This is a genomic window from Butyrivibrio sp. AD3002 (assembly GCF_000420905.1).
GTDB lineage: Bacteria > Bacillota > Clostridia > Lachnospirales > Lachnospiraceae > Butyrivibrio.
Window position 1 is genome coordinate 1 of sequence record NZ_ATVV01000008.1, and the last position, 115343, is coordinate 115343.

Annotated in this window: 107 protein-coding genes (1 of these 107 running past the window's edge); 55 read left to right on the plus strand and 52 right to left on the minus strand. The window is 41.7% G+C overall.

Annotated elements, in window-relative coordinates; translation table 11 throughout:
• Positions 1-244: 244 nt before the first annotated feature.
• The 5 genes from G596_RS21340 to G596_RS24710 are packed head-to-tail and all read right to left on the minus strand — an operon-like array spanning position 245 to position 2309.
• The gene (locus tag G596_RS21340) at positions 245-706 is read right to left on the minus strand and encodes an NAD(P)H-dependent oxidoreductase (RefSeq protein ID WP_022761150.1); all 462 of its coding nucleotides are present in this window, start codon (positions 704-706) and stop codon (positions 245-247) included.
• Positions 707-748: 42 nt separating this feature from the next.
• Entirely contained in the window at positions 749-1348 is a 600-nt protein-coding gene (locus G596_RS0107130; protein WP_022761151.1) for a DUF1349 domain-containing protein, read from the minus strand.
• Between the two features lie 2 nt (positions 1349-1350).
• Positions 1351-1683 (minus strand): SDR family oxidoreductase, encoded by a 333-nt coding sequence (locus G596_RS0107135; protein ID WP_081646672.1) that lies wholly within the window; start codon positions 1681-1683, stop codon positions 1351-1353.
• Positions 1652-2113: an HD domain-containing protein gene (locus tag G596_RS0107140; protein ID WP_022761153.1), complete on the minus strand. Its 462-nt coding sequence runs from the start codon at positions 2111-2113 to the stop codon at positions 1652-1654. The genes G596_RS0107135 and G596_RS0107140 overlap by 32 nt, the downstream gene beginning before the upstream one ends.
• Before the next feature lie 46 nt (positions 2114-2159).
• Positions 2160-2309: a hypothetical protein gene (locus G596_RS24710; RefSeq protein ID WP_022761154.1), complete on the minus strand. Its 150-nt coding sequence runs from the start codon at positions 2307-2309 to the stop codon at positions 2160-2162.
• A 440-nt stretch (positions 2310-2749) separates the two neighbouring features.
• Here G596_RS24710 and G596_RS21345 point away from each other — a divergent pair, with 440 nt between their 5' ends.
• Entirely contained in the window at positions 2750-3097 is a 348-nt protein-coding gene (locus G596_RS21345) for a hypothetical protein (protein ID WP_022761155.1), read from the plus strand.
• Between the two features lie 125 nt (positions 3098-3222).
• Here G596_RS21345 and G596_RS21350 read toward each other — a convergent pair whose 3' ends face one another.
• The 15 genes from G596_RS21350 to G596_RS0107230 form a co-directional block, all read right to left on the minus strand.
• Positions 3223-3735 carry a metallophosphoesterase family protein gene (locus tag G596_RS21350; RefSeq protein WP_022761156.1) on the minus strand — a complete coding sequence of 171 codons (513 nt, stop codon included), beginning with the start codon at positions 3733-3735 and terminating at the stop codon, positions 3223-3225.
• A gap of 256 nt (positions 3736-3991) precedes the next feature.
• On the minus strand, positions 3992-5119 hold the full coding sequence (locus G596_RS0107165) for a tyrosine-type recombinase/integrase (RefSeq protein ID WP_022761157.1): 1128 nt from the start codon (positions 5117-5119) through the stop codon (positions 3992-3994).
• A 324-nt stretch (positions 5120-5443) separates the two neighbouring features.
• A complete protein-coding gene (locus tag G596_RS21355) occupies positions 5444-5629 on the minus strand; it encodes a hypothetical protein (protein ID WP_022761158.1) in 186 nt (61 codons plus the stop codon).
• A gap of 248 nt (positions 5630-5877) precedes the next feature.
• Positions 5878-6189: a type II toxin-antitoxin system PemK/MazF family toxin gene (locus G596_RS0107175; protein WP_022761159.1), complete on the minus strand. Its 312-nt coding sequence runs from the start codon at positions 6187-6189 to the stop codon at positions 5878-5880.
• Complete coding sequence (locus G596_RS0107180) at positions 6186-6428, minus strand: AbrB/MazE/SpoVT family DNA-binding domain-containing protein (protein ID WP_022761160.1); 243 nt, start codon at positions 6426-6428, stop codon at positions 6186-6188. The genes G596_RS0107175 and G596_RS0107180 overlap by 4 nt, the downstream gene beginning before the upstream one ends.
• Positions 6429-6541: 113 nt before the next feature.
• Entirely contained in the window at positions 6542-7000 is a 459-nt protein-coding gene (locus G596_RS0107185; RefSeq protein WP_022761161.1) for a GNAT family N-acetyltransferase, read from the minus strand.
• Complete coding sequence (locus G596_RS0107190) at positions 6997-7683, minus strand: hypothetical protein (protein WP_022761162.1); 687 nt, start codon at positions 7681-7683, stop codon at positions 6997-6999. The genes G596_RS0107185 and G596_RS0107190 overlap by 4 nt, the downstream gene beginning before the upstream one ends.
• 49 nt (positions 7684-7732) lie before the next feature.
• Positions 7733-8695, minus strand: a complete 963-nt coding sequence (locus G596_RS0107195) for an alpha/beta fold hydrolase (RefSeq protein ID WP_022761163.1) — start codon at positions 8693-8695, stop codon at positions 7733-7735.
• Positions 8682-9413: a glycerophosphodiester phosphodiesterase gene (locus tag G596_RS0107200; RefSeq protein ID WP_022761164.1), complete on the minus strand. Its 732-nt coding sequence runs from the start codon at positions 9411-9413 to the stop codon at positions 8682-8684. Before G596_RS0107200 ends, G596_RS0107195 begins: the two co-directional genes overlap by 14 nt.
• A gap of 16 nt (positions 9414-9429) precedes the next feature.
• A complete protein-coding gene (locus tag G596_RS21360) occupies positions 9430-10908 on the minus strand; it encodes an MFS transporter (protein ID WP_022761165.1) in 1479 nt (492 codons plus the stop codon).
• Positions 10909-11105: 197 nt separating this feature from the next.
• Positions 11106-11852 carry an HAD family hydrolase gene (locus G596_RS21365; protein ID WP_022761166.1) on the minus strand — a complete coding sequence of 249 codons (747 nt, stop codon included), beginning with the start codon at positions 11850-11852 and terminating at the stop codon, positions 11106-11108.
• Positions 11852-12001, minus strand: coding sequence for a hypothetical protein (locus tag G596_RS24715; RefSeq protein ID WP_022761167.1), 150 nt, complete (start codon positions 11999-12001; stop codon positions 11852-11854). Before G596_RS24715 ends, G596_RS21365 begins: the two co-directional genes overlap by 1 nt.
• Before the next feature lie 13 nt (positions 12002-12014).
• A complete protein-coding gene (locus G596_RS0107220) occupies positions 12015-12779 on the minus strand; it encodes a YwaF family protein (RefSeq protein WP_022761168.1) in 765 nt (254 codons plus the stop codon).
• A gap of 22 nt (positions 12780-12801) precedes the next feature.
• Entirely contained in the window at positions 12802-13158 is a 357-nt protein-coding gene (locus G596_RS0107225) for a hypothetical protein (protein ID WP_196805203.1), read from the minus strand.
• Positions 13159-13227: 69 nt separating this feature from the next.
• On the minus strand, positions 13228-13596 hold the full coding sequence (locus G596_RS0107230) for a hypothetical protein (protein WP_022761170.1): 369 nt from the start codon (positions 13594-13596) through the stop codon (positions 13228-13230).
• Between the two features lie 268 nt (positions 13597-13864).
• Here G596_RS0107230 and G596_RS0107235 point away from each other — a divergent pair, with 268 nt between their 5' ends.
• A complete protein-coding gene (locus tag G596_RS0107235) occupies positions 13865-14785 on the plus strand; it encodes a hypothetical protein (protein WP_022761171.1) in 921 nt (306 codons plus the stop codon).
• Positions 14786-14857: 72 nt separating this feature from the next.
• On the opposite strand, the gene G596_RS0107240 is transcribed toward G596_RS0107235, so the two are convergent.
• From G596_RS0107240 to G596_RS0107260, 5 genes are all read right to left on the minus strand, one after another.
• Positions 14858-15364: a shikimate kinase gene (locus G596_RS0107240; RefSeq protein WP_022761172.1), complete on the minus strand. Its 507-nt coding sequence runs from the start codon at positions 15362-15364 to the stop codon at positions 14858-14860.
• 24 nt (positions 15365-15388) lie between these two features.
• Positions 15389-15913, minus strand: a complete 525-nt coding sequence (locus G596_RS0107245) for a sprT domain-containing protein (protein WP_022761173.1) — start codon at positions 15911-15913, stop codon at positions 15389-15391.
• Positions 15914-15931: 18 nt separating this feature from the next.
• On the minus strand, positions 15932-16513 hold the full coding sequence (locus G596_RS0107250; RefSeq protein ID WP_022761174.1) for a xanthine phosphoribosyltransferase: 582 nt from the start codon (positions 16511-16513) through the stop codon (positions 15932-15934).
• Between the two features lie 150 nt (positions 16514-16663).
• On the minus strand, positions 16664-17557 hold the full coding sequence (locus G596_RS0107255) for a LysR family transcriptional regulator (protein ID WP_022761175.1): 894 nt from the start codon (positions 17555-17557) through the stop codon (positions 16664-16666).
• Between the two features lie 305 nt (positions 17558-17862).
• Entirely contained in the window at positions 17863-19422 is a 1560-nt protein-coding gene (locus G596_RS0107260; RefSeq protein ID WP_022761176.1) for an ABC-F family ATP-binding cassette domain-containing protein, read from the minus strand.
• 192 nt (positions 19423-19614) lie between these two features.
• On the opposite strand from G596_RS0107260, the gene G596_RS0107265 reads away from it, so the two are divergent.
• The 4 genes from G596_RS0107265 to G596_RS0107280 all read left to right on the plus strand — a co-directional run bounded on the left by G596_RS0107265 (position 19615) and on the right by G596_RS0107280 (position 22526).
• Positions 19615-20436, plus strand: a complete 822-nt coding sequence (locus G596_RS0107265) for a transporter substrate-binding domain-containing protein (RefSeq protein WP_026671234.1) — start codon at positions 19615-19617, stop codon at positions 20434-20436.
• A 79-nt stretch (positions 20437-20515) separates the two neighbouring features.
• A complete protein-coding gene (locus tag G596_RS0107270; RefSeq protein ID WP_026498122.1) occupies positions 20516-21187 on the plus strand; it encodes an amino acid ABC transporter permease in 672 nt (223 codons plus the stop codon).
• Entirely contained in the window at positions 21177-21920 is a 744-nt protein-coding gene (locus G596_RS0107275; RefSeq protein WP_022761177.1) for an amino acid ABC transporter ATP-binding protein, read from the plus strand. The genes G596_RS0107270 and G596_RS0107275 overlap by 11 nt, the downstream gene beginning before the upstream one ends.
• A gap of 15 nt (positions 21921-21935) precedes the next feature.
• A complete protein-coding gene (locus G596_RS0107280) occupies positions 21936-22526 on the plus strand; it encodes a cytidylate kinase-like family protein (protein WP_022761178.1) in 591 nt (196 codons plus the stop codon).
• Between the two features lie 82 nt (positions 22527-22608).
• Here G596_RS0107280 and G596_RS0107285 read toward each other — a convergent pair whose 3' ends face one another.
• Positions 22609-23793, minus strand: a complete 1185-nt coding sequence (locus G596_RS0107285; RefSeq protein WP_022761179.1) for a hypothetical protein — start codon at positions 23791-23793, stop codon at positions 22609-22611.
• 328 nt (positions 23794-24121) lie between these two features.
• Between G596_RS0107285 and G596_RS0107290 the strand changes: the two genes are divergently transcribed.
• Positions 24122-24883 carry a hypothetical protein gene (locus G596_RS0107290; RefSeq protein ID WP_155831949.1) on the plus strand — a complete coding sequence of 254 codons (762 nt, stop codon included), beginning with the start codon at positions 24122-24124 and terminating at the stop codon, positions 24881-24883.
• 38 nt (positions 24884-24921) lie between these two features.
• On the opposite strand, the gene G596_RS0107295 is transcribed toward G596_RS0107290, so the two are convergent.
• From G596_RS0107295 to G596_RS0107305, 3 genes are all read right to left on the minus strand, one after another.
• Positions 24922-25653 carry a spermidine synthase gene (locus G596_RS0107295; RefSeq protein ID WP_022761181.1) on the minus strand — a complete coding sequence of 244 codons (732 nt, stop codon included), beginning with the start codon at positions 25651-25653 and terminating at the stop codon, positions 24922-24924.
• A gap of 6 nt (positions 25654-25659) precedes the next feature.
• Positions 25660-26589, minus strand: coding sequence for an AEC family transporter (locus G596_RS0107300; RefSeq protein ID WP_022761182.1), 930 nt, complete (start codon positions 26587-26589; stop codon positions 25660-25662).
• Positions 26590-26706: 117 nt separating this feature from the next.
• The gene (locus G596_RS0107305; RefSeq protein WP_022761183.1) at positions 26707-27096 is read right to left on the minus strand and encodes a DUF4342 domain-containing protein; all 390 of its coding nucleotides are present in this window, start codon (positions 27094-27096) and stop codon (positions 26707-26709) included.
• A gap of 207 nt (positions 27097-27303) precedes the next feature.
• Here G596_RS0107305 and G596_RS0107310 point away from each other — a divergent pair, with 207 nt between their 5' ends.
• On the plus strand, positions 27304-27717 hold the full coding sequence (locus G596_RS0107310) for an ATP-binding protein (protein ID WP_022761184.1): 414 nt from the start codon (positions 27304-27306) through the stop codon (positions 27715-27717).
• Here G596_RS0107310 and G596_RS0107315 read toward each other — a convergent pair.
• Together G596_RS0107315 and G596_RS0107320 are read right to left on the minus strand one after the other, a co-directional pair.
• Entirely contained in the window at positions 27703-28878 is a 1176-nt protein-coding gene (locus G596_RS0107315) for a phosphotransferase (protein WP_022761185.1), read from the minus strand. The genes G596_RS0107310 and G596_RS0107315 overlap by 15 nt on opposite strands.
• A 58-nt stretch (positions 28879-28936) precedes the next feature.
• The gene (locus G596_RS0107320) at positions 28937-30562 is read right to left on the minus strand and encodes a hypothetical protein (protein ID WP_022761186.1); all 1626 of its coding nucleotides are present in this window, start codon (positions 30560-30562) and stop codon (positions 28937-28939) included.
• A gap of 139 nt (positions 30563-30701) precedes the next feature.
• Here G596_RS0107320 and G596_RS0107325 point away from each other — a divergent pair, with 139 nt between their 5' ends.
• On the plus strand, positions 30702-32018 hold the full coding sequence (locus G596_RS0107325) for a diguanylate cyclase domain-containing protein (RefSeq protein ID WP_022761187.1): 1317 nt from the start codon (positions 30702-30704) through the stop codon (positions 32016-32018).
• A gap of 24 nt (positions 32019-32042) precedes the next feature.
• Here G596_RS0107325 and G596_RS25190 read toward each other — a convergent pair whose 3' ends face one another.
• Positions 32043-32291: a hypothetical protein gene (locus tag G596_RS25190; RefSeq protein ID WP_196805204.1), complete on the minus strand. Its 249-nt coding sequence runs from the start codon at positions 32289-32291 to the stop codon at positions 32043-32045.
• A gap of 154 nt (positions 32292-32445) precedes the next feature.
• On the opposite strand from G596_RS25190, the gene G596_RS21370 reads away from it, so the two are divergent.
• Positions 32446-33036 (plus strand): hypothetical protein, encoded by a 591-nt coding sequence (locus G596_RS21370; protein ID WP_022761189.1) that lies wholly within the window; start codon positions 32446-32448, stop codon positions 33034-33036.
• Positions 33037-33074: 38 nt separating this feature from the next.
• Positions 33075-34826, plus strand: coding sequence for a carbon starvation CstA family protein (locus tag G596_RS0107340; RefSeq protein ID WP_022761190.1), 1752 nt, complete (start codon positions 33075-33077; stop codon positions 34824-34826).
• Positions 34827-34990: 164 nt separating this feature from the next.
• Here G596_RS0107340 and G596_RS0107345 read toward each other — a convergent pair whose 3' ends face one another.
• On the minus strand, positions 34991-36133 hold the full coding sequence (locus tag G596_RS0107345) for a hypothetical protein (RefSeq protein ID WP_022761191.1): 1143 nt from the start codon (positions 36131-36133) through the stop codon (positions 34991-34993).
• A 240-nt stretch (positions 36134-36373) separates the two neighbouring features.
• Complete coding sequence (locus G596_RS0107355; RefSeq protein WP_022761193.1) at positions 36374-37318, minus strand: type I phosphomannose isomerase catalytic subunit; 945 nt, start codon at positions 37316-37318, stop codon at positions 36374-36376.
• Between the two features lie 145 nt (positions 37319-37463).
• Between G596_RS0107355 and G596_RS0107360 the strand changes: the two genes are divergently transcribed.
• Entirely contained in the window at positions 37464-38270 is an 807-nt protein-coding gene (locus G596_RS0107360; RefSeq protein ID WP_022761194.1) for a lysophospholipase, read from the plus strand.
• Between the two features lie 30 nt (positions 38271-38300).
• On the opposite strand, the gene G596_RS0107365 is transcribed toward G596_RS0107360, so the two are convergent.
• Together G596_RS0107365 and G596_RS0107370 are read right to left on the minus strand one after the other, a co-directional pair.
• A complete protein-coding gene (locus tag G596_RS0107365; protein WP_022761195.1) occupies positions 38301-38954 on the minus strand; it encodes a phosphatase PAP2 family protein in 654 nt (217 codons plus the stop codon).
• 18 nt (positions 38955-38972) lie between these two features.
• Complete coding sequence (locus tag G596_RS0107370; protein ID WP_022761196.1) at positions 38973-40283, minus strand: FIST signal transduction protein; 1311 nt, start codon at positions 40281-40283, stop codon at positions 38973-38975.
• A gap of 237 nt (positions 40284-40520) precedes the next feature.
• Here G596_RS0107370 and G596_RS0107375 point away from each other — a divergent pair, with 237 nt between their 5' ends.
• Both G596_RS0107375 and G596_RS0107380 read left to right on the plus strand, forming a co-directional pair.
• Positions 40521-42923, plus strand: coding sequence for a ribonucleoside triphosphate reductase (locus tag G596_RS0107375; protein WP_022761197.1), 2403 nt, complete (start codon positions 40521-40523; stop codon positions 42921-42923).
• A 148-nt stretch (positions 42924-43071) separates the two neighbouring features.
• Positions 43072-43584, plus strand: a complete 513-nt coding sequence (locus G596_RS0107380; RefSeq protein ID WP_022761198.1) for a helix-turn-helix domain-containing protein — start codon at positions 43072-43074, stop codon at positions 43582-43584.
• A 72-nt stretch (positions 43585-43656) separates the two neighbouring features.
• On the opposite strand, the gene G596_RS0107385 is transcribed toward G596_RS0107380, so the two are convergent.
• Positions 43657-45336 (minus strand): M3 family oligoendopeptidase, encoded by a 1680-nt coding sequence (locus tag G596_RS0107385; protein WP_022761199.1) that lies wholly within the window; start codon positions 45334-45336, stop codon positions 43657-43659.
• A 281-nt stretch (positions 45337-45617) separates the two neighbouring features.
• On the opposite strand from G596_RS0107385, the gene G596_RS0107390 reads away from it, so the two are divergent.
• Entirely contained in the window at positions 45618-46913 is a 1296-nt protein-coding gene (locus G596_RS0107390) for an ABC transporter substrate-binding protein (RefSeq protein ID WP_022761200.1), read from the plus strand.
• Between the two features lie 13 nt (positions 46914-46926).
• Positions 46927-48714, plus strand: a complete 1788-nt coding sequence (locus G596_RS0107395; RefSeq protein WP_022761201.1) for a methyl-accepting chemotaxis protein — start codon at positions 46927-46929, stop codon at positions 48712-48714.
• A gap of 92 nt (positions 48715-48806) precedes the next feature.
• On the opposite strand, the gene G596_RS0107400 is transcribed toward G596_RS0107395, so the two are convergent.
• From G596_RS0107400 to G596_RS0107410, 3 genes are all read right to left on the minus strand, one after another.
• Complete coding sequence (locus tag G596_RS0107400) at positions 48807-49673, minus strand: methylenetetrahydrofolate reductase (RefSeq protein WP_242829172.1); 867 nt, start codon at positions 49671-49673, stop codon at positions 48807-48809.
• A gap of 326 nt (positions 49674-49999) precedes the next feature.
• Positions 50000-50362, minus strand: coding sequence for a response regulator (locus G596_RS0107405; RefSeq protein WP_022761203.1), 363 nt, complete (start codon positions 50360-50362; stop codon positions 50000-50002).
• A gap of 281 nt (positions 50363-50643) precedes the next feature.
• Positions 50644-51054 carry a hydrogenase maturation nickel metallochaperone HypA/HybF gene (locus tag G596_RS0107410; RefSeq protein ID WP_242829173.1) on the minus strand — a complete coding sequence of 137 codons (411 nt, stop codon included), beginning with the start codon at positions 51052-51054 and terminating at the stop codon, positions 50644-50646.
• A gap of 1507 nt (positions 51055-52561) precedes the next feature.
• Here G596_RS0107410 and G596_RS0107420 point away from each other — a divergent pair.
• The 3 genes from G596_RS0107420 to G596_RS0107430 all read left to right on the plus strand — a co-directional run bounded on the left by G596_RS0107420 (position 52562) and on the right by G596_RS0107430 (position 56257).
• Positions 52562-53350, plus strand: a complete 789-nt coding sequence (locus G596_RS0107420) for a ParA family protein (RefSeq protein WP_022761206.1) — start codon at positions 52562-52564, stop codon at positions 53348-53350.
• Positions 53347-54084, plus strand: a complete 738-nt coding sequence (locus tag G596_RS0107425; RefSeq protein ID WP_022761207.1) for a hypothetical protein — start codon at positions 53347-53349, stop codon at positions 54082-54084. Before G596_RS0107420 ends, G596_RS0107425 begins: the two co-directional genes overlap by 4 nt.
• Positions 54085-55027: 943 nt before the next feature.
• Positions 55028-56257, plus strand: coding sequence for a replication initiation protein (locus G596_RS0107430; protein WP_022761208.1), 1230 nt, complete (start codon positions 55028-55030; stop codon positions 56255-56257).
• A 68-nt stretch (positions 56258-56325) separates the two neighbouring features.
• On the opposite strand, the gene G596_RS21375 is transcribed toward G596_RS0107430, so the two are convergent.
• Positions 56326-56571: a PTS sugar transporter gene (locus G596_RS21375; RefSeq protein WP_022761209.1), complete on the minus strand. Its 246-nt coding sequence runs from the start codon at positions 56569-56571 to the stop codon at positions 56326-56328.
• Positions 56572-56872: 301 nt separating this feature from the next.
• Between G596_RS21375 and G596_RS0107440 the strand changes: the two genes are divergently transcribed.
• The 3 genes from G596_RS0107440 to G596_RS0107450 all read left to right on the plus strand — a co-directional run bounded on the left by G596_RS0107440 (position 56873) and on the right by G596_RS0107450 (position 59273).
• Positions 56873-57526 carry a GDSL-type esterase/lipase family protein gene (locus tag G596_RS0107440; RefSeq protein ID WP_175475245.1) on the plus strand — a complete coding sequence of 218 codons (654 nt, stop codon included), beginning with the start codon at positions 56873-56875 and terminating at the stop codon, positions 57524-57526.
• Between the two features lie 249 nt (positions 57527-57775).
• Entirely contained in the window at positions 57776-58294 is a 519-nt protein-coding gene (locus G596_RS0107445; protein WP_170832652.1) for a GNAT family N-acetyltransferase, read from the plus strand.
• 4 nt (positions 58295-58298) lie between these two features.
• Positions 58299-59273 carry a tRNA dihydrouridine synthase gene (locus G596_RS0107450; protein WP_022761212.1) on the plus strand — a complete coding sequence of 325 codons (975 nt, stop codon included), beginning with the start codon at positions 58299-58301 and terminating at the stop codon, positions 59271-59273.
• Between the two features lie 40 nt (positions 59274-59313).
• Here the strand turns inward: G596_RS0107450 and G596_RS24725 are convergent, their stop codons facing one another.
• Positions 59314-59463: a hypothetical protein gene (locus G596_RS24725; RefSeq protein ID WP_022761213.1), complete on the minus strand. Its 150-nt coding sequence runs from the start codon at positions 59461-59463 to the stop codon at positions 59314-59316.
• A 183-nt stretch (positions 59464-59646) separates the two neighbouring features.
• Between G596_RS24725 and G596_RS0107460 the strand changes: the two genes are divergently transcribed.
• From G596_RS0107460 to G596_RS0107475, 4 genes are all read left to right on the plus strand, one after another.
• Positions 59647-59925 carry an HU family DNA-binding protein gene (locus G596_RS0107460; protein ID WP_022761214.1) on the plus strand — a complete coding sequence of 93 codons (279 nt, stop codon included), beginning with the start codon at positions 59647-59649 and terminating at the stop codon, positions 59923-59925.
• Between the two features lie 71 nt (positions 59926-59996).
• Positions 59997-60509, plus strand: a complete 513-nt coding sequence (locus G596_RS0107465; protein WP_022761215.1) for a hypothetical protein — start codon at positions 59997-59999, stop codon at positions 60507-60509.
• A 3-nt stretch (positions 60510-60512) separates the two neighbouring features.
• Positions 60513-61949, plus strand: coding sequence for an MATE family efflux transporter (locus G596_RS0107470; protein WP_022761216.1), 1437 nt, complete (start codon positions 60513-60515; stop codon positions 61947-61949).
• A gap of 20 nt (positions 61950-61969) precedes the next feature.
• The gene (locus G596_RS0107475; protein WP_022761217.1) at positions 61970-62629 is read left to right on the plus strand and encodes a bifunctional (p)ppGpp synthetase/guanosine-3',5'-bis(diphosphate) 3'-pyrophosphohydrolase; all 660 of its coding nucleotides are present in this window, start codon (positions 61970-61972) and stop codon (positions 62627-62629) included.
• Positions 62630-62707: 78 nt separating this feature from the next.
• Here G596_RS0107475 and G596_RS0107480 read toward each other — a convergent pair whose 3' ends face one another.
• A complete protein-coding gene (locus G596_RS0107480; protein WP_022761218.1) occupies positions 62708-65140 on the minus strand; it encodes a GH36-type glycosyl hydrolase domain-containing protein in 2433 nt (810 codons plus the stop codon).
• A 319-nt stretch (positions 65141-65459) separates the two neighbouring features.
• Here G596_RS0107480 and G596_RS0107485 point away from each other — a divergent pair, with 319 nt between their 5' ends.
• The 4 genes from G596_RS0107485 (at position 65460) to G596_RS0107500 (ending at position 70068) form a co-directional block, all read left to right on the plus strand.
• A complete protein-coding gene (locus tag G596_RS0107485; RefSeq protein ID WP_022761219.1) occupies positions 65460-66488 on the plus strand; it encodes a LacI family DNA-binding transcriptional regulator in 1029 nt (342 codons plus the stop codon).
• Positions 66489-66568: 80 nt separating this feature from the next.
• On the plus strand, positions 66569-68047 hold the full coding sequence (locus G596_RS0107490) for an ABC transporter substrate-binding protein (protein WP_022761220.1): 1479 nt from the start codon (positions 66569-66571) through the stop codon (positions 68045-68047).
• Between the two features lie 160 nt (positions 68048-68207).
• Complete coding sequence (locus tag G596_RS0107495; RefSeq protein WP_022761221.1) at positions 68208-69125, plus strand: carbohydrate ABC transporter permease; 918 nt, start codon at positions 68208-68210, stop codon at positions 69123-69125.
• A gap of 88 nt (positions 69126-69213) precedes the next feature.
• Positions 69214-70068, plus strand: a complete 855-nt coding sequence (locus G596_RS0107500; RefSeq protein WP_026498149.1) for a carbohydrate ABC transporter permease — start codon at positions 69214-69216, stop codon at positions 70066-70068.
• 125 nt (positions 70069-70193) lie between these two features.
• On the opposite strand, the gene G596_RS25850 is transcribed toward G596_RS0107500, so the two are convergent.
• Complete coding sequence (locus tag G596_RS25850) at positions 70194-72962, minus strand: carboxylesterase family protein (protein WP_022761223.1); 2769 nt, start codon at positions 72960-72962, stop codon at positions 70194-70196.
• Positions 72963-73210: 248 nt separating this feature from the next.
• Here G596_RS25850 and G596_RS21380 point away from each other — a divergent pair, with 248 nt between their 5' ends.
• Positions 73211-74683 carry a glycoside hydrolase family 43 protein gene (locus G596_RS21380; protein WP_022761224.1) on the plus strand — a complete coding sequence of 491 codons (1473 nt, stop codon included), beginning with the start codon at positions 73211-73213 and terminating at the stop codon, positions 74681-74683.
• Positions 74680-76251 (plus strand): glycoside hydrolase family 43 protein, encoded by a 1572-nt coding sequence (locus G596_RS0107515; protein ID WP_022761225.1) that lies wholly within the window; start codon positions 74680-74682, stop codon positions 76249-76251. The genes G596_RS21380 and G596_RS0107515 overlap by 4 nt, the downstream gene beginning before the upstream one ends.
• Before the next feature lie 82 nt (positions 76252-76333).
• Here G596_RS0107515 and G596_RS21385 read toward each other — a convergent pair whose 3' ends face one another.
• The gene (locus G596_RS21385) at positions 76334-77320 is read right to left on the minus strand and encodes a helix-turn-helix transcriptional regulator (protein ID WP_081646678.1); all 987 of its coding nucleotides are present in this window, start codon (positions 77318-77320) and stop codon (positions 76334-76336) included.
• A gap of 504 nt (positions 77321-77824) precedes the next feature.
• Between G596_RS21385 and G596_RS0107525 the strand changes: the two genes are divergently transcribed.
• From G596_RS0107525 to G596_RS0107625, 21 genes are all read left to right on the plus strand, one after another.
• Positions 77825-79342 (plus strand): endo-1,4-beta-xylanase, encoded by a 1518-nt coding sequence (locus G596_RS0107525; protein ID WP_022761226.1) that lies wholly within the window; start codon positions 77825-77827, stop codon positions 79340-79342.
• An 18-nt stretch (positions 79343-79360) separates the two neighbouring features.
• Positions 79361-82306: an extracellular solute-binding protein gene (locus tag G596_RS0107530; protein WP_022761227.1), complete on the plus strand. Its 2946-nt coding sequence runs from the start codon at positions 79361-79363 to the stop codon at positions 82304-82306.
• 97 nt (positions 82307-82403) lie between these two features.
• Positions 82404-83291 carry a carbohydrate ABC transporter permease gene (locus tag G596_RS0107535; protein WP_242829174.1) on the plus strand — a complete coding sequence of 296 codons (888 nt, stop codon included), beginning with the start codon at positions 82404-82406 and terminating at the stop codon, positions 83289-83291.
• Position 83292: 1 nt separating this feature from the next.
• A complete protein-coding gene (locus tag G596_RS0107540; RefSeq protein WP_022761229.1) occupies positions 83293-84210 on the plus strand; it encodes a carbohydrate ABC transporter permease in 918 nt (305 codons plus the stop codon).
• A 40-nt stretch (positions 84211-84250) separates the two neighbouring features.
• A complete protein-coding gene (locus G596_RS0107545) occupies positions 84251-85774 on the plus strand; it encodes a hypothetical protein (protein ID WP_022761230.1) in 1524 nt (507 codons plus the stop codon).
• Positions 85774-86424: a YIP1 family protein gene (locus G596_RS0107550; protein WP_022761231.1), complete on the plus strand. Its 651-nt coding sequence runs from the start codon at positions 85774-85776 to the stop codon at positions 86422-86424. Before G596_RS0107545 ends, G596_RS0107550 begins: the two co-directional genes overlap by 1 nt.
• Before the next feature lie 21 nt (positions 86425-86445).
• Complete coding sequence (locus tag G596_RS0107555; protein ID WP_155829198.1) at positions 86446-89028, plus strand: DUF5696 domain-containing protein; 2583 nt, start codon at positions 86446-86448, stop codon at positions 89026-89028.
• Positions 89025-89957: a carbohydrate ABC transporter permease gene (locus tag G596_RS0107560; protein ID WP_022761233.1), complete on the plus strand. Its 933-nt coding sequence runs from the start codon at positions 89025-89027 to the stop codon at positions 89955-89957. The genes G596_RS0107555 and G596_RS0107560 overlap by 4 nt, the downstream gene beginning before the upstream one ends.
• Positions 89950-90996 (plus strand): carbohydrate ABC transporter permease, encoded by a 1047-nt coding sequence (locus tag G596_RS0107565; protein WP_022761234.1) that lies wholly within the window; start codon positions 89950-89952, stop codon positions 90994-90996. The genes G596_RS0107560 and G596_RS0107565 overlap by 8 nt, the downstream gene beginning before the upstream one ends.
• 162 nt (positions 90997-91158) lie before the next feature.
• A complete protein-coding gene (locus G596_RS0107570; RefSeq protein ID WP_022761235.1) occupies positions 91159-92691 on the plus strand; it encodes an ABC transporter substrate-binding protein in 1533 nt (510 codons plus the stop codon).
• 81 nt (positions 92692-92772) lie between these two features.
• Positions 92773-93726, plus strand: a complete 954-nt coding sequence (locus G596_RS0107575; protein ID WP_022761236.1) for a hypothetical protein — start codon at positions 92773-92775, stop codon at positions 93724-93726.
• A gap of 16 nt (positions 93727-93742) precedes the next feature.
• Positions 93743-95455 carry an SGNH/GDSL hydrolase family protein gene (locus tag G596_RS0107580; protein WP_022761237.1) on the plus strand — a complete coding sequence of 571 codons (1713 nt, stop codon included), beginning with the start codon at positions 93743-93745 and terminating at the stop codon, positions 95453-95455.
• 33 nt (positions 95456-95488) lie between these two features.
• Complete coding sequence (locus G596_RS0107585) at positions 95489-97657, plus strand: glycoside hydrolase family 3 C-terminal domain-containing protein (protein ID WP_022761238.1); 2169 nt, start codon at positions 95489-95491, stop codon at positions 97655-97657.
• A gap of 152 nt (positions 97658-97809) precedes the next feature.
• On the plus strand, positions 97810-99078 hold the full coding sequence (locus G596_RS0107590; RefSeq protein ID WP_022761239.1) for a glycoside hydrolase family 5 protein: 1269 nt from the start codon (positions 97810-97812) through the stop codon (positions 99076-99078).
• Between the two features lie 101 nt (positions 99079-99179).
• Positions 99180-99863, plus strand: a complete 684-nt coding sequence (locus G596_RS0107595) for a L,D-transpeptidase (protein WP_022761240.1) — start codon at positions 99180-99182, stop codon at positions 99861-99863.
• Between the two features lie 161 nt (positions 99864-100024).
• Positions 100025-100699: an amino acid ABC transporter permease gene (locus tag G596_RS0107600; RefSeq protein WP_022761241.1), complete on the plus strand. Its 675-nt coding sequence runs from the start codon at positions 100025-100027 to the stop codon at positions 100697-100699.
• A 12-nt stretch (positions 100700-100711) separates the two neighbouring features.
• A complete protein-coding gene (locus G596_RS0107605; protein WP_022761242.1) occupies positions 100712-101449 on the plus strand; it encodes an amino acid ABC transporter ATP-binding protein in 738 nt (245 codons plus the stop codon).
• A 45-nt stretch (positions 101450-101494) separates the two neighbouring features.
• Complete coding sequence (locus tag G596_RS0107610) at positions 101495-102310, plus strand: transporter substrate-binding domain-containing protein (protein ID WP_022761243.1); 816 nt, start codon at positions 101495-101497, stop codon at positions 102308-102310.
• A gap of 28 nt (positions 102311-102338) precedes the next feature.
• Positions 102339-102584 carry a TIGR03905 family TSCPD domain-containing protein gene (locus G596_RS0107615; RefSeq protein ID WP_022761244.1) on the plus strand — a complete coding sequence of 82 codons (246 nt, stop codon included), beginning with the start codon at positions 102339-102341 and terminating at the stop codon, positions 102582-102584.
• 1 nt (position 102585) lies between these two features.
• Positions 102586-103689 (plus strand): putative glycoside hydrolase, encoded by a 1104-nt coding sequence (locus G596_RS21390; RefSeq protein ID WP_049944854.1) that lies wholly within the window; start codon positions 102586-102588, stop codon positions 103687-103689.
• On the plus strand, positions 103686-104333 hold the full coding sequence (locus G596_RS0107625) for a 4'-phosphopantetheinyl transferase family protein (protein ID WP_026671238.1): 648 nt from the start codon (positions 103686-103688) through the stop codon (positions 104331-104333). Before G596_RS21390 ends, G596_RS0107625 begins: the two co-directional genes overlap by 4 nt.
• Here the strand turns inward: G596_RS0107625 and G596_RS21395 are convergent.
• Together G596_RS21395 and G596_RS0107635 are read right to left on the minus strand one after the other, a co-directional pair.
• Positions 104305-106920 (minus strand): glycoside hydrolase family 2 TIM barrel-domain containing protein, encoded by a 2616-nt coding sequence (locus G596_RS21395; protein ID WP_022761246.1) that lies wholly within the window; start codon positions 106918-106920, stop codon positions 104305-104307. The two genes, G596_RS0107625 and G596_RS21395, sit on opposite strands and share 29 nt — an antisense overlap.
• Before the next feature lie 31 nt (positions 106921-106951).
• The gene (locus G596_RS0107635) at positions 106952-108271 is read right to left on the minus strand and encodes an MFS transporter (RefSeq protein ID WP_022761247.1); all 1320 of its coding nucleotides are present in this window, start codon (positions 108269-108271) and stop codon (positions 106952-106954) included.
• A gap of 173 nt (positions 108272-108444) precedes the next feature.
• Here G596_RS0107635 and G596_RS0107640 point away from each other — a divergent pair, with 173 nt between their 5' ends.
• Complete coding sequence (locus G596_RS0107640; RefSeq protein WP_022761248.1) at positions 108445-109830, plus strand: condensation domain-containing protein; 1386 nt, start codon at positions 108445-108447, stop codon at positions 109828-109830.
• A 7-nt stretch (positions 109831-109837) separates the two neighbouring features.
• Here G596_RS0107640 and G596_RS0107645 read toward each other — a convergent pair whose 3' ends face one another.
• The 5 genes from G596_RS0107645 to G596_RS0107665 all read right to left on the minus strand — a co-directional run bounded on the left by G596_RS0107645 (position 109838) and on the right by G596_RS0107665 (position 114635).
• Positions 109838-110410: a TetR/AcrR family transcriptional regulator gene (locus G596_RS0107645; RefSeq protein ID WP_022761249.1), complete on the minus strand. Its 573-nt coding sequence runs from the start codon at positions 110408-110410 to the stop codon at positions 109838-109840.
• A 38-nt stretch (positions 110411-110448) separates the two neighbouring features.
• A complete protein-coding gene (locus G596_RS23645) occupies positions 110449-111321 on the minus strand; it encodes an Ltp family lipoprotein (RefSeq protein ID WP_022761250.1) in 873 nt (290 codons plus the stop codon).
• Between the two features lie 48 nt (positions 111322-111369).
• A complete protein-coding gene (locus G596_RS0107655; RefSeq protein ID WP_022761251.1) occupies positions 111370-112863 on the minus strand; it encodes an ArnT family glycosyltransferase in 1494 nt (497 codons plus the stop codon).
• A gap of 191 nt (positions 112864-113054) precedes the next feature.
• Positions 113055-113219, minus strand: coding sequence for a hypothetical protein (locus G596_RS24730; protein WP_022761252.1), 165 nt, complete (start codon positions 113217-113219; stop codon positions 113055-113057).
• Positions 113220-113360: 141 nt separating this feature from the next.
• Positions 113361-114635: a GGDEF domain-containing protein gene (locus G596_RS0107665; protein ID WP_049944855.1), complete on the minus strand. Its 1275-nt coding sequence runs from the start codon at positions 114633-114635 to the stop codon at positions 113361-113363.
• Between the two features lie 335 nt (positions 114636-114970).
• Here G596_RS0107665 and G596_RS0107670 point away from each other — a divergent pair, with 335 nt between their 5' ends.
• Positions 114971-115343, plus strand: partial view of a B12-binding domain-containing radical SAM protein gene (locus G596_RS0107670; protein WP_044928198.1) — the 5' portion only. Its footprint extends 1085 nt past the window's final position; 373 of the gene's 1458 nt are visible here — the first part of the coding sequence; its start codon is at positions 114971-114973; its stop codon lies beyond the right edge, outside the window.

Below are 115343 nucleotides of genomic sequence, written 5' to 3' on the forward strand. Positions count from 1 at the left end.
AGGAGTTATTTTTGCGCCACAACCGGATCCGTTTCACTTGAGACAGTGAAAAAATATATAGAAAGCCAGCGCACGGATGACCACAAAAGAAAATATGAAAAGACAGGACGATACAGCAAAGCGAAACGCTGAGGACCAGCGATTCATCCCCCACCGACTATGTCGGAAGGAGTTTTCTCGCCGATACATCATAATCTGTACATGTACAAAATTGGCTTAGATTCTCCATTTTATTCCTTTCCACTTACACTATAAGCGATTTTCCCATCTCATAGGCCTTTTTGCATTCCTGCGGAAATACTGTCTCATGCCGTTCTTTCTTATATTCAGGATCAAAGAAGGACCATTCCCAGTCAGTTTTACTGTAATCATTTAGCTGTAATGTATCTCCACTTACAAGTACAGTAGTAGGACCAACGAATTTATCGAGGGTATCCTTGTAACTGTTTAGTAGTTCTGTATAAGCCGTATCAGGTGCATTACTGGTCATTATAAGGAGAACTGGTATCACGTTCTTATTACAGCACGGTGTTTCAGCATTATAAGTAAGGCTCTGAAAAACAAGTCTCTCATATAGAGCTCTGAAAGATGCTGTTAAGTTCGACAGATAATTAGGTGAACCCAATATAAGTCCATCTGCTTCCCTTATGTCATCAAACACCTTTGTAAGTCCATCCCTACAAATGCAATGCCCTTGGTCCAGCATTTACAACTACAATCCTCTTTGCCATCCTCCTACCTCCTTAAGTTAATCCGGCTGCTGTCCGTCATGTGCCTTCCAGACACATTCTGTTATCTGCATATCACTAAATACAGCCGTAAATGATGAATCTTCCGGTGAACATGCATATATACCAAACTGTATCTCACCACCACCCTTTTCCATATGGCAGATTCTCATCTGCTTCCACGTTTCTCCATTATCAGAGCATTCTATACAATAATCATCTTCCCTTCTGCTGAAGCGGTACCACATGGATTTAATATCCGCGGGGATTTCTGTAGTAGCCCAGTCTGAATACCCATTATTTGTTACAACGCTCCCAAGGTGCTGGAATCTATCATTTTCATATTCTACAGATCCCTTGATCCAGTTATCGCTGTCCAGATACATAACTATTCCGCACTGATCGAATCTATGATGGCTATCCTCAAAGCTAGTCTTTACTACAAAGCTAAAGAACTTATCACTAGTCTTCATCTGATATACAGGGGCATTATCATTCCGGAAATGATAATAAGTTCTCTGCCACAAATCTGTATGAGGAAGTGTGGTAACAGAAATCGTGCCATCCTTTATCTCAAAACTCTTTGGCTCTCTTGTCCATCTAAATTCATTCAGATCCATCGTTATTCTCCCTTACTGTAATTCCAACCATGTTCTCCGTGATATATCATAAGTTTTGTCATTCCACCATCAATGCAGATATTCTCTCCATTAGTGAAACCTGCTTTATCTGAACACAGAAACATCACCATCTCTACTATATCTTCCGGCTTTCCAACTCGCCCAACAGGCTGCTGAATAGCATCAGGTCCTGTTATGTCAGAGCCAGTTATATCGATCCATCCAGGAGATATACTGTTAACTCGAGCTTTTCCTGCAAGACTTCCATCCCTTGTATATACATCTATGTATTCCATGAAATGGTCACAGCCCCAATTCTTTGCAGAGAGCGTCATATCTCTTCTGCTCTTTTTCTTTTACAGGCTTCGATGAATCTTTAAAACAATGGTCGATAACATCTGCATCCTTTAGAAGCTCATCCATCGGAGAATCTGTCACAAGTTTATCATCGTGATGATATATTGCAGAACAAATGATATCAGTTTCTTCTTTTGAAGTGATGCTAAGTTCTTCAAGGACCTTTCTTGCCAGATCTGCTCCGAGATGGGCGTGATCATCGTAAGACCCACTCTTATATGCATGAAGATCGTGAAGCATTCCTGACATAGCACCTAATTCCTCATTAAGTCCGCGCTTCTTTGCGAGAATTGTTGCTGCAAGTGATACGCCGTAAAGATGAGCCGTTGCGCTAGTCCTTTTGTCTGAGTCAGTAATGTTAGCAAGTTCCTTGTCAATATATGTCCTCAAATCTTTTAATCTACTCATGTGTACCTCCGGGTTCGATGACTCTTTTACTAATAACTTGGTATTGTTAAATTTCATCTTCTGTTTCACAGGAGCGGTCTATGATAAAATCCCTTGCATCAAGCTCCTCTTCTTCTCCAAAAAGATTGAGTTGCTTTGCTCCCTGTATCATTTTGTTATACTCATTCTGCTCTTTTTCCGATAGTTCTCTTGCCAAAGATAAATTTCCTGCCGGTTAAGTGTTGCAAAGTGCTCTTTTATTATATTCCCTTATTGATTAATAGGCGAGACCAGACAATGCTGAGTTCTGGAACGTCTCGGCATCACCTGGCCTCTGTTGTTTTCTTATGTGTGGGTAAAGGTGTTCCTTTCCCTGTATCAATATTTTAAGATGTCCTAAGCTCGGATTTATATCAGCAAAAGTACCAAAAACAGTCGTTACTGAAAGATATATTCAAACTGAGTTTCAAATTGAAGTAGTTGAATGAACAACTTATCCTGAGAGCGTATTTAATCATACTTCACTTAGCGATCCAAGGGAAATTACACGGATCACAAAAATTTAAGAATGTGTTCTATTGCAAGATGAGCAATTCAGGGTTATTATTAATGAACATAAGTTCGGGAACATACATTCGCTATTATGAGGAATTGCTTATGGAAAAGAATTATACGATTTATGCTGTGGATTTTGATAATACGCTCTGCTACTCAGCTTGGCCGGAACTCGGAGATCCCAACATCCTACTAATTGAGTATTTGTTGAAAGAAAAGGCTGCTGGAAACAAGCTGATTCTCTGGACATGCAGAGCTGGAAAACCTCTTTCAGATGCCATTAAGTGGTGCAGGGATTACGGACTTACTTTTGACGCGATAAATGACAATTTGCCGGAAGTTGTAGAGTTTTACGGCAACAATAGCCGGAAGATTACCTGTGATATTTATATTGATGACAGAAACGCATACATAGATCCGGACGGCAAGCTTCAGGGAGTTGCGATATAAGTCTCCTTCATGCGTGCAGCCCAAAATAGAATTAGGAGTTTTTTATGAGCAGGATTATTGATGAAGTTGATGTTATCTATAAGGTACCGTCACTGTGGCAGGATCCCGGTGGCGGTGCTTTGGGGTTATAGATCCTCTCCTATTTCTTTGATTTCTGGGATAATCTCGTAGTCATCCGTAACTGTTATAACTGCATATGTAGCCTTGTCACCTGTGACCTGGGGATAGCAGATACTTCCGGGGTTTACTAGAGTAATGCCGGCTTCCTTATCCTTTACTATCTCTGCATAGTGGCTGTGACCAAAAAGGACAAGATCAGCGCATCTTGACTTGGCTGCTTCCTTTAAGGTCTTAAGGCTTTCCTCATATTTTACGTTGTAGGCATTTCCGTGCGTTGCCCATACGCTTAAGAAACCTGCCTTGAATTCTTCATCAGTGGGAAGGCTGTTTCCAAAGTCGCAGTTACCCCGGACTATCTTTACCTCATAGGGTGGATTTTCTCCCGTTATGGAAGAAATGGAGTCCTGGATATCTCCGCAGTGGACGAGGATATCAAAGGGTGATTCTTTTTCGATAGCCTTTTTAGCATATCCCGGATAGCCATGTGAATCTGATATTACAAGGATTTTTACGTTCATAGTGATATTTCCTGTTCATTATGATTTGCTCTTATCTTATTTCAGCCCCTCTAAAAAGTTCTTTACGGTATCAGCCGCATCTCTTCCTTTTTGTTCCCAGTCAGTCGACTCTGCATACTCTCCAAGTATTATATGTAATCAGAGTCACTTAGATTGATGCGCACAATTACGTGTATAATTACATGTAATTGTGTTAAATAAGGACTTTCTGCCATGTTTTACTCTTATGTCCCTCTAGGGTATTCATCATTAATTCCTATGATTTGCCCTCTAGTTGCAACTTATATTCCTGCAAGGTATTCCTGGAACTCTCAACTTCTTTTTCTACGGCCTTGGCATACACAGTGGTAGTGGTGACTGACGCGTGATTAAGCCTTTTTTGCACAAGTAACAGATTGTAATTACTTGCTTCATATAGTGACATTGCAAAGCTTGATCTGAGTTTGTGAGGAGATATGAGATGGGCTTTATTGGGAAGAGCAGCCTTCACATATTTCTTCACAAGCGTCTCAACAGCCCTGACACTGAGTCTTTCGCCCTTTGTGGTAGTAAATGCAGGTAGTTCGACCTCTGAGGTATAAGGGAATCTGGCTTTCTGTGATTCAAAATAGTCCCATAAATATCCTGCACATTCGTCAGAATAGTAGGCATCCTGCTGATCGCCGCCTTTTCTGATGACGGTAACTTTCCCTTTATTCAGATCAAAATCGACTATATTGGTGTTAAGCATCTCGGATACACGAAGCCCGGTATCCAAAAGCAGCATAAACATTGCAGCATCACGTTCTGCATATATGCTGTGATATTTTCGCGTATTATCGCCAAGCCCTGTGCCATTGATTACGGTATCAATCAGTTTATTCTGTTCTTCAAAATCCAGATATATGAGTTTTTTCTTGGGAATATCAATTTTTCTGGACGCAAGGACCGGATTCATTGTGACCTTACCATTGCTCAAAAGGTATGAATAAAAAGCGGATATAGTGGCCTTTTTTCTCTTTAAAGTGGCTTCACTGGTTTCATCATTCTTTTTCTTCGGTCCTGTAAGGGATTTTTTCTTAGGCCGCATACTTTTTTCATATGCATCATCCGTTCTTTTAAATCTTTTATCCTTAGTATTTCGCAGCGTTGCGATGAAATTATCGATATCCTCGGGAAGAAGTTTTCCAAGATCATCCGTAGTAATATCGATCATTTTCTTATCACAGAATTCCGGGTGAAAATTGATCAGATATTCAAAAAACACGAAAATATCGCGGCTATATTCAAACATGGTTGCAGCTTTTCCGCGTCCGCTATATCTGTTTATAAAACTGACCACATAATCCGGCATATCTTCAAGCAGTTTTGAGGTTCTATCGGTATAATTTATTCCTTCAGACATGTTATTAATCCCCATAAAATAACTGTTTTTTCATCAAAAATGTCCTAATTTCATTTTATCATAAACCTATGTATGCGTAAAACTGTTCTTTTACGCATAGCTAACATATCCTTTTCTACCCAAGCTATTAATCGTAGAAGCTATCTAAACTTTTAGCTGATAGTTCACGAATATTTCTCGTTTTTCATAATATAATCCAATTCATACCATGAAATGCTATAATATACCTGTCATATGAGTTTTTAATAAGGACAACTACTCTATGATGAAAAGCATTTCCGCTATCCGAGCATTAAAAAAATCCACGCCGCAATATAACGGTTGTTATCGTAGCTGCTCTAGTATTTCCGCCTGTTCCTCTGCCGGCAGCTCAGAAAGGTATATGCAGTACCCATTTGGATATCCCCCGACAAACTTCATATGCTCCATACTTATCTGTTTCGGATCAGTAATCCATAACACCTGCTCTCCCCAGAAATTCTTTCCATATCCTGCTTGTATATATTGCATTTCTGTAAAAAATCAAGTATTTCCATCGTGGTCTCCTCCGCAAGTAATCATAGAAATCATTGTATCACAGAGTCAAGGCAGGACGGAATGCAAAGAACATGCAATATTTGTGCAATATAAAAATAGTGACCACCTCTCACAGTGATCACCATTTTCCATTTTATCTTTCAAATATTACTCCAAGAACAACCCCGGGCATAAGAACCCCAACCATGTACTGCCATCTTTTCAGCGGAACATGACTACTATTAATCGTACTCAAAAATACCCTGCACCGCATCCGATACATTCATAATGTCCTCATATGCAAGAAAATCAACTCTATTACACCCTCTTGCCCTAGGATCTATTGCTTTAAACTGCTCACAAATTACAGTTCCAGACTCACCCTTTTTCCCGCACACCGGAATATGTAAAGGCCCGGCGTGAATATTAGAAAGCATAGGGCATACATGAAATATACCTGTTGCCTTTATAAAAGCATTTTTGCTAACTATAACAAACAGCTGTCTTTTGAAACCTGTAATCTTTATAATATCCCCTTGATTAAACTCGCTCATAAAATCTCTCTCCCTACCGGTTCGCCCCAATCAAAATCGCAAACCGTTATTTCCCCATTAAACTCTGCAAGTCTTTCTTCAAAAGTTTTATGAACAAACTGTTTTCTAAGAACAATACTGTCATTTTCTATTTCTATATCCAACACATCAGAAACCTTTAACTGCAATTTTTCCAAAATATCCTTAGGAATTCGTATTCCCTGGCTATTGCCCCAAGCCCTTATTGCAACCTGCTCCATGTGATCACCTCCTTTTATTGTATATACATTATACCGTATATACTCCATGTGTACAATCACCTGATATAGCCCCATAACTCATAATAATAATGAGATATGAGGGCTAGTTCATGCTAATTTATTTTGATTGTCATGGGATATTTCAATTTCATCTCTTCCATTCCGCATTCGATAAGGCCTGTATCTTCGAAACCTACGGACTTATATAAGTCTTTAGCCACTGTATTCCCCGGTACAACTCCGGTGTATATATCCGGCGGATTGAATTTTTCTTTTATATATTCAAGGCCCAATACAAGCGCCTGTCGCCCATACCCCTTATTCTGGTATCTATAATCGATAAGGAATTTCCACAAGGTATAATACTGCTTCACCTCGTAATAGCCCATCATGATAAAACCAACTAAGATATCGTCTTCATAGACAGCAAACGGATATGCATTTTCGGAATACACATATGCCTGGGCAAGCGATTCCGCAACAGTAGAAACAAAACTCTGCTGGTCTTCTCTTACAGAAAGTTCTATCAATTCTTCGATATTATCCCGTGTAACGGATTCTAAATGGATCATAACCTCAAACCGCCTTTATTGTATTCCTTTACTTCGCTTCCACCCCACTCAACAACGGTAAACCCGTTTCTGGAAGGAGTGATTATTTCTTCAGGCTGAGCAATTTCCACAGGGTTGTCACAACCTGTATATGTCATATATACACGGATCAGAGTGTCCGGAGAAGGATTTATCGAAAGCTTTGCATTCTCCAGATACTGTGAGTTATCAAAAGAAATCAGATTATAGCTGTTCTGGCTAAGCCTTGGAAGCCAGAAAGTGATGAAATCGTCTTTTTCCTTGTCGGTCAGTCCCAGCGCGGTTAGTTTATCTTCGAGGAAGGGGACGAGATCTTCCTTAGCCACACAGTCTCCGCTGGTAATGGTATAATTTCCGTTATGAGTTCCTTCCCAGAAAAGGTAGCCATATTCCTTATCACTGATACTTATGGTACCATCCTTATCCGCAATAAAATTCCATGTGTTATCTGATGAAAAGTCGGGATAAACCGTGGAAAATACTCCGTCATAGTCTATAGACGCAGATATTGCAGAATTGTCTTCCGTAGGATAGAAGTACATAACAGGTTTAAGATCTCCATCTTCATCGCTTGTTACTTCTCCTGAATTATTGCAAGCTGATAGCAACATCGACATAGAGAAAATAAGAGCTGTTAGAATAACGTGTGTTTTTGTTTTGCGCATAAATCCGACTCCTTTCCGTTAATATCCTGAATTTTAAATGGTTTCAATATCAATCCCTATCTATAATCTCCAGTACCTGCCTGAAATATTCATTACGCGTTTCTTCCTCTGCATTGAAAATCTCATGCCTCGAATCCTCAAAAGCAATAATCTTCGCACCGGGAACCTTCCCTGCAAATTCCGTATAACCATCGGAATCAATCAGATGGTCCTGACCTGCAGTAAATACAGTTATCGGCAGCGAGAGTCTTGAAGCATTTTTGAAAATCCTGTCATACACCTTATAGCTTGCCAGCCCCCAGCCAATGGATGCGCCATAGGTCTGATAATGCTCGTCTTTTAATCGCATCTCAAACATATAGTCATAGCGGGCTTTGGACTTAGTACTGCTTGTCTCAAACACAGACACCCCATCAAAGTGCTTCTGCCCCGGCGCCATAGCTTTGCGCTTACCAAATAGAAATGCATAGATACTAAGCAGACTGCGCACCAATTTCGAAGGAACCGACTTCATCTTAAGCATAGGAGAACTTAGAATAGCCTTGTCAAAATAACCCGGATATTTCTCGAGGAAAAGAGTACCCACAGCGCCTCCCATGGAATGCGCAATAAGAATTCGCTCCTTTTCAGGAGTAGCAGGCATAACCACCTTATCCATAAAAATATGAAAATCTTCGACATATGTATCGTAATCATCGATATAGACGACATCCGGCTCCTTCATCTTGCCCTCAGAGTAGCCGTGTCCTCGCTGCTCCGGGAAAAAGAACCCAAATCCGGCCTGGTACAGATACCAGACATACTCATGATATTTTCCGAAGAATTCACAAAAGCCATGAGCAAAGACAACTACCTTAGTCGCATTTTCAGGTATGGCAAAATAGTAATTAAGCGTAGCCCCGTCAAAAGACTGAAATTTTCCCTGTTTTACATGGGTCTTTCGAAACTCACTGTTTTCAGTTTTCATTATCCGGATGAAATCATCTTCACCCAGGAAATTAACCTTGTTCATAGATTTTCCTTGCCTTATCGGGATAGTTGGTAATTACGGCATTTACGCCCATATCACGGCATTTAATCATGTCCGCCTCTTTGTTGACTGTCCATACATTAACGTCAATCTCAAACATGTTGCAGTCATCCATAAAATCAGGATATTGCAGATTATAGAAAGCCGGATGGAGCGCATCTACTCCATTTTCTGCGGCGTATCCGGGCATGTTAAGATGGCCGTCCGCATATAGGAAACCAACCTTTGATTCAGGGCTTATATCCTTAATTTTCATCACTGAGTAATGGTTGAAAGAAGAATAGATAACTCTGTCCGAAAAGCCCTTTTTCTTCACAAGTTCGACGATTTTATCCTCCAGATCGGGATAGAATATCTCCCCGGTCTTGAGTTCGATGTTTATGGTAAGTCCTGTCGGTGCCAGTAAATCAAACACTTCTTCCATAGTGGGAATATGTACACCTTCATATGCCTGATTGCCATTACAAAAATCAAACTTAAGCAGTTCTTCATAGGTGTAATCCTTGATAAAACCTGCACCATTACTGGTTCTGTCTATGGTTTCATCGTGACAGACCACAATGACATCATCTTTTGTAAGCTGAATATCAAGCTCAACTCCGTCAGCTTTCATGTCCGCAGCCATTTTGAATGCGGGAAGTGTGTTTTCAGGCGCATAGCCACTGGCTCCGCGGTGAGCCCATATCAAAGGATATCTCATAGTTTTACCTTCTTTCTCATTTTTTATTTGAATTCTTTATATCCCACAGATTATCGTAAGCAAAACCCGTGACTTTCTCGCAGATACGCTTCTCTTCTTCTGTCGGAGCTGATGAATCTTCACCTTTTCTGCGGGCGATGTCCTTCTGAATTACTGCAAATTCTTTGCCGGTTATAGGGAAAATTACCGCCACAACAAACAGAAGTGTTATCAGAATTGCAGGACATATAATGAAAATCAGGGATATACCCTGCTGAGTTTCCAGAGACTGACGTCCGCCGCTGTTGGCGATCACTTCATCGTAACCTACCGCAGATAAAAGAATTCCGATTACTGCTGCAGATACGCCTGCGGAGATTTTTCTTATAAAGGTAGCCATACCCGAGACGATACCGGGTCTTCTGATTGAAGTGATAAGCTCGTCAACTTCAGCCATATCAGCCATTATCGCAAATATACTGGTGAGAGTCGCAGCGTTACCGATTCCGATAAGAGCTGTCAGAATCAGTATCAGAACAATACTTGCTCCTTCATAGGAAAAGGCCAAAAGTCCCAATGTTCCAAGGAGTCTTATGGGTGCTCCAATGAGTATTGTTGTTCTCTTAGATGTTTTACTCATCACAGGGCCCCAAATTAGCATGCCGACAAGCTGCGAGATCAGAAGAACCGCCATCAGATAGGTAAAGTAACCATTTCCATATCCGTTTAGAACATCATCCACATAATAAACAGCCATACCGGAAACAAAGTCCATTCCGCACTGTCCAAAGAGATAGAGACCAAGGAAAAGCCTGAAGGATCTGCTCTTTAAGACACTTACAGATTGCGGGAAGCTCTCGGCAAGAGTTGTGTTAATGGGCTCTTTTTTCTTTTCCCAGGTTCCAAAGAAAGTAACAAGTGATGTGCACAGGAAAAGAACGCTGAAAATAAATGCGCATTTCATATATAGTGATTTATTCAGCGTATCTGTAATTATGAATGTAGGTATGAGTCCGCACACCATGGATCCCAGGGTTGACCAGATCATGCGGCAGTTGGAGAATTTTGCGCGCATTGCATAGTCATCCATCATGTCAGGAAGCAGCCCGTAATATGGAACAAAAAGGATGGTAAAGCCCGTTGAAAACAGGCAATACATAAACAGATAAAAGATATAAAGAATAACAGGTGATGTGGTCGGAATGCTCACCCATAGCAGAAGAAACGTAATCGCCGAAGCAAAAGCACCAATAAGAATATAAAATCTTTTAGGCCCGAATTTTGAGGTGGTTCTGTCAGTGATATTCCCCATCATGGGGTCTGTGATGGCATCCCACACTTTTCCCACAAGCGGAATCGTACCTGCAAGGGCTGCAGGCATACCAAGAGCCTTGGTCATAAATACCGCAAAAAACGTGTTGATGATGACAAAAGCTCCCCCGTTATAAAACTCCGCCATGCCAAACATCATTCTGTGAAGAAAATTATAATTTGGTTTTCTCCCATAATACTCCATATGCTTCCCCCTAAACCTTTCTCTTTTTCATATTGTATGTAGAACATTCCTATAGGTGATGTTCTACTAATATATTTTATATCAAAAAAGGCGGGCTGCATATTTGGAATTGATGCTTAGCAGTTACCTCTTACTAATTTGTATTATCCCGGAGCAATATGATTTTTGCTCTAATTTAACCTGCGGAAATTCTTTCCTTATCTCCTCAATAAACTCAAAATATTTCCGTCATCAACAATATTGACTCTATCAGTATCCGCATGGCATATCTTTAGGTCTCGCTGTATTTCCTTCTGTGTATGAGCATAGGTATTCAGGTATATTGCATCAATACCGGCGCCAGTTGCAACGCTTACATCCGCAAGAACTTCATTGCCGATCATTACCGATTCATCTTTCTTTAAGCCGTGTTTTTCAAGAAGTTCTAGAAGAAACCTTTCATCGGGCTTCTTTACACCCATATCGGATGAAATGAAGATGTCGTCAAAAAAGTTAGTCAGATTTGTATCCTCAAGCTCCTTCTCCGTAAAAAGTCTTTGAGCATTGGAAAGAAGGAATACCTTTCCACCGGATTTTTTTATGGCTGTTAAAGTCTCAGCCACACCTTCATACTGCACAAGCCTGTCTCTGGATCTCTCCCTAAACGTATTACAAAGAAGGCGCATGTCGGCATCAGAGCATGGCTTGCCAATAAGCCTTTCCCATACCCATTCGATCTTAATTTCAGGGAACTTGCTTCCGTTTGCTTTAGCGAGCTTTTTTTCTTCATCTCTGCAAATTCTCAGGTAATCTTTTCTGAGTTTTTTTGCATCGTACTCACATGAGAAGTTCATTGCAAGATAATCCGCCATGAATTCCCACAGCTCCGGCTGCTCTTCGTCGGTATGTATGTCTATTAACGTTCCGTACAAATCAAAAATGTAATTCTTATACTTCATATCCATTACTGTCCTTTTGAACAATCTTTTCCGATTTTCTTATCACATACAGTAAAAGCGCTAATGATACAGCCATCATTACAGCTTCCGTGGCAGGTTTTTTCCTTGCTAAAGGTGTATATTCGTTTATCTTCTTTTTCTTCTTTGTTTTCCATATAAAAATATCCTTCAGTTTTTGCGGGCTGTAAGCTTATCAATGGTGCCCGTAACGACATACACAATAAAAAGAACTGCAAGTGTAAGCATTCCATAGCCCACAAGGTAATACTTCATTCCGAATTTATCTGCTATAAAAGCAAGCGGAGTCCCCCTAATGGGCCAGTTTACAAAAAAGTAATTACATCCGAATGCCCTATCAAAAAGGAGAATTGGCGGAACCACAATCAAAAGAAAAATTATCTCGTAATGGATATGCCATAGAGTCGGTTTTATTTTTCCCTCCAGCTTCAGAAGTAACGGATACAGTACAAGAAGCCCGTGCCATAAGTAGCTGTAGAGATTCATGAAATTCCAGACAGGGTACAGATCCGCCCAATCAGGGAAAATAAGTGCACAAACAGAAGCAGGCATAATGAGGATATATGCTATCTCCCCAAATATGCCCTTTATCTTCACTGATGGAACATATTCCCTTATCAGAAAGACAAATATTCCTATGCTGCATATATGGAGTGGAAGGTATCCTATTCCAAAATGCCCTACCCTTACAAGGTAGAGGTCTTTGAAAATCTCCAATAACAGCATTATCGGCGGTATTGCCTTACAGATTCTTACTTTTTTATCTTCACTGAAACGCCTAATAAGAATGGCTGCCAAAACCACAAGAGCAAGGACAACAACGATGCTTATCATATGCTCTGTGCTAAACAAACCATAACCTATACCTTCAGGAAGGTCATCCTGCTGTTTCCAAAAATATTCCATCATTTTCATCACGCCATGCTTCCGGCCTGTTTCACACCTTAATGACTATAAATGCTATTATACTGGCTATGAGCAACCCTGCTGCAAGAACAAAAAATACATAGGTTGAATATTTGAATGTCTCCGCGCTGGTTTCAGTAATCATCCCGGTTTCGGGACTGTAATACATACTTGATATATCTTCATCAGGGCTGAAATCAGACTTCTCTCTCTCCTCATATTCCTGACCGTCATAAGTATAATGAACTGTATACTCATATTGGGTACGAGATGATTTCATTGATCTTCTAGTGGTTTCCCTTACATCAGTTATATATGCCGGTACTTCTACGAATGTCTCTCCGAGCTTTGAGGCAATAGAGCATCCTATGCCCAAAATACACATCATTAAAGACGCAAAAAGTAAAACGCCTGATATTATCAGTCGTACCAATTTTCTATTATTCATATTCACGCCTTAAAACTCATACTTGTTTGCTTTTTTATGATGCTTTTCAAAAGCACTCTTGATGATAAGACCTGTTCCGACAACTATGGGAACAAACACAAGCAGTATGTCTGTAAGTGATGAATATGCAAAATAAAGGTCTGTACCAAGAATAAGCGATACAACCAAAAAGCACAGGGACAGCACCAGGCATCCCCATGTAAACTTATTTTTATTAACAATAACAGCTATCGCTGAAATAATGAGAAGTACCAGAACTATTGCAGATGTGCTTACCCTGCCGATCCTGTAGAAGCCAAATGATGATACGCGTACCATTTTGAACAGCATGAATAAGCCAATAATGACCAGTATCCATCCAACATTTCTTTTTGTCATACGTTTTTCCTCCAAAAAATAACAATTCCCCCGAGCTTCAATTATATGATAAAAAACGTTTTAATTGAAGCTATTAATAATCAGATTAAATTGTCCGATATACTATATGGCTAAGGATAGCGTTTTAATGCAAATGGATTGCATTATGACGCTATTTTTGTACTTTTTAGAAAGGAGAAAAAACAAGTGACGTAATAATGGTTTGCCACTCGGCCCTTTGGGGAGTGGCGTGCACCCGAATGACAGAGGTTGCACAGAAAGGGTATATATGGAAGATCTCAACAATATCGGTGGTTACAGAAGCGTCTATATGGCTTTCGGCGCCTTTAAGATTGGAACAGGTGCTTCCCAGGTGAAAAGCACTGTAAACAGTGACTCGGAAGTTCCAAGCTTTCTTACCGCAATGAACCTTGCCACTGAAAAAGCAACTGAAACGGGGGATGTAACAAATACAGGAGATGATGCCAAAGTAATAAAGGCAAGCGAGTCAAGCCCTTACGGTCAAGGCGCATTCCTGTCATATACGAGAATAATAACTGCCAAGATGCCTTCTGACATAACAGGTGCTACGGAAAAAAGCACCGGTTCGTCAGCATTTGACGTTAGTAGCGGCCAGCAGGAGCTGAAGATAACAATAAATGTGTCGGGTGGTTCCAGAATCTATACTGCATCCGGAATAGATAAGGATGGTAATTCATTCTCAAAAGAGATAGATCCCTACAGCGTTGATCCCACAAATACAGATTACGCAGGTTTTGCCACACTCTGCGCCTATATCAGAGATACGGAAGGACTTGCAGACAATGCCATGAAAGCAGTAAAGAATGCAATGCCGGAGGACATTACCGAGAATGGTAATTACCTTTACAAGGTCGGATTTGCTGCAGAAACAGATGGAAATCTTTCCGGTGCAAAGAAGCTGTTTGAGCAAATGGAGACGTTCTTTGAAAAGCTGATGAATATCGGCAGGGAAGATACTACTTCCGAAAAAACCGGCGTAACTTCTGTTTCAACAAAGAGCTATAACAATATTGTAGATGAGCTTAACTCCATGATTCAGCAAATGATCCAGCAGATGCTGAATGAAATTATGGGAAACCGTGACGATGAAAAAGATGTGGCTGACTCGAAAGAAGATGCACCTACTGCTGAGGATGCACTTGATTTAGAAAATGCTAAAACCATATAAACTAAAAGATTCCCCTCATCCGGCACTTCGTGCCACCTTCCCCCCCAAGGGGAAGGCTTTGACGGGGAAGTTTTACTTTCCACCTAGTGCATGTAGAGTAAGTTCCACCACTTCTTCAAGGTTGTGATCCTTTTCCTCAATCGTGATGTCCGCATACTTTTCATAAAGCGCGCTTCTCTCGTTATAGAGGGATAATAGAGTCTGCCCTTCTCTCATGACTACTCCGCGCTGTTTCGCATCCTGCAGGCGGTTTGTCAACTCTTCCATATCCACCTTGAGATATACTACCTTCCCTATATTCTTGTAGTGTTCCATTGCCTCCTTGCCGTAAACTACGCTTCCACCGGTAGCAATGACACTTTTTTCTTCCTCTATCTCGGAATTTGTCCTGTTTTCAATCTCAATGAATTTCTCAATTCCCTGCTCTTCGATGATTTCGGACAGCCTTTTTCCTTCCCGCTTCTGGATTACCAGATCGGCGTCCACAAAGTTGTATCCGAGAATCTTCGCAAGAACAACTCCCATCGTGCTCTTACCCGAAGCCGGCATACCAATCAATATAATATTGTCTTTCTTCATTTCCTGTTTATCCAATCTCTAAAATTACAATTTAATTTCAGCTACAGTCTGCCTGGACCATGCAACTGCGCCGCACCTTGTACAACCATAACGCCTGTAATTTCTTGTGAATTTCGAATCGCGTTTTCTGTATATTTTGGCGCCGCAGCCTCTGCAGGTAAAAACATATTTTATCGCCAGCGGAGTGCTCTTGTAATCCTCTACTCCCTTCTCACTGCCCCTGGTTATGCGTTTTATATTATAGCCGTAGATTCTATTCATAATATCCGCATTTCTCTTCCAGCACCCTGTATGATTCATACTATCCTTGCAGGTATGCAGTATTTCGTGGATCATGGTCTCCAGCACAGCTTTTTCGGAAATTCGGTCATCCGTCAGAAGCGCTGATGATATCTGTATTGCGTACGTACCATCAATATTCTTTTTACACTGTCCCCATCTTGTTTTTGCTCTTTTGTTAATCTCCCAGGATACAATATTGCCTATTTGTATCCCCGCGCTTTTTACATCGCTGAGGCTCTTTTCCTTTAATGCTTCAAAATCCTTCATGTACTTCTGTTATCTCCGTTAGTCAGCCTCTCTGAAAATAATCTCGCCATTGTCCTTCATCTCATCGATAATAGCAAGAGAAGTGACGTCGTATCCCATCTGCCTTAAGTCCGCGCCTCCCTGCTGGAAGCCCTTTTCTATGCAAATTCCTATGCCTTCCACCTTTGCTCCTGCCTGGTCACAGATTTCTACCAGTCCTTTCATGGCATTACCGATAGCTATGAAATCATCAATTAAGAGAACATGGTCATCCGAATTTAAATATTCTCTCGAAACTGTTGCATCATATTCTTTTCCATATGTGAAGGAACTCACCCTTGATACATATACATCATCACCAATATTAAGACTCTTGGATTTCTTGGCAAAAACAACCGGAACTCCAAAGTACTTCGCTACTGCGCAGGCTATCGGTATCCCTGATGCTTCGATGGTAAGAATTCTGGTGATCTTCCTGTCCTTATACTTCTCATAAAAAGCTTCTCCTATCACTTCCAGAAGCCCTACATCAATCTGATGGTTCAAAAAGCTGTCCACTTTAAGAATGTTTCCGGGATATACCTTGCCACACTCAAGAATCTTTTCCTCAAGAATCTTCATGATTGTTCCTCCTCATAAAAAATTACTATATCCGTTCCTGCTTTTAAACACCAAAGCTGTATATTTATTATATAATAATTTGCTTTGGTAGATTTCTAAATTATTAGTGAAATAAAAAAGCTGCCCGAAGACAGCTTTTTGTATATATACTCATTTTTTGTCTTCGTCATATATCCCGTTAACCATGTTCCAGAATTCCTCTGCGACCTTGGAAAGATTGCGCTTTGAACTTTTGACCAGTACATAGCCTGCGGTGACATCCGGCTTGGCGATGCGCTTAATCACTACGCCTTTACTGATATATTTGGCGGCAGATGCGGGATAAATTGCGATTCCAAGTCCGCCCGCAGTCAGTTCGTAGGCGTTCAGCATGTGTGCTATACGGCAAATTATCTTCGGTTCACAGTTTAAGGGGGCAAACCAGTTCTCTATTTCTTTTCTCCTGGATCTTCTGGAGGGAATAATAAGCTCATAGGGTGCAAGCTTGGCGATTTCTATGGAATCGCCTTTTTCTGTGGCAAGCGGGTGATTTTCCGGTATCATTGCAACCCAGGGCTCCGTGTAAACAAGCCGCCCGTCCAGACCCTCTTCATCGTAGGGTAGCGTTATAACTCCTATCTCGTTTAGTCCTGCATGAACTCTCTTCACAACATCGTCGGAATTTCCGTTCCACACCTCGTATTCAACAAGCGGATATTTCTTCTTAAAATCGCAGATCCAGCTTGCGAACAGTTCAGGTGCATGTCCTTCAACCGTAGCAAGGTACAGCCTGCCTGTAAGGCCTTCTCTCATCTCTCTGATATCCTCAAGAGACTGATCGGAGAGCTGCTTAATTCTCCTTGCGTACTGCATAAAACGCTCTCCCGACTCCGTAAGCTCAAGTCCTCTTGCCTTCCGTACAAACAGCTGCGTATCAAGCTCCTCCTCCAGATCCCTTATCTGCCGGCTGAGCGGAGGCTGCGCGATGCATAGCTTCTCTGCAGCCTTTGTAAAACTGCCTTCTTCTGCTATTGTGAGGAAATATCTGATATGTCGAAGTTCCATATTGCTCTCCTTTCACATATACTTCTAAGGTATAGCTAATCCTCTTATATATGTATTATACAACAGCTATGCAAGGTGTTATGCTGTAATCAGATAAAGGAAATACGAAATATCGCCGACGGAAAACGGCATGAAATGAAACATATAGTACATATCTTGTTTAAGAAAGGGGGACAGGGTTATGAGACATCTTTTGAAAATGATTGAGGAAGCACTTGAAGAATACTATAAGACTTTTGCATAAAGTTTAAAATCCGCGGCATCGCCGCGGATTTTTTATTTTATACGATATTGGTATCAGCATGTCAGATCTTAGTCGTCCACTTTGTACAATCTATTACTTCCGTAGCAAGATCCTCGTAAAATTCAGGCTCATGACAGACCATAAGCACGGTTCCCTTGTACTCTTTAAGCGCTCTGTGAAGCTCTTCCTTAGCATCTACATCAAGGTGGTTCGTGGGCTCGTCGAGTACAAGAATATTGGATTCCCTGTTCATAAGCTTACACAGGCGAACCTTTGCCTGCTCACCACCGGAGAGTACTTTACATTTGCTCTCTATATGTTTGGTGGTAAGACCGCATTTCGCCAGTGCCGACCTCACTTCATACTGAGAAAATGACGGGAATTCATTCCATATCTCTTCGAGACAGGTAGTCTCGATATCAGGCGACATTTCCTGTTCAAAGTACCCGATTTCAACGTTCTCACCCCTGGTAACCTTGCCTGAAATAGCGGGTGTTATTCCCAGAATGCTCTTTAACAGTGTGGTTTTACCGATTCCGTTCGCACCGGTAAGTACCAGAAATGAATTTCTCTCAATTGCCAGATTGAGCGGTTTTGAAAGCGGCTCATCATAGCCTATTATGAGATCCTTGAGCTCAAACAGGTATTTCCCCGGTGTCCTAGCTGTCTTGAAATAGAACTCCGGCTTGGGCTTTTCCTGAATCTTCTCAATAAGCTCCATATTATCGAGCTTTTTCTGTCTCGCCATCGCCATGTTTCTGGTTGCAACTCTTGCCTTATTCCTGGCGACAAAGTCCTTTAAATCCGCAATCTCCTGCTGCTGTCTGTTATATGCAGCTTCTCTCTGTGCCTTCTTTACCTCATAGACTTCCATAAACTTATCGTAATCACCCACATATCTGTCGAGACTGTGAGTCTGTCCGTCCATGTGATAAATGATATTCACAACATTGTTTATAAATGGAATATCATGCGATATTAAAATAAAGGCGTTTTCATATTCCTGGAGATATCTGGTCAGCCATACGATATGCTCCGCGTCCAGATAGTTTGTGGGCTCGTCCAGAAGAAGAATATCCGGCTTCTCCAATAATAGCTTTGCGAGAAGAATCTTGGTTCTCTGGCCTCCGGAGAGCTCCGTTACATCGCGCTCAAGGCCGAGTTCCAGGAATCCCAGAGCTCTTGATACCTCTTCGATCTTGGAATCTATCAGATAAAAATCGTGATTTGTCAGAAGGTCCTGGATTGTTCCCAGCTCTTCCATATACTCCTCAAGCTGCTTTTCATCAGCCTCACCCATCGCATCACATATTTCATTCATGCGTTTTTCCATATCAAAAAGAGGCTCGTAGGCTGAAGCGAGGACATCTCTTATCGTCATACCCTCTCTGAGGACTGCATGCTGATCAAGATAACCGACCTTAACGTTCTTAGCCCATTCGATATTGCCGGAATCAGGCATTAATTTACCGGTGATTATGTTCATAAAGGTGGATTTGCCCTCACCGTTTGCACCAACAAGTCCTATATGCTCCCCTTTGAGGAGTCTGAATGACACATCATCAAAAATGGCTCTGTCTCCAAAACCATGTGTCAGATGTTCAACATCTAAAATACTCATTTAGCTGCTCCTTTCTATCAATACAGTATATTGCATGGCGGCAGTCATTTGAAGAGCGAATTAAAACCTTGCATTACAACCGAAAATCCGCTATATTATCAATATCAAAGACAAGGGCGTCTGCTATTTCGATTAGCCGATGCCCCATTTTTTTAGATAAATTCCAATCGTACACGGAAGGAGTGAGAGGTTATGAAAAAGAAATTGTTAGGTATTGTAATGGCATGTATGATGGCTACTGTAGCCGGCTGTGGCGGCGCTTCAGGCGAGTCAGCACAGCCTGCATCAAGCACTGATGAGGCAGCTGCAGAGGCTCCCGCAGGCGATGCTTCGGGCAAAGTTTGGAAAATCGCTACGGATACATCCTTCAAGCCATTTGAGTACACCGATGACAGCGGAAATTTTGTCGGAATTGATATGGATATTCTCGCAGCTATCGCTGAGGATCAGGGCTTTAAATATGAGATGCAGGTTCTTGGTTGGGACGCTTCAATCGCTGCTTGCCAGGCAGGTCAGGCAGACGGTATGATCGCCGGTGCATCCATCACAGATGAGAGAAAAGAGTCCGGCTGGATCTTCTCAGACGGTTACTACGATGCAAACCAGAGCATGGCTGTAGAAGCATCTTCAGACATCACAGGCTTTGACGGCCTTAGCGGCAAATCTGTTGCTGTTAAGACAGGTACTATGAGCGCATCTTATGCTGAAAGTCTTGCTGATCAATACGGCTTCACTGTTACATATTTCGAGGATTCACCGACCATGTATCAGGCAGTTGTAGGCGGACAGGTTGCTGCAACTTTTGATGACACACCGATCATGGCTGCCAACATCAAGGATTCCGGACTCTCCATGAAAATCGTGGACGGAACAGGTAATGATCCCGCTCAGTACGGCTTTGCTATCTTCAACGCAGACAATCAGGAGCTTGTAGACCTGTTCAACAAAGGACTTGCAAACATCAAGGCAAACGGAAAATACGACGAGATCGTTGCTAAATATCTTGGTGAATAAAACTAATTATTATTGCCTGCAAAAAGCCTCATTACGGGGCTTTTGCAGGCTATTGTGTATTTTTATGAGGAACAAATAAATGGTTAAGATTATTACAGTATATGGCGGTATGCTGCTGGTGGCTCTCGGAAGAACACTTCTTCTTGCCCTTCTGGGCCTGTTTTTTGCATGCATTATCGGTATGATCTTCGGAATAATGGGTGTTATTAAAAACAGAGCCTGCAACATCATTTCCCAGATTTTCGTAGACGTCATAAGAGGCGTTCCTATGATTGTTCTGGCGTTTTTTGTTTATTTCGGAGTTCCGTACTTTTTCAATACAATCATCGGAGGCTTTTCAATAAGCCTGACTGCACTTCAGGCAGGAACAATCTGTCTTGCACTGAACTGCGGCGCATATATGGCTGAAATTGTCCGCGCGGGCATTCAGTCAGTTGATATCGGTCAGATGGAAGCTGCTAGATCACTCGGTCTCACCTACGGAATGGCTATGAGAAAAGTCGTTCTTCCTCAGGCTATTCGGACCATGATCCCCACTTTCATCAATCAGTTTATAATCACTCTTAAGGATACCTCGATTTTGTCGGTAATCGGCTTCCCGGAGCTCGTCAACACGGCTAAAAACGTGCAGGCGAACACCTTCATGTCCTTCCAGACATGGGCTATCGTCGGAATCATGTACCTTATCGTTATAACTATCCTTTCACGAAGCGCAAAGGTGGTTGAAAGGAGGCTCAGCGTTGGCAGATAAAAACGAAATCAAGATAAAAGTTCAAAACTTAAAGAAATGCTACGGAAGTCTGGAAGTACTTTCAGACATTTCCGCAGAAATACATAAGGGAGAAGTGGTCTGTGTAATAGGCCCCTCCGGCTCCGGAAAATCAACCTTTCTTCGTTGTCTCAACAAGCTTGAGAAGGTCACATCGGGAACAGTTGTTATTGATGGAAAAGATATCACTCAAAAGCAGGTAAACATCAATCATGTCCGCGAAAATATCGGCATGGTTTTCCAGCATTTCAATCTTTTCAACAACCTGAATATATTGGATAACCTGACTCTGGCTCCCGTTCAGCTCAAAAAGTGCAGCAAGGATGAAGCCGTAAAGAGGGCCAAGAAAATGCTTGAGAAGGTCGGTCTTGCAGACAAAGAATCCAGCTTCCCCAGCCAGCTTTCAGGCGGTCAGAAGCAGCGTGTAGCTATCGCAAGGGCTCTTTGCATGGAACCTGACATCATGCTTTTCGACGAACCCACCTCTGCTCTCGATCCCGAAATGGTAGGCGAGGTTTTGCAGGTTATGAAAGACCTTGCGGCAGACGGAATGACCATGGTTATCGTAACGCATGAAATGGGCTTTGCGCGTGAGGTGGCCGACAGGGTTATCTTCATGGATGCGGGCTATATCGTTGAGGAAGGAACTCCTCAGGAAGTTCTCCTTAATCCCAAAGAAGAAAGAACCATAGATTTCTTAAATAAAGTCTTATAAATAACGGTGGAATTTATGAAGAATATAATAACTATAAGCAGACAGTTTGGTGCCGGCGGAAGCACCATCGGCCAGGCTGTCGCTGACAGACTTGGATTCTATTATTGTGACAAGGATATGATATTAAAAGCTGCTATCGAAAGCGGTAACCTCTCTCCGGAGGAAGTCCGCTACTACGATGAGCGTGTTCCTACAGAGTTCGGATTCGGCCAGAGTCTTTTTGATTTCTATAACAAGCCCCTGGATGAGCGCCTTTTCAACGCACAAAAGGAGGCCATAAAAAAAGTCGCTGAAAAGGGTAACTGCGTAATTGTCGGAAGAAACGCCAATATCATTCTTAAAGAGTACGACCACACTCTCCACGTATTCATCGCTGCCTCAGAGCATTTCCGCCTGCAGCGCATGCGCGGAAAAATGCCCGGTGTCTCTGATGAGAAAATTCTCGAGCATATGCATTCAGTTGACAGGACCAGGAAGAAATATTGTAAGCACTACACCGATACCACTTTCGGAAGCGCCGAATTCTACGATCTGGCGGTAAAGAGTTCAACGTTAGGCATTGACGGCTGTGTTGATCTTATATGCAAGGCAGCGCAGGATACCTGATATAATAACATCCAAAACCATTAAAAAGGCCCCGGAGCATGTGATTAGCTCCGAGGCTTTAACTATATCCATCAAACCAAAATTATTTCTTTGATTTCTTACCCTTAGGCTGCTTTGCCTTCGCATAGATGGTTGTGCTTGTTACTCCATAGTATTTGTCTTCAATATCGTAGTAGACTACCATAATATTTGTAGGCGCATAGTCTGAGTAATATACTTCGTCAATAGTCGTAGTCCTATTTCCTAGTTTAGCATCCTTGTCAACTTCTGTTGTAGTCCACTTTCCTGAATTAGATCCATATTGTCCAAGCTTTATGGTTTTTCCGGACTTAACCGTCTTGTATTTCATACCACGATTGTACTCGTAATTACCATAAACCTTATCCAATACATCTCCGTCTCCGTTATAATCATGGGGTGTAGCATTAGTCTTACCTTTTGCAGACGAAGATCCATACTCATTATCAACATCATAGTATGTATTGGAATACTTATCATAATCCACGCCTTTTATAGACTTCGGCTTTTCATACGTTCCAACGAGAATTTTTACAATCTTATAGCCCTTATTGGCCTTAACTACAAGCCTGCCTTTTTTCTTTGTTGAAAGATTATAATCATAGGAATTTACTTTTCTGCCATAGTTTATATAGTTTTTGTCCCCATAATGTTTCTGAATCAGGGATTTTCCACCAAAAGAGAAGGTCTTAAAGACATCTCCATCACTTCTTACTGTGATCTTAACAGCAATCTTTCCTGTCTGTTTACCGTATTTATTGTAAACAGCAAAGGAAACCTTTGATGTACCGCATCTCTTAGGGGTAAGCTTTATGTAGACTGCCGCAGCTGAACCGTTTGAATTCTTATATTCTGCTGATTCTTTGTCGTATCCGGTTCCTTTAGCATTCTTCGGAATTATTATCTTTTGTCCTGTTGAAGTACGGTAATAATAATTTCCATTCTTATCCTTTTCAATATCAGCATTTTCATCAGTCTTTGCAACACCGCCCTTACTACGGTCAATTGTTGCTGTGAGGACACTGTTTTTGGATGATTTAAGCTTCTTTATGGCAACATCGCCATTTCTGAGTCCGACACCCAAAAGAGTCGGTCCATCAGAATTTATATAAATTCGCTTAGTTAATGTCTCCTCCTCAGCATATGTAGCCTTCGGATCTGCATCTGATCCGGTTGCTCCCGAAATCTCGTTTTTAACTGTTGCACTTACCAAATAATATGTTTTGTTTCCCTTGACTGTAGTGGTCACTCTCTTAACAGTGCTATCGCCGGAATATTTCGCAGCCTCCGCCTGAAATGCCTTATAATCCGTAGTCTGGTATATTATCGTATTATCTTCGGTAATAAGCTTACTGGAATATGTAACATTTGTTTTTTCCTTCTCTAACTCAATATACTTGACAGGGTAGTTTGCGGCATTAACAGAAGCCGGCGTAGCGAACGCTACGGACAGCGCAAGCGCAAGTGCGGTTGCACCGATTTTTTGAAAATTTCCTCATACACTTTCCTCCATTTTATAAATGTTTTTGTCCCCTCGTACAGTGTTCCATTATATCAAAGCGTGATAAAATAACAATATGTTCATAAACAGAAAAACTCATTATTTATCGGATTCATTATTCTGCGCGTCAGGAATTCATCTCCTGGCGAACTTAATACTGTTTATTGCAAGACAGCTCATCAGATCGAAAAACGCATCCCGTCCGGACATGCTGAATTCGCGCATTCTGATGAGCCAGTTCATCGTGTCATCACTCGCGGTTCTCGTGATGGCAATCGTTTTTGTGTCAAAATGGCGTGCGCTAAAAAAATCCCTCTCTGTCGTGGAGGAATCCGACAAACTCAAAATGGCGGTCCTTCAGCAGGAGGTTATGGGCTCAAGCGTTCCGACTCTCTCCGGTGATGCAATAATCCAGCTCCTTGAGCTCTGGGGCGTGATACTGGTCGGCGTACGCCTTGTTTATGATATTTCTTCAATTGTATATAGGAAATTCATTTTGAATCTTACAGAACTTGCCGATTACACGAAAGAACTTCGTGAACAATATGTCATGATTTACAACAGCTCTCACGGCTTTAAATATATAAGCCTTCTTGTGGCGCTCCTTCTAGGTCTTTTCATGACGGGAATATGTCTTAAGGACAGACTATTAAAAGCAATGGCCCTTTTACTTATAAGTTTTTTCCTGATATCCTTCGTTTTGCTCGGAATGCAGACAGTAACTGTAGGCGACTATAGAATAGGTATTGTATGGTCCTCACTTATCTTCCACTTCACTGAGACCTTCGGGCTACTGGGTTTAGGTATATACCTTCGCCGAAGATATGTCGGAGTATGACCACCATACAACCACCCATACAATATTGTATGACTAATCTATAGCATTCTGTCAGAAGCCAGAAGAATACTGTTTCCTCTGTTTTCACACATTGTAAGGCTCGTATATTTGAATATCCCCTGCAGGAACTTCTGCGTAATATAAGTCTGCATCTTCACAGTTCCACCTGCATCGTTGATAACATTCATAGCGATAATTCCATCAGGCTTCATGATCATCTTTGCCATTTTCAGCATATTCTCGGTAACAAGCCCTCTTGCTATCCTGTCTCCTACATAGGCATCGTACAGGATAAAATCATAGAGAATTTTCTTGTTATCACTTACTCTAAGGTTATATTCCGCAATCTGTGATATGTAGCTTTCACCTGCCATGCATTTTATTTCAAGCCTGTCGCTTTCTTTTATTCCAAAGAATCTGTCTGCTACATCTATACAGCGATTATCCATCTCCACCGCCGTCATGGAATTCTTTTTATCAATTCCAAGAAAAACCTCTGCAAAAACCAGCCCTCCACCGCCTATCATGAGTGCCTTATGTAACCCGCTGTATTTTCTGCAGATATCCTTCAGCATCACCATATATTTAAAAAGCGGGTATTTTCGCTTATGCTTCTCCAGATACACGCCCGATTCTCTGGTTTTATCCGAATAAAAAATCCTGACAGCTTCCCCGTCCTCAATCCTGTCGACCACAGAAAGCTTCCGATCCTCACTCACATATACAGTTTTCGGAAAAATAAGTAATCTCAGAATCTCTAATGTAGTCATAACCGGCTACCTCAAGCTTTGAACAAACAATCCGCACAGCGGAATTGTAAACACCGACAAAAGCGTCGTCAGCGCAACGCCCATAGATGCAGTTTCTTTGTCCCCGTCATAGGCCTCAGCCAGCATAGCTGTCATACTTCCTACCGGAGTTGCAACCATAACGAAGCATACACCGAGCAGAATCTTGTCCGTGATGAAGAAATGCAGCCAGAAAATGGTAACAACAGGTATTATGATCAGCTTAATGAGTGCAAATACCAGGAGCCTCTTTTTGGAAAACAGCTCCTTAAGCTTCATTCCCGCAAGAGAATAACCTATTACCATCATACTCATGGGCACCGTAAGGCCACTCAGAGAATCTATGACACTCTCAATGGAAGCTGGAACCCTCACCCTGAATAAAAAGAGTGCAACGGACACAAAAACTGCTATGACGCCTACATTAAAGATCTTTTTCCACTGGATATTCAGCCCTTCTCCGTCTTTGCTATCACCCTGCATAACACTTATGCCATAGGTGTAGATCAGAAGATTAAAGGGAAACTGGAAAAACGCAGCATATAAAAGTCCCGTCTCGCCATACATCGCAAGAATTATAGGAAAGCCCATAAAGCCTATGTTTGAGAATATTGTCATAACTCTGTAGGTCCCCACATGCTTAGCATCTACTCGAAGGAGCTTTGGCAGGAAAATTGCAATAATTATCAGTTCTGCATAGATAACAACCGTTACTATTGCGCAGGTTATCAGCATGTCAGGTCCAATATATGTCTCCTGGTTTATTCCAGCTGACAGAATAAAAGCCGGACTTGCTATATTTACTACGATGGCGGACATACCTTTACTAACCGCATCGTTCATCATCTTTGTTTTTCTGCAGATAATTCCCACGCCCATCAAAACGAACAGAATTATCATCTGCTTAAGCATTACCATTATAAAACTCCTTTGGGTATAACAAGAATCTTTATCATTATAAACATTTATTCGCAAAAAGAAATACCCCAAAAGGCTCAGCTTTTGAGGTATTTCTGCGTTTATCTTATTCAGTTTTTACTTAATTTCGTCTGTAGAACCATCCTTCTTCACTACGATGAGTTTGCATCCAAGTCCGAAAGCTGCAACAGATCCGGCAATCAGTGCCCAGGGGGCAGTTGCAAGACCAACGATGCCGCCGATAATTCCGACATTTACGGGAACACTGAGAATAACCTCATCATCCTTCTTGATCTGGATACGATCTACATTGCCCTCTCCAACTTTTTTCTTAAGCTGATCAATGAGGCACTTAACGTCATCGCCGATGTCATTTGTGGAAGGCTGAATAAGCTTTACAGCCTCATCAATGTTGCCGTCTGTTTTCTCAAGGGCTTCCTTTGCTGTTTTGTACTCCACGCCTGTAAGTTCCATTACTTTTTCAATAGCTTCAAGTGTTATATTCATGATATCTCCTCCTTTTTGGCTTTAATCATGTTTTTGTTTTGTTCATGGTCTTATTCTAATACGTGTTGTGCTTCTGTTATATATCATATAGAGCAAAACATCCTGCCCTATCTTTCATCTTTTGTGGATTAGTCGATATGCAACTAATATTTTCATATTTTTTGGTGTATGGTATTATTATAACAGATTTATATGAGGGGTACCGCCATGAAAGAAATAACTCTTGAAGCGAAAGTGGAAAAGTTGAACGATCTTCTTGCCATTGTTGACGAAGAGCTTGAAAACGCAGGCTGCACCATGAAGGTTCAGATGCAGATTGATGTTGCGGTTGAAGAGATTTTTGTCAATATAGCAAGCTATGCCTATAGTGATGGCAGCGGTGATGCGACCATTTTAATTGATGTTGATCAAAATGCCTCCAAAGCCACTATAACTTTCATTGATTCCGGTTTTGCCTATAATCCTCTTGAAAGAGAAGATCCGGACACCACTCTTTCCGCTGAGGAACGGAAAATTGGCGGTCTTGGAATCTTCATAGTAAAGAAGAGTATGGATGAAGTCTCATACAAGCGTGAGGACAATAAAAATATCTTCACGATTGCCACTTCATGGAAAAAGTAATGAATCGACCTTCGGAATGAGTTCCTTTATGTGCTCCTTGGTATGCTCTATTCTTACCTGACCGAGGTCCGAATTCTTGTAATCCGATATCTCCAGAATATAGAGGAAGCGTATTGCCGCAGCCAGCTTGATCTTGTCACAGATTGATTCCTTTTCTGCTGCTGACTTTTCGGAAAAATAGTTATCTATTATTCCGTTCCAGATTCTGTCTCCCATTTCATCCGGTATTCCCAAGAACATCATGCAATTTCCGGGTTCATCCTCCACGAATGACTTATAGGAAACATAAAGACCCGCAAGGTCGAAAATCGGCTGTCCCACGGCAAGGGTGTCCATATCTATCAGCATTGGCTCCCCATCCACCATCATCACATTTTTCATCTGAAAATCGCCGTGTATAACGTGATTATCATCCGGGAGCTTCTGCAAATATCCTTTTAATATCTCGTACTCATCGTCAGATAAATATTTCCGCACCACGTCCAACGCTTGTAAGAAATTATCCCTGGCATAATGCAGTTCGCCGGGGGGCATTTCTGTCTCATGAACCTGCTTAATAAAATCCACATAGGTCTTAATGATATTATCAGCATCCTCAGGATTATCCTTTATGAGATCATTAAAGGTATTTGCCTTTAGCATCTCAAATACAGATCCGTAGCTGTCCCCGATTCTCACAATATCATACGATATTGCTGTGGGAATTCCGTTGAGAAAGGCCTGTTTTGCCTTTTTCTGCTCATTCTCTATCATGGATAAGCTATCCGGCGAGCTATAAGCTTTGACAATGGTATCATCGTCTATCCTGTACACAGTCCCATAAAAGCCGCGCCCGATGACTTCACAGCCATCCACGGAAATCCTACGATACGCCTTTTTAATATCTAGAATTTCGGTAAAACCGGTCACCTCAAATATCTCGTAAACTGAAGGGCTAAGTTCGGTAAGTTTCATTGAAATTCCGCTCTTTTGGAGCTTCATGAAGGATCGCAGTCCGGCGCTGGAAATATATTCAACCGCCTCCATGTTGATTTCAAATTCTGCGCCTTCATTTTCCGCGGTAATCTCCGCAAGTTCCTTGAAAACCCCGTCAGCTGTATTGGAATCTATCCTGCCCTCAGGATAAACTGTCACTTTTCCGTTTTTACTATCAGTCCTCATATGGTATACCCCTCATAAAAAACTACAGTAGTACTATTATTATACCATTATTCGGGTGTTACTGTGCAAGCCATCCATAGCACGTGATATCAATACTGTAGATGACGCCATCCTCACCTAAATCTATCTCATATCTGTTGCCTGACTGGCTTCTGTCGTCACCGGTCTGATCAAAAGGAATAGTATAAATTGCGATATCCCTGGTATAGTCGTAATTTGTAATATTATTTTTGTTCAAAAAGGTCTTAACCTCATTTTCGGTCATATCAGGATTGAGGCCGCCTGGAAACTCTATATCAACCGGATAATAGTCTGATTGATATACAGTCAGACTGGTCACAATAGTGTTCTTAAGGATGCATGCTTTATCGGAGCTGTTATAAGCCACAATGTAAATACGGCTGTCACCTTTATACATATCAATAACGCCGCCCTGTCCGGCTCCGATTGAATATGATTCGTCATAGTCGTACTTCCAGCCATTGTCCACAAGAACCTGGAGCGGTACTGGAAGGTTGTAAACTACGCCATTTAGCTTGAAATTACCGGATAACGGATCACATCCAAGTGATGAAGGCGCAACGTAATAGCTAAGATAGTCGGGAGCATCCGTGCTTACCTCTGTCTGCTCCAGATCAGTTGGTTCAAGCTCATTACGCACCGAGATTATCTCAACAATGTCATCATCGCCCATCATAATTGTTGTGTATTTATATGAGGACTCATCCTCATCGGCATTTTCCCCATAGTAGTAATATGCGTTATCATTCTCTCTGTCCGGCACTCCAAGAGCCTTTATAACGTCCCCTTTGGTGCTTATGCCGACAGATATATCTTTTCCATGAGCTGTTACGGGTACGCCCATGGTCTGTACCGTAGGTGTGTTGAAATCAATTTCAGTAATATAACAGTCTCTGGCTTCCTTAGCATCAAGGCTGAAGTTCCTGATACTGGTCATTACATGTGCTTCATCCCCGGGATAGTAGAGCCACATGCACTCAAGTCCGCCTGCCGGAATAGTTGTTGATGCATCCTGCTCACTGCTAAAGGACCAGCCGTCCTCCAGAAAGTCGCTAACTTTCTCAGGGAGCTGATAAGTAATTCTTCCAACCGTAAATGCAGAAATATCATAAGGATCACAGGATTTTCTGTCTCCTGAGGGTGTATTTGCCTGAAGCGTATTTTCTTCGGTTACTGCCGGTTCACTCGTAGCCTCCTCTGTGGGCTCCACTGCCGGCTCCTCTGCAGCCTCTTCCACTGCCGGCTCCTCTGCAGCCTCCTCTATAGGTTCCTCGTCTACAGGTTCCTCTGCAGGCTCTTCCACAAAAGGTTCATCTACCACAGGTTCATCCGGTTCTGCGGGCTCTTCCACCGTATTTTGTCCGATAAGCTCTGCATCCTGGTTCGGAAGCTTCTCACTAAAATACTTTGCTGCGCTAAATGCCCCGAAAACTATAAGAACAAGAAACAGCACAGCTCCTATTCCAAGTACTACAAGGGCAAGTTTTTTGTTCCTGGCTGATTGTTCCCTCTCAATAGCTACCGGATCATAAGCATATGTCGTCTGCTGTGTGACAGGCTGTTGATTAATCGGTTTACCTGTCATGGGATCAAACTTATAACCGCTTGAATTTCCCGAATTAATGGGCTGACCCGTCATCGGGTCAAATCTTTGTTCACTCATTTTTATTTCCTCCCAAACTTTTTTCCCTCTCATAAAATTTTCATAAAATTAATGAGCATAGCGAGTCTATCTTACCACAAACATGGTAAAATAGTAACGTTCTCGGAAATCTGCGCACAAAAACAGCCGAGGTATTACTATGCAAAAAATTATGGTTGTAGATGACGAAGAAATATACCGTTACATTACAAAAACCATGCTTGAGAATGATTATGACGTAGTCTGCGCTTCTTCAGGTGAAGAGGCTCTTTCTGTTTTTGATAAAGAAAATCCCCAACTTGTAATTACAGATCTTCTTATGCCGCACATGTCCGGTTTCGAGCTTCAAAAGAAATTCAAGGATAAATACGGCTCAGGCGTACCCATGATTTTCATGACCTCGGATGAACGCGAGGAACAGGAGACAATGGGTTTCAGGGTCGGCGCTGCCGATTATATCCATAAGCCTTGCAGCAAGGACATTCTTCTTAGCCGCGTCGGGCGTGTTTTTGACAATATTCAGCATATGAAAAACCTCGAAGCTGAGGCCAGAACGGATCTGCTTACCGGATTATATAACAAGAGTTATGCTGAATCAGAGATCACAGAGTGCTGTAAGCACAGGTCCGGAGTCCTCATGGTTATCGACCTTGATTCCTTCAAACTGGTTAATGATCTCGTAGGGCACGATGCGGGCGATGAAGTTCTTGTGAGCTTTGCCGGAATTTTAAAAACCGTCATCAGGAATAAAGATGTCGTGGGCAGAATCGGCGGTGATGAGTTCATCATTTTCTGCAACAACATCAAGGATAAATTCATAATAGATGCCAAAACCAAGCAGCTTAACCGCATGCTGAAGGCCGAAGCCGAAAGAATTCTGGGAAATGAGGTGGATATTCCGCTCGGAGTCTCCGTAGGAGCCGTATTTGTACCTGCAGAGGGCACAGAGTACGGAGAACTTTTCAAAAAAGCCGATAAAGCACTCTACCAGGTTAAGCAGAACGGTAAACACAGCTTTTGCCTTTTCCAGTCAGATGATGCAAAGCCACTTCCTGACATCAACACCAACATCAAGAACAGTTTCGCAGTTCTTGATGAACGAGGCGAACCCAGTGGCTCATATGAAGTATCAAACGAGGCCTTTACAACTGTTTACCGCTATTTAAAGCGTTCAATTTTTAATTATAATTCTCTGGTTCAGTTTGGAATAATTACACTGAATTTTGCTGAAGGTATTGAAAGTGACCGGACTGAGGAAATAATGGATGCATTTGCCGGTGTTCTGAGATCATCCATGAGATTCAGCGATGTATTCACAAGAAAGGGTAAAAATCAGTTCTGGCTTCTGATTCCGGAGTCAAATCGCGAAGACTCGGTAAAAGTGGTGCTTGAACGTATCCTTAATAAATGGGCCGGAAATACCGAATCCCAAAACGTATCCGTAACATATGATATCGAAACAATAAAATGCCCTTAAGCTTGGTTATTTAAGGGTATTTTTCTATGTTTGAAAAGACCTGATTAAAATCTCCTCCAGGTGGAGATTTATAATCACCAGCTCTTTACCGGTATCTTCGACAGGAATTCTTGTTACCAGCAGACACCTCTTCAGATTTGCCAGCCTTACCGGCCATTTAAACGGGCAGGGAAGAGCAACTCTCTCAGAGCTCTCTATCTCCCCGTCAGATTCAGCACTTGATGCCTCTTTATTAAGTATAAATATAACGCATAAAAATAGCAAATTTCCCAAAATACATTACAAAATTAATCTATTTTCAAAAAAACTGATTAAATTTGTCATCTTGCAATAGCGCGTCAAAGTGATAAAGTGACTCTAAGTTATATTTAATCAGTTAATTCGAAGTGTTTTTATACGAATTACTGATTATGGGAAAGAGGTTTGTATGAATTTCAGGGATGCTTATTTAAAGGAGCTTCTTCGCAGATACGAAGCCAGCTTCGATATCACTGAAAATTTCAGTTTGGGGGACACTGATTACGCCGCATACGCACGGTTCTGCTCACTCAGCGAAAAGTATGTACTAAAAAAAGAAGCAACTCTCTGGTCCATCAAGGCATTTGAGCATGTTCTTTTTATAAAGGAAGACGCGCTGACAGAGGACACTCTTAATGACATCATGTCGGTCATCACGGATTACGCAGAACCTGAACTGGTAAGACACGGCGAGAAATATCCCGAGAAGGATCACATGTGCACATATCTGACTTTCGTGATTCTGACTTCCAAGACACCGGATAAACCATTAAAAAAGGCCATTCGAAAGTTCCGTTACGACAGAGGTTATCTTTTCAATTTCCGTGGACACAGCGAGGCTAGGCTCGCGGTTATTTCCATGGATGATGGTGAAGTAAGCACCAATTATTCAGGGCGCGAGCTGAAAGAACTGCTTTCGGATGTCTATAGCAAAACACATGTTATCTGTAATAACATCACTGAGGCTGCAACTGATCTGGATTATAAATCCGTCAGTTGACATATACCCTAAGGGGATTTCTAAGGAGGAGAAAAAGTATGAATGCAGCAGTATTACTTATTGTAAGTGTTGCAATCCTCGCTGCCGGTTATGTTTTCTATGGCGGCTGGCTTGCAAAACAGTGGGGAATCGATCCCAGCCGTAAGACTCCGGCTCACGAGCTTGAGGATGGCATGGACTATGTTCCCGCAAAAACACCCGTACTTATGGGTCACCATTTTTCATCAATCGCAGGTGCAGGCCCCATCAACGGTCCTATTCAGGCCGCAGTTTTCGGATGGGTTCCGGTTCTGCTCTGGGTTCTTATCGGAGGTATTTTCTTTGGAGGTGTCCATGATTTTGGCGCTCTTTTCGCTTCCCTTCGTCACAAGGGACAGTCTATCGGCGAAATCATTGATGATTCCATGGGAAGAACAGCTAAGAAGTTGTTCCTTACTTTCGGCTATCTGACACTTCTGCTCGTTGTAGCAGCCTTCAGTTCAATCGTAGCAAGTACTTTTGGTACAACTACCGCTGCAGGCGCTGCTGTTGAGGGTGCAACTCTTGCCGCAAACGAGTCCACAGCAATGATTTCATTACTTTTCATAGCACTTGCTATGGTATTTGGTTATTTTGTTTACAGAAAAAATGCCCCTGTAGGTGTTGCTTCTGTATTCGGATGTGTTGGCATAGCTGCTATTGTGGCTATCGGCCTTAACTTCCATCCTATCGCACTCTCATACAACGCTTGGATGTGGATACTTGGAGCTTACATCCTGGTTGCTTCAGTAACTCCTGTATGGATCCTTCTGCAGCCCAGAGATTATCTCAGCTCTTTCCTTCTCTACTTCATGATTGCAGCAGGTGTTATTGCTGTACTCGGTGCAGTAGTTACAGGCCACGGCCAGTTTGCAGTTCCCGCTATGGGAGATGCATCTCTTAAGGGAACCGGCGTATTCACAACAGGAACCGCTTTCCCTGCACTTTTCGTAACAATCGCATGTGGCGCTATCTCCGGATTCCACTCACTTGTTTCATCCGGAACAACCGCTAAGCAGCTTGATAATGAGAAGAACGCACGCCCCGTTGCATACGGCTCAATGCTCATCGAGTGTACAGTTGCTGTTATCTCTCTTTGTGCAATCGGCTTTGTATGGTCTGCAGCTTCTGACGGAACCTACGCAAGCCCCACACAGGTATTTGCCGGCGGTCTTTCAGCTATGATCGGAAGCTTTGCTCCCGGCGTACAGAATATCATGTACCAGATGCTTATCCTTGCAGTATCCGTATTCTGCCTGACATCACTTGATACAGCTACAAGACTTGCAAGATACATGTTCCAGGAGTTCTTCCTTGAGCAGGGCCAAACAGCAAAGGATGCTACCGGATACAAGAAGGTACTTGCCAATCCTTATGTTGCAACAGCAATAACAGTTGTTCTTGGTGTAAGCCTTGGTATGACCGGTTATACAAAGATTTGGCCTCTGTTCGGTGCAGCAAACCAGCTTCTTGCAGCTGTAGGTCTTATCGCTGTTTGCACATGGCTCGGTGCTGTAGGCAAGAACAACAAGATGTTCTTCATTCCTATGATCTTTATGCTTGCTGTAACTGTTTGCTCACTTTTCCAGACAATAACAGCTAAGCTTACTGCTTACACAACAGGTGCAGCAGATGTTTGGGCTCTTATCCAGGCAGGAATCGCCGTACTTCTTGTTGCTCTGTCTCTTGTACTTGCAGGCATTGCTGCCAAGGTACTTATTGCACAGAGAAATCAGAAGAATGCAGGCAAGAAAGACGAGAACGTTGCTTAAATCATTCGAATAATTGTCGTGAAGACGAAAAAAGGCTTCCCCTCATCCGGCACTTCGTGCCACCTTCCCCCCAAAGGGGAAGGCTTCGATCGGGGAAGCCTTTTTACTGTTATTCAGTTTTTGCCGAGTACTGTTTAACTGTTTTTATTTCTTTTCATAATCAATTACTTTTTGAGAAGCCATATCTCATATACTTCTCTTACTGTCCTCTTATTCTTTGTATCGTAGTATGTTACACGAAGGAATGTCGGATGAATTATTCCGTTTGTCTTTCTAACCTTGGTCTTGCTATTGTCCTTCTTGTTAACCAGGCTGTAATCTACTTCTGCATCCTCGCTCGTTGTACTGAGCTTTAAGGTCTTCTTATTCTTAATGGTTTTCCAGACTCTGTTTACTGATTTCTCTGACTGACCGTTTACAACATCATCTGTTCTGCCGTTTCCGTTAAGATCAACCTCTTCTGTGCCTTTATTCTTTGTTCCTTCCCATCCGTCATCGGGCTTATCTGCTGCAACAACCGCACTACTTATTTCGAGTTTTTTGATCTTATAACCCTTATTGGCAGTTACAACAAGTTTACCTTTTTTCTTTGTTGTGTAGTTGCCGGTTTTTGCATAATAGTTTCTATAATCGTCTCTGCCATCTCCGTCGGTGTCTTTTAGAACATTCTTGCCGGCAAAGGTAATTGACTTGATTGCTCTCGTATCAGCCTTAGCGATAATCGTAATGCTCTTGTTGGCTACAACAGCGCCCTGAGCGTTAACTGCGTTAAAATTAACCTTGTACTTACCGGGTTTCTTAGCATAGAACTGTAATCTGTACCATCCTGATCCCTTGTACATCTCCTTAAGCGCATCCCACTCAGCAGACTGCATGTTTCCATTAACATCTCTGTAAAAATATAATTTTTTTCCATCCACCTTCTTATAGTACGCATATTTCGGGCTTCCGGTATTTGTTGCTTCGAAAGAATCATACATTCTGAGTTTAAGATTCTTACTGCTTGACTTAAAACCTGTAAACTTTACGACATCCGGTGTGGTATAAATCGAAGGAATCTCCATATACTGACCTACATTGACGTAATAAACCTTCTTTTCGTTATAAAGAAGGCTTGTATCCTCCATCTTTCCCTCATCTGCCTTAAAAGTTACAACCTCATTTGTATCCTCGTTACAATAAGTGTATGTATCCGTCGCTGCATCATAATTCTTCATTATTTCCGCATTTGCACTTATCGGTGCAACCATGGAAAATGATAAAGCTGCTACAAGAGCGGCGGCCCCCATTCTAGAAAATTTCCCCATTACTTTTTTCCTCCTTTTTGGTATTGTCTATATGTTTGCAATTTTTTGCAACATAGGAACAATTCTAACATTTGCCAAAAAAATGTCAAGGATTTTTTAAGTGTTTTTTCGATAAATTGAAATATGTGTAACACCTTGGTAACAAGTTGGTCATCTAACACGCTGAATATAAACAAAGCCTTCCGCAGAATTTGCGGAAGGCCTCCAGTTATTAATTCAGTTTTATATCACAGTTGTTATTTATTCTTCATAGGTAAGAAGTGCTTCACAGCATCCTTCTATCTCATATTCTCCACTTCCTGCAGGAAGGAAAAAGCTATCACCCTTTTTGTACTCCATTTCTTCGCCTTCACAGCGTATTATTCCGCTTCCATCCACTATAAGTACATGAAGGAAGGATTCCTTTCCGATATTTCCGCAGAATTTGTTGCCAGTCTGTTGTGATGTAACAACTTTGTCCACAGTGAAATACTTACATGCAGCGATGTGACCGTCCTTAGGGTGAACCTTAGTAACCGGCGCAAGCGTAGTAACATCCATGGCTTTTTCTACATGTAACTCCCTCAGATTGCCATTTTTATCACGTCTGCCATAATCATATACGCGGTATGTTACATTCGAATTCTGCTGAATTTCAGCAAGAAGTATGCCCGCACCTATAGCATGCAGGGTTCCCGACTCTATAAAAATAACGTCTCCTTTTTTTACGGGATACGCATTCAGAACCTCTGTGAGAGTTTGGTTTTCAATCCTTGCCGCAAATTCATCCTTTGTAATCTCACGGTTGAACCCATAGTATATAAAGGCATCCTTTTCAGCATCGATAATGTACCACATTTCGGTTTTACCATACTGATTTTCATGCTCTTTTGCATATTCATCGGACGGATGAACCTGTAATGAAAGATCCTTTTTTGCATCAATGAACTTGATAAGGACAGGAAAATCTTTGAACTGTTCACATTTTGATCCCAGAACTCCCCTGCCGTTTTGCTGTATATATTCAGTAATGGTCTTATTCGCAAAATCTCCGTTCTCTATTACCGATTCGCTACCCGGATAACATGAAAGTTCCCAGCTCTCTGCGGTAACATCACCTGCCGGGATTTTTCCGAACTCATCCACAAGCTTGTTTCCACCCCACAAGTAATCTTTTGTGGCTGCTTTTAGCTTTAATATTGACATTTTTATCCTCTCTTTTTATTACATAATACTGAATTGGGAATTTTATTATAGTATCTTAAATCATATTTATGCAACTATTACAATTATGACTCTCATATTGTGATATACTGAATTAGAAATAATCAAACAAAGAAGGCGTGATGCTTTGAAAAAAATAAAAAAATTTCTTAAATGGATAATAATAGCACTCATTTTTATTGCTGCTGTTCTCATAATCGCTTTCAAGCTGTACACAAGCAGCTACTACCGCGCAGACCTGAGCATTACCGAGAACATTCAGGAATTACTTCGAAATGACGTGCACTCATATTCAACCAAAGACGGAGCGGTCTTTATCCCTCAAAAGCAGGAAATTAAGGCTGTTATTGTATTTTATCCGGGCGGAAAAGTAGAATATACCTCCTACAACGGACTTATGTATGAGCTTGCTGCAAGAGGATATATATGCCTTTTACCAAGAATGCCTGAAAACCTGGCACTGCTTAGCACAAATGCAGTAGACCGAATCACTTCCGGGTATGAGGAATTCAACAAGGAAGCTGAGGAACTCGACTGGTACTTGGCAGGGCATTCTCTCGGAGGCGTTGCTGCATGTGTTCATCTTGGGAAAAACCTCATCCCCGAAGAAGGCGGCAGTTCAGAAGATGTAACTATGTCTTCTGAGTACAGCGGAATTATTCTTTGCGCTTCATATCCGACGGAAGATCTATCAAACAGCAATCTCCGTCTCCTTTCGATTTATGGCTCGAATGACCAAGTACTCGATCGTGAAAATTATGAAAAGAGCAAGAAATACTGGCCTAAGGATTCCGAGGAGCATATCATTCTCGGCGGCATTCATTCCTATTTTGGAAGTTATGGTATCCAAAACGGTGATGGAGAGCCGGAAATCACCAATTATAATCAAATAACCCAGACAGCGGACATTATCGCTGACTGGGCCAGTCACTAACTCATATATATTTAATATCTCTTGCTATTATTATCTTAGATCCTTATCTGCTATGCCTTTAAATAGGAAAAGGAGTGCCGAACTTATAAGAATTCCTCCAAGAATATCTGTAAGCCAGTGTACTCCGCAGATAAGTCTGCCCACTACGGTAACAACCATAATTACTGCGCAGCAGATCTTCAGAAGCTTCAACAGCTTTTCATCTTTAATATAATTCCCAATTACCATAATTGTGCTGGCCATTACCACGCAGATGAGCATTGTATGCGAAGACGGGAATGAAGCTTCCGCTTCGGTAGCATCCGGCATTATTATCGGCCTGTAATTGATAATCACCTTTTCAAACAATGCATAAAGAGCTATAACCACCGCATAAAGGCATCCAAGCTTTATGATAACAGGGTCGACTTCGGTTATGCTTTTTCTTTTTATAAGTTGTAAAAGTCCGATCAAAGCAAACACAGCACACACCAGAAGTGCAAGAATTCCGAAAATCTCCGTTATTCTATACCATATGATATTTATTCCGAAAATGTTATGAAATGCAGTATTTATGCTATAAAATCCCATCGGCTTGCCCGTCTCCGGAACTACGGCAACATCCACATTCTTAACAAGAATAATCAGAATCAGCGCAAGAAGAGCAAAAACCCCCGAAACAACAAAACTTTTTCTACTTTTCATAATTTATTATATCTCCTATTAATTTTTAGTTCTATCCTGCAATTTTTCCTGCAGATTCTCATTTGCTTCCCGAAGCTCAGCTGCTGTCACATTTATGAAATTAGCCAATCTTCTAACCATTGACAGCTGATCATGCATCTTGTGCTCCTCAGGAACCTCTATCTCCTTATCTCCTATACCGGTAGGCTGCGACATAGCCTGTCCGCCCTCTCGCATTCCGATAGCCATAAGCGTAATATGATGTTCTATTATGTATTCACCCATACGCATGATCTCGCCACTTGAATAAAAACCACTTACAGGCGCAATCAGGCTGAATGGACCGGTCTCCTTATTAATCAGATATTTCCAATAGAGGCGTCTGACGCCGCAGGAATACAGAAATACTGCCTGTGGAGCAAAGCTTCTTACATTCCACACAAGGTCCTCAACATCGGATTTAATAACGTCAGGATCTCCGTAGGACAGGTTAACCTTAGAACCCTGCTTAATATCAGCCGCAAGCATTAGTGATCTATCCTCGGTATTGCAGGAAAACGGCATACGCAGTACTTCATGTCCATGCTGGTTGGACATAATCGGGAATTCCAAAATATTGGCAAAGAAATTCTCATCTGCCTGTATGTCCAGATATTTACTGTAGATATCACCTGCCGGCACCCCGTCAAGCTCGTACAGCCTCTTATCCTCTATCCTGGTTACGGTCAGATCTCTTCCGAGCGGCTTCCATCCGATAGCATGATGAATATCTATATGAAAATCATCACCCGAGTAAGTCACAAGAACTACGCCATGCTCCGACGTTTCAGTATCCCCGATAACCATTGTTACGTTTTCTTCAATCTTTTTCCCTGCACTACCTGCCCCAAAGATTTTTACACTTTTCTCGCACTTTTCAGCTTCCCTGAGAATCTTGGTACTGTTTATAGATTTCAAGGTCATAAGTATTTCTGCGGCTTTTATGCTATCCGTTACATCTATGCTGCGACAAATATCTCTTCCCGTGTCCTCTTCGCGGCCTTCTTCTGTTTCAAAAAGATGAACACCAATCTCTGTACTCTCAAAAATAGAAACAGCCATAACCAGTCCGTATTCAGCCAAATGGCCATCACAGATGTCCCCATTTGAACTGGTACCTGCTATATGTGCATCGGGATACATCTCTTTTATTTCCTGCTGGATTTCATGTATCTCTTCCCTGCCAAATGCTATGGTGTACAAGTGGAAAAGTATAGACTTGAACGACGTTCTCTGAGTATATGCATAGACCTCTGATAAAGCCTTGGTTACCTCTGATGCTGCAGTAAATTCATAATTAAATTGTTTCAATTGCATTAACCTCTGTCATAAGAAAATAATTTATCACGTCTAATATTATAAGGCAAACAAAACATATCTGAAATAGCTCTTTTAAGAAACACTTGTAATCATGCCGTTTTTGCCGCAAAGAAACGGATAACACAATATATAGTGTTTATAATTAATAAATTGCCTATATATTGACCGTCCACATTTTATGTGATACCTTATATGTAGTGGGTATTTAAGTTTTTTGGGGGTGTTCTTATGTATGATGTAGTAAAACGAGACGGTAGTATTGCGAGTTTTGATATTTCAAAAATATCATCTGCTATAATCAAAGCTTTTGTAGCTCTTGATAAGCCCTATCACACAAGTGTGATAGATCTTGTGGTTCTTCGGGTAGCTTCAGATTTCGAAAGCAAAATCTCAAACAATAAGATAACAGTAGAACAGATTCAGGACAGTGTTGAGAAAGTGCTCTCAGAATCAGGTTATTCCGACGTTGCCAAGACTTACATTCTCTACAGAAAACAGCGTGAGAAGGTCCGCAATATCAACTCTGCACTTTTAAACTACAAGGATCTTGTAAATGACTACCTCAAAATCAATGACTGGCGTGTTAAGGAGAATTCAACGGTTACCTACTCTATCGGTGGTCTCATTCTCTCAAATTCAGGCGCCATTACAGCAAATTACTGGCTGTCAGAGGTATATGACGAAGAGATTGCAAAAGCTCACAGAAGCGCTGCAATTCACATCCATGACCTTGCCATGCTATCAGGATATTGCGCAGGATGGAGTCTTAAACAGCTGATTCAGGAAGGACTTGGCGGCATTCCCGGCAAGATTACATCCGCTCCTGCCAACCATCTCTCCACTCTTTGCAACCAGATGGTCAATTTCCTTGGAATCATGCAGAACGAGTGGGCAGGTGCGCAGGCTTTCTCGTCATTTGATACATATCTTGCTCCTTTCGTGAAAATTGATAACCTTTCCTATGAAGATGTCAAGCAGTGTATCCAGTCCTTTGTTTACGGAGTCAATACTCCAAGCAGATGGGGCACACAGGCACCGTTTTCCAACATCACTCTGGATTGGACCGTTCCTACCGATCTTAGGAACCTTAACGCTATTGTCGGCGGAAAAGAAGTTGATTTCACCTATGGCGACTGCCAGCGTGAGATGGACATGGTCAACAAGGCATTTATCGAGATAATGATTGAAGGAGATGCCAACGGACGTGGATTCCAGTATCCCATCCCCACCTATTCAATAACAAGTGATTTTGATTGGAGCGAGACTGAAAATAACAAACTTCTCTTCGAAATGACTGCAAAATACGGCACACCGTATTTCTCAAATTATATAAATTCAGACATGGAGCCCAGCGATGTTCGTTCCATGTGCTGCAGGCTGCGCCTCGATCTTCGCGAACTAAGGAAAAAATCAGGCGGATTCTTCGGGTCCGGCGAATCAACAGGTTCTATCGGCGTAGTTACTATCAACATGCCCAGAATTGCATACCTTGCGAAGGACAAAAATGACTTCTACAGTCAATTGGATCATCTCATGGATGTCGCTGCAAGAAGCCTTAATACTAAGCGTCAGGTTATTAGCAAACTTCTTGAACAGGGCTTATATCCTTACACCAAGAGATATCTCGGATCCTTCAGCAACCACTTCTCAACCATTGGACTTATCGGAATGAACGAAGTGGGTCTGAATGCAAAGTGGCTTAGAGCCGACATGACAAACGAGAAAGTTCAGCAGTTTACCAAGGAAGTTCTCACCCATATGAGAGACCGTCTATCCGATTACCAGGAGCAGTACGGTGATCTCTACAACCTCGAGGCTACACCTGCTGAATCCACCACATATCGCTTTGCTAAGCATGATAAGGAACTTTATCCAGATATCATAACCGCGAACATGGCTGAAACGCCTTATTACACCAATTCATCCCATCTGCCTGTAGGCTACACTGAGGATATTTTCTCAGCTCTTGATATTCAGGATGAATTACAGACATTGTATACCTCGGGAACCGTATTCCATGCATTTTTAGGAGAAAAGCTTCCTGACTGGAAAGCCGCTGCCAATCTTGTGCGAAAAATTGCCGAGAACTACAAGCTTCCTTACTACACAATGTCACCAACCTATTCTATTTGTAAGGAACACGGATATCTCTCCGGTGAGCAGACTGTTTGTCCTATATGCGGTGCAAAAACCGAGGTTTACAGCCGTATTACAGGTTATTATCGTCCTGTTGCAAACTGGAACGATGGTAAGGCTCAGGAATATAAAGATCGAAAAGTATATGATGTAGCACATTCAACTTTGAAACGCGAGAATGTATCAGTTTCAGTAAAAACTGCCGCAGAGCTTGAAAACAACCTGATAAATATAAAAACACCCGATATGAATTCGGTACTTTTATTCAAGACAAAGACTTGTCCAAATTGCAAAATAGCCACTGCTCTTCTGGATACAGCCGGTGTCAAGTACGAGCTTATGGATGCAAATGACAACTCAGACCTTGCTCAGGAGCTGGGTATCATGCAGGCTCCCACACTTGCCATCCCCGAAGGGGGCGGATATAAGTTATATCCCGGAGTATCAGATATAAAGGGATGGATAAATCATACAAAGCAGAACACAGCAGTATAATCCTTATTCTATAAACCTTCTTCTACGATAAAAACTCCGGATCTCCGGGGTTTTTATTGTGTAATTTTCAAATTGCCTGCATATATTATTAGACAAGTGCTGTAATCTCGTATATTATTGAATGAAAGAGTTCTATGGAGGAGCAAAAATGGGGAAAAAATCCATCAAGGAAAACAAGAATATTTACTTTGAAAGCCGCGAGGAAGCAGGTCTCACAAGAGCACAGGCCAGTGAGCGTATCGGTTTTATCAGCGAAAGCCGCCTTGAAAAAATAGAAACCGAAAAGACTGCGATTCAGCCGGAAGATGTTGTTGCTATGGCAGAGGCTTATAAAAAGCCGGAATTATGCAATTTTTACTGTACACACGAGTGCAGAATCGGTCAGGATTCCGTACCTGTTGCCAAAGAGTCAACTCTCTCCGAGATTGTACTTGCCATGCTTTCTTCTCTCAATTCGCTTGACGAACAGAGAAACAGGCTTATAGACATCACTGCAGATGGCATTATCTCTGATGACGAGCTTCCTGATTTCGTTAATATCCAGAAGCAGCTCGCTCAGATTGACCAGACAGTAGAGTCTCTTAAGATCTGGATGGCTAATACCGTAGCAAATGGCCAGATTAACAAAGAGAAGCTGAATGCGCTTTTAGCAAAGAAATAACGCATAATTCTACAATTAGAGCATTAAAAATGGCATGTGAAGAATAACACATGCCATTTTATTTTACGTTTTTTATTCCAAATTGGCCTTATCCTGCATGTTTACTGCAAGTTCAGCGATTGTGCCATCCCTGAAGGGACTCTTTAATCCAACCTCATCCAGCATATCTTCATAGAACTTGCTTGCTGAAATCTTACAAAGATCAAGATAATGTTTCCAAGCATCCTTGTAATCCTTATCCATCCATACCTTAAATTGCATTGCGATTACACTTGCAAGTACATAATCGATGTAGTAGAAAGGTGACCAGAAAATATGTCCCTGCTTCTGCCAGAACCCACCTTCTGCAAAGAACGGATCCCCATCAAAATCGAGCCATGGTCTGTAGGTCTTTTCCAGATCCTTCCATACCTGTTTTCTCTCAGCTGGTGTCATCTCAGGCTTCTCATATACTATATGCTGGAATTCATCAACCATACATCCGTAAGGAATGAATGTAATTGAATCTCTTATGTGCATCTTGAAGTAATCATCTTTTCTGTCACCAAAGAACTTATCCATCCAGTTGTAGGTGAAATACTCCATTGACATTGAATGAATCTCTGCCGTTTCCATCGTTATATCGTTGTGCTCGGTAATCTCTTCATCTTTTGTCACATAACCCTGGAATGCATGTCCGCACTCATGTGTGACAACGTCTACATCACCGGCTGTACCGTTGAAATTAGCGAAAATGAACGGAACCTTGTATTTCGGCAAGAAATCCATATATCCGCCCTGTTTCTTGTTCTTTCTTCCAAGTACATCAAAGAGCTCGTTCTCGATCATAACATCGATAAATTCAGCTGTTTCAGGCGAAAGCTCTCTGTACATATCCTGTCCGGCTTTCATGATCTCCTCAGGTGTCCCGATCGGTGCAGGATTTCCGTTTTTAAAATAAACCTCGTTATCATAGTACTTGAGCTCTGTAACGCCAATCTCTTCGCGGCGTTTCTCCTGAATCTTGCAAACAAGCGGAACAAATGAGTCCTTAACCTGCTTTCTGAAATTCTCAACCTGAGGTCTTCTGTAAGAATTTCTCATCATACGGTTGTATCCAAGCTCGATGTAGTTCTCATATCCCAGTTCTTTTGCCTGTTTTGTCCTGTTTTTAACGAGTTTATCATAAATATCGTCAATTTCATCGGTCACAGACATAAAGTAGTCTGAAAGAGCCTTCCAGGCCGCCTTACGATCATCTCTGTCGTTACCTGTAAGGAATTTTCTCAGCAATGAAATATTGTACTCTTCTCCCTTAAAAGGAATCCTTGCAGAGGCAATAATATTGTCATACTTATTGATGAGGGCGTTCTCTTCCTGCATAAGCGGAAGAATTTTCTCGTCAATGGAAGCAAATTCAAGCTCCATATTTTTAAAAGCTACCTTGCCGATCTTTTCCTCAAGATAATCTCTGTAGGGCGAATTATAAATGAGCTTCTTGTAGTCGTTATCATACTGTGCAATAACAGGTCTGATTTCGTCAATATATTCCTGCTCCTTGGCATAAAACTCCTCTTTGGTATCCACATCATGTCTAAAGCATCCTATGGTCATATTGGTTCTGATATCGTTCATAAAATCATAGTAGCTCTTGTGGAGTGCAAATTGCTCCTCTCCACTCTTAGCGTCCTTACTGTCCGCCATCAGCTTTTCAAAAAAAGCCTTCACTTTATCCATATCTATGTGTTCATATGGCATCTCTGAAAATTTCATGCGTTTTTCCTCGTCTTTCTAAAAGATACTGCCCTTCGATTATAGTATTTTAGCCGCTATTTTACAAGGAATACTTAATTGTACGCTATTTGTTGCGGCGCGTGTTGATATATTGATGTTCTGATGTAATGATGTTCTGATACCGTATCTGTTAATACAATTTAGTTAATCTATATAATGATATTTAATAAACTTTTTATTATTCAGCCGACTATTAGCCTATATAATTAAAATAGTACTGTATTATCTCTCTTGTTTTTGCACAGAAAGGATGGGTAAAAATGGTATACAGAAAGATTATTTCCGTAATTACTGCCTTTTCGCTAATTCTTATGTCCGCAGGATGCTCAAAAACTGCCCAGGAAGCAGAACAACCTGCAGAATCCGGCACTATTACCCTACTTAACATAAAAAGCGAAGTAGGTTCTCAAATCGAGGATCTTGCAAAAGAATACTCCAAAGAGTCAGGCGTCTCTGTAAATGTCATAAATGTTCCCGCCGGCGTAGATGCACAGGCTACGCTTAAGGGATATTATCTTTCCGATCAGATGCCTGATATAATCGCTTGCGAAGCTTCCGGTTTCAGTAACTGGGATGGTCTTCTTGAAGATTTAAGCGACCAGGACTGGGTACAACGCACTGATGCTTCCTATTCCGATAGCACTTATGGCGTTCTGGGATTCCCCTATACTACAGAGGCTATAGGCCTTGCCTATAATGCAAACATCCTGTCCTCATGCGGAATTGGTCCTGCTTCAATCACAGGTCCGGAATCCCTGCAATCAGCATTTGAGACCATTGATTCTAAAAAGAACGAGCTTGGTCTTACCGCTGTAATCGGCTTTTGTGCAGAGCCAAATGATGTAGGATGGTCAGCAGGCAACCATATCTTTGGCACCTACCTTGACTCAGGACTTGGCAGGACTGATACCACTTATATTGATATGCTTAATGATGGTGGAAAAATTGATGATGAGCGTTTTTCAGCCTTTGCAAATATGATCAGCCTTTTTATAAAGTATTCTGATCCTGCGGTTCTTACGGAAAGCGCATACAACGAACAGGTTGCCAATTTTGCAGCCGGAAAATATGCTTTCGTAACACAGGGATCCTGGATAGGCGCTACAATGACAGGCGATTCTTCCGCAGATTATGCAGCTGCAGGAAACTTTGAGGTAGGAATGCTTCCATATTGTTTCTTGGACGGACAGGACACAATCCTTACCAGTGCTCCATCCTGGTGGGCCATTCCCAAGGAAGGAAATGTAGAAGAAGCAAAGGCATTCCTCCAATGGTGCTCCGAGGACTCCGGCCAGAAAATTCTTGTTGAAAGCGCAGGATTTATCAGTCCCTTTACGGACTGTAAATATGTAGCTTCTGACCCGTTCGCCAAGGTCATATCAAGTTATATTTCTGCCGGAAAGACATCAAACTGGCACTGGCAGAATATGCCATCCGGACTGGGACAAAATGGTCTCTCATTTGCTTTCTATAAATTCGCCACCGGAGAGCTGGATCCAGAAGGCTTTATAAATGAAGTCAAATCCATCACTTCCGAATGGTATTCAAAGCTTTAAGGAGGGTGGCAGAATGAGTAATAACACTAGTAACGAATTAAAAAATCCAGCTAATATAACAGTCAAAAAGAAAGATTCAATCTTGTTTCAACTTATGGCTCTGAATCTTTTAATGCTGATAGCTTTCATAGTTGTAATGAATCTTGTTATGTCATCCATGCAAAGATCCACAAACAGCAGTATTCAGATGTTTGGCTCAATGATGACCCTGACTCAGCATGAAGCGGCATTAAAATCCGATGTAATGTCTTTATACGATCAGACTATGGGATATATCGCTGCTGATGCTGTTGAAACAAAGGAAGCCCTTCTTCCGCAGATAAATGCCGTACGTTCAACCATTGAAAGCGATATAAAGGCCCTGAATGAAGATTTTGCTTCAGCCAATGATGAAGAAGCTACAACGCAGCTTGGAGAAATATCAAATCAGTATCAAAGATTATCGAATCTTATCGATTCCGCCATCGCAAAATGTGACGCCGGAGACCAGGAATCCGCTTATAAAATACTCTTTGATAAAGCCGAGATTCAGAAAATTGCAATCTTCCACTCCGCTAAAGCTCTTGATAACGCAATTTCATCTCAGTCGGACGCAACAATAACTTCGATGAATGCCCTCCTTGCATCCGGAAAAATTGTTGCAATGGTCGGTATGGCTGTAATTCTAATACTGATTATTATCAATTTCTTTATAAGTTATAAAAATATTGTGAGAAAGATCCGCTCTATAAGTGATGAAGTAAACAAAATCATCTCGGACATTGAGCAGGGAAATGGTGATTTGACCGCTAGAATTAAAACAAAAACTAAATCAGAGCTGTTATTTATAACAGGTGGTATCAATCATTTTATCGAGACTTTGCAAGGAATCATGCGTGATGTCAAGAATGGTTCACAGATACTTACTTCTTCTTCAGAAGAGGTTGCTTCTCAACTGAGGATGGCTGACGACAATGTTACAAATTCCTCAGCTGCCCTTGAAGAATTGTCTGCAAACATGGAGACACTTGCAGAAACAGTGTCATCTATTAATTCTAAAGTTAATAATGTCACAGGTGCTACAAAGGCCATTACAGATGAAGCTGAGAAAGGTACAGCAACGGCAATCGCTATTAAAGAAGAGGCTAATACGCTAAAATCTCGCGTAACCACTAAAAAAGCCGATGCCGGCAATCAAATGTCCGCTCTTTCCGAAACACTTTCTCAATCAGTTAAGGATTCAGAGAAAGTCGAACAGATCAGCGAACTTACCAATACCATACTTGATATAGCTTCACAAACCAATCTGCTCTCGCTAAATGCTTCCATTGAGGCTGCAAGAGCCGGAGAAGCCGGAAAGGGTTTTTCTGTCGTAGCAACAGAAATTAGCGCCCTTGCCGACAACAGCAGACAAACCGCTGCAAACATACAGGTTATAAGCAATGAAGTAACCGAAGCAGTTAATAAACTGGCTAAAAACGCTCAGAATGCCCTGGATTTCATCAATGGTACCGTTCTTGCAGATTATGATGAATTCGTTGATACAGGCGAAAAATATGAGCATACAGCCGATTTGATGGACGATATGCTTGTATCCTTCACCGAAAAAGCTGAAAATCTAAATGAAATAATGACTGAAATGGCAGAATCTATCCAAATGATAACCACTTCCATTCAGGAGAGTTCAAAAGCGATTTCACTGTCTGCTGAGAGCTCTACCGAGATTGTCGGCGGAATCAAAAAGATATCACTTGCTATCAATCAAAATACTGATGTTACCGAGCAGTTAAATGAAACAACCGAAAAGTTTAAATCGTTGTAATATATTATATCTTTAATTAATTATTTAAAGAGGTTATGAATATTCTCTATAATTCATAGCCTCTTTTATATATCGCATGTTATTATAAGTGCCTATCTAACTGCGTCCATCAGTATTTTAGCCAGATCGGGCTTATTCATGATATAGAAATGTATGCCGTCAACACCTCTGTTCTTTAACTCCAACGCCTGTTTAATTGCATAATCAATACCATATTTTTTCATTTCCTCAGGATTGTCTCCATATTTGGAAATAATAGATGATAATTCCTCCGGAACGGTAGTTCCCGAAAGGGTTACTGTGGTCCCTAACTGCTTTGCACTCGTAATTGGCATTATTCCGGCCGATATGGGCGCTTTTACACCCAAGTCATGTAATTTATCAATCAAACGATAAAAGTAGTCATTTTCGAAGAATAATTGCGATATGAGCACATCACAGCCCTTATCAACCTTTGTTTTTGTATTGTTTATATCCTCTTCCTCAGTTTTTGCCTCAGGATGCTTATGCGGATAGCATGCTCCAAGCAAAGTAAAATCCATGCCTTTTCCCTTGATATATTCAGCCATATCACTGGCATGGAGGAAATCGCGTGTATTGAACTGCTCATCAGTCATAAGCTTCGGTCTGTCGCCTCTTAAAACCAAGATATTTTCAATCCCAATGTCCTTAAATCTGTTAAGACCTTCCTCTAATTTTTCTTTACTGAAGCCTACGCTTGTAATATGCGAAACTACTTCTAGTCCCGCCTTATTCTTAGCGTAATCTGCAATTTCAACTGCCTTTCCGGCATTAGATCCGCCTGCGCCATAGGTTACACTGACAAAATCCGGCTTAATTTCCGAAAGCTGCTCAAGTTTTGTATAAATATTGTTAAATTCATCCTCCTTTTTCGGCGGATAAATTTCACATGATAATACTGTTTTGCCTTCACCGTAAAGATCCTTAATACTTCCCACTTCTTCCATCCTCCGTTTCTTTTAGAATGTATTGTATCATACTATTCATAACACCTATAAGTTTTTTCTCCCTAAATGGGCCATATTTTATCATTATAAGGGCATAACACGTGAAAGCTGCCAGGGGGCAGCCCGGCAGCTTTCTATATGGTTATCAAGCTTGCGATCCATCCTTTGATCACTGCAACGGTCCCTAAAAAAGGGCATAAAAAACCTGTTTCCATGTCGTTTCCCTTCCATGGAAACAGGTTGCTTTCCGTTGCTAATAAATATATCGGTGCATCTGTAAAAAATATTAGTCCACTTTTATTGATTTATTTTATTATTTATCCGATAGCCTTCTTAACCGCCTCTAATACACGGTCTGCCTGGAAAGGCTTAACAATAAAGTCCTTCGCACCGGCCTGTATTGATTCGATTACCATCGCCTGCTGGCCCATAGCCGAGCACATAATGCAACAAGCATTGGGATCCGCAGCCTTTATACCCTTCAGAGCACCAATACCATCAAGCTCCGGCATGGTAATATCAAGAGTTACAAGATCAGGCTTAAGTTCGTTATACTTGTCGATTGCGATCTTACCATTTTCGGCCTCACCGGCAATCTCATAACCACCCTTTGTCAGAATGTCTTTCAACATCATGCGCATAAAAGCGGCATCATCTGTAATAAGTACTCTCTTAGCCATTATGAACCTCCATATTTTCTATTCCGGATGTTTAATTTGCGCTCCGGTAAATCTCTCGAATTCATTTTCTATTTTATCATAAATTTTTCAAAAAAAACCCTAAATCGTCGTTCAAACAATTAAAAAATGATAAAATTTCGTTCCGTTTCGAAATAAATTCTAAAAAATGTATATATAAGCCCATCAAGACATCATTATATATAGTTGTATTGTCATCATGTTATATTAGAATGCACTTTTATTTCTTGATTGTCACTTTATTCTGCAAAAATTATCTATATTCATTCCTCAATTTCTAAAGAATTTATCTGGATTCCTTTACCCTTTAATAATTTTCCTTTTCTTTCTCCGCAATCAGGACATTTATATCTGTTTTCTTTGTCCGGATGATATGTATTTCCGCACCCTTCGCACTGAATTTGCACTTCGATCAGATTGGTTTCCAGCTCTGTATCACTCAAATTCGTTCCTTTTACTGCTTCCGGATAGTATTTGTGTAAATAATACGGCACAACGCCGCTCATCTCACCTACATCAACAATTATTTTTTTTACTTTCCTGATATTATTTTTTTCGGCTTCTTCCTGTACTGCATTAACAATATCTATGATATAGCTCAATTCATGCATTTTATCGGCCTCCTTAAATTGTGTATACAATATAAAAAATAATCCAATGACTTTTTCAGTCAATGGATTCTAAATTATTTTCGTTGTTTTTTATTAAATATCTATAGTTATTTGTGATATTGGCTATTTGCAATGCTTTTCAATTTAATAATATATGTTATTTATATACATTAACCTATTGAGTCAATATTTACAATATTAATATATATATGTATAAATATTAATCATTATCCTCTATATCGCTGAATATCATTATATATAACACATGATATATATCAAATTGTTTCCACAGTTCTATTATAATCTGCTTAATTTATATTATTTTTATAATTTCCAGAATAAACAGATATTTTAAATTTTAGTCAGTCTATTCTTTCCTTCATCTGATCTGGGCTTTTAATTTCACTTTATATGTCGAAAAATCAGGATAAAAACCCAGGATTTTTTCACGAAATTTTCCCTGATTTTTTTCTGTTTTACTCTCTATTTTTTTAGATTTTAAAAATGCATATATGTAATCAAAATACATTTATATAATATCATCTTTTTATATTATTATCAAGTATACAAATCAACATAATATAAATGTATATGCACATTTTTATATATTTTCATCTTTATATTTGCTCATCATTATTTACAAATACTATTACATATTGATGATTATTATTCTAAATATATTGTTTTATTTATATATTTATATATTTTTATTTAGATATTTGTACATCATATATTCATCATCTAATGATACTATTATATCATACTTACATTCTAATAATATAGATATATATCATGTAAACATAATATATTGATGTCTATATATATTGATACATTATGATGTCTATACCTAAATACATGTTTACATAACGATATATTTATCACATATTCCATTAATATATTTGTATCAAGTCATCATGATGTTATATCCAAAGTTACTTGATATGTTTACATAATGATGTCACTACATCATTTTTCCAACTTAATAACCATGTATTTTGAAACGTATATAATGTAACCAGTTCAGGCCAAGCTTACTACATATATACAAGTCATAACTCAATATATTGTATTTATTATTATTGTAGGTACTATATGTTGTATATATTTATATATCATGATGTCATTACATCATTGTAAAAAACGATCATTATTTGCGTGAAAACTCTAACTATATACGCCAAGGCTGCGTCATGGATCAACACATCACTGCATCAATATATAGTATGTTGTTTTGATGTATTGATGTAGTGTATTATCCACACCATTTTATATGTTCAGCATTAATTATTCTATATGACATCATGTTGTATTGTTATTTTTATATACATCTATATTATTTAAATGATGTCATGTTAGCATATTACATTATTCCATTTATATATATGTATCTTGTTACATTTATTTTATGATATACATATATACATATATATAAATATATTATTAGCAATATATTTATATATCTATATATTGTTATATCAAATAACACATATATCATTTTATATTTATCTTTACACATCTAATCAGCAATGTTACAATATACAATGATTAAATGTGATAAATGGGAGGGAATATGAAGACAATTTCATTTTGCAACCAAAAAGGTGGCGTTGCAAAAACAACATCTACTTATGCATTAGCATCCGGTTTGGCAAAAAAACGTTACAAAGTACTTATGATTGACTCTGATCCACAGGAAAATCTCAGCCAGGCTGCAGGAATTGATCTATATAACATACCTGCAGCTACATTATCTGACGTATTTAAGTCAGAAAAAGGGGAGCCCGGAGCAGATATAAATGACACTTTGATACCTATAAATAATAATTTAGACCTTATTATAGGAGGAATTGAATTTACTTCTGCTGATTTGGACTATTCAGGTGTTACTTCCAGAGAATTTATGCTTAAAAGAGCATTGAAAAAGCTAAATAAGGAATATGATTATTGTATTATTGATTGCAGCCCTACATTGGCCCTTATTACACAGAATGTACTTGCAATTACAGATAAGATTGTAGTTCCTATGACACCAGAGGCATTCGCAACAAATGGTGCAAATATGCTGTTTTCATGGATATCTGTCATGTCAGAGAGATTAAATAATCCTGATCTTGATGTAGCCGGAATCCTCGTAACCAATTGCAGAAATACCAATAATGCCAATATTTGGCTCGAAGGTATTGAAATGCTGGCAAAAGAGTATGAAATAAAGGTATATAACACCAAAATACACCAAAATGTCGCTGTAGAGGAGTCTCAGACACTTAATCAGTCATTATTCGAATACGCACCTAATGCACGTGCTACAAAAGATTATGAAGCATTTGTTAAAGAGTTTCTGAAAGGGGAGTCAAAATGAAAAAGAATTTGCACAATGCAATGGCAAAAAACTTCCAGAAAATGGTCAATGACCAGCCCATACAGGAGACACCTGCGAAAGCAGAAAATACAACAAAGAAAGAAACAAAAAAAGATACTGTATCTGACGTTATTGAAACACCCGTTATTGATGAAAAGCCTGTAAATAAGAAGGTTCCGGAACCAGAAATTGAACAAGTACTTCCAGAACCTGTACAGCCTGCTGCGCAGCCTGTACCTGCACAAGAACAGCAAATATCTGTTGCTACTCCTGTAGCTGCATCAGTTTCAACAAATGCTCAGACTGTAGTTCAATCCTCTGTACCAGTGCAGCCCACACAACCTGTACAGCCAGCTCAGCCGATTCAGCCTATACAACAGGTGCAACCTGTTCAACCAGTAGTTTCATATGTTCAGGAAGCGGCTCCTGCTATGCAGCCACAGATAGTATATGCAGAGCAGCCTACAGTACAGCCCACTACTGTTTATGAAAATGAAACAACAAAAGCTTCCAAAAATGTTGGACGTAAACCAATTCCTTTAATGCCTGAAGAGAAGAGTAGTGGTGTTCTACATATTAGATTAGGAGAGTTAAGATCATATGTTGATTTTATGACTCAATCCGGTAAAATATCTTATCAGCAATATATTAGTAATCTTATTGAACAGGATTATGAGAAAAATAAAGATTTGTATCTAAAATATAAATCCTTTATGGAACAATTAAATATTTAAACAACGTATGTTGTTAACAATATATATTAATTAACAACAAAATTCTTTATTAATTAATAACCTCGAAATGCCAGAAGATATGGGCCTTTCGAGGTTTTTTTGTCTAGAAAAAGGGCTTAAGGTAAGTAGTTATTTGGTACATGATGATTACTTAAATGGAATAAGATGATATAAAAATGGGTCATATAAAACAAAGAAAAAGTAAAGAATAAGTAGTAGTTAGTAGAAAATAGGGATTTTTAGAAGAGTTAATTAGTAGATTTTGGGATGATAAAAAAGAAAAATGGTAAAATCCAGTAGTTTTTAGGTAGATATATCATAATGTTTCCGGATCAGGCCTAAGCGGGGGAATAAGCAGCAAAACGCGTCAAATTCACAGTATTTCTATTATTGATCGCATATACTTTAATAACTTAGTAGAAAAAAGGGATATATAAATCCTTTTTAGTAAGTTTTTGGGGAGGTTTTATAGTAACTTCGATAGAAAAAGGGTACATAAATGTACAGTAAAGTAGATAAAATGAAAAAAAAGCGTTTTTTAGCCTAATTTTATTGACCGGAAAAAGATTAATATCAGAGTAGTTAGTAGTAAAAGGGGATATTTATGACCAAGTTAGTAGAAAAAAGGTATATAATTTGATTTATTTAGTAGTTTATGGGGAGATTTTATACTTTATTAGTAGTAAATGGGTATATATTTTATTTGGTACTCTATAAGTCAATTTTATAAATGACTCATATAGTCAACCGTAATTATCAATATACCGATAAAATAACATAGAATATAATAGAAGATATTAGTTAAGGGGTATATAATATTATCAAAAAGGAAGAAGTTTAATAAAATCAGGTATTTTTTGTTTACAGTGTGATATAATAGCTCTATAATAAGCTAGTATTAAAAAGGTATGAATAAAGACCTTTTGGGGTGAAGGAGGTTGTTTTGGGGCGCAAATCAAAACAGCAGATGGAAGAAGAAACAACTGCTATTGAAAGTTTTTTATCTAATCAGCATTACAAAAAGGCAAATACGCTGATCAATTCTAAAGGAAGATCTACACTTCTTGTCCAGAAGCTCTTTGCAGTAAGTATAGCAAAGGCAGAGCTTAATCAGGATAGCAATACACTGGAAGCAAATATATACGGAACTGACTTAAAGAAGATTTTTGGCGTTAAGGGTGGCTCTTTTTATGAACATATAAAGGCTGCCATTGAGCCTGTGAAGTCAAAACCATCAATACTTGACTGGAGAATTATCTATTCCAATGATGATACCAGAGAGATTGAGGCCATAAATGTCATTACGGATGCCTCTTTCAAAAACGGAGTTCTGAATGTGCGCTATAACAGTAAGATTACTCCTTATCTGGCAAATCTTCAGAACAATTATACAGTTCTTAGTCTGGCGGAAGCTGTACAGCTTAACAGCGTATATTCATTCAGATTATACGAGATTTTGAAGGCTGAAATGGACAAACAGCGTGCTATTACAAGAAAAGAAGGGCCATATTACGTTCAGTATCATCTTACAGATTTGAAACTTCGTCTGGGAATAATCGACTCTCAGGCAGATCCTGCAATAATCAGCGCACTTAAGAAGGGAAATCCGGATTACGATGCTATAGAGAAGCAGGCTGACAAGCTGGATGGGGCAGGTAAACTTAAGACTTTTGGTAATTTCAAGAAGTTTGCTCTTGATAAAGCACAGAAAGAATTAAATGAAACCACCAGTATCTGGTTTGATTATGAACCGGTCAAGGCCGGAAGAGGTGGAAAAGTAGTAAGTATCAGATTTAAGATCGATGTAAATCCGAGGGTTAAGAATAAAAATAACGCATGTGATGATTTAAATCAGAAGGAAACAACTATAAATCCTGCACGTGAATTGGAGCTTATGGATCAGGTACAGGATATTATAGACGAAAAGATTAAGATTTCAGAGATCAGGTCTATTTTGAAGGCATCAAATTATAACCTGGATAAGATAAAAAATGCGTATGATTTATATTTGAGACAATCCGGTAATGTGGAAAATTTTGTTGGATGGATGATAGCGGCAATTAAGAATAAATACACATCAGCAGGAGTAAAGGCAAGTCCTATCGTCGGAGAATATGTGCAAAGTACTTTTTCCTATGAGGATATGGAATCGGAACTTCTTGATAATTTCTAAAGAAAAAAGAGCTCAAACGAGCTCTTTTTTTAATACATAAAAAAATATTGGATTAAATTACATCCGAATCAACCGGCTACAAGATGTGATTCCTGATAACCATTGATCAATGCTGCGATCTTGTTCTTATCGCCGATTACAGATACATATAAAGGCTTCAATAAGTTAAGTGAAAGAAGACCAATGATGGATTTGCCATCAATGTAGCTGTGACCGCTGCGAACATCGATCTGGCAAGATGAACTTGAATTCATCTGCACGAACTTAATTACCTGTTTTTTGTCTGTGAAACTGATTTTTACGTCTTTTGTCATAGTACAAATCGCGCTAATTTTGCGCTTCCCCCTATAGAAAATGATTAAAAAATACAGTCAATACGATAACATAAACTTACGAAAAGAACAACCACAAAATATAGCATATAAAAATTTAATAAATACAATATATCGGAAAGTAAAATGATATTATTGCGTCAAAATGTGTAGAAATTGCGAAAATTTGCGAAAAAAAGGCTGAATTCCATAAAAAAACTATAAAAACACAGATTATTCATAATTCGTGTGGTATATTGAATTTGGAAATAAAGAAAAATACAGAAAGGAATGGGCGATGTATATGAAAAAAGTGCTTTTTTACGGTGATTCGAACACATACGGATTTGATCCCAGAGGAATGATGGGCGGAAGACTTCCCGCATCAGAGAGATGGACAGATATATTGGCTTCAAAGGTGTATGAAGATTGGCGAGTTTTTGCTGATGGAATGAATGGCAGAGTAATACCGGATAATCCCTATTCCCTTTTATCTCTAGACAAGACAGTTTTGGAGAATAGTCCGCTTGATCTGTTTGCAGTTATGCTTGGAACAAATGATCTTATAAGCATGTCTCTTCCTGATGCTGAGACGGTTGCGACAAAAATGAGAGATTTTATCGAAAGACAGCTGGCAAGGACAGAGTTTATTGATAATAAAACCGGATTTCTTCTGATTGCTCCTCCAAGAATACTTCCTCATATGGATGAAAATCTGGAAGAGGCAGAGGCTCAGAGAAAGAGATTTTCTGCTGAACTGGATATAATTGCGCAGGAAGTCGGAATATTCTTTGCAGATGCAAGTGAATGGGATCTTGAGATGTCCTTTGACGGTGTGCATATGAATGCGGACGGACACAGGGTATTCGCAGATAAAATGGCAGATATTCTTCAAAACATCGATCTTACCCAGGAAAGACATGAAGTTGATGATTATGTGTGCGCTCATCTCGCGTGATAACCAATTGTCTATAAATTATAACATTATTTAATATAACTAAAATCCACGAAGTTATCGACTTTGTGGATTTTTTGTTGCATAATATAAGAGTGCATAAAGCATTTTGGAAATGCCAATTAATGACTAGTATAGTCAAAAACTTACTTAATTATAGCACGTGATATTATAAAAATAATTAGTAGTTTTGGGGGATGATAATTTAGCATTATGAGAGTTGAGGAGAGAAGAGTAACGACAAAAAGGGGTATGGAATTAAAACTTCGAACTCCGACGGCAGAAGATGCTGAGAAAGTATTGGCTTTCAGGAGGGATGTTGCCGGTGAGACAGTATATCTGACCAGGTATCCCTACGAAATTGAAAATTCCGTGGAAAAAGAGCGTGAAATCATAGGAAATTATTTAAGGGCTGAGCATCTTGGCATGATAGCGATTTTTGATGAGGATTTAATCGTAGGAGTCACTTCAGTAAGCCCTGTGGGTTTAAACTTCAAAACTCGTCACAGGGCTTCAGCAGAGCTTGTGGTGAGAAAACAATACTGGAATTTGGGACTGGGGTCACATCTTCTTGATCAGGCTATAGAGCTTGCTGAGAATTGCGGATATGAGAGATTGGAGCTCAGTGTTTTTGCTGATAATGCAAGAGCACTTAGATTATATAAGAAAAAGGGATTTTTGGATTGCGGTCAGATTCCGCAGGCTTTCAAAATGATGGATGGGACCTATCATGATGAGATTTTGATGTCCAAGAATTTATGGAGACACTAGTACGATGCGAACATCTTTTGCGCCGATGGAAGGCATAACATTATATTGCTACAGAAATGCTCATCACAGAATCTTTGAGGAGGGTATAGATGTCTACTATACCCCGTTTTTATCGATTTATAAGCATCATTCGATAAAAAAGAGAGATATCCGTGAGATATTACCTGAAAACAATTCTGAGCAGGGAATAAGGATAATACCGCAAATAATGGCAAATGATGCGGATGAGATAATTTGGGCATTGGGCGAGCTTCATTCGAGGGGATATGATGAGATAAACCTGAATATGGGCTGTCCGGTGGGAACAGTAGTAAGTAAGCACAAAGGTTCAGGAATGCTAGAGGACCCCGAAAGACTTGATGTATTGTTTGCAGAAGTTTTTGACGATAAGATAACAAGGGATATTAAATTTTCGGTAAAAACCAGGCTGGGACTTGTAAATCCGCATGAATTCGAAGATATTTTACCTGTACTTAATAAGTATCCCTTTTCAAGTGTAATAATACATCCCAGGGTTAGAACTCAGATGTATAAAGGACTTCCTGACATGGGGGTTTTTTCCTGGGCTTATGAAAACAGTAAGAATCCTGTAGGATATAACGGTAATATATTTCATGCAGAGGATTATCAACGAATCATAGGACAGTTTCCGGATTTATGCGAGGTAATGCTGGGAAGAGGGTTGGTTGCAAATCCTGCACTTGCAAGACAGATAAGCGGAGGATCAGGAATAACACTTCTTGAATTAAAGGATTTTATCCGAGAACTTGAAAACTGTTACAAGGTAGAAATTCCTGCAGAAGAATCAATAATGCATAAAATGAAAGAAATATGGTTTTATGTTGGAAATCTTTTGATACAGGAAAATGGACAAGCGGCTGAGCCCTATATACACAAGATAAGAACTGCAAAAAATATTGCGGAATACAGGAATGCCGAGAGGGCAGTATTCAAAAATTGCATAATAAAAGAGACATGACAACAATACATCATGATGTCATGCTGTATAAAAGGAGTATTTATTGCGGAATATCCTTCATGAGCATTTCATGTATGGCTTTTGCCAGGATTTCATCCGGTGCAGCTTTAAGCTTTTTGGCTTTTTCAGCTTCCTCAGGATGTGTTGGTATATCCGCTAATTCTTCTTTTTCCTTATTTTCTGCGCCCATATCGCCTCCTGATATAGAGTGTTTATATACTAATCATATCACTAAAATGGGACCAGAGGCACAAAAAAATGCGGTTTTCATTTTGAAAAATAGCGAAAAAGCGTATAAAAGCGTTGATTTAGATGATAGGTAGTGGTAGAATTTCTTTAGTTTCAAAATACAACCTACAAAGGGGGATAAAAAATGAATAAGACAGAACTTGTAGAAGCTATTGCTAAGGAAACAGGTCTTTCCAAGAAGGATTCTGAGAAGGCTGTTAAGGCTTTCATTGATGTTGTTTCTAAGACACTTAAGAAGAAGGATAAGGTTCAGCTCGTTGGCTTTGGTACATTCGAGACCACAAAGAGAGCAGCTAGAACAGGTAAGAACCCTCAGACAGGTGCTTCCATTAAGATTCCTGCTTCAATCGCTCCTAAGTTCAAGGCTGGTAAGGCCCTTAAGGATCTCGTTAACAAGAAATAATTCAGATCATGAGCTTAGACCCGGGGTGTCATTGGCACTCCGGGTTTTTCAATTTTTACGAGGAATAATTTATGAAAATATTTAAATCTTTTGTAGTTACATTGGCAATTGTATTGGCTATCGGAGGAATATATCTTTACAGTAAAGATTCAATTTTTAATACAAATACCGAGGAGACCGCGGAAACTTCCGAAGAGACGAATGCGGAAGGTGCGAAAAAGCCTGAGGAAAAAGGGATAACAGGTGCTATAGAAAGTGCCAAAAAGGAAGTAGTAAAAGGGGTTGCAAAGACTGTTGTAAACAAGGCTATCGAGGAATACGCAGAAAAGTCCGATTCGGAAGTTAAGGAAAAGTTGGAATCAATTACCGAAGAGGAGAAGGATAAGGTTTCTGAGATTATTTCCGAGAATATCTCTCTTGAATCGATGGGAGATGTGGAATCCTATATATCAAATAAGGATGTAGATGGTCTTATGGACTATGCACAGGACAAGCTTACAGCTGAAGATTATTCTGAATTGACCGGAATTCTTGAAAAGTATTCCGATGGTGTTATGGATCAGATTGACGGAGCTACAAATTAAAATATGAAAAATACAGAGGTGACTGCGGCGGATGCCATAAAGGTAAAGCTTCCGCTGAAAGAATGTCTGATTGGCGAGGCACATTTTTACAAAAAAGTAGCGATGGTTGTCTTGCCGATGATTATACAAAACACCTTGTCCAACGTTGTGGGACTTTTAGATAACATTATGGTTGGGCAGGTTGGAACACTTTCGATGTCAGCGGTTGCAATTGTTAATCAGCTGATGTTTGTATTCATGTTGTGCGTCTGGGGTGCTCTTGCGGGAGCAGGTATTTTCGGAACACAGTTTTTTGGAAAAAGAGATTATGAAGGAGTAAGAATCACCATGTGTTTTAAAATGATAGTAGCGCTGGTGATTTCTGTTTCTGCGATTATTTTGTTCAAAATAGCAGGAACAAGCCTCATTGAGTTATATATAGCAAAAGAGACATCTGCCGAAGAGGCTGCGGAAACAATGAGACTTGCAAGAAATTATCTTAATATTTTGCTTGTAAGTCTTGTTCCGTTTGGTATTACGCAGGTCTATGCAGGAACCATACGTGAATCGGGGAAGACCACACTTCCGATGGTTGCCAGCATGACTGCTATGATTATTAATTTCATATTTAACTACATACTGATATTCGGTCATTTCGGCTTTCCAAAGCTCGGGGTTTCCGGAGCGGCAATAGCAACTGTTATTTCAAGGTTTGTTGAATCAAGTATAGTAGTATTCAGAGGTCATCTTAAGAAGGCAGAGTACGAGTTTTTGAAGGGCTTATATAAGAATTTTCATGTACCTGTGCACATGATATGGCCGATATTGTCAAAGAGCCTTCCGCTTTTGGTAAATGAATGCCTGTGGAGTCTTGGACAGGCGGTTTTACTGCAGAGTTATTCCATGAGAGGAATAGAGGTAATTGCCGCGATGAATATTGCCAATACAATAGCACAGATATTTAATGAGGTATTTTTATCTCTTGGTAATTCAACATCCATTGTGGTAGGACAGGAGCTAGGAGCGGAGCATTATGTGAAGGCGAGGATTTATGCATGGAGAATGGCGGCTCTTAGCATAACAAGCTGCATAATTATGGGCAGTTTATTGTTTTTAGTATCACCCGTTATTCCTCAAATTTACAACACTGAGCCCGAGATCAGGAATCTTGCAACGGAATTTATTAGGATTGTTGCGTGTGTAATGCCTGTAAATGCTTTTGCAAATGTGTCATACTTTACATTAAGATCAGGAGGAAAAACTCTTATTACATTTTTGTTCGACAGCTGCTTTACATGGGCGGTAAGTGTTCCGGTTGCCAGAGTTCTTGCAGGATATACCGTGATGGCTGTGACCACGGTTTACTTCTGTGTTTGCGCATTGGAACTGATTAAGAGTACAATAGGATTTATACTTGTGAAAAAAGGTGTTTGGGTTAAAAATATCGTCAAAAATGCATGATGTATTTTAAGGAGGATGATATGGATATTGAAAAACCCGCATGGATTCTCAAGGAAAAAATATTCTCCGAGGACCATATGTTTACGCGCATGCTCGGTTACGCTATCGAGGAAAATCTCTCAGAGACCTATCAGGCTCTCTATTATGCCAGAGATAAACATGCCGGGCAGACACGAAAGAAAAGTCCCTATACGCAGGAGCATATTCCGTACATAATCCATCCTCTAATGATGGCCTGTCATGCGCACGCGATGGGAATAAAGGATGATCGGCTCCTTGCGACGATTCTTTTACATGATGTCTGCGAGGATTGTGGGGTGGCACCGGAGGAACTCCCTTTTTCAGACACTGTAAAGGAAGCAGTCAAGCTATTGACCAAACCGGTCGATTACAGCGGGACTGCTGATGAAAAGAAGAAATACTATGATGGAATAGCGACAAACGCCATGGCATCGATAGTTAAGGGGCTAGACAGGTGTAATAATGTTAGTGTTATGGCGATGGCTTTTTCTACCGAAAAAATGATCGATTATGTGGAAGAAACACAGGAATATCTGTATCCGATATTGGAAAAACTGAAATATGACAATCTTGAGTATAATGACGCTGTTTTCCTTATAAAATATCAGCTTAGAAGCATGTTGGAGACAATAAAGGCGTTTATTATAAAGTTAAATTGAAACACAAATCCCCGCAGATTAGTTGCATCTGCGGGGATTTTTAGAGGATAGAAAAAAGGAAGGATTAGCGATGGTAGTTTAGCCCATGATGGCTTCTACATTGTATTCCTTAACGGAAGGATCATGAGGAATTACTGTTCCTTCAATCTCAGTTCCGTTTACGATAAGCTTCTTAATACCCTTCTGGGCACCGTTGGTCTTAACGGAGATGTTATAAGTTGTTCCTCTGTATTTTCTTGTGAGCTCAAAATCACCAAAATCAGCCGGAACACAAGGATCAACGGATAATCCCTTATGTGTGGGATAAATTCCGAGGATATACTGTGAAATATTAACAAAGGTCCATGCTGCTGTACCTGTAAGCCAGCTGTTCTTACCCTGGCCGAAGAACTTAGCATCCTTACCGGCTACCATCTGGGAGTATACATAGGGCTCTGTGCAGTGAACATCACTGATTTCCTCTACGTAAGCAGGGCAGGTCTTCTTATAAATCTCGAATGCTCTGTCACCATGGCCAAGAACGGTTTCAGCGATTGAAACCCAAGGATTGTTGTGGCAGAAGATACCTGCGTTTTCTTTGTATCCCGGAGGATATGAGCTAACTTCACCAAGTTCGAGGTGATACTCTGTATAAGCAGGCTGAAGGATCATTACACCATACTTGGTATCAAGACGCTCTTCAACGCTCTTAAGTGCCTTCTCTGCGAGGCCTTCCTTAACACCGATACCTGCAAGTACGCAGAAGCCCTGTGGCTCGATGTAGATCTGACCTTCCTTGCACTCGTGTGAACCAACCTTGTTGGAGTGAGCATCATATGCACGAACGAACCATTCGCCGTCCCAACCTGCTGTGCAAACAGCATCGTACATCTTCTTAACTTCAGCACGAGCTCTCTCTGCCTCAGCGTTGTCACCCTTAAGCTCGCATAACTGAGCGTACTCTTCACCGTATTTTACAAACATACCTGCAATGAAAACTGACTCGGCAACGGGGCCTTCGCTGGGACCAAAAGTCTGGAAGGATTCACCGGGATGTGCTGAGAAGCAGTTAAGGTTCAGGCAGTCATTCCAGTCTGCACGTCCGATAAGAGGCAAATCGTGAGGACCCTTGTGGTTAACGATGTAGTCGAAGCTTCTCTTTAAGTGGTTCATAAGAGGTGTTGCAACGCTCATATCATTATCAAAAGGTACTGTCTCATCAAGGATTGACATATCACCTGTTTCTCTAATATATGCGCTGGTACCTGCAATCAGCCACAGCGGATCATCATTGAAGCCTGATCCGATATCGGAGTTACCCTTCTTTGTAAGGGGCTGGTACTGGTGGTATGCACTACCATCTTGGAACTGAGTAGAAGCGATATCAATGATACGCTCTCTTGCTCTGTCGGGAATGAGGTGTACGAAACCAAGAAGATCCTGACAAGAATCTCTGAAGCCCATTCCACGGCCGATTCCGGACTCGTAATAGGAAGCAGAACGTGACATATTGAATGTAACCATGCACTGATACTGGTTCCAGATATTAACCATGCGGTCAACCTTTTCATTACCGGATTTGATGTGGTAGATGGAAAGAAGGTTGTCCCAATATGTATTAAGCTCAGCAAGAGCCTTCTCTACATCAGCATCTGACTGATATTTTGCAAGGAGATCATTTGCACGCTTCTTATTAATGATTCCGTGAGACTCCCATTTCTCCTCCTCAGGATTCTCAACATATCCAAGGATGAAGTTGAAGGTCTTGGTCTCGCCGGGAGCGAGTGTGATGTCAATCTGGTGTGCTGCGATCGGAGACCATCCGCTTGCAACGGAGTTTGTGAGCTTTCCTGCGAAAACAGCGTCCGGATGATCGGGGCCGTTGTAAGCGCCAAGGAATGCATCACGACTGGTATCGATGGCATCAACCTTAGTATTTACGGAATATACTGCATAGTGATTGCGTCTCTCACGATATTCTGTTTTATGGAAAATTGTGGAATCAACGATCTCTACTTCGCCGGTACTTAAGTTACGCTGGAAGTTCTTCATATCATCATCAGCGTTCCAGAGGCACCACTCAACATATGAGAAAAGCTGAATCTTCTTCTCGGAAGAGCTGTTGTTTGTAAGCTCAACGTGAGAAACCTCACAGGTATCACTCATAGGAACAAATGTAAGGACAGAAGCCTTAACACTGTTCTTCTCAGATGTGAACTTACTGTAACCGATACCGTGACGGCACTCGTAAGAATCAAGCTCAGTCTTTACAGGCTGCCAGCCGGGATTCCAAACAGTATCGCCATCCTTAATATAGAAATATTTACCGTTATTATCATAGGGAACGTTATTGTAACGATATCTTGTAAGACGAAGGAGCTTAGCGTCCTTATAAAAAGTATAACCACCGCAGGTGTTAGATATAAGAGTAAAGAAATCCTTATTGCCAAGGTAGTTGATCCAGGGCAAAGGAGTTTTGGGTGTAGTGATTACGTATTCGCGGTTTTTGTCATCGAAAAATCCGTATTTCATCGAAAATCCTCCTAAAAAATCTTAAACGATTAAGCGTTATTTGCTATTGTTGATTATATAGGGATTTCTCATAGATTTCAAGAAAAAAAGGAAATGCGCAAAATGCGCGTTTTCGCAAAGGTTTTCGTTAAAAATGGTCTTTTTTAGCGATTTTATGATCATTTTTAGAAATATTAATAAATTCTTAATATTTATTTTTGTAAATTTGTTACAAAAAGATACAATGTGCACAACAAAATATAAATTTGATATTGATTTAATGGAAAATGTGTTGTATATTCAATTTACGAAAACGATTTAGAAATTTTAAGGGGGATAGATGGCAGCACGTAAGAGAGTTTCATTAAAAGATATAGCAGCTGCGTGCAAGGTATCTGTCGCAACAGTTTCAAAAGCGTTAAACGATCAGGCAGACATCGGACAGGAGACAAAGGATTACGTTCGCAGGACTGCCGAGTCGATGGGGTATTTTCCTAATTTTGCTGCAAAAGCACTAAAAACAAACAGAACCTATAATATAGGACTTTTGTTTATGGATGATTCCCAGAGCGGATTAACTCATAACTATTTTGCCAGAGTTATTGAGAGCTTTAAGAAAAAGATAGAAGAAAGGGGATATGACCTTACTTTTATCAGTAATAACAGAAGCTCACAGGGATATATGTCCTATCTGGCACATGCAAGATACAGAAATTTTGACGGAGTGGCTATAGCCTGTGTGGATTTCTACAATCCGGAGGTTGAAGAGCTTGTAAGAGGAAACATACCGGTTGTTACGATTGACCATGTTTTCAACGACAGATCAGCCATTGTATCCGATAACGTTATGGGCATGAAGGACCTTCTCACATATATATATGAGATGGGTCACAGGAAAATAGCTTACATACATGGTACAGATTCAGCGGTTACACAGAGCCGACTTAAAAGCTTCTATAAAACGGCGATGGATCTGGGGCTGGAGATTCCGGATGAGTACATCCTGGAAGTGGAGTATCGTGATACCGTAGGCGCGCAGAGAGCGACGGAGAAGCTTTTGGAATTGCCGGACAGACCGACATGCATATTGTATCCGGATGATTTTTCATCCTTTGGAGGCATAAATGCAATAAAACTCAAGGGTTTAAAAATACCGGATGATATTTCAATAGCAGGATATGACGGAATCGATATTGCGATGAAGTACAATCCGCAGCTCACAACAATTGTTCAGGATACGGATTTATTAGGAAGAAAAGCAGCCGAAAAGCTCATTGATTCCATCGAGAATCCAAGAACCACACTCAGTGAACAGGTAATTGTTCCGGGGCACCTGAACGAAGGAGAGACTGTAAAGCGTCTCATTTAATAAAGATTTAGAACGGCAAAAGCTGTTTTAAATAAATAACATTCATTTCATTACTTTTATGAAAAGGGAGGTAAAATTTCATGAAAAGAAAGATACTTGGTGTATTGCTTTCTACAACAATGGTTGCAGGAATGATTGCTGGTTGCGGTGGCAACAGTTCAGCACCTGCTACAAGTGAGCCCGCAGCTGAGGAGCCTGCAGCTGAAGAGACAGCTGAAGAGCCCGCTGCAGAGGAGACTGCTGAGGAGCCTGCAGCTGAGGAGACAGCTGAAGAGGCTACTGAGGAAGCAGCTGAAGAGACAACTGAAGAAGTTGCAGCAGATGAGGGTAAGGTACTCAACATCTATGCTTGGAACGAAGAGTTCAAGTCAAGACTTACAGATCACTATAAGGGATATGAAGAGGTTGACGCTACACACGGTAAGATCGGTGATGTAGATGTAGTTTGGAACATCACTCCCAGTGATGACAACGCTTATCAGAACAACCTTGATGAGACACTTCTTAAGCAGGCTGATGCAGCTGATGATGACAAGATCGATCTTTTCCTTGTTGAGGCTGACTACGCTCTTAAGTATGTAGATACAGATTACACAATGGCACTTGCAGATCTTGGTATCTCTGATTCAGATCTTGCAGATCAGTACACATATACACAGTCAATCGTAACAGACAGCAACGGTAAGCTTAAGGGATCTTCATGGCAGGCATGTTCTGCAGGTCTTATCTACAACCGTGACATCGCTAAGGAAGTTCTTGGAACTGACGATCCTGAAGAAGTTCAGGCAGCTGTAGCTGATTGGGATAAGTATGTTGAGACAGCTAAGAAGGTTCAGGAAGCTGGTTACACAATGTGCTCTGTAAACGACACATATCGTACATATTCTAACAACGTATCTGGTAAGTGGGTACAGGATGGCAAACTTGTTATCGATGATAACCTTATGAACTGGGTAAACGACTCTAAGGAACTTGTTGATGCTAAGGCTGAGAACACATATGACCTTTGGGGCGATGACTGGGCAAAGGGCAAGACTCCTGATGGAAAGATCTTCTGCTACTTTGGACCCGCTTGGTTCTTCAATTTCTGCCTTGATGCTGATCAGGATGGCACAGTAGCTAACCAGGGTGGTTGGGGTTACTGTGAAGGTCCTCAGGGTTACTTCTGGGGCGGCACATGGATCTGCGCAGCTACAGGCACAGACAATGCTAGTCTTGTAAAGGATATCATCCTTACAATGACAACAGATAAGGACGTTCTTAAGGAAATCGCACAGCAGGATGCTGACTGTGTAAACAGCAAGACAGTTCTTGGCGAGCTTGCATCTGATGATTCAGGTAACCTTGCTCTTCTTGGCGGACAGAACCCTTATGCACAGCTTGCAGCAGGTGCTGAGACAGTAGATCTTTCAAACCTTTCAGCATACGATCAGGGATGTAACGAAGAGTTCCAGAACGCAGCAAAGAACTACTTCGAAGGCAATGCAACTCTTGACGAGGCACTTGATATGTTCAAGAAGGCTGTAGTTGAGAAGTATCCTGAGGTTACAACAGACTGATATAAATAATAAAGGCAAAAAGCCTGTGAATTAGATTATGAGGGGATTAGCAGGGCGCATGGAGTTTTCCAATGCGCCCTGTATAATGAATATCTTTAATCTGACATTTACGAAACGCCCCAATAGATGATTTGGGAAGAGATAGAAAAGGGGAATGCTTATGAATAAAAAGAGTAAAGTCGTAAGCTACAATAAATGGGGATACATTTTCCTTATTCCTTTTATTGTTGTTTATCTTGTTTTTCAGATGGTACCGCTTGTAACTACCGTCTACAATTCTTTCTTTGAGAATTACCGTTCAGGTCTTACACAGATTGGACCCAACTTTGTGGGACTTAAGAATTATGTAACTATTATTACAAATGGCGATCTGCCGACTTATCTTAAAAACACTTTGATAATGTGGGTTATGGGCTTTGTGCCTCAGATTCTTTTGTCGCTTCTTCTTGGTGCATGGTTCACGGATCCGTCACTTAGACTTAAGGGACAGGCATTTTTCAAAACAGTTATTTACATGCCCAACCTGATCATGGCATCCGCATTTTCAATGCTGTTCTTTACATTATTTGCTAATACAGGACCGATCAACTCACTTCTTTTACAGCTTGGAGTGATCAAAGAGGCATATCAGTTCATGTCTCATGTATGGTCTGTTCGCTCACTTATTGCATTCATGAACTGCGTTATGTGGTTTGGAAATACGACAATTCTTCTGATGGCCGGAATGATGGGTATCGACCCTTCACTCTTTGAGGCAGCTCAGGTTGACGGAGCTACAGCTACTCAGATTTTCTATAAAATAACATTACCGCTGCTTAGACCTATCCTTGTTTTCGTTATGATCACATCACTCATCGGCGGACTGCAGATGTTCGATGTTCCTCAGATTTTGACAAACGGAACAGGTGATCCGATGCGTTCATCAATGACTCTGATCATGTATCTGAATAAGCATCTGTTCAGTAAGAACTATGGACTTGGTGGTGCACTTTCAGTATTTATGTTCATCATTACCGGAATTCTCAGCCTTATTGTATTTAAGTTCACAGCTTCCGGTGAGACAAAGAAGAAACACTAAAATAGAGCATTTGCTTTATTATCATTGATTTAGAGAGGAAAAGAATATGGCAGCTGATTCAAGTATGGCTTTAGAAAATAGAAGCCTTATGGCGGGACAGAAAGAGAATGGTGCTTCTGTTCAGGTCAGAAGAGTAATTTCATATGTTGTGCTGATCCTGGTATCTTTCCTGTGCTTATTCTGGTTCTATGTGCTTTTCATTAACTCAACCAGATCACATCAGGAACTTAGTGCAGGCTTTACAGCAATTCCCAGCACACATCTTATTGAAAACTGGACAAACCTTAAAAATGGTACATTGCCGATTTTTAACGGTATTTTCAACTCGCTTTTAATAGCAGTTGTTACTGCAGTATTATCAACATATTTTTCAACAATGACTGCTTATGCTATTCATGCATATGATTTTAAATTGAAGAACTTTATGTTTACTTTCATCCTTATGGTCATGATGATTCCCGCACAGGTAACTGCGCTCGGTTTCTTACAGTTGATCGGAAAGATGGGACTTGATGATTCATTTATTCCGCTGACAATTCCTGCAATTGCTGCTCCTTCCGTATTTTTCTACATGAAGCAGTATATGGATTCAACTCTTCCGCTATCACTTATTGAGGCTGCAAGAATTGATGGATCAGGTGAGTTCAGAACCTTCAACAGTATTGTATTACCTCTTATGAAGCCCGCTATTGCGGTTCAGGCGATCTTTACCTTTGTAAGTAGCTGGAATAACTACTTCACACCTGCACTTGTGCTTCATACAGATACCAAGAAGACACTTCCTATTCTTATTGCACAGCTTCGTGCAGCAGACTGGCTGAAGTTCGATATGGGACAGGTTTATGTAATGATTGCATTCTCAATCTTCCCTGTAATTATTGTATATCTGCTCCTTTCAAGATACATCGTTGGTGGCGTCACTCTCGGTGGTGTAAAGGGTTGATATAAACTTTATACTTACTCTTTTTAAATAAGCGTTAGTAAAGGAAAACCACGGCATGTTATGTGCCGTGGTTTTCTGCATGTGCGCCTTGCGGCGCACTGTTTTATGTATTTTGTAACAATATATCAATGTAACATCTCAAAACTCTTCAAAGAACCACTGCCGCTTCCTACAAAGGTGAGGTACAGAGCGTTAACTCCGGTTATGGGAGCGAAGCTGCAGGTTCCTTCTTTCCAGATATTCTGGGAATCAACCTTGATTTCTCCGAGGACTTCTCCATCCCATTTTGTTTTCACCTGGACAACTCCGTTGAAATAGCCTCTTGTTTTGATTTTAAGGCCTGTTACAGCCTTCATATCAAAGTATTTGAAGCCCGCTGTGGAATTATTGCAAAACTGTCTTATATAGCCGATTTCGGGATCTCCGTCGCCGCCATCCTGAACAACCCTGGGACCTTCGCCGCCAACGTAGATGTCATGCTTTTCCGTAAACAGATTGCAAGCTATATATGCGGGATATTCGCCTACATCGGATAAAGGTCCGCCGTTAAGGCCGCAGGAGGTTATCTCCGCCTGAATTATGCTTCCATCAGGCTTAAATTCAAGCTTTTCAGCGCATCCCTGTCTGGAATACCAGGTGTTATTTGTATGTCTGTGATAGAAGATATACCATGAATCGCCGATTTGAACCATGCTTCCGTGGTTATTTGCACCTGATGCCATGGACATATCTGCTTTTTTGTAAGAATCGATATGTAAATCACAGTTACTTACAATAACACCGCCATAGGTAAACGGTCCCTCGGGACTGTCGGAAGTAGCGTAGCAGAGCTCATGCATTACTTCTGAGGAATAGATAAAGTAATATTTTCCGTCTTTTTTCCTTATAGAAGGTGCTTCGAAGAAAGCATGTCCTTCATATTCAGTTCCTTTGCTGTAGCAGCTACCGGGAGCAACGATTACGGGAGCTTTTTCTACTGTAAGCATGTCCGGACCAAGTACTGTCAGCATAGCACCGTGTCTGGATTTATCACCATGTCCGCAGAAGCCGGTGAAGAGATAAGTCTTATCGCCTTCTGTAAGTACTCCGGGATCAAACTGAGGCTCGTCGCCTTCTTTATCGCCGAGTTTTGTTCCGTCCGGATAGTGAACATATCCGAGGAATTCATATTTTCCTGCGGGAGTATCGCACACTGCAACAGAAACGATTGATATTTTATCAAGTACATAGTATAGGTAATATCTGCCATCGGGGCCCACAGTCACGTCAGGGGCATAGAGGCACATGTGGCCGTCCTTGTTGAGCGGATCAGAGGTCTTTGGATAGATAACTCCTTCGTAGTGCCAATCTCCGAGATTGGCAACTGGAGCGGACCAGCATACATAGTCGCCTAGGCAGAAAGTCTCGCCATTATACAGGTCGTGTGAACCGTATACATAGACTCTGTCGCCGAATACATAAGGTTCTCCGTCCGGAATGTATTCCCAGGAGGGAAGATAGGGGTTAACTGCCTGCTTTTTACCTGTTATTCCAAGTCTTATGCCGCCTTCCTTTTGAGGAGTGGCACCTCTGCCATCAAATACCATCTCAGCGCGATTTTTATCGGTGTAGGGCTCCCATACGGGAAGATCTTCGCCGTCCCATCCTTTTCCGTTAGGATCGCCGGTTTTAATAAAGTTGGCAAACATATCGCACATTTTTCTTGCGAGTTCAAAATGTCTTCCCTCAAAGGGTCTCCAGCATTTTCCAAGAGACTCAAAGAAGAACCAGAGGTCTACGGAATGGAAGGTTCCGGGGGTGTCATCGCCCGGGATATCGGGATCAAATCTGTAATAGTAGTGATTCTGATTTCTGCCGTTTTTCTCTGCATCAAGGAAGACAGTCTTAACAGACAGCTCTACGCTGCTTTCGCCATCGATCTGGAACTCGTCTGTGGTATTTCCGGAAATAACCGGTACCGGAGCATTTCTTCCCTCAAGGAACTTTACGGCAGGATCCTCCTTGCAGAATATGCCGTCCTGAATAGGGAACATGCGGGGATGAGACTGCGCAAACTCACCATATTTTTCTCTGAGAGTAAAGACATCAATTTTTCTTGCTTCTTCAAGCGTTTTTACTCCGACAAATTCAAAGAATTCTTCACCGAGCTTCTCAGCCTTAGGCAATTCAAGGGGTTTAAAAATATCATCTGTCATTTTTGGATGATGAATCATGCCGCTAATAACAACGGCACCCTTGATTTTGTCGAAGTTATCATCGCATGCGAGTTGGTGCATTGTGCTGCCGCCACCTGCAGACTGACCTGCGATAGTAATCTGATTGGGATTTCCGCCAAATGCGGCAATGTTTCTGTAAACCCACTCGAGACCTGCTTTCTGGTCGAGAAGGCCGAAGTTTCCGGGAGCATCCGGTGCTTCCTTCGTTATCTCCGGGTGAGAGAGGAAGCCAAGGTGATTTAAGCGATAATTAACGCTAACAACAACGATTCCGCGTCTTGCTAGCTTTTCGCCATCGAATTCCATCTCAGCTGTGTAGCCCCACTGAAAACCGCCGCCGAAGTACCATACTAGTACGGGGAGCTTTTCGTCTGTCTTTTTTGCAGGAGTCCATACATTTAAGTACAGGCAGTCCTCATCCATCGGAATTTCGGGATCAACGTGCCACTCTCTGCAGTAAATGTCGGTTCCAAGGCCCGGGGTATCCTGCACGGAAATGGGGCCGTATTCATAGGCGTTTAGTGTGCCTTCCCAGTCTTTGCAGGGCTGAGGTGCACGCCATCTGTTTTCGCCAACAGGCGGAGCAGCGAAGGGGATTCCCTTGTAAACGGTTATTCTGGGATCTGAGCCCGGAAGGCCTTTAACCGCTCCGTTTTCAACTTTAGTCTGTCTAAGCATTTCTTTTAATCCTCCATTTAAAGTTTCCTACTTTATACCTATTCTCTATTTTGATTGTAGCTATATTGGATTTCCGAGGTCTATGCGAATCTTGCTTTTTGTTTTCTAAAGATTGCTATGCACTACGCAATTTATGCAAAAAAATCAGCAATTAGTTTGTGGAAAGTAATGCCTGTTATCAATAAAATTTATTGTAGATTGGTATAAATATAGGGATTTGCGGTTTTCGCAAGATTTGGGAGGCAGTAATGCAGGTTTTAGAAGAAATGAACATGAAGGAAGTTTTTGCTAATATAAAACTTTCTAAAGCGGTAAAGGGTCTGTCTGAGCATAACCCGGTTATGACGCAGAGATTTGGTGCAGATCCGTATGCGCTTGTTTACGACGGAAGGGTTTATCTGTATATGACAGGAGATAAGCCTATGTATGATGCTGATGGCAAGCTTTTGGAAAATACATACAGCAATATTAATACAATATGTGTTGTATCATCCGAGGATCTTGTGAACTGGACCGATCATGGTACTGTCTATGCGGCATCAGAGACCGGTGCGGCAAATTGGGGTGCTAATTCTTGGGCTCCAGCTGCGGCATATAAAAATATTGATGGAAAAGACAAATTTTTCCTTTATTTTGCAAATAATGGAAATGGAATAGCAGTTCTGTCCGCGGACAGTCCGGTAGGTCCGTTCACGGATCCTATTAACGGGCCGCTTATTTCCAGACAGACACCTAATTGCGCGGAGGTTACATGGCTTTTTGATCCCGCAGTTTTAATGGATGATGACGGAAGCGCTTATTTATATGTAGGAGGCGGTGTTCCTTCTCTTGAAATGGCTGCAAATCCGGGTACGGCAAGAGTTGTAAAACTTGGCGACGATATGATCAGTCTTGCTTGTGATCCTCAGCCTATTGAGAATGTTCCTTTCCTGTTTGAGGATTCCGGAATCAATAAGATGGGCGGGAAGTATTTCTATTCATATTGCTCAAATTTCAGCATGATGCCAGAAGATGAGGAGAAGGAAGGATATTTACAGGGAGAAATTGTAACACTTGTGTCCGATTCACCTATGGGACCGTTTAAGCGTTATAAGCCTGTTTTAAGAAATCCTGAGCATTTCTTTGGGCTTGGCGGAAACAACCATCATTGCATGTTTGAGTTTAAGGGAAACTGGTATATCACATATCATGCCCGTATTCTTGAGGAAGCGATGGGAATGAATGGCGGATACAGAAGTACAAATATAGATGTACTTGAGATTGAAAATGGCGGTCCGTCCGTTTCAAAGGGAACCCGAAACGGAGTTGCACAGCTTTCTCACCTTAATCCGTATGATGAGGTAAAGGCAGTGACCATGGCAAATTCTGCCGGAATAGACACTGTGCAATATGGTGAAGAGGCAGAGAGATGCGGTTCGGGTGATATGATTGTCACTGGGATGAGTGATGGAAGCTGGATTGGCGTTAGCGGAGCTGATTTTGGAAATGAAGAGCCTTTTGAAATCTGTCTTAAAGTCGGCGGCAATGGATCAGGTGCTATCCGCGTGAGCCTGGACAGACCGGACGGCGAGGTTCTTGCCTATGTTCCGGTGGAGGCACAGGACAATGAGGTAGCGGATGTGTTTGTCTCTTTGGATAAGACCCCGAGCGGAGTACACGATGTATTCTTTACTTTTGCCGGAGAAGGATATGAATTACATTCATGGAGATTTGTGAAATGATTAAAGAGAAGGTTTCCTTAGGGACAATAAATCCTATAATTCCGATGGATTATCCGGATCCGGATGTAATTCGTGTTGGGGATGTATACTATCTGGCCACTACAACTATGCATTTTTTTCCGGGATGTGAGATATTGAGATCATATGATCTGCTTCACTGGGAACACGCATCTTATGTATATGACAGGCTTGATGATACGCCCGGACAGCGACTTGCGGATGGTGAGAATATCTACGGAAAAGGTATGTGGGCTCCGTGTCTCAGATATCATAACGGTAGTTATTATCTAAGCTTTTGCGCTAATGACACGCAAAAGACGTATTTGTATAAGGCGGATTCAATTACAGGTCCATGGAAGAAGCAATATATTGAAGGTTTTTATCATGATGCGAGCATTTTGTTTGATGATGACAGGGTTTTTATCGCATTTGGTAACAGGGAGATAAAGCTGGTTGAGCTTGACAGTGACCTCAAGGGACCCAAGGAAGGCGGACTTCAGAGGGTGCTTGTGAAGGAGGAAGGCAATAATTTTCTTTCATATGAAGGGTGCCACTTCTACAAGATAAATGATAAATACTATCTTTTCCTGATACATTCTCTGCCGGACAGATGGATGAGAACGCAGAATTATTTTGTTTCATCTTCTCTTGAAGGTGAATTTCGTGGGGGAGAGATATTTTGCGACGATATGGGATACTTCGGACAGGGAGTTGCCCAGGGGGGTATAGTGGATACTCCGGACGGACACTGGTTTACAATGCTCTTTCAGGATAGGGGCGGAGCCGGAAGAACACCGTTCCTGTTGCCGCTTCGATGGAAGGGAGCAGTTCCGTTTATAGAGGAAAATGGCAGACTTCCTGCAGAGATAGAGCTGTGCAATGCAGATCCCGGCTATGAATATCTGCCGCTTTGCGGAAGCGATGATTTTAGCGAAAGCGGGAAGATATCTGATGTGACTGATGGAAGAAAAACTGAAAAGCGGGAATATGACTGCTTTGGCATGAAGAGCTTTTGGCAGTTCAATCACCAGCCGGAGATGTCTCTTGTAAAGCAGGACACAAAAAAGAAAAGATTTCTCATACAAACCGACAGGCTTTGTGAGAGGTTTGATAAGGCGATAAACTCTTTGACGCAGAGAATGACGCTGCCTCGAAGCAGAGCAAGTGTTATTGTAAATGTCGAAGGATTAAAGGATGGTGACAGGGCCGGAATCGGCATTTTGTGTGAAGAATACTGCTATCTTGCCATTGAAAAGACAGAAAAGGGCAACGAGCTGCTTCTTATCTCCAACGAGGAGGGAAAAGAAGTAGAGAAATGCAGAGAATTTTTGGGAAATGATAAAGCTTATGCTTTCAGAATAGATGCAAATACCTTTGCACCTGTCGGTAATGCGACGGTATTCTGGAGGAAGCTTTCCGAAAAAGATTTCAATCCGATTCCATTTTCAAAGAGTCTTAAATTCACTCTGGCGCACTTTACCGGCTGTAGATTCGCGCTGTTTATGTTTAGTAAAAAGAACATCGGCGGAGAAGCTGCATTTTCAGAATTTAAATATGAGGTGTATTAAAAAACAGGGAAACGCTTATATGGGCGTTTCCTTGTTTGGCTGTGCGCCTAGCGGCGCACGTTTCTTAATAGTAGTTCTTTAATCAAATTATACTTGTAGCAAAGGAGTCTTTTTCAATTGCCTGCTCATTGGCATCCGCTGCGTCATTTTTGTTATGGCTGAAGAGTGCTCTGTACTCTCCGGGAGTGCATCCTTTCTTGGCCTTGAAGGTTCTGTTAAAGGTAGAAATGCTCGAAAATCCGGCCTGAAGAGCAACATCTGTTATTGAAAGATCGTGCTGTGAGAGCAGGATTTCAGAGGCTTTGATGCGGCGACCTATAAGATAATCGTAAAAGGTGCTGTTCATGTACTCTTTGAAGAGTCTGGTGAAGTGGAACTTTGAAAAACCGCTGAAATCAGCAACTTCATCAAGGGTAAGGTCTTCGGTATAATGTTCGTCAATATATTCAAGAACGCCGTTAAGTCTTGTGAAATAATCTCTCCTCTTGTTCGGGCTGCTCTCAGTAAACAGATGAATCTGGTTGAGCTGACATCTGGTTAACAGGGTAAAAGCCTGAAGGAGATTAGCATAAATTGAAAATTCATAAAATTCCGTATTCTGGAAATATTCGTTCCAAATCTGTGTGAAAAGGTCATAGATTTCGCTGTAAACAGGCGCATAACTCTCGGGAGTTATGTGAATGCAGCTGTTTTTTACAAACAGCATACCGGTATAGTCCTTGACCTGTGAGAAGAAATCTACATTAAAAAGGCATATGAAGCGAGCTCCGCTCTCGGGAGCATGAAGATGGTGCATTTTACGGGGAGAAATCATGAGAATTTCTCCGGGAAGCACGTGATGAGGCTCGTTATCTATATCCACATCATAATAATTATCGATGGGAATGATCACTTCCATAGCATCGTGCCAATGGGGCAGATAATCACTGGTCTCGACATTATACCAGATGCGAACGGACGCATCCTTGGGGAAAATACTGTTTTCCTTTTCGGCGACCATGACCCTGTTTCTGAAATCGGTATTCTGCTGATAAAAGTTAAGATTGAGATTTTTCTTGCTGTTCTTCATAGTACCCTCTTAGTTATAAAACCAATATTCGACAAATAGATATTTGCTATTTATACGCAATTATTGCGAAACGCAATCTTTTATTTCCGTACTTTAGCATATATTGCTGGATATAGTAAATAGAAAAAGCCCTATTTTAGCAAGTTTGTGAAATGCGTACAAGAAATGCATGCAAAATTTGGACTTAAAAAAGCAATAAGTGAGGATTAAATAGCAACAACAAAGAAGAAAAATTTTGCTCAAAGTTGTAGCCCACATTTTGCGATTATGAACAGAATATGTTCTATATATAAACTAATTATTAAAAAGGGGTGCATGTAAAAATACAGTATTGTATAATATTAACAAAAAGTGACTCCGTTTTTTGGGAAGTGTCTAGCAATAAGCGCGTATGGAAAAGCAAAATATGATAAGCATATTATTCTGTAAACGGCTAAACTTTAGTAACAGTACAGCTTTTAAGACTTTTAGCAAATTTTGAGAAGTAGAAAGGAATATTTCGGGATGAAATATGATCTTATAAAGCGCCGAAGGGTTGACGTCGCGGCATTACTGATGGCAGCGGCAATAATCGGTACAGGATGCGGACAAACCCCTGTAGGAAGCACTACTGAGACAAATAATGCGGAGGAGATAACCGCAACATCTGACGATTCAAATAATGAGCAGCCAGACACTGCAGATGAAGATGGTAATAATGAAGCTTCTAATATAGAAGAAAGTGCTGAAGAAGAAACGGAAGCAGAAGAAGCTGAAGAGGAAAAGAACGACGAAGAAAACGATGATAGCGCTAAAGAGAGCGAGGAGGAAGAGTTGCCTGCACTAAAGGACAGTGTTGAAAAAACAATGGGATGCAGGTTCGGATGTGCAATAACAGGGCAGGAGCCTTGGGATCTGAGCGTTTGGGATATAGTAACCAAGCATTTTAATTGTGTAACACTTGGAAATGAGTTGAAACCGGATTCGTTGTTCGGATACAGTAACGGAAAGTGTCCGGGGACGGAAGAAGCCGAGCTTAACGGCGAGACGATAACAGTTCCGGTTCTTACTTTTAAGAATCCCGAGAAGATTCTCGACAAGATACTTAAGTGGAACGAAACTCATCCGGATCAGGCGCTGCAGGTAAGAGGACATGTTTTGCTGTGGCACTCACAGACTCCCGAGTGGTTCTTCCATGAGGATTATGATAAGGAAAAGCCATATGTGACAGCCGAAGAGATGGATAAGCGTCAGGAATGGTACATAAAGTCAGTGCTTGAACATTTCGTTGGTGAAGATAGTAAATATAAGGATCTGTTCTATGGATGGGATGTTGTAAATGAAGCGATTTCCGATTCGACAGGAACCTACAGAACGGATACGGAGAGGCCGGATGAAGATCTCTCAGAGGATACACATGGCGGCAACTCAAGCTGGTGGCACGTATATCAGAACGAAAGCTTCATTATAAATGCTTTCAAATATGCAAATAAATATGCACCTGAGTCACTTGAACTTTATTACAACGATTATAACGAGTGTAATGCCAAGAAGAGAAGCGGAATCTTAAAGCTTCTCGAAGCGGTAAAAGCTGAGGAGGGTGCTCCCGGAGAGGGAACAAGACTTACGGCGATGGGTATGCAGGGACATTACAGCGTAAGCGGTCCTTCAACAGCTGAGTTTGAGACTTCTGTAAAAGCATACGGAGAAGCGGTTGGAAATATTCAGATCACGGAGTGGGATCTTTCGGCCAGTGATTCTTATGACAGCAGCGATCCGGCATCGGTTGAGGCTGAGTACGAGAAGAACAGAAAGCAATACAACCTTCTATATTATGTACTTAAGTCAGCACAGAAAGCCGGAACCGCAAAAGTGACAGGAATGACTTTCTGGGGAACCATTGATAAGTATTCATGGCTTCAGTTCCGCTCCAATGTAGGCGGTGGTAATAAATCGGGACAGTCACAATGCCCGCTTCTATTTGACAGTAAATATGAGCCTAAACCGAGTTTCTGGGTATTTGCAGAGACAGATTCGGAATAAAAGAATTTGGTGGATAACATGAAAAAGACTTCCAGAACAATTTTAATTGTAGTCGGCGTTTTAGCAGTTCTGATTGGAATATGCGTACTTCTGTCGATGAGAGATGTGGATGATTTCCATAATAAATATGAAGGATCAGATCTTTCGGTTGATGTTGAAGGTATGGAAAGGACAGGAACCTACACACTTTACCTGAATGGACATGCAGATGCAGATAAACCGAGTGAGTCAATAGACATTGATCTGTATGATAATCAGAGCGAAGGAGATGTTCATGAGGAGGACAGTCCTGAGGGAGATGTAGAGAAAGCTCTCTACACAGAGACAGGATCCAAGGTGACTTGGAAGGTCAATGTACCTAAGGCTGGATTGTATAACCTCTATGTTAACTACTTCCTTCCCGAATCCAGAGGAGTTCCGGCAGAGAGATCGGTTTTGATCAATGGGGAAGCGCCTTTCGAGGATGCAAGAAACATCACATTCACAAGAATATGGACTGATGGCGGTGATGTTAAAGTAGATAATCAGGGTAATGAGATAAGACCTACACAGACAGAGGTTTTTGACTGGCAGAGTGCATACTTCAGAGATGACATGGGATTCATTACAGAACCTTATCAGTTCTACTTTGAACAGGGCGAGAATGAACTCACACTCGAAGCGGTAAATGAGCCGATGCTTATTTCAGAACTTCAGGTTAAGGCAATTGAACAGCCCAAGACATACGCAGAGTATTCTGCAGAGGTTGGTGGCAAGGACGGTTCAGATACAGCCAAGACATTTATTCAGACAGTACAGGGTGAAGATTCAACATTAAGATCAGAATCTTCATTATATGCAAAATATGACAGATCTTCACCGACAACTGTTCCCAACAGTGTTACACATACAGTTCTTAACTATGTCGGTGGTGACAGCTGGAGAAGTTCCGGACAGTGGATTGAGTGGGATGTTGAGGTTCCTGAGGATGGATTATACAACCTGATGATTAAGGGACGTCAGAATTACTCGAGAGGTTCTGTATCAAGCAGACGAGTTCTTATCGATGGCGAGGTTCCTTTTGACGAACTTAACGAGGTGTCATTCCCGTTCGAAAACGACTGGAACAGCTTAACACTTGCAGATGAAAACGGAACACCTTACAACATTTTCCTCACAAAGGGTACACATACAGTAAGACTTGAGGCTACCCTCGGAGGACTTGGTGAGATCCTTGAAGAGCTTGAGGATTCAACCTACAGACTCAACCAGATTTACAGAAGAGTACTTGTATATACAGGAGCAAATCCTGATATTTACAGAGATTATCATATTGAAAAGACCTATCCTGAAATTATGGAAGCTATGGATCTTGAATCCAAGCGTCTCTATAAGATAGTAGATGACATGGTTGCATTCAGTGGACAGAAAGCAGATCAGATAGCATCAGCGCAGACAGTAGCGCAGCAGCTTGAGAGATTCTGCAAAAAGCCTCAGAAGATAACCACAGAGTTTACAGCATTTAAGGATAATATCACAGCACTTGGTACCGCATCACTGAACATGAGTGATACAAAACTGGATATCGATTATCTGGTAGTATCAGGTACCGGAGTACAGCCTAAGAAAGACAAGGCAAACTTCCTTTCAAAGAGCGGACATGAGATTAAGTCTTTCGTAGCATCATTCTTCGTTGATTACAATTCAGTCGGTGATGTATATGATGCAAACGGATCAGATAAAGTAGTTAAGGTTTGGATACTTACAGGACGTGATCAGGGTACAATTCTTAAGTCAATGGTAGATGATACCTTTACACCTGAGAGCGGAGTAAAGGTTAACGTAGAAATTGTTGCACCTGATGCGCTGCTTAACGCAGTACTTGCAGGAAGAGGACCGAACGTAGTTCTTTCAGTCGGTGCCGATCAGCCTGTAAACTACGCACTTCGTGGTGCTGCAGAAGATATTACACAGTTTGAGGGATGGGAAGATGTTCTTGCTCACTATTCCGAGAGCTCATATGAGCAGTACAGACTTGACGGGCACGTATACGGAATTCCGGAGACACAGACCTTTAACGTAATGTTCTATAGAAAAGACGTACTTGAAGAGCTTGGACTTGAGCCTCCGCAGACCTGGCAGGAACTTATAGAGATGATGCCCACAATTCAGGGCAGCAACCTCTCAGTCGGAATACCTACCGCAGCAGGTAACAGTGGTTCAGCAACAGCTTCAACCGCTATCATGTCAAGCACACCTGATCTTTCAATGTACTTCTCACTGCTTTACCAGTATGGCGGCGATATGTACAACGATAATGGTACAAAGACAACCGTCAATACCGAGGCAGGCGTTAAGGCATTTGATGATTATGTAAGATATTTCAACGATTATGGTCTTCCGGTTATCTATGATTTCGTAAGTAGATTCAGATCGGGAGAGATGCCGATAGGTGTAGCACCTTATTCAACATATAACACACTTATGGTATCAGCACCTGAGATAAGAGGTCTTTGGGACTTCACACTTATACCCGGAACAGAGAAATCCGATGGAAGCATTGACCGTTCAGATTTCATCACCGGTAGTGCAACAATGATGATCAAGGAAGAGGATGAAGAGCTCAGACAGAATTCATGGGAATTCATGAAGTGGTGGGCTGAGCCTGATACACAGATCAGATTTGGTCGTGAAATAGAGGCTCTCCTCGGTTCTTCAGCAAGATATGCTACAGCAAACAGAGACGCATTTAAGAATCTGTCCTGGAGCGCAGAAGACATAGAAGTACTTGATGATCAGTGGGATCAGACAGTTGGAATCAGAGAGGTTCCCGGCGGATACTTCACCGGACGTCATATCTCCAACGCGATACGTAAGGTAATAAATGAAAAGGTTGACTCACGAGAGACAATCATTGACTACTCGATCCTGATAGATGAAGAGATTGTAAAGAAGAGGAAAGAGTTTGGTATGCCGGTTGAATAATAGACCGGTACGGGCACAGAAATCCGAGATATTTAGGAGAGAAAGAATGAAAGAGTATCTTCAAAAATACTTCACCCTGCGCAAACATGAAGCGCGGGTGGCAGTTAAAAAGGCGAAAAATCGAAAAATGTGCTATCTCTTTCTTGCACCCTATGCGATTTTATTCACCATGTTTTATATTTTTCCGGTTGTGGCATCCATATATTTTAGTTTTACATATTACAACATATTGGAAGCTCCGCGATTCATCGGTCTGCAGAATTACATCAGCCTGATTCTGCAGGACGACATCTTCCTAATCGGTGTGAAGAACACGCTGTTGATTGCAGTAATTACCGGACCGCTTGGCTACATAATGTCCTTCCTTTTTGCCTGGCTGATTAACGAATTGCCAAGATGGGTACGAAGTATAGCAGTCATGCTGTTTTACGCACCGTCGATCGCGGGAAACTGTTATGTTATCTTCTCTGTATTCTTCAGAGGTGATGCATACGGTTATGTAAATGCATTCTTGATGAATGTCGGAATTATTGACAAGCCGATCTTATGGCTCATCAATCCGCAGTACATGTTACCGGTTTGTATGGGAGTTATCCTTTGGATGAGTCTTGGCTCAGGATTCCTTTCCTTCGTGGCAGGTCTCCAGGGCGTAGATAAATCTCAGTTTGAAGCCGGCTACATGGATGGTGTAAAAAACCGTTGGCAGGAGCTTTGGTACATCACACTTCCCAACATGAAGCCCATGCTTATGTTCGGTGCCGTTATGTCAATAACACAGGCATTCAACGTATGTGAAGTCACAATGGCTCTTTGCGGATATCCCAGTACCGATTATGCAGCAAGAACAATCGTTACTCACCTGTTTGACTACGGTTTTTCAAGATTTGAAATGGGATATGCATGTGCTATAGCAACAATTCTGTTTTTGATGATGATCTTATGTAACAAAGCAATTCAAAGTCTCTTGAGGAGAGTGGGAACCTGACATGAGTAAATTAAGCAGCAAGAAAAAAATTGAAAAAGAAGAGAAAGAACAGGTTTACCGTAAAAAGCTGATAAAGAGAAGGAAACCTAACCGTTCAATCGTAGGAGACTTTTTCCTTTACTTATTCCTGGTACTGGTTGCCATGGTAATGGTTTTCCCGATCGTTTATGCGGTAAGTAGTGCGCTGAAGCCTCTTGATGAACTGTTTAAGTTCCCACCTACGATTTTCCCTCAGCATCCGACACTTGATAACTTCTCGGATTTGTTTGTAACAATGGGAAAATCCTGGGTAACCTTTTCAAGATACCTGTTTAATACAGTATTTATCACATTTGTTGGAACATTCGGACACCTGATCATTTCATCTATGGCGGCATTCGTACTTGCTAAGTATGAATTCCCCGGAAACCAGACATTCTTCAAACTGGTTACAGTAGCCATGATGTTCACAGGTTATGTAACAGCAATTCCGAACTACATTATTTTGAACAAACTTGGATGGATTGATACCTATTGGGCAATCATAATACCTGCGTTTGCAGCACCTATGGGACTCTTCCTTATGAAACAGTTTATGGAAGGTCTTCCGACTTCACTTATTGAAGCGGCAAAAATTGATGGCGCAAATGAGTGGAAGGTATTTTCAGGAATAGTAATGCCGAACGTTAAACCGGCGTGGATGACACTTATCATCTTCTCGGTGCAGAGACTCTGGAACGACAGAGCGGCAACCTTTATCTATTCTGAAGAAAAGAAAACTCTGGTATTTGCCCTTCAGCAGATTCAGAGCGGTGGTATCGCAAGAACAGGTCAGGGTGCAGCCGTACTGGTTGTAGTAATGATCGTACCGATTATCATCTTTGTATTCTCTCAGAGCCAGATCCTCGAGACAATGGCTAGTTCAGGTCTTAAGGACTGATGAAGAACATTACCATACCATATTTGGAAAGGTGTTAGTTATGCAGACTATGAAAAAAATCGTAAAGGGAGCAGCTGCTGTTCTGGCAGGACTTGTGGTAATAACCGCCACTCCTTTAACGACATACGCAAGTGAATACGGATATACCTATAACTACGATTATTGGGGAGATGTTCAGGAAAGCCCTGATTTCTACACAGTTTGTAAGGTATTTACCGCATCAGACCTGGGACTTGATAAAAACTTAAGCAGCCCGGACGGAATTTTTGCTTACGGTAACATGATATACCTCTGTGACAGCGGTAATAACCGTATCCTTGAACTTAAGAGAGATTCCGCTGAAAAGCTTGAACTGGTAAGAATCATAGATTCATTCGAGGGAGACTGTGAGGTAAAGACATTCTCCAATCCCACGGATGTGGCTATTTCGGAGAGCGGAGAATTCTATATCGCCGATCAGGGCAACGCCAGAGTATTAAAGCTTGATAAAGACTTAAATTACGTGATGGAATTCACAAAGCCCGATGACAATACTCTTGATCCGAGCCTTGTATTCCAGCCCAAGAAACTGGCAATTGATTCAGCGGGCCGTGTGTATTGCATAGCAACCGGAATCAACAAAGGTCTTATCAAATATGAAAATGACGGAACTTTTTCAGGATTTGTCGGAGCTACACCGGTTAAATTCGATTGGACCGATTACATTTGGAAGAAATTTGCTTCTCAGGAACAGAGAGCGAAGATGGTATCCTTTGTTCCTACAGAGTATGAAAATATCTTCATGGATTATGAAGGCTTTATATATGCAACAACTGCCATAAATGAAGATAAGGCAAGCAAAACTGACAATGCAGTCAGAAAGCTCAACCTCGTTGGAAGTGACATTCTTGTACATAACGGAGAATGGGGAATCCTCGGAGATCTTTACTGGGGTTCCGGTGGTGGATATGAAGGACCATCAGTATTTACTGACGTAACTGTCATGGAGAATGATATATACGTTTGTCTCGACAGAAACAGAGGCAGATGTTTCGGATATGATGATCAGGGAAATATCGTGTTCTGCTACGGTGGAAACGGTAATATGAACGGATATTTCAGAAAGCCTACTGCAATTGACTGCATAGGTCACGACCTTTATGTAGTGGATGCGCTGGACAACTCAATCACGGTTTTCGTACCTACAGAGTTTGGACAGACAGTTTACAACGCAGTAGAGCAGTTCGACCAGGGTAAGTACACCGAGTCAGGTGAGTCCTGGGAGAAAGTAATGAAGCAGAACGGTAACTACGATCTTGCATATATTGGAATAGGAAGATCACTACTTCGTCAGAAGCGCTATAAGGAAGCTATGAAATACTTCGAGCTCAAGTATGACGATGATAATTATTCCAAAGCTTATAAGCAGTACCGTAAGGAATGGGTAGAAGATCATATTGTCTGGATTGTAATTGTTATTCTGGCATTATTCCTTATTCCTCTTGGAACCGGAAGAATCAAGAAAATCAGACATGAGATTGACACTGCAGATATTTTCATGAATTTACAGGACGGAGAAAAATAATGGCAGCTATCACAAAAGAGAAATATGATCGATATATTGACTCGCTGAAGTTTGCTCTATACTGCATCACTCATCCGCTTGACGGATTCTGGGATCTTACGCACGAAAAGAGAGGAACTTACGCAGCAGCTAACACAATACTGATCGCAACGGTACTTATAAGAATACTGAAGCTGAGATATACAAGTTTCATATTTATGACTGTTTACTGGGAAGATCTGAATATCTTCTTATACATAGCAAGTATCCTCTTCCCCTTGAGTTTGTGGGTAGTAGGAAACTGGGGACTTACCACTTTGTTTGATGGTAAAGGCCGTCTGGGACAGGTGTACATGGCTACATGCTATGCACTTACACCTTATCCGCTTGTACAGTTCCCGCTGATGATCTTCAGTAATTTTGTAACTGTTGATGAAGCTGAGTTTTATGCCATGGTCAGTGCCATATCCCTGGTTTGGGCAGCACTTCTGGTTATAGCAGCAATGGGACAGATTCATGAGTATTCAGCAGGAAAGAACCTGCTTTTTACAGTAGCAACACTATTTTCAATGCTGGTAATGATCTTCATACTGATGATCTTCTTCAGTATGATATCTCAGGGAGTATCCTATTTCATATCTCTGGGTAAGGAATTTTTGTTCCGACTATAGGAATTACGGATGGGAGCAGACATGAAGGATAAAAAGAACGGAAAAATACGACAGATAGTAAAGAGCCTTGCGGCTCCGGTCATAATATGTGCGCTGATACTTGTTGCCGTAATTTTCATAATAAATCATAAAAATACCAGTGATACGGGTGAAGCGATTGCACCATATTCATATGAAGGCGGTGAAGATGCGGAGCCGGTTATCGTAGAGAATGATAAGCTTAAGCTTGAGATGGATCCCCTTACCACACAGTTCACCGTTACAGTTAAGGAAACCGGTAAGGTATGGCGCTCAAATCCCGAGAATGCAGCAAATGACAGCGTTGCACTTCCTGAGGAAAAGGCAAATCTTCAGTCACCGCTTATCATGTCATATGCGGTTGTTACCGGACTTGAGACAACATATAACACCTATGCTTACAGTACATCGAACCAGATATATAACATAACTCAGGAGGGTGATTCCATAAGAGTTGATTATTCACTCGGTGATGTAATTAAGGAATATGTTATTCCTCCGGTAATCACCAAGGATAGCCTTGATGCATGGCTCGATAAGATGGATAAAGGTGATGTCAACTTTATCCAGCAGTATTACAAGAAGTATGACATCAACAAGCTTAGCAAAAAGGATAATAAGGACGAGCTTTTAGCTAATTATCCTGCTCTTGCCGATAATGTAATTTATGTTCTTCGTGACAAGACTAAGGAGAACGTTAGAAAGAAGATGGAGGCTGCTTTCGAAGCTGCAGGATATACCTATGATGATTTCCTTGCAGATAAGGCTCAGGATCTTTCAGTAAAGAGTTCTGATAAGCCGGTCTTCAATGTAAGCGTTGTTTACAAGCTTGACGGAAATGACCTTGTTGTTGAGGTTCCTATGAAGGACCTTGCATATAAAGAAGATTCACCGATTTATACTCTCACACCTCTTCCGTATTTCGGAGCAGGCGGAACAGACGAAGAAGGTTACATGTTCGTGCCTGAGGGCGGCGGAGCAACCATTAACTTCAACAATGGTAAGACATCACAGAGCAGCTATTATACAAATGTATACGGTTGGGATATGTGTCTTAGCAGAGATGCGGTTGTTCATAACACCAGAGCATATTATGGAGTATTTGGTGTAGCTGAAGGGGATGATTCCTTTATTTGCATACTTGAAGAAGGAAGCCCTTACGCATCAATTCAGGCCGACATCAGTGGAAAAAATAACAGCTATAATTATGTAAACGCAGTATACAGCATATGTCAGAGAGAACAGTATGATGTAGGTGATATCGCGAACAGTGATGTTTATGAATATGTTCCTTCACTTCCGGATGAGAATCTGACAAGAAGATATACATTTATCAATTCCGGCAGTTACGTGGATATGGCCAAGGAGTATGGCACATATCTCGATAACAAATATGGCGATTCTCTCTCAGTTAACAATGATGAGAACACACCTGTAGCAATCGAAATTGTCGGAGCGATCGATAAGGTAAGACAGATTCTCGGTGTGCCGGTTAAGAGACCGCTTAAACTCACAAGTTATAAAGAAGCAGCTGATATGATAAAGGATCTCAGCGCAAGCGGAGTCAAGAACATGTCAGTTAAGCTTACCGGATGGTGCAACGGTGGTGTTGACCAGAAACTTCTTAAAAAGGCTAAGCCGATCGGCAGTCTTGGAAGCAAGAAGGATCTTAAGAACCTTGCAAAGGTCGGAGAGGAGACAGATTCCACTATTTACCTTAACGGAATCACACAGTATGCTAACTCATCCAACCTGCTTGACGGATTTTTCTCATACAGAGATGCAGCTAAGCTCATCAGTAAAGAGCAGGCTAAGCTTTATGATTATAGCCATATAACCTATGCACAGAGAGAAAATTCAGACCATCTGTATTATCTGCTTCATACAAACCTTGCTATGAATATTGCAGATAAATTTGCAAAGGCAGTTAAGACCTATGATGCAGGCGTAAGCTTCCAGGATATGGGTAAGGATCTTTCTTCGGACTTCTACAGAAAGAACACCCACAGCAGACAGAGTGTTAAATCCCTTCAGGAAGAGGAATTCAAGAAGATTCAGTCCGAGGGAACACCCATAATGATCAACATGGGTAACGATTATGCTGTTCCTTATGCAAGCATGGTTACAGGCATGGATCTCAGAGGAAGTGAGTACACAATCCTTGATCAGTGCGTACCTTTCTATCAGCTTGCTGTACATGGAAAAGTTAATTATACCGGCGATTCAATAAATGTCGGCGGTAATCAGGAAAATGAAGTTCTTTACAGTGCTGAGTACGGCGCAGGCTTATACTTCACATTTATGAAGGAAACTTCATTCGCCACACAGAAGACACTGTACACCGATTATTATGGTGCTACATACGATTCCTGGAAGGACAAGATGGTCGAGATCTATACAAGATATAATGAAGAACTCGGACACACCTTCAATCAGGAAATGGTTGATCACGAGAATATCACTGAGGATTTATCCCGTACAGAATATGCAGACGGAACAAATGTCTATGTAAACTACGGATACAGTGATGTACAGACACCGGACGGAAAGACAGTTCCTGCCAGAGATTATCTGGTTGTCAGATGAGAGGAAATGGTTTTATGGAAAAGCAGAAGCAAAAAAAGAAAATTGTAGGACTGCAGAAGAGAAAAGCGAAAGCCGGTTATGCATTTATTGCACCTTTCGTAATCGGATTTCTGGTATTCATGATAAATCCTTTAAGGCAGTCTCTTCAGATGAGTTTTTGCAATGTTGAGCTGGGAGCAGGTGATTTCAAAACAACCTGGCTTGGTCTTGCCAATTATATCTATGCCTTCAGAGTAGACCCCGAGTTTACAAGACTCCTGGTTGAAGAGCTATCAAGAATGATAGTTTACTCACTGGCTATCATAGTATTCAGCTTCTTCGTAGCACTGATACTTAACCAGAAGTTCAAGGGACGTGCTCTTGTACGAGCTATATTCTTCCTTCCGGTTATCCTTTCATCAGGTGTAATCGTTGGACTTGAGTCAAACAACCAGCTTATGGCATCACTTGCACAGACAATTGAACAGTCAACTCAGGGCGTAAGCGTAACAGCTGCTATGGAAAGTATACTTCGTACTGCCGGCGTCGGCGTAAGAGCTTATGAGAAGGTATTTGAGGTTATCAACAACATCTATGACGTTGCTATTGCTTCAGGTATTCAGATCATTATCTTTCTTTCAGGTCTTCAGAGCATTTCATCAAGTATGTATGAGGCTGCTGATATCGAAGGATGTACAAAGTGGGAAAGTCTTTGGAAGATTACCTTCCCGATGATCAGTTCACTTTTCCTTGTAAACTGGCTCTATACAGTAGTTGATTTCTGTATGCGTTCCGATAACGGAGTCATCGAAAAGATCCAGAAGGTAATGGTTGACCAGTTGCAGTATGGTAATGCATCTGCAATGTCCTGGATATACTTCATTGTAGTACTTGCGTTTGTTGGAATTACATCTCTTGTTATCTCGAAGGGAGTTTATTACTATGACTGATATGGCATTAGCACAGAAAATGAGAGCCGGTGCGGAAAAACAGAAAAATGTGGATCATTCCCAAAAAACTTTTTGGGAAAGAAACAAACTTTCCGGCGGATATCTCTTAAAAAAGCGTATAATGGATGTTGGTGTTAGTATTGTAAGATTCATTCTTCTTTTCGGAATGTGCTTCATGATACTTCAGCCCATCCTGAATAAAATATCAGTCAGCTTCATGACTGAACAGGATTTGTACAATCCTATCGTTATTGCGATTCCTGAGCACTTTACAACAGCGAACTACAGACTTGCTGCCGAACTCATGAATTACAGTCAGGCTCTTGTGAATTCACTTATTGTAGCACTGACAATCGCACTTTTGCAGATCACGGTCTGCACACTTGTAGGATACGGATTTGCAAGATTCGACTTCCCGCTTAAGAAGATATGGTTTGCCTGTGTTATCCTGGTAATCCTTATCCCGCCGCAGACAATAGCAAGTTCACTGCATCTGCATTTCAGATTCTTTGATATACTCGGACTTATTAAGCTTACAACGGGAAGTACATTGAACCTTAGGGGTTCAGCTATTCCTTACTATCTGATGAGCGCAGGCTGTATGGGGTTAAAAAACGGTCTGTACATATTCATCATCAGACAGTTCTTCAGAGGACTTCCTATCGATCTTGAAGAAGCAGCATACGTTGACGGATGCGGAATGCTTAAGACCTTTGTAAGAATCATGCTTCCGCAGGCTAAGCCGCCTATTACATCATGCTTCCTGTTTGCCTTCGTTTGGCAGTGGACAGACGGATTTTATTCCAGACTGTTCCTTGGAAACACAAAGCTTGTAAGTACAAGCCTTTCACGTATCATTGATAGCCTGGGTGCTTATATCCAGCGTATCAACGGTGTTAAGACTACAATTTCAGTAGCTTATTCAAACTGTATCCTTGCGACAGGTACATTGATGATCATTATGCCGCTCATCATTCTCTATCTCTTCGCACAGCGTGCATTTGTTGAGAGTATTGCAAGTACAGGTATCAAGATGTAAAAAATCTCTTCGCACCGCGTTGGTGGGAGAGTGTATAAAATATTTTTTCTTATCAGGGAATGCCCATTTGCCCTGGTTGCACCCGGGAATGCGCCGGGGCAGATGGCTTCTATATAACTTTAAAATGAGATTTTCAAATCTCAAAACAAAAGGAGGACAAAAATGAAAAGGGCATTAACCAAAAAAGTAACAGCTGCTATTACACTTGCAGCAATGACAATGAGTGCTGTTGGTTGTGGCGCTACATCTAATGGGGGAGATGCAACAACAGCAACTTCCACAGAGGCTACAGAGGACACAGCAGCTACAGCTGAGGAGAGCACAGAAGCAGCTGAGGAGACAGCAGATGCTGAATCTGAGGATGCTGGCGATGCTGAGGAAGCTGACGCTGCAGAGAGCAGTGATCTCTTTGAAGTAAAGACAGATGCAGATGGTAACCCTATCGATCTCGGCGGTATGGAAATCATCATTCGTGACTGGTGGTCAGGCGACCCGGCTGAACCCGCTAACGATTATGAGGAAGCTCAGCAGGAGTACAGAGATTGGATTCAGGAGACATACAACTTCACAATTAAGCAGCAGGCTATATCTGACTGGGGTTCAACACCTGCAGATTTCGTTGACTATGCTACAACAGGCGGCGACGAGAACTATCTCTGGATCCTTCGTGATGATCCGGCTATCACATCTGCTATGTCAAGCGGACTTATGTATGACCTTTCTACACTTGACTGCCTTGATTTCAGCAAGGATAAGTTCCAGAAGAACCGTCTCCATGAGCAGTATGGCAAAGACGGCAAGATCTACGCTATGTATGCTGGCATGTCTGAGCCCAGAACAGGTGTATACTTCAACAAGAGACTTCTTACAGATGCAGGTATCGATCCTGAGACAATCTATGATATGCAGGCTGACGGAACATGGACATGGGATGCTTTCGAGGATCTTCTTTCCAAGGTTCAGCGCGATACAGATAACGACGGTGTTATCGATATTTACGGTATGACACTTAACGAAGGTGTCATGACAACTGAGGCTATCTTCTCTAACGGTGGCGACATTGTTGGTAAGGATTCCAGCGGTAAGTACACATATGATCTTGAGAGCCCTGAGACTCTTGAAGCTCTTGAGTGGACAGTAAAGATGTTTGATAACTATGATGCTGAGAAGGCTAATCCTGAAGGCGCTGAGTGGGATTACTACAAAGAGCAGTTCATCAATGGCCAGGCAGCATTCCTTGTAGAGGATGAGTATGCTGGAACACCCGGCAACTTCCTTGAGGATATGACAGACGAGCTCGGCTTCGTAATGTTCCCTAAGGGACCTAAGGGCAAGGATTACATCAACGTTTGGACAAATAACCCGGTAGCTATTCCTGCTTGCTATGATGCAGATAAGGCTTGGAAGCTTGCATTTGCTTGGGATCTTTGGACAAATCAGCCTGAAGGCTATGAAGACTTCAACGGATTCCTTTCTACAGCACGTAACGGTATCTTCGATACAAGAGCTGTTGATGAGACAATCACAATGATGTCAGATCCTCAGTACGGAACAATTGCTTACCACGGCATGATTCCTAACATGAGCATTGGTTCAGACTTCATCTGGAACATCACACCCGGTTGTGTAGTTTCTGAGCAGGTTGAGGCTATTGCTGATACATGGAAAGCATACATCGACGATGCAAATAAATAATTTCTGCTTAACTCGATAAGTGGAGAATCAGAGGGGCGGCTGAACTTTTAGCCGCCCCATATTTTTTCAGAGGTATTAGTTATGAACAAGGTAAAATTTCATCTTCCGGGACTTAGATACAATTATCCGCTAAATATGTTCTGGATCAGTCTTTTGGAACAGCACCCCGAGTATTTCAGGGAAGGTGTTGAAATAGCATCATTTTTCGGAGCATTTCCGCTTGCACTTTGGAATGGCGGAAGATTCCTGGGAAATGATCAGTGCGATGCGGGATTCGTGAAAAATGTGGTAAAGAGCATCAATGCAAAGGGCATACCTATCAGGTACACCTTTACAAATCCGCTTCTGACCGAAGACGACCTGGATGATCCTTTCTGTAACTTCTGTATGGAAGTCGGCGATAACGGAATGAATGAGGTCCTTGTTTTTTCGGAAATATTGGAAACGTATCTGAGGGAAAAATACCCCTCCTATCATTTCAACAGCACAACCTGTAAGGAGATTCGTGATGTTGAAGCTTTGAATGAGGAAATGAACAAGGATTATAAGTATGTGGTCCTTGATTACAATTTAAATAACAAGTGGGATTTATTAGAGAAAGTAGAGCACAAGGAAAAGTTGGAAGTGCTCATAAACGCTTGCTGCGTGCCTGATTGTAAGCGCAGAGGCGATCACTACAAAAATATTGCAATAAATCAGAGAACAACCCTTGAGAACAGAAAGCTTCCCAAGGATAAACAAAAGCCCATAAAGCCCTGGACCTGTGAATACGGCGATAAGAATTGTATATACACTATTCAGGAGTATTCAACCTTTGTTTCTCCGGAGATGATCTGGGAGAAATATGTGCCTATGGGTATAAATAACTTCAAAATTGAGGGAAGAACAGGAAATCTCTTCTCCTTAATAGAAACCTACAGTTTTTACATGTTAAAGCCAGAGAAGGTCGGAGAGGCAAGACTACTGCTTCTCAGAAATCTCGAGAGCTCAGGGATAATAAGTGTTAACAAACCCAGGCCGGGCAGATGGCCTTGATAGAAAAGAGGACAGCATGAGTAACGAAGAAAGAAAGGGGCCGGTAGCCCCTAAGGATCCAACAAAGAAAAGACCATATTTTTACATAATGCAGGACAAGGGAATATTTGCGGCACCTCAGCCGGATGGGAGAGGAATTCAGTTTATCTATGAAGACAGCGGCAGACTTCCCGATTCTGCGAAGTTGACAGGTAATGTAACGGATGAAAAGCTCCTCGATATGTTAAGGACAGCAGAGGGCTTTAAGAAGCTTGTACACAGCATAGGGGTATCCGTTACGGAAGATTCAAAGACTGAGAAGGTTAATTTCGTATTTCAGATGTATGGCGCAAACCAGTGCGATCCTGCAACAATGGTAAGCAAAGAGTTTGTGGCTGACGGCTCAGAGCAGATTATAGATCTTACCGAGATAACATGGTATGACACAGATACCGTACCGGGACAGATCCGCTTTGAATTTGAAAAACCGGGCATACAGGCTATGGCAGATGTGTGCTTTTATCTGCACGATGGATTCGAAGCGCCTGAGCAGCTTTCAGACAGCGCAGTAGATTTTGAATCTGATGCATATAAGAAAATGATTGCCAAGTCCGTAATGAGTAAGGGCAATCTCCTGCGTCTTCGCAGCGTGATCGATAAAGCGAAGAGAGGAGAGGATGTGACACTCTCATTTATCGGTGGCTCAATAACTCAGGGTGCTGGCGCGATTCCGATTCATGAAAAATGCTACGCAAGAATATATGCTGATGCTTTTGAGAAAGAATTCGCAAACGGCGGTGCAGTAAATCTAATAAAAGCAGGCGTCGGCGGAACGCCCTCCGAGCTTGGAATGATTCGTTTCGAGAGAGATGTTCTCCGTGACGGTAAGGAAAAACCCGATTTAATAGTAATAGAATTTGCCGTTAACGATGAGGGAGATGAGACCCAGGGCGTATGCTATGAGAGTCTTGTAAGAAAGTGCCTTGCATTACCATGGAAACCGGCCGTTATTTTATTATTCGCAGTATTTTCCTACGATTGGAACCTTCAGGACAGACTTTCACCTGTCGGAACAAATTATGACCTTCCGATGGTGAGCGTTCTTGATGCGGTAACTCCTCAGTTTGGCTTAAAGCCCGGCGAGGGAAGAGTTATTTCCAAGAAGCAGTTTTTCTATGATATCTATCATCCGAGTAACCTCGGACATCAGGTTATGTGCGATTGCCTGATGGAGATGACAAGAGAATCCGTAAGCAGTACAGAGTCTGAGGAAGATTCAGCTCTTCTTGAAAGAAAGCCTGCGATTGGAGCTGATTTTGAAAAAGTATTCCTTATTGATCGTGAAAATCCCGGAAGCGCAGAAGTACAGGTAGGCGCTTTTTCGGGAACAGATAAGATGCTTCAGATGGTTGAAATGGACAGTGAAGTGGTTCCCGTGCCGGAATTCCCTTATAACTGGTATTACGATGGAGAAAGTGACAATCCGGAGCCATTTTGCATGAAGATAAACTGTAAAAAGCTTCTTATCGTATCAAAGGATTCCGGAGAGAATATATTCGGAACCGCCGAAGTGTACGTGGACGGCAAAAAGGCTATTGATGCCGATCCTCATATTAACGGATGGACACACTGTAATCCTTTGATAATCCTTAATGAAGAGGAGAATAAGACACACGAAGTAGAAGTTCGCATGGCAAAGGGCGATGAGAGAAAGAAGTTTACAATTCTTGGATTTGGGGTTGTGGAGTGATAAAAAACAAGTGTTATTGGGAAAGGTGATGAGATGAACAGAGAAGAGGCAAGAAAAAAAGCTAAAAAGCTTGTAGCTAAGATGACTGTTGAGGAAAAGGCCTCGCAGCTCAAATTTGATGCCCCTGCTATAGACAGGCTGGGGATACCTGCATATAACTGGTGGAATGAGGCGCTCCACGGAGTAGCCCGTGCGGGTACCGCAACAATGTTCCCTCAGGCAATCGGCCTTGCAGCTGCATTTGACGAAGAACTCATGCAGTGTATAGGTGAGATTATCGCTATTGAGGGCCGTGCGAAATATAATGAGCAGTCCAAGAGAGAGGACCGAGACATTTACAAGGGACTAACTTTCTGGGCGCCCAACGTAAATATCTTCCGTGATCCCAGATGGGGCAGAGGTCATGAGACCTACGGAGAAGATCCTTATCTTACAAGCAGACTGGCTGTGCCCTTTGTAAAGGGTATCCAGGGCGACGGAGAATATATGAAGGCTGCTGCATGTGCCAAGCACTTTGCAGTGCATTCGGGACCTGAGGGAGAGCGTCATCATTTCAATGCCATCGCCTCCAAGAAGGACCTGGAGGAGACCTATCTTCCGGCTTTTGAGGCATGTGTAAAGGAAGCCGGTGTTGAGGCTGTTATGGGCGCATACAACAGAACAAACGATGAGCCCTGCTGTGCCAATGAGGAGCTGATGAACGGCTATCTCAGGAAAAAATGGGGCTTTGAAGGTCATTATGTATCCGATTGCTGGGCAGTCAGAGATTTCCATGAAAATCACAAGGTGACAGGTGCTCCCGAGGAGTCAGTAAAGCTTGCCCTTGAGACAGGCTGCGATCTTAACTGCGGATGTACCTATCAGAAAGTAATGAATGCATATCGCGCAGGGATGCTGGATGAAAGCGTTATAACAGCATCCTGTGAAAGACTTTTCACTGCAAGATATCTTCTCGGAATGTTTGATGAGACCGAGTATGACAAGATTCCTTACACGGTGGTTGAGTGTAAAGAGCATCTTTCGGTTGCAAAGAGAGCTGCAGCTGAGAGTATGGTTCTTCTCAAGAACGACGGAATTCTGCCGCTTAAAAAGGACGGAATCGGAACCATCGGCGTTATCGGACCCAATGCAAATTCAAGATCTGCTCTTGTCGGAAATTACCATGGTACTTCTTCAAGATATATCACTGTTCTTGAGGGTATTCAGGACATGGTCGGAGAAAATACACGTGTTATGTATTCAGAGGGCTGCGATCTCTGGAAGGAGAATGTAAGCGGACTTGCGGATCCCAATAAGCCCGACAGACTTTCCGAGGCTAAGACTGTAGCAGATTATTCCGACGTAGTAGTTGTAGTTGTCGGCCTTGACGAGACTCTTGAGGGTGAAGAAGGTGATACAGGTAACCAGTTCGCTTCAGGTGACAAGATAGATTTGAATCTTCCTCTTTCACAGAGACAGCTTCTTAAGGCTGTTCTTGATTGCAACAAGCCTACAATTGTCGTTAACATGTCAGGAAGTGCGATTGATCTCTCTGTAGCCGAGGAGCGTGCAGGAGCAGTGCTTCAGACCTGGTATCCCGGCGCCAGAGGCGGCGTAGAAGTAGCACAGGTACTGTTTGGTGAGATTTCTCCTTCAGGAAAGCTTCCCGTGACCTTCTACAATTCATCTGCAGATCTTCCGGATTTCAGGGATTATTCCATGAAAAACCGCACCTACAGATACTTTGAGGGCGAGGTTCTCTATCCCTTCGGTTATGGACTTACCTACGGTGACTGCAGCGTGAAAGATATGGATGTTACCTTATGTGATAAGGCTGTTACAACAAGTTCTGAAGATACTAAATACACATTTAATAAAGCTGATAATTCTGAATGTTACGGGGCTGATTTAAAAATAACAGTTGCTAACAATGGAAGCGTTGAAACAGAGGATGTTGTACAGGTTTACATTCAGGATACAGGTTTTGATAAAGCGATCCCGAATCCCTGTCTCTGCGGCTTTAAGAGAGTTCGTCTCGGCGCAGGCGAGGAGAAGGAGATTACTGTTCATATAAGCGCAAGAGCATTTACCTCCGTTGATGATGAAGGAAATAGAAAGATTTTCTCAGACAGCTTCAAGGTATTTGCCGGTGTATCTCAGCCTGATGCACGTTCTGCTGAGCTTACGGGCCATAAATGCGTTTCAAAGGACATTCGCTTTTGATAAATAATAAAAATCACCTGATGTCAGAATAATGTCATTTTTAACATGAAAATGGTACCCTTTTCCTAGACATTGGCGTATATTGATATTTGGATAATTTATTACTCTGGCTGTTTTAGTCAGAGTAATATTTTGTGGAAAGGGAAAAGAAAATGAAAAGAAAAGTAATGGCGTTGCTGCTTGCAGTAACTATGATATCCACCGCAGGCTGCGGAAGGGGAACAGGCGAAGGCAATGGTGCGCAAACGGTTGCGCAGGACTCCGTTAAACCCGCAGATTCAGCAGAAGTTGCAGAATCTACTGCGGAATCTACAGAAGTAGTTTTGGATGAAAGCAAAGATGAAGCAGTAGAAGCCGCAGAAGAAACAACTGAAGATACGGATTCGGCAGAGGAGGACAGCGTGGCTACAACACCTGCATGGGAAATTGTCAATGACATGACTATAGGATGGAATCTCGGTAATACTCTTGATGCACATGATTCAAATATTAAGATAAGCGATCCGCCGTCAAAGCAGGAGACCTGCTGGGGTAATCCCGAGACTACACAGGAGCTGATCGATGCAGTTCTTGAGCTTGGTTTCAACACTGTAAGAATTCCGATCACCTGGAAGGATCACATCGATGAAGAGGGCAATATCGATTCTGCATGGATGGACCGTGTTCAGGAGGTTGTGGATTACGTATATGGCAGAGGTGCATATGCCATAATTAATGTTCACCATGAGGATTGGAACTATCCTTACTATGACAATCAGGATGCGGCTTCTGAGAAACTCGCTTCAATCTGGACACAGGTTTCCGAGAGATTCAAGGATTATGATACGCACCTTATTTTCGAGCTTCAGAACGAGCCCAGAAAAGTCGGAACTGACGTGGAATGGAACGGCGGTGACAAGGAAGGAAGAGAAGTCGTAAATGCTGTAAATATGGCAGGATATGAGGCTATAAGAGCTGCAGGCGGAAATAATGAAAAGCGTCTTATTATGTTCCCCGGATATGCAGCAAGCTCACAGGGTAATTGTCTCAGAGCTATTGAGCTTCCCGAGGACGACTGCGTAGCGGTTTCGGTTCACGCGTACACACCTTATACCTTTGCCCTTGAGAGCCCCGGAAGATCCACCTATGACAACGATCATGGTGATCTCGACCAGCTTTTATCTGATATTGAGAGAATTATATTCTTCAAGAATGTACCGGTTATAATCGGTGAATTCGGTGCTGTGAACAAGGACAACGAAGCAGACAGAGTAGAATGGCTCAGCTACTATTTGAAAAAGGCGAGAGCAAAGAATATTCCCTGTGTATGGTGGGATAACGGTCAGTTTAACGGAGACGGAGAAAACTTCGGAATAATTGACAGAAAAACGTTTGAAACACCTTATCCGGAACTCATGAAAGTATTTGAAGAATATAGGTAATTTCTATAAAAAAAGCATAAAATAGCGGTTTTTCTCGCGCTAATGTGATAAAATACATTTATTCACATAATATCGTGTTTCTATCTTGAGGGGGATTAGTAATGCGTGGAAGAATAATTGGTTTATCATTGGCAGCATTAACGTTCGTGATATTTCTCACAGCTAAGGTCAGTGTATCGGCAGATGGCTTTGATGCGAACTTTTATGCTAATAAGTATCCTGATGTAGTGGCAGCCTTGGGAAATGATCCCGCCGTTCTTTACAATCATTACATAACATATGGCGTAAAAGAGGGAAGATCCCAGAACCAACAGGAGGATACTGCAAAGTATCAGGCAGCGCTTGCTGGTGGGGCAGCACCTACGCAACAAGCAGCACCGGCGAACGAACCGGTAAATGGATTACCGTACAGCACCTATGTGGATGTTGATATAGACGGACAGTGCATGACCTATTATGAAAATGGTCAGGTTGCACTTCAGTCACCTATAGTATCCGGCAATCCTAATCGTGGAAACGGGACACCAAGAGGTACCTATACGATTCAGTCTCATATTGCAGGTAAGAATCTGGTAGGACCTACCTGGAATGTATGGGTTGACAGATGGATGCAGTTCACACCTAATCCTTGTCACATAGGTCTTCACGATGCATCCTGGAGAAGTTCCTTCGGAGGCGAGATATACAAGACTAACGGATCCCATGGATGTGTGAACCTGCCGCATGATACAGCAGTAGCACTTTTTGACAGAGTAAATGTCGGAACACCGGTGGTTGTTCACTGATGGATATCAAAACAAATTAATAGAACAGGCAAGATGTAGACATACATTTTGCCTGTTTTTATGTATAATAAAAAGGTATTGACTTTACGCACAATATGGTGCGTAATATATTGTAACTAAAAAGATTGCACAAAATATAAAATTGGAAATATAGTAGGATAATGTTTGACGAAAATACATTGGGGCTGATCATCAGCTCTTTTCCCAAAATATTGGAATATGGTTTAAAGGTTACAATACCGCTGGCGGCTCTGGCCTTTATACTATCAACAATTCTCTCGGTACTTGTTGCGATGGTACAATACGCGCAGGTTCCGGTAGCAAGGCAGATTTGCCGGTTTTACATCTGGATTATCAGAGGAACACCGCTCCTCGTTCAGTTGATGGTTGCTTTTTACGGGCTTCCGCTTCTGGGAATTCATTCCAATCCGTTTGTTATGGCGGTGATAGTCTTTACGATAAATGAAGGTGCATACAGTGCAGAAACAGTAAGGGCCGCCATGGAGGCTGTTCCTGCGGGACAGCTTGAGGCAGGATACTGCGTGGGGATGAACTATATGCAGATAATGTGGCATATCATATTGCCCCAGGCGTTCAGAACGGCTTTTCCGTCGCTGTTTAATGCTCTTATCAGCATGGTTAAGGATACGTCGCTTGCATCAAGCATAACTGTGGTTGAGATGTTTACAAGGACCAAGCAAATTGCGGGACAGTCCTATAATTATCTTCCGTTGTACATTGAGGTTGCCATAGTTTATCTGCTGTTTTGCACCGTGCTGACCTATGTGCAAAAGAGAGGAGAGCTTGCGCTTGGCAGCTACGGCGTAAGGAAATAACAGGGGTTAGAGATGGCTTTATTAGAGGTTAGAAACATACATAAAACCTTTGGCGCCGGAGATGTGCTAAAGGGCATTGATATAAAGATTGAAAAGGGCGATGTGGTATCTGTTCTCGGGGCTTCGGGTTCAGGTAAGACCACGCTCCTTAGATGCATAAATTTTCTGGAAAAAGCAGATAAAGGACAGCTGTTATTTAATGGGACTACATACGACCTTTCAAAGGTAAGTAAAGCAGAAATGGCCGCTGTCAGAAAGCATACGGGCTTTGTTTTTCAAAACTATTGCCTGTTTGCAAATAAGACAGTACTTCAGAACGTCACTCTGGGACTTACGTCAGCACGCCATATTCCGCAAAAAGAGGCAAAGGAAAAGGCTCTGGACGTCCTTAAGAAGGTTGGAATGCTTGAACACGTGGATAAATATCCCTCGCAGCTCTCCGGCGGTCAACAGCAGAGAGTGGCAATTGCAAGAGCACTGGCTACGGATCCGAGCATAATATATTTTGACGAGCCGACTTCTGCACTGGATCCCCAGCTTACTGCAGAGGTGCTGGAAGTAATGCGAAGACTTGCGGATGACGGCATGACAATGATAGTTGTGACTCATGAGATCGGCTTTGCAAAGGAGGTTTCATCCAAGGTTGTCTTTATGGCAGACGGCGTTATTGTCGAGGAGGGGAGTCCTAAGGATATCTTCGAGAATCCCAGAGAGGAAAAGACCAGAGAGTTCCTGAGAATTACAGGGTAGTACCAGAATTGGTTATTCATATTTAACAAGAACAGGAGGAAAATTATGAAGAAAAATCTTTCTATGATGCTTGCAGCAGTGATGATTACAACTTTTGTCGCAGGTTGCGGACAGGGAGCCGGAGGAGCAAAGACAAGTTCCGGAGATGATCACCTTGCAAAGATCAAGGCGGCAGGAAAAATCACGGTTGCTACGGAAGGCTGCTGGGCACCTTTTACCTACCACGATGAGACCACAGATGAGCTTGTCGGTTTCGACGTTGAAGTAGCAGCTGCTATTGCCGAAAAGCTCGGCGTAGAGGCGGACTTCCAGGAGGTTGCCTTTGACGGAGGCCTTACCGGAGTATCCACCGGCACTTTTGATATGATGGCTAACGGAGTTGATGTCACTGACGACCGCAAGGGAACCTATGACTTTACCGAGCCTTATGCTTACGACCACGCCGTGGTTGTTACTCTGGCAACAAATGATACTATCACTTCATTTGACGATTTAAACGGCCATACAACAGCGAATTCCGCAGGTTCCACCTATGAGGCTATGGGAAAAGAGCATGGTGCAACCGTTTCAAATGTGGATACGCTCGGAGAGACAATGACACTTGTCCTTAACGGCACTGTAGATGCTACAATAAATGCCAATACTTCTGCTCAGGATTATTTCAATACAACAGGAACAACAGAGCTTAAGGTTGCTGCTGTTGATCCGGAAGTTACAATGTATGCGATCCCGCTTGCAAAGGGCTCTGACAACGATTCTCTTCGTGAGGCGATTAATGGGGCAATTAAGGAGCTCAGGGAAGAAGGAAAACTGAAAGAGATTTCGGAGAAGTATTTCGGTGCTGATATAACAGCAGAATAAGTAAAGAAGTATTAAAGGAGTTTTTGAAATGATTTACAAGACAAGAGGAACCTGTTCCACACAGATTGATATTGACGTTGAGGGTGGAATTATTAAGCATGTAGCCTTTACAAACGGCTGCAACGGTAATCTTCAGGGTGTATCAAGACTCGTGGAGGGTATGAAGGCAGAGGATGCCATTGCCAAGCTTCGCGGTATCAGATGCGGAATGAAGAGTACATCCTGTCCCGACCAGCTTTCCTACGCTATTGAGCAGGCAATGCAGGAAGGCTGAGATGAAACTTAAGAAACTGATAAACAATAGCAGAAGGTTTTTATGCGGCGCGCTGTGCGCCAGCCTTCTTTGCGGTACCGGTTTTAATGTGGCTGCAGAGGAGGATAATGAAAATATCAAAAGTGAAATCCATGGAATATACGTGAGTGCCTTTGTTGCAGGCACGAAGAATATGATGGATGAAATCATAACTCATATAGACGAGACATCCATAAACGCAGTGGTAATAGATGTTAAAAATGATGACGGCAACATAGTGTTCGACATGGACTCAGAACTTGTGGATTCTCTTGGGACAAAGGATATTCTTGTGGGAGACATGCCGGGACTTATTAACACACTTCATGAGAATGGAATCTATGCGATTGCAAGATGCGTTGCCTTCAGGGATCCTCTAATCGATGATATAAAACCTGAATGGGTTCTGAAAAAGGCATCCGGTGAATTATATGAGGATAGCAAGGGTTTTTCCTGGATGGATCCCGAGAACGAAGAAGTAAAGGACTATCTCATCGAAGTAGCTCTTGGCTGTAAAAAGGCCGGATTTGATGAAGTTCAGTATGACTATGTGAGATTTCCCACAGGTATAAAGGAAGAGGATCTTGGAATGAATGGCTACGGCAGACGCCGTGCTATCTACAAATTCGTCCGCGATGCTCATTTTAGTCTCAAAAAGGAGGGGATGCCGCTTTCGCTTGATGTATTCGGAACAGCGATGGGCTCCAAGGTTGACAGAGACATTGTAGGGCAGGAATACTCCTGGCTTTCCATGAACTGCGAGTATCTCTCGCCTATGATCTATCCTTCTCATTACTATGAGGGTTCTATGGGGCTTGATTATCCCGATCTTCATCCCTATGAGACCGTGGATGCGGCCATGAAATACTCCGATGCCGAGCTTAAAGTGGTCAATCCGCTTGGAAAAAGACAGCAAGCTTCGGTACGCCCCTGGCTTCAGGGATTTACAGCATCTTATCTGTCAAAATACAGAGATTACGGAGTAGAAGAAATACAGGATCAGATTAGGGCTGTTAATGAGAACGGAGTTTATTCATGGATCATATGGAATCCTTCATGCAAATATAAGTGGGATGCGTTTAAATGAAAGACAGAGTAGATATTTATATACTGGATGCAGAGCGGCTGAAGGGCCGGGAAGACAATATTGTACAAGGTATTGCACCCTATTACGCAGATAAACACCGCAGAGCTAAGGTAGAGAGCGTAAAAATGCAGGAACTTGGTGCCGGATACATATTGTCCAAGGTCCTCGGAGTGACCAAAGATGAGCAATTGTCCTTTGGGGAGCACGGGAAGCCGTTTTTGAGTGATAAGTCTAAGGAATTTAGTTTGTCACATGCCGGCTGTTATGTGGTGCTGGCTGTATCAAAAGAGCCTGTCGGAGTTGATATTGAGAGCACGGAAAGACTCACGCTTTCTGTACTAAAGCGTGTTCTTCCGGTTTCATATTACGACGAACTAATCAGCATGCGAGAAAAAGAGACTCCCGGCTGCGATAAAGCTGCCGAAGAGCCTCAAAGCCCCGAAGAGAAGCTTCGCTGGGCGAAGGCCTGGACCTCTGTAGAGGCAGTTCTAAAGGCGATAGGAAGCGGCTTTTTCCTAGATCCCAGAGAGGAAAACTCCTTCATGGATGGGTGGCATATTGAGAGCTTCCCGCTTAGTGATGAGTTTATGGTGAGCTGTGCCGCTCGCTTTCCTTTTACTGTTCATCAGAATGAACTGACTTAAAATCAAGTTCTGAAATAACCTTTACTTCATTGGCACCGTTTGAGGCTTCACATCGAAGAACGAATTCGCCGTCGCTAAGGGCTTCAACTATCGCATTACAGCCGTCTTGTCTAACCTTTGCGATGGTTGTCTCGCCGCGATTTCTGCTAAGAATTCTAAAACATAAATCGCTGTCATCTGCTCCTTCGGGGAATACTTCGGCAGAGACGGTGATTTTTTTATTGCCCGGAGTCAGTGTATATATGCCGTTATCTGTGGGATTTTTTTCACAGACTTTAAGCTTTATAGTTCTGATATCGCGTCCCGGAAGGAGAGAGGGCACAATCTTCGGAACGGAGTTTGTTATACGACTGCCTTCCGTATCCAGAGTACTTTCTTTCCTTACAATAACGAGTGCTTTTCCTGCAAAAAGTCTTCTTGTATCAGCTTTGTAGCTGTCGTAATCGGTGCTGTCTCCGTTATCAAAACCTACAAGAGTCCCGTTTTCTACGGTTACCTTTACGTAGTCACGCGCGTTTTCGACAGGATTTCCGTCTTCATCCACTGCACTTATTTCAGCAAAAATGAGATCACCGGCATCTTCCGTTGTCACATTAAGGGCATGGGTATCCTTAAAAGAGCGTCTTACGGTCTCGGCAACGATTTTTCCTTCTTCATCGTAAGCGGCAGCGCGAAGTTCGCCTTCTTCATAAATCACACTGTAATCAGCGATAATATGATTTCCGGCCCCGGGTGCGTGGGTTAGTTCCTGTTTGCCAAGACTTCTACCGTTCAAGAACAGCTCTACAAAGGGTAAATTGCTGACTACGCGCACATCAACGCGCTGACCTTCATTAAAATCCCAGTAGGGGAAAATGTGCACGAAGGGATCGTCCTTGCAGCTTACCCATGCGGATTTCCAGACATAATAGGCGTCCTTGAAAAAGCCTGCGGTATCTATCAGGCCAAAGTAAGAGTTTTTCGTCTCATAGGGCGTAGGCTCTCCGATGTAGTCATAGCCTGTCCAGAGGAACTGTCCAAGAGAAAATTCCATATCTCTATCCTCACAGACGCAGGCTTCCATGCTTTTTGCACTCCACTCGGTAATGCTGTTTCCCAGGGAGGAACACTGGAGGTCAGATTCCTTAATTATGTGCTCATCGAGCGGGAAATGGTAAATTCCGCGGCTCTGAACGATGGAGGAAGTCTCACTTCCGAAGATTATCCATTCGGGGTTGGCTTTATGCTGCTTTTTATATAAGCGTTCCAGGTAGTTATATCCCACAACATCGAGTTCCGGGGCGCATTTTTGCGCATTTTCCCATTCCATATAGTTCGAAGCGGAGGTAACAAGACCATTTCTTAGCGGATCGTGTTTTCTGACCTCATCCCGGAGAATGATAGTAAGCTCAAGACCTCTGCTGTCCACATGGGTGTCATATATTTCATTTCCGATACTCCACATGAATACGCTTGTGTGATTTCTGTCGCGTCTGACCCAGCTTTCAACCTCTTTTTTATACCAGTCGGGGAAAAATCTTGCAAAATCATAATCGGTTTTTGAGCGTTCCCACATGTCCAGAGACTCGGAGAGCACTAAAAAGCCCATCTCATCAGCCATATCAAGTACGGCGGGATCATAGACGTTGTGAGTAAGACGGAGGGCATTTACGCCCATTTTCTGCAGCTGAACAAGGCGTCTTTTCATTGCACCTTTGTTAAAGGCGACGCCAAGGGCACCAAGGTCGTGATGCAGGCAGACACCGTTTAGCTTTATATGCTTATCATTTATGAAAAGGCCCCTATTGTTGTCAAAACGAATATTTCTAAAACCGATTCTGACGCTCTCTGTCTGAATCGGATATGTGTGCTGATTTGATGTATCCACATCGACGCCTGCGTATAACTCTACCAGGAGTTCATAAAGTACAGGAGAGGAAGGGCTCCATTCCTTGGGATTATCTACAATAAAGCGTCTGTAGGTGTGAACTTCTTCATCTTTGTTGATTTGGGGCATGATAGGTATTTCATTACCATCGTTGTCAAACAATTTGTGTCTGACATAGACATTCTCATTTTCATCGGATTTCTTAAGGCCGGAAATCTCCGTAGAAATCTCCAGAAGATAGCTTTCGCCTATTTTGCTTGAATGTACATATATGCCATTTTCCGGGATGAAAATATCACTGTAGTCGCAGAGCCAGATATTGCGGTATATACCGGCACCTGTGTACCATCTGGCACTGGGATATTTGCATCTTGCAGCGACAAGAATCTCATTGGTGCCGGGAACTACGTAGTCCGATACATCCAGAACAAATTGGGAATAACCGCTTTTCCATTCACCGGCTTCATGCCCGTTTATATACACAATACTGTCCATATAGATTCCGTCAAAGACGAAAAAGAGACGCCGTCCGTCCATAGCTTCAAAGTGGTTTAAATACCACCCGGTTGCGTCCGCATACAGACTTTGAGCGTCCTCTATCATCCAGTCGTGAGGAATCTCCACATCGTTAAAATCGCCCAGGCACTTATGAGCCTCATCAAAGGTAGTGCCTGCGGGAGTTTTCAGGAATTTCCAGTTTTGATTAAATAGTCTCTTCATAGTAGTAACCTGTTATCAGAAATATTGGTAATCAGTTGTCGACATCAAAGTGTTCCAGCACATTCTTCTTGGCTGTGGGCTTTACATCTCCGTGTTTAACGAAGAGCATGGTAATAAAGGACAGGCAGGAGAAGACGAATGCATAGGGGAACAGGGTCCTGTAGGACACGTGCTCAAGCAAAAAGCCGGAAAAAATCGGGGTAAATACCTGGGCTGCCATGGAAAAGGTATAGTACAGACCGGTGTATTTGCCAATGACGCGGCTCTCGCCCATGCCCACGACCATGGGGTAGGAGTTAACATTTATCGCGGCCCAGCCTATTCCGATAATTGCGAACAGGAAGTTCAGAGAAGCGTTATACTGCGGCATCAAGGCTGCAGACAGATAGCAGATGCTCATGAGTGTTATACCTATGAGTATTGTCTTTTTTCTACCAAGTTTGGCGGAAACAAAGCCCACGGGAATATATGAAAGAACAGCTGCTATCATTGCTATCATCAGACAGTCAGCGTAGGCTCCGTTGCGGAGTCCCCAGACTTCTGTTACATATCTGGAAAAAGCAGTAGTTACCGCGTTGTAGGCGGTAAACCACAAAAATACGGAGCAAAGCAACAAGGTAAGGCTTCTAAATACGTCACGGGACAGTTTTCCTGCGTTCTGATAGGCTTCATCCTCATCTTTTCCGGTTAATTCACGAACGTCGTCTCCGTCAAAGTTCTCAACACCCTCACGGACCTCGGACATGAGCCTTTTTTCGGGAATCGTAAAGAAAAGAATAGCAACTGTAATCACCATAAAGGCCGCAATTGCTATGGCCAGAGGGGTGTAATTTGTTTCTGCTTCGACTGCAGCGGATTTAAGGAAAACCTTGATCATTATAAGTGTATATACTGCGCCAAGGGTTCCCATAAGGTTGATGATGGCGTTGGCTCCGCTTCGATGCACGGCGGGGGTCAGCTCAGGCATAAGTGATACGGCCGGAGATCTGTAAATGCCCATGGCAACCAGGAGCAAAAGCAGTATAAAGATAAAAAGCTGAAGATTAGTACTGACATGAGCAATATATATGAGAGAAAGGAATAAAATTACAGACAGGACGGTTCCGATAAGAATAAAAGGCATGCGCTTACCCAGTCTGGTATTAGCCTTGTCGGAGAGTGTTCCGAACATGGGTAAAAGGAATAGTGCCAGAACATTGTCAAAGGCCATAATAGTGCCCGTAAGGGTCTCGCCGAGCCCGAAATGATAGGTTAGTATCTTTGGGATTTCATTGTCATAAAACTGCCAGAAGGCGCAGATGGACATAAAAGCAAATCCGATAAGTATTGTCCGCTTATAATTGAGCTTCATTTTAACTATTCCCCCTAAAACTATTCTTATCTCCTATAATATCATCCTATCCGAATGGATGGAAGATATCGGTCATTTTGATGAGAAGTGTTTGTTAAGTCGGGGAGGGTATGGAATGGCGAGGAGGATTGTGATAACTTTTCTCTCATAAATGAGGTATGAGGAGGGACGTTATGACTAAGAAATATCCGCTGACAGCAGCACAGAACATGCATTACCGATGGATAAAGGAATATGGGACACAGCAGGTATCGGGGCTCAGCTTTATTGCATCACTCAAGGTGGAGATTGATTTTGATCTTCTGAGAAAATGCATCCGTCTGGAAATGGAGAGATACGGTTGTATGCGAATCAGATTTACCAAGGCGGATAAAAACGGGGATGTTAAGCAGTATCTGATAGAAAAGGATGACAGAGACATACCGCTTAGGGATTTGTCTGATTTGACAATGGAGGAGGCGGATGCCGTAATGCAGGAATGGGCATACAAGACCTTTGACGGCGATGATATCCCAATGTGCGAAGTGTTTTTGACAAAACTTCCCGAGGGTTACAACGGCTTCTTTGTACATATGGATCACAGGCTCATCGATTCCTGCGGAATATTCGTCATGACCGGAGACATTATGGCGCTCTATACTCATTATAAGTTCGGTACAGAGTTCCCTGCTGACCTGGTGGACTATGAGGAAGCCCTGCAGAGGGATCTGACAAAGGCATCCAATGAAAAGAGAGTAGAGAGAGCAAAACAGTTTTGGGGGAGTATGCTGGATAAATGGGGAGAGCCCTTATACTCTGATATACAGGGCGGAGCGGTTCTCGAAAAAGCAAGAAAGAAGCACAAAAACCCGAATTTAAGAGCGGCTGATATTGAAAGAAAGCAGTTGTTTGTTGCGGTTAAGGACTACAAGCTTGACGCTAATCCCACAAAGGAACTGTTTGACTTCTGCGAGGGGCATAACCTGACCATAACCAATTTGCTTTTACTTGGGCTTAGGACCTACCTTTCCAAGCAAAATGGAGGGCAGGAAGATATAACCGTGGAGAATTTCATTGCCAGAAGACTATCCAGAAACGACTGGATGTCAGGCGGAAGCAGAACCATCATGTTCCCCTGCAGAACCGTGATATCCGGCGATACGAAATTCACGGCGGCAGCGGATGAAGTGCAGAACATGCAGAACAAGGTGTATATGTTCAACAGCTATGATCCGGAGCTAATAAAAAAGGAGATAAAAAAGCGCTATCACACGCCTGCACATACTACCTACGAGAGTTGTTTTCTAACCTATCAGCCCATGCCGGTAAAGCTTAATAATCCGCTTTTAAAGGATATCCCGATGCATACGAAGTGGTTTGCAAACGGCGCAGCCACCAAGAAATTGTATCTGACGGTATCTCACACGGAGGACGGAGGTCTTAATTTTTCATACCACTATCAGACAGCGGACCTCACGGAAAAAGACGTGGAGCTTCTCAACTACTATCTGATGCGCATACTGTTCAAAGGTGTGGAACATCCCGATATGTCAGTGGGAGAGATAATGGCGGCAGTATAAATACAAATTATTTCAGATATGGTAAAACACCGCCAAGGAACATTTTGGTCATAATATCAGCGATATTTTCAGCGGGGGATGCAAAATCCTCCGCTATCCATTTATGTAATATACCGATGGTAATGCCGATTGTACCCGCGATAAGATAGGAAAAATTGTCCCTGGACGCGCTCTCTGCGTGAGTTTCATCGGTAACGCTTGTTACGTAACGATGGAACATATGCATGGCTTTTTCAAAAAATGTGTCACCGCGAGCGCTCTCTAAGAGATTAGCAAGAAACGGATTATTCCTGGTGTAATTACATATCGCAAGGAAATAAGATTTGCACATATCGTGATCGTTCTCGGGATGAAAGCTCTCCATCATGCGAAAAATATCATCTAAGGTCTTGTCCTCTGCAGCGGTCACAAGGGCAGGAATATTCTCATAGTGATTATAGAAGGTGCTACGTACGATCCCTGCCTTCTGAATCACGTCAGCTACCGTTATTTTTTCCAGATCCTTCTCCCTTATCAGAAGAAAAAAGGAATCAATTATAGCATCTTCAGCAGTGCTGTAACGTTCATCCGATTCGTTCATGTTATCCTCCGGTGGCTGCATTACAGATATCTGGCGGTTTAGTATCCTACGCTCTTTGCCGCGTATTCAGCCTGTTTCTGGGTGAAAGAGTAACCGTCCACAAGAAATTTAACTAGATCGTCATGGGTAACATCGTCAAATAACCCTACATAGAGTTCAGCTTCTTCTTTTGCCTCTGCGTACCAGTCGGCTTTCTTGTTGGTTTCGATGTAGTTCATTGCGTATTCGGCCTGTTCTTTAGTGAAAGCCATATAACCTTCAGAAAGGTCTTCCATTAGTCCATCTTTGGAATATGCAGCACCATCAAGCAGTATTTCTGCCCATCTGACTGCTTCATCGTTCCAGTCGACAAGACCTTCGGCTTCAAGATAATCAACGGCAACAGTAGCTTCCGTCTCGGAAAAGCCATAGTATTTGTCCTGAAGCTCCTCGATGAGATGTTCTCTGGAGTAAGGAATGGAAGTAAGTAGATCCTGAGCCTGTCTTATGGCCTGCTTCTCGCCCTGAGTCATATCCTTGACATCCTTGGCTACAATCTGCGTAGTAACGGCAACGGGCTCCGCCGGAGTAACAGTGCGGTTAGAGCTAAAATTAAAAATGGAAAATCCACAGATGCCTACGAGAGCAAGTGCTGCTACAGAGCAGGCGATGGCCAGATAAATCGGCTTTTTGCTCTTTGTTTCTTCCGCAAACATATCTTCGTCATAAGGACTAAGTACAGTGTTTTCATTTATTTCAAAGCCTGGAATGGACTTATCCACAGGAAATGGAACACTTCCGACCATTCCCATCTCTTGTGGCTGTTTCTGCATTGCAGAACTGCCGTTGTTTTGATAAGTTGTTGCACCCGGTGCAGCCTGATAGGCGCTGTTACCGTAGGTTTGATATCCCCCAAATGATTTGTTTTCCATAAAAATATAATTCCTCTCTAAACTTGACTGAAAAAATCAGTTTATATTCTAATACATATCCGTACTGAAGATAAGATATGAATTGTCCTGTAAAATAACGTGTCCGGTAAGATCAGATGAGTATTTATCCCAAAGATCCTTGTCAACAATGATAAGTGAACCGTCATCACTAAGGAAATTGTCCAATGTTCCGTCTACAGCAACGAAATCACAGTACATTTCGGCGGGCGCGACATATTCGCATTCCCAGTGCCCCTGCTTCGAGTACTGTCTGAAATCAGAGAGAAGATATACGTTTCTTCCCGCATATTCATCCCCGTACTGGGCGGCAAAATCCAGCATATCCTGCGTGAATTCGTCAACCGGATGTCCGCCCGTCCCCGCAAGATTGATATCATTCTTAATGCAGGGAACGATGAAGAAAAATGAAGCAGCCACGATAAGGCCTGTGGTAATAACTGCCACTGTGGGATTTTTCCTCACAAGATGCTCTATAACAATTCCGCCAAGTCTTGCCACTAAGATACACAGGGCAAGCAGGGAGGTGTATATATACCAGTCAAGGTAGCTCTTCAAAATTGCAAAGAACATGACCGGGAGAACTGTCCATACAAGGAGCAGATAGTTTTCCTTAATAAAATTCGTAACAACTGTTATCGATCTGTTGCCGGAACGAAGCTTTATAACGACCATTGCCACAGCTGCAACAATTATTGTGATGATGAAAAGCTGCATCACATTCGATCCGATGAAATCTATGATGGGTTTTGAAAAGTTCTCGTCGGATGTGCTTACTCTGTCGACTGTCTCGCCGAACATAAGAGTATCTATGAACTGCATTCCATCAAACATCGAGCGCTTGACCATCCATGCGACCGGAAGAAGAGCAGCAAGAAAAGCAGATATAACCACTCTTGACGGCTTTTTGAAGGCTTCTCGAATCCTCGGAATGTATAACAGCCCGATCATGAAGATAAGAGCAGCATGAGGTCCCTTGCACATGAAGGCGAGGCCCAGGGAGATGCCGTATAAGTACATGAAACGTGGGTTATACATGATTTCGTAGAGCGAGATCATGGCAATCACGAAAAAGAGATTAAAGAAGGAATCCATCTCCGCCGCTCTGTACATGTGAAATGTAAAAAAGGGTGTACATGCCGCAAATATAAACGGAAACAGAACCGCTGAATAGAGATTATCTCTTCTGATCAAAAACAGGATGACCACAAGCAGCGTTAAAAGACCGCCAACTGCAGATGGAAAGCGCGCCGCAAAATTGCACACACCGAGAAGCTTATAGCATATAGCCATCATATCAAGGCAGAGCGGAGGCTTGGAATTAAAATAGTCCGCAGCATACTTGTAAGTGTTTACAATCCAGTTGCTCTGTTTGTACATTTCATATGCGTTTGTCGCATGGTAGGCTTCGTCGGTTGAAATCAGATATCCTGCACCGAGATTATGAAATAACATATAGACAATCAGGAGCGTAGCACCTGAAAGAACAGTTAGTAACAACCCCGTTTCAACTTTTTTTCCCATATATAATTATCTCCCCATAAAAAACCACAAAATACAGTGGTATAATCCACCGATTTTCTTAGAGATATTATATTCTTTCGGAGAGTATTTTGCATTATTATAATTAGCCAAAAATATCCGCAAACGAAAAGAGAGACTTAAAAGCCTCTCTTTTCTATCGTATGAACTGTATTCAGTTTTGTATTCAGTTGTCATTCCATTTTCAGGTTTTGTATGGTTATTACGGTCATTCCAACCTGAATGAAGAATACCATCAGCCAGGCACCGCCTATAATGGCATTTCCTCCAACGAAGAATGTGATCGTCAGAATCAGACACAGACATGTCCAAAGAATCTGCATTCTTGCTCTATTCATAACCTTCAAAATCCTCCTCACAGAATATTTGAATATCTGTCTATATTATACAACGTTTTGTGTTTTTATGCGAAATTTTTTTGCATTTTTCACGAAAAAATTTGAAAAATATTTTCAGAGGGGTGGAGGAGGCCCTAAAAATCACTCTCTGGCGGCTTTTGAAGCTACTTTATCCTGATACATAATACTATCCGCGCGTTTAAATACATCATTTATACACCGGTCGGTATTTTTATCATATATGGCCATACCTATAGCGGCAGAATACCGTCGCCACGGGCTTCGGTGCTCATCTACTGCGGTGTCGGCAAAAACTTCCTTGATCTGGGAAAGGAGACTGTCTCTGTTTTCATAATCACTTTTTTCCAGAAGAACAACGAATTCATCGCCGCCGATTCTGAATACGGGCGAGTGTTCATAAACAACGCAGAGCTTGTGGCAGGCACCGAAAATATAGTCATTTCCGTGCTCATGACCATAGGTATCGTTGATTTTTTTCAGGTTATTAAGGTCAACCATCAGAATTCCGAACTCTGCGGTTCCTGAGTCTATATCCTGATCTATACGCATGGCAACATTGTCATACCAGGCCTTGTTCTTAACGTGGGTAAGGGCATCCTGATAGGCTACGGTATCCATATAGTTTACCTGGTTTTTCATGTCCTCAACCTGAACCTGGGCTTCAAGAATATTGCTTGCATAGGTGCGCATGTCCTCTGTCATCTGGCCTATGGCTTCAGACAGAGATTCAACCTCATTCTTTGAATGGATATGTGGATCGTTATATATCAATAGGTTGGGATCCGTCTGGGAATGACTGCTCTTGGCAAAGGCCGAGACACTTTTTTCCAGACGTCCGATGGGTTCTGTGATGCTGCGATTTGCCCATATTATGAAAAGAATTGAGAATGCTATACCAAGTATGAGAATAAGGATAATACAGAGTACCGTATATGTTCTGATAGCGAGCTGCACATCTTCTACCTCGATATCCACACACAAAAGGGCGAAATGTTCGCCTTTGCTGTTGATCAAAGGCTTGGAAATAGTGTAGTCATATCCCCAGGTAGTGAAATTTTTACAGAAGGATATGGTGTTTTTATCAAGTGCATCCTGATATACATAAAGATCCTTTTCTTCGTAAACATCATAAAGAATATAACCCAGGTAGTAGCCGTCGGGATCGGTTGCCCTTCCCTCGGCTGTATCTGCGGATATGATGTTCATCATTCCCTTCCTGTCACCATCCAGCACCGGTTTTACAATATAGAGGTAATGAATATCAAAATCCTCCATGATGGAATCCATAAAGGTGATAAGTTTGATGAATTTCTCGGATTCGACACCTGTTTCGACGCAGGTGGACAGATCCTCTATGTCTATATGGCTGTAGACATAGTTAACAATGTCAATCATTCGCTTGTTATATGAACGATAGATTGCCGTCGTGAAGGTTTGGTATGTAATTATGCTGAATAATACGCACAGCGTTGTGAGAAAACCTAACATGAATAGGATTATGCTGCGCTTTAATGGTTTCTGCGTTGTATTCATAGCATCATCACCCAAAAGGTCACAGTATCAATAATATTGTATCCAATTTTGACGGGAAAATGTTAACGAAGCACATTTCTTAATAAAGAAATAAGAGGTAATTTATAGGTTTTTAACAGATGCTGATAATATGTTTGACCAAAGCGGTTGTTTTGCTTACTATTTACTGTATAGGAATTGAGAGGAAAATCATTGGGATGAAAATACGATTTATAGAACCGGGGAACAGGCCTTATAAAAAGACCATTCTAAACTATTTTGTTTACGATAGGTATATAAGGACTCCTTCCGTCGGGCTTAACACGCTTGCAACAATAGTAAAGAAAGAGATTCCGGATACATATATGTACAGTGAATCAATTTCGAAGATTAAATATGATGATGTGCTTGATGCAGACATTATCTTTTTGGGCATATTTACCTTTGCTGCGGTAAGGGGCTATGAACTTGCCGATTTTTTCAGGAAAAATTCCTCCGCAAAGGTTGTGCTAGGAGGCCTTCATGCCTCGATGAATTATGAGGAGGCAATACAACACTGCGATTATGTGATGCTGGGAGAGGGCGATGAGA

Coding starts and splice junctions, on each gene's coding strand:
- G596_RS21340 (WP_022761150.1), bottom strand. CDS start 706: ATGCTGGACCAAGGGCATTGCATTTGTAGGGATGGACTTACAAAGGTG.
- G596_RS0107130 (WP_022761151.1), bottom strand. CDS start 1,348: ATGGATCTGAATGAATTTAGATGGACAAGAGAGCCAAAGAGTTTTGAG.
- G596_RS0107135 (WP_081646672.1), bottom strand. CDS start 1,683: ATGACGCTCTCTGCAAAGAATTGGGGCTGTGACCATTTCATGGAATAC.
- G596_RS0107140 (WP_022761153.1), bottom strand. CDS start 2,113: ATGAGTAGATTAAAAGATTTGAGGACATATATTGACAAGGAACTTGCT.
- G596_RS21345 (WP_022761155.1), top strand. CDS start 2,750: ATGGAAAAGAATTATACGATTTATGCTGTGGATTTTGATAATACGCTC.
- G596_RS21350 (WP_022761156.1), bottom strand. CDS start 3,735: ATGAACGTAAAAATCCTTGTAATATCAGATTCACATGGCTATCCGGGA.
- G596_RS0107165 (WP_022761157.1), bottom strand. CDS start 5,119: ATGTCTGAAGGAATAAATTATACCGATAGAACCTCAAAACTGCTTGAA.
- G596_RS21355 (WP_022761158.1), bottom strand. CDS start 5,629: ATGCAATATATACAAGCAGGATATGGAAAGAATTTCTGGGGAGAGCAG.
- G596_RS0107175 (WP_022761159.1), bottom strand. CDS start 6,189: ATGAGCGAGTTTAATCAAGGGGATATTATAAAGATTACAGGTTTCAAA.
- G596_RS0107180 (WP_022761160.1), bottom strand. CDS start 6,428: ATGGAGCAGGTTGCAATAAGGGCTTGGGGCAATAGCCAGGGAATACGA.
- G596_RS0107185 (WP_022761161.1), bottom strand. CDS start 7,000: ATGATCCATTTAGAATCCGTTACACGGGATAATATCGAAGAATTGATA.
- G596_RS0107190 (WP_022761162.1), bottom strand. CDS start 7,683: ATGCGCAAAACAAAAACACACGTTATTCTAACAGCTCTTATTTTCTCT.
- G596_RS0107195 (WP_022761163.1), bottom strand. CDS start 8,695: ATGAACAAGGTTAATTTCCTGGGTGAAGATGATTTCATCCGGATAATG.
- G596_RS0107200 (WP_022761164.1), bottom strand. CDS start 9,413: ATGAGATATCCTTTGATATGGGCTCACCGCGGAGCCAGTGGCTATGCG.
- G596_RS21360 (WP_022761165.1), bottom strand. CDS start 10,908: ATGGAGTATTATGGGAGAAAACCAAATTATAATTTTCTTCACAGAATG.
- G596_RS21365 (WP_022761166.1), bottom strand. CDS start 11,852: ATGGATATGAAGTATAAGAATTACATTTTTGATTTGTACGGAACGTTA.
- G596_RS24715 (WP_022761167.1), bottom strand. CDS start 12,001: ATGGAAAACAAAGAAGAAAAAGAAGATAAACGAATATACACCTTTAGC.
- G596_RS0107220 (WP_022761168.1), bottom strand. CDS start 12,779: ATGAAAATGATGGAATATTTTTGGAAACAGCAGGATGACCTTCCTGAA.
- G596_RS0107225 (WP_196805203.1), bottom strand. CDS start 13,158: ATGATGTGTATTTTGGGCATAGGATGCTCTATTGCCTCAAAGCTCGGA.
- G596_RS0107230 (WP_022761170.1), bottom strand. CDS start 13,596: ATGACAAAAAGAAATGTTGGATGGATACTGGTCATTATTGGCTTATTC.
- G596_RS0107235 (WP_022761171.1), top strand. CDS start 13,865: ATGGAAGATCTCAACAATATCGGTGGTTACAGAAGCGTCTATATGGCT.
- G596_RS0107240 (WP_022761172.1), bottom strand. CDS start 15,364: ATGAAGAAAGACAATATTATATTGATTGGTATGCCGGCTTCGGGTAAG.
- G596_RS0107245 (WP_022761173.1), bottom strand. CDS start 15,913: ATGAAGGATTTTGAAGCATTAAAGGAAAAGAGCCTCAGCGATGTAAAA.
- G596_RS0107250 (WP_022761174.1), bottom strand. CDS start 16,513: ATGAAGATTCTTGAGGAAAAGATTCTTGAGTGTGGCAAGGTATATCCC.
- G596_RS0107255 (WP_022761175.1), bottom strand. CDS start 17,557: ATGGAACTTCGACATATCAGATATTTCCTCACAATAGCAGAAGAAGGC.
- G596_RS0107260 (WP_022761176.1), bottom strand. CDS start 19,422: ATGAGTATTTTAGATGTTGAACATCTGACACATGGTTTTGGAGACAGA.
- G596_RS0107265 (WP_026671234.1), top strand. CDS start 19,615: ATGAAAAAGAAATTGTTAGGTATTGTAATGGCATGTATGATGGCTACT.
- G596_RS0107270 (WP_026498122.1), top strand. CDS start 20,516: ATGGTTAAGATTATTACAGTATATGGCGGTATGCTGCTGGTGGCTCTC.
- G596_RS0107280 (WP_022761178.1), top strand. CDS start 21,936: ATGAAGAATATAATAACTATAAGCAGACAGTTTGGTGCCGGCGGAAGC.
- G596_RS0107290 (WP_155831949.1), top strand. CDS start 24,122: ATGTTCATAAACAGAAAAACTCATTATTTATCGGATTCATTATTCTGC.
- G596_RS0107295 (WP_022761181.1), bottom strand. CDS start 25,653: ATGACTACATTAGAGATTCTGAGATTACTTATTTTTCCGAAAACTGTA.
- G596_RS0107300 (WP_022761182.1), bottom strand. CDS start 26,589: ATGGTAATGCTTAAGCAGATGATAATTCTGTTCGTTTTGATGGGCGTG.
- G596_RS0107305 (WP_022761183.1), bottom strand. CDS start 27,096: ATGAATATAACACTTGAAGCTATTGAAAAAGTAATGGAACTTACAGGC.
- G596_RS0107310 (WP_022761184.1), top strand. CDS start 27,304: ATGAAAGAAATAACTCTTGAAGCGAAAGTGGAAAAGTTGAACGATCTT.
- G596_RS0107315 (WP_022761185.1), bottom strand. CDS start 28,878: ATGAGGACTGATAGTAAAAACGGAAAAGTGACAGTTTATCCTGAGGGC.
- G596_RS0107320 (WP_022761186.1), bottom strand. CDS start 30,562: ATGAGTGAACAAAGATTTGACCCGATGACGGGTCAGCCCATTAATTCG.
- G596_RS0107325 (WP_022761187.1), top strand. CDS start 30,702: ATGCAAAAAATTATGGTTGTAGATGACGAAGAAATATACCGTTACATT.
- G596_RS21370 (WP_022761189.1), top strand. CDS start 32,446: ATGAATTTCAGGGATGCTTATTTAAAGGAGCTTCTTCGCAGATACGAA.
- G596_RS0107340 (WP_022761190.1), top strand. CDS start 33,075: ATGAATGCAGCAGTATTACTTATTGTAAGTGTTGCAATCCTCGCTGCC.
- G596_RS0107345 (WP_022761191.1), bottom strand. CDS start 36,133: ATGGGGAAATTTTCTAGAATGGGGGCCGCCGCTCTTGTAGCAGCTTTA.
- G596_RS0107355 (WP_022761193.1), bottom strand. CDS start 37,318: ATGTCAATATTAAAGCTAAAAGCAGCCACAAAAGATTACTTGTGGGGT.
- G596_RS0107365 (WP_022761195.1), bottom strand. CDS start 38,954: ATGAAAAGTAGAAAAAGTTTTGTTGTTTCGGGGGTTTTTGCTCTTCTT.
- G596_RS0107375 (WP_022761197.1), top strand. CDS start 40,521: ATGTATGATGTAGTAAAACGAGACGGTAGTATTGCGAGTTTTGATATT.
- G596_RS0107380 (WP_022761198.1), top strand. CDS start 43,072: ATGGGGAAAAAATCCATCAAGGAAAACAAGAATATTTACTTTGAAAGC.
- G596_RS0107385 (WP_022761199.1), bottom strand. CDS start 45,336: ATGAAATTTTCAGAGATGCCATATGAACACATAGATATGGATAAAGTG.
- G596_RS0107390 (WP_022761200.1), top strand. CDS start 45,618: ATGGTATACAGAAAGATTATTTCCGTAATTACTGCCTTTTCGCTAATT.
- G596_RS0107395 (WP_022761201.1), top strand. CDS start 46,927: ATGAGTAATAACACTAGTAACGAATTAAAAAATCCAGCTAATATAACA.
- G596_RS0107405 (WP_022761203.1), bottom strand. CDS start 50,362: ATGGCTAAGAGAGTACTTATTACAGATGATGCCGCTTTTATGCGCATG.
- G596_RS0107420 (WP_022761206.1), top strand. CDS start 52,562: ATGAAGACAATTTCATTTTGCAACCAAAAAGGTGGCGTTGCAAAAACA.
- G596_RS0107425 (WP_022761207.1), top strand. CDS start 53,347: ATGAAAAAGAATTTGCACAATGCAATGGCAAAAAACTTCCAGAAAATG.
- G596_RS21375 (WP_022761209.1), bottom strand. CDS start 56,571: ATGACAAAAGACGTAAAAATCAGTTTCACAGACAAAAAACAGGTAATT.
- G596_RS0107440 (WP_175475245.1), top strand. CDS start 56,873: ATGAAAAAAGTGCTTTTTTACGGTGATTCGAACACATACGGATTTGAT.
- G596_RS0107445 (WP_170832652.1), top strand. CDS start 57,776: ATGGAATTAAAACTTCGAACTCCGACGGCAGAAGATGCTGAGAAAGTA.
- G596_RS0107450 (WP_022761212.1), top strand. CDS start 58,299: ATGCGAACATCTTTTGCGCCGATGGAAGGCATAACATTATATTGCTAC.
- G596_RS24725 (WP_022761213.1), bottom strand. CDS start 59,463: ATGGGCGCAGAAAATAAGGAAAAAGAAGAATTAGCGGATATACCAACA.
- G596_RS0107460 (WP_022761214.1), top strand. CDS start 59,647: ATGAATAAGACAGAACTTGTAGAAGCTATTGCTAAGGAAACAGGTCTT.
- G596_RS0107465 (WP_022761215.1), top strand. CDS start 59,997: ATGAAAATATTTAAATCTTTTGTAGTTACATTGGCAATTGTATTGGCT.
- G596_RS0107470 (WP_022761216.1), top strand. CDS start 60,513: ATGAAAAATACAGAGGTGACTGCGGCGGATGCCATAAAGGTAAAGCTT.
- G596_RS0107475 (WP_022761217.1), top strand. CDS start 61,970: ATGGATATTGAAAAACCCGCATGGATTCTCAAGGAAAAAATATTCTCC.
- G596_RS0107480 (WP_022761218.1), bottom strand. CDS start 65,140: ATGAAATACGGATTTTTCGATGACAAAAACCGCGAATACGTAATCACT.
- G596_RS0107485 (WP_022761219.1), top strand. CDS start 65,460: ATGGCAGCACGTAAGAGAGTTTCATTAAAAGATATAGCAGCTGCGTGC.
- G596_RS0107490 (WP_022761220.1), top strand. CDS start 66,569: ATGAAAAGAAAGATACTTGGTGTATTGCTTTCTACAACAATGGTTGCA.
- G596_RS0107495 (WP_022761221.1), top strand. CDS start 68,208: ATGAATAAAAAGAGTAAAGTCGTAAGCTACAATAAATGGGGATACATT.
- G596_RS0107500 (WP_026498149.1), top strand. CDS start 69,214: ATGGCGGGACAGAAAGAGAATGGTGCTTCTGTTCAGGTCAGAAGAGTA.
- G596_RS25850 (WP_022761223.1), bottom strand. CDS start 72,962: ATGCTTAGACAGACTAAAGTTGAAAACGGAGCGGTTAAAGGCCTTCCG.
- G596_RS21380 (WP_022761224.1), top strand. CDS start 73,211: ATGCAGGTTTTAGAAGAAATGAACATGAAGGAAGTTTTTGCTAATATA.
- G596_RS0107515 (WP_022761225.1), top strand. CDS start 74,680: ATGATTAAAGAGAAGGTTTCCTTAGGGACAATAAATCCTATAATTCCG.
- G596_RS21385 (WP_081646678.1), bottom strand. CDS start 77,320: ATGAAGAACAGCAAGAAAAATCTCAATCTTAACTTTTATCAGCAGAAT.
- G596_RS0107525 (WP_022761226.1), top strand. CDS start 77,825: ATGAAATATGATCTTATAAAGCGCCGAAGGGTTGACGTCGCGGCATTA.
- G596_RS0107530 (WP_022761227.1), top strand. CDS start 79,361: ATGAAAAAGACTTCCAGAACAATTTTAATTGTAGTCGGCGTTTTAGCA.
- G596_RS0107540 (WP_022761229.1), top strand. CDS start 83,293: ATGAGTAAATTAAGCAGCAAGAAAAAAATTGAAAAAGAAGAGAAAGAA.
- G596_RS0107545 (WP_022761230.1), top strand. CDS start 84,251: ATGCAGACTATGAAAAAAATCGTAAAGGGAGCAGCTGCTGTTCTGGCA.
- G596_RS0107550 (WP_022761231.1), top strand. CDS start 85,774: ATGGCAGCTATCACAAAAGAGAAATATGATCGATATATTGACTCGCTG.
- G596_RS0107555 (WP_155829198.1), top strand. CDS start 86,446: ATGAAGGATAAAAAGAACGGAAAAATACGACAGATAGTAAAGAGCCTT.
- G596_RS0107560 (WP_022761233.1), top strand. CDS start 89,025: ATGAGAGGAAATGGTTTTATGGAAAAGCAGAAGCAAAAAAAGAAAATT.
- G596_RS0107565 (WP_022761234.1), top strand. CDS start 89,950: ATGACTGATATGGCATTAGCACAGAAAATGAGAGCCGGTGCGGAAAAA.
- G596_RS0107570 (WP_022761235.1), top strand. CDS start 91,159: ATGAAAAGGGCATTAACCAAAAAAGTAACAGCTGCTATTACACTTGCA.
- G596_RS0107575 (WP_022761236.1), top strand. CDS start 92,773: ATGAACAAGGTAAAATTTCATCTTCCGGGACTTAGATACAATTATCCG.
- G596_RS0107580 (WP_022761237.1), top strand. CDS start 93,743: ATGAGTAACGAAGAAAGAAAGGGGCCGGTAGCCCCTAAGGATCCAACA.
- G596_RS0107585 (WP_022761238.1), top strand. CDS start 95,489: ATGAACAGAGAAGAGGCAAGAAAAAAAGCTAAAAAGCTTGTAGCTAAG.
- G596_RS0107590 (WP_022761239.1), top strand. CDS start 97,810: ATGAAAAGAAAAGTAATGGCGTTGCTGCTTGCAGTAACTATGATATCC.
- G596_RS0107595 (WP_022761240.1), top strand. CDS start 99,180: ATGCGTGGAAGAATAATTGGTTTATCATTGGCAGCATTAACGTTCGTG.
- G596_RS0107600 (WP_022761241.1), top strand. CDS start 100,025: ATGTTTGACGAAAATACATTGGGGCTGATCATCAGCTCTTTTCCCAAA.
- G596_RS0107605 (WP_022761242.1), top strand. CDS start 100,712: ATGGCTTTATTAGAGGTTAGAAACATACATAAAACCTTTGGCGCCGGA.
- G596_RS0107610 (WP_022761243.1), top strand. CDS start 101,495: ATGAAGAAAAATCTTTCTATGATGCTTGCAGCAGTGATGATTACAACT.
- G596_RS0107615 (WP_022761244.1), top strand. CDS start 102,339: ATGATTTACAAGACAAGAGGAACCTGTTCCACACAGATTGATATTGAC.
- G596_RS21390 (WP_049944854.1), top strand. CDS start 102,586: ATGAAACTTAAGAAACTGATAAACAATAGCAGAAGGTTTTTATGCGGC.
- G596_RS0107625 (WP_026671238.1), top strand. CDS start 103,686: ATGAAAGACAGAGTAGATATTTATATACTGGATGCAGAGCGGCTGAAG.
- G596_RS21395 (WP_022761246.1), bottom strand. CDS start 106,920: ATGAAGAGACTATTTAATCAAAACTGGAAATTCCTGAAAACTCCCGCA.
- G596_RS0107635 (WP_022761247.1), bottom strand. CDS start 108,271: ATGAAGCTCAATTATAAGCGGACAATACTTATCGGATTTGCTTTTATG.
- G596_RS0107640 (WP_022761248.1), top strand. CDS start 108,445: ATGACTAAGAAATATCCGCTGACAGCAGCACAGAACATGCATTACCGA.
- G596_RS0107645 (WP_022761249.1), bottom strand. CDS start 110,410: ATGAACGAATCGGATGAACGTTACAGCACTGCTGAAGATGCTATAATT.
- G596_RS23645 (WP_022761250.1), bottom strand. CDS start 111,321: ATGGAAAACAAATCATTTGGGGGATATCAAACCTACGGTAACAGCGCC.
- G596_RS0107655 (WP_022761251.1), bottom strand. CDS start 112,863: ATGGGAAAAAAAGTTGAAACGGGGTTGTTACTAACTGTTCTTTCAGGT.
- G596_RS24730 (WP_022761252.1), bottom strand. CDS start 113,219: ATGAATAGAGCAAGAATGCAGATTCTTTGGACATGTCTGTGTCTGATT.
- G596_RS0107665 (WP_049944855.1), bottom strand. CDS start 114,635: ATGATTGACATTGTTAACTATGTCTACAGCCATATAGACATAGAGGAT.